This window comes from Lutibacter aestuarii, assembly GCF_042676885.1.
Lineage (GTDB): Bacteria > Bacteroidota > Bacteroidia > Flavobacteriales > Flavobacteriaceae > Lutibacter > Lutibacter aestuarii.
Genome location: NZ_JBHTIC010000002.1, coordinates 461,374 through 545,741, shown reverse-complemented (window position 1 = coordinate 545,741; position 84,368 = coordinate 461,374). Strand labels below are relative to the sequence as shown.

Annotated in this window: 78 protein-coding genes and 1 tRNA gene (1 of these 79 running past the window's edge); 48 read left to right on the top strand and 31 right to left on the bottom strand. The window is 29.7% G+C overall.

What is annotated here, in order from left to right:
* Positions 1–358: 358 nt before the first annotated feature.
* The 4 genes from thrS to rplT all read left to right on the top strand — a co-directional run bounded on the left by thrS (position 359) and on the right by rplT (position 3,604).
* Positions 359–2,299: a threonine--tRNA ligase gene (gene thrS, locus ACFQZW_RS02395; protein WP_298263388.1), complete on the top strand. Its 1,941-nt coding sequence runs from the start codon at positions 359–361 to the stop codon at positions 2,297–2,299.
* 67 nt (positions 2,300–2,366) lie between these two features.
* Entirely contained in the window at positions 2,367–2,882 is a 516-nt protein-coding gene (gene infC / locus ACFQZW_RS02390) for a translation initiation factor IF-3 (RefSeq protein WP_298263779.1), read from the top strand.
* An 84-nt stretch (positions 2,883–2,966) separates the two neighbouring features.
* The gene (gene rpmI, locus ACFQZW_RS02385; protein WP_298263390.1) at positions 2,967–3,164 is read left to right on the top strand and encodes a 50S ribosomal protein L35; all 198 of its coding nucleotides are present in this window, start codon (positions 2,967–2,969) and stop codon (positions 3,162–3,164) included.
* Positions 3,165–3,259: 95 nt separating this feature from the next.
* Positions 3,260–3,604: a 50S ribosomal protein L20 gene (rplT, locus tag ACFQZW_RS02380; protein ID WP_298263391.1), complete on the top strand. Its 345-nt coding sequence runs from the start codon at positions 3,260–3,262 to the stop codon at positions 3,602–3,604.
* Between the two features lie 61 nt (positions 3,605–3,665).
* Here rplT and ACFQZW_RS02375 read toward each other — a convergent pair whose 3' ends face one another.
* Positions 3,666–5,297 carry an ABC-F family ATP-binding cassette domain-containing protein gene (locus tag ACFQZW_RS02375; protein WP_298288144.1) on the bottom strand — a complete coding sequence of 544 codons (1,632 nt, stop codon included), beginning with the start codon at positions 5,295–5,297 and terminating at the stop codon, positions 3,666–3,668.
* Positions 5,298–5,432: 135 nt separating this feature from the next.
* Positions 5,433–6,509 (bottom strand): peptide chain release factor 1, encoded by a 1,077-nt coding sequence (gene prfA / locus ACFQZW_RS02370; protein WP_298263399.1) that lies wholly within the window; start codon positions 6,507–6,509, stop codon positions 5,433–5,435.
* Between the two features lie 386 nt (positions 6,510–6,895).
* Here prfA and ACFQZW_RS02365 point away from each other — a divergent pair, with 386 nt between their 5' ends.
* On the top strand, positions 6,896–7,549 hold the full coding sequence (locus ACFQZW_RS02365) for an ATP-binding cassette domain-containing protein (protein WP_386781409.1): 654 nt from the start codon (positions 6,896–6,898) through the stop codon (positions 7,547–7,549).
* On the opposite strand, the gene ACFQZW_RS02360 is transcribed toward ACFQZW_RS02365, so the two are convergent.
* The 3 genes from ACFQZW_RS02360 to ACFQZW_RS02350 form a co-directional block, all read right to left on the bottom strand.
* Positions 7,546–8,724: an AIR synthase related protein gene (locus ACFQZW_RS02360; RefSeq protein WP_386781408.1), complete on the bottom strand. Its 1,179-nt coding sequence runs from the start codon at positions 8,722–8,724 to the stop codon at positions 7,546–7,548. The genes ACFQZW_RS02365 and ACFQZW_RS02360 overlap by 4 nt on opposite strands.
* 143 nt (positions 8,725–8,867) lie before the next feature.
* Complete coding sequence (locus tag ACFQZW_RS02355; RefSeq protein WP_298263403.1) at positions 8,868–11,054, bottom strand: glutamine synthetase III family protein; 2,187 nt, start codon at positions 11,052–11,054, stop codon at positions 8,868–8,870.
* A gap of 183 nt (positions 11,055–11,237) precedes the next feature.
* Positions 11,238–12,176 carry a calcium/sodium antiporter gene (locus ACFQZW_RS02350; RefSeq protein WP_386781407.1) on the bottom strand — a complete coding sequence of 313 codons (939 nt, stop codon included), beginning with the start codon at positions 12,174–12,176 and terminating at the stop codon, positions 11,238–11,240.
* 143 nt (positions 12,177–12,319) lie between these two features.
* Between ACFQZW_RS02350 and ACFQZW_RS02345 the strand changes: the two genes are divergently transcribed.
* From ACFQZW_RS02345 to ACFQZW_RS02325, 5 genes are all read left to right on the top strand, one after another.
* Positions 12,320–12,679 carry a BlaI/MecI/CopY family transcriptional regulator gene (locus ACFQZW_RS02345; RefSeq protein ID WP_298263407.1) on the top strand — a complete coding sequence of 120 codons (360 nt, stop codon included), beginning with the start codon at positions 12,320–12,322 and terminating at the stop codon, positions 12,677–12,679.
* 5 nt (positions 12,680–12,684) lie between these two features.
* Complete coding sequence (locus ACFQZW_RS02340; RefSeq protein WP_386781406.1) at positions 12,685–14,391, top strand: M56 family metallopeptidase; 1,707 nt, start codon at positions 12,685–12,687, stop codon at positions 14,389–14,391.
* A 6-nt stretch (positions 14,392–14,397) separates the two neighbouring features.
* The gene (locus tag ACFQZW_RS02335) at positions 14,398–15,417 is read left to right on the top strand and encodes a carboxypeptidase-like regulatory domain-containing protein (RefSeq protein ID WP_298263410.1); all 1,020 of its coding nucleotides are present in this window, start codon (positions 14,398–14,400) and stop codon (positions 15,415–15,417) included.
* A gap of 517 nt (positions 15,418–15,934) precedes the next feature.
* Positions 15,935–16,084, top strand: a complete 150-nt coding sequence (locus tag ACFQZW_RS02330; RefSeq protein WP_298263411.1) for an SsrA-binding protein — start codon at positions 15,935–15,937, stop codon at positions 16,082–16,084.
* A 35-nt stretch (positions 16,085–16,119) separates the two neighbouring features.
* Positions 16,120–16,193, top strand: a tRNA-Arg gene (locus ACFQZW_RS02325).
* A gap of 310 nt (positions 16,194–16,503) precedes the next feature.
* On the opposite strand, the gene ACFQZW_RS02320 is transcribed toward ACFQZW_RS02325, so the two are convergent.
* From ACFQZW_RS02320 to ACFQZW_RS02310, 3 genes are all read right to left on the bottom strand, one after another.
* The gene (locus ACFQZW_RS02320; protein ID WP_298263412.1) at positions 16,504–17,166 is read right to left on the bottom strand and encodes a tetratricopeptide repeat protein; all 663 of its coding nucleotides are present in this window, start codon (positions 17,164–17,166) and stop codon (positions 16,504–16,506) included.
* A 153-nt stretch (positions 17,167–17,319) separates the two neighbouring features.
* Positions 17,320–17,778, bottom strand: a complete 459-nt coding sequence (locus ACFQZW_RS02315; protein ID WP_298263413.1) for a GNAT family N-acetyltransferase — start codon at positions 17,776–17,778, stop codon at positions 17,320–17,322.
* 126 nt (positions 17,779–17,904) lie between these two features.
* On the bottom strand, positions 17,905–19,392 hold the full coding sequence (locus tag ACFQZW_RS02310; RefSeq protein ID WP_386781405.1) for a S41 family peptidase: 1,488 nt from the start codon (positions 19,390–19,392) through the stop codon (positions 17,905–17,907).
* Positions 19,393–20,280: 888 nt separating this feature from the next.
* Here ACFQZW_RS02310 and ACFQZW_RS02305 point away from each other — a divergent pair.
* From ACFQZW_RS02305 to ACFQZW_RS02185, 25 genes are all read left to right on the top strand, one after another.
* Positions 20,281–20,520, top strand: coding sequence for a ribbon-helix-helix domain-containing protein (locus ACFQZW_RS02305; protein ID WP_386781404.1), 240 nt, complete (start codon positions 20,281–20,283; stop codon positions 20,518–20,520).
* 33 nt (positions 20,521–20,553) lie between these two features.
* Complete coding sequence (locus ACFQZW_RS02300; RefSeq protein WP_386781411.1) at positions 20,554–20,805, top strand: type II toxin-antitoxin system RelE/ParE family toxin; 252 nt, start codon at positions 20,554–20,556, stop codon at positions 20,803–20,805.
* 148 nt (positions 20,806–20,953) lie between these two features.
* Positions 20,954–21,535 (top strand): Crp/Fnr family transcriptional regulator, encoded by a 582-nt coding sequence (locus ACFQZW_RS02295; RefSeq protein ID WP_298263418.1) that lies wholly within the window; start codon positions 20,954–20,956, stop codon positions 21,533–21,535.
* A 57-nt stretch (positions 21,536–21,592) separates the two neighbouring features.
* Positions 21,593–21,922: a hypothetical protein gene (locus ACFQZW_RS02290; protein ID WP_298263419.1), complete on the top strand. Its 330-nt coding sequence runs from the start codon at positions 21,593–21,595 to the stop codon at positions 21,920–21,922.
* A 4-nt stretch (positions 21,923–21,926) separates the two neighbouring features.
* Positions 21,927–22,505 carry an NAD(P)H-dependent oxidoreductase gene (locus ACFQZW_RS02285; protein WP_386781403.1) on the top strand — a complete coding sequence of 193 codons (579 nt, stop codon included), beginning with the start codon at positions 21,927–21,929 and terminating at the stop codon, positions 22,503–22,505.
* Positions 22,506–22,548: 43 nt separating this feature from the next.
* On the top strand, positions 22,549–23,718 hold the full coding sequence (locus ACFQZW_RS02280) for an FAD-dependent monooxygenase (RefSeq protein ID WP_298263422.1): 1,170 nt from the start codon (positions 22,549–22,551) through the stop codon (positions 23,716–23,718).
* Positions 23,715–23,981 carry a hypothetical protein gene (locus tag ACFQZW_RS02275; RefSeq protein WP_298263423.1) on the top strand — a complete coding sequence of 89 codons (267 nt, stop codon included), beginning with the start codon at positions 23,715–23,717 and terminating at the stop codon, positions 23,979–23,981. Before ACFQZW_RS02280 ends, ACFQZW_RS02275 begins: the two co-directional genes overlap by 4 nt.
* A 13-nt stretch (positions 23,982–23,994) precedes the next feature.
* Positions 23,995–24,564 (top strand): hypothetical protein, encoded by a 570-nt coding sequence (locus ACFQZW_RS02270; protein ID WP_298263425.1) that lies wholly within the window; start codon positions 23,995–23,997, stop codon positions 24,562–24,564.
* A 2-nt stretch (positions 24,565–24,566) separates the two neighbouring features.
* On the top strand, positions 24,567–25,313 hold the full coding sequence (locus ACFQZW_RS02265; RefSeq protein WP_386781402.1) for a phosphatase PAP2 family protein: 747 nt from the start codon (positions 24,567–24,569) through the stop codon (positions 25,311–25,313).
* Between the two features lie 89 nt (positions 25,314–25,402).
* A complete protein-coding gene (locus tag ACFQZW_RS02260) occupies positions 25,403–26,200 on the top strand; it encodes an alpha/beta hydrolase family protein (protein ID WP_372801156.1) in 798 nt (265 codons plus the stop codon).
* Positions 26,201–26,794: 594 nt separating this feature from the next.
* Complete coding sequence (locus ACFQZW_RS02255; RefSeq protein ID WP_386781401.1) at positions 26,795–27,784, top strand: AraC family transcriptional regulator; 990 nt, start codon at positions 26,795–26,797, stop codon at positions 27,782–27,784.
* A gap of 215 nt (positions 27,785–27,999) precedes the next feature.
* Entirely contained in the window at positions 28,000–28,401 is a 402-nt protein-coding gene (locus ACFQZW_RS02250; RefSeq protein ID WP_298263430.1) for a DUF5367 family protein, read from the top strand.
* Positions 28,402–28,413: 12 nt separating this feature from the next.
* A complete protein-coding gene (locus ACFQZW_RS02245) occupies positions 28,414–29,235 on the top strand; it encodes an NmrA family NAD(P)-binding protein (protein ID WP_372801154.1) in 822 nt (273 codons plus the stop codon).
* A 17-nt stretch (positions 29,236–29,252) separates the two neighbouring features.
* The gene (locus ACFQZW_RS02240; protein WP_386781400.1) at positions 29,253–30,944 is read left to right on the top strand and encodes a serine hydrolase domain-containing protein; all 1,692 of its coding nucleotides are present in this window, start codon (positions 29,253–29,255) and stop codon (positions 30,942–30,944) included.
* A gap of 4 nt (positions 30,945–30,948) precedes the next feature.
* Positions 30,949–31,878, top strand: coding sequence for a TolB family protein (locus ACFQZW_RS02235; RefSeq protein ID WP_386781399.1), 930 nt, complete (start codon positions 30,949–30,951; stop codon positions 31,876–31,878).
* A 551-nt stretch (positions 31,879–32,429) separates the two neighbouring features.
* Entirely contained in the window at positions 32,430–33,140 is a 711-nt protein-coding gene (locus tag ACFQZW_RS02230) for an SIMPL domain-containing protein (protein ID WP_298263436.1), read from the top strand.
* A gap of 17 nt (positions 33,141–33,157) precedes the next feature.
* The gene (locus ACFQZW_RS02225; protein ID WP_386781398.1) at positions 33,158–33,718 is read left to right on the top strand and encodes a DUF1572 family protein; all 561 of its coding nucleotides are present in this window, start codon (positions 33,158–33,160) and stop codon (positions 33,716–33,718) included.
* Between the two features lie 10 nt (positions 33,719–33,728).
* Positions 33,729–34,301 carry a type ISP restriction/modification enzyme gene (locus tag ACFQZW_RS02220; RefSeq protein WP_386781397.1) on the top strand — a complete coding sequence of 191 codons (573 nt, stop codon included), beginning with the start codon at positions 33,729–33,731 and terminating at the stop codon, positions 34,299–34,301.
* A 56-nt stretch (positions 34,302–34,357) separates the two neighbouring features.
* On the top strand, positions 34,358–34,729 hold the full coding sequence (locus ACFQZW_RS02215) for a VOC family protein (RefSeq protein WP_386781396.1): 372 nt from the start codon (positions 34,358–34,360) through the stop codon (positions 34,727–34,729).
* Between the two features lie 19 nt (positions 34,730–34,748).
* A complete protein-coding gene (locus ACFQZW_RS02210; RefSeq protein ID WP_386781395.1) occupies positions 34,749–35,384 on the top strand; it encodes a class I SAM-dependent methyltransferase in 636 nt (211 codons plus the stop codon).
* Positions 35,385–35,425: 41 nt separating this feature from the next.
* On the top strand, positions 35,426–36,304 hold the full coding sequence (locus ACFQZW_RS02205) for a cation diffusion facilitator family transporter (RefSeq protein WP_386781394.1): 879 nt from the start codon (positions 35,426–35,428) through the stop codon (positions 36,302–36,304).
* Between the two features lie 61 nt (positions 36,305–36,365).
* A complete protein-coding gene (locus ACFQZW_RS02200) occupies positions 36,366–36,878 on the top strand; it encodes a DUF3124 domain-containing protein (protein WP_298263443.1) in 513 nt (170 codons plus the stop codon).
* Between the two features lie 289 nt (positions 36,879–37,167).
* Complete coding sequence (locus ACFQZW_RS02195) at positions 37,168–37,653, top strand: acetyl-CoA carboxylase biotin carboxyl carrier protein subunit (protein WP_298263444.1); 486 nt, start codon at positions 37,168–37,170, stop codon at positions 37,651–37,653.
* A 40-nt stretch (positions 37,654–37,693) separates the two neighbouring features.
* Positions 37,694–39,139: an acetyl-CoA carboxylase biotin carboxylase subunit gene (locus tag ACFQZW_RS02190; RefSeq protein ID WP_386781393.1), complete on the top strand. Its 1,446-nt coding sequence runs from the start codon at positions 37,694–37,696 to the stop codon at positions 39,137–39,139.
* A 10-nt stretch (positions 39,140–39,149) separates the two neighbouring features.
* Positions 39,150–40,703, top strand: coding sequence for an acyl-CoA carboxylase subunit beta (locus ACFQZW_RS02185; RefSeq protein WP_298263446.1), 1,554 nt, complete (start codon positions 39,150–39,152; stop codon positions 40,701–40,703).
* Between the two features lie 147 nt (positions 40,704–40,850).
* Here ACFQZW_RS02185 and ACFQZW_RS02180 read toward each other — a convergent pair whose 3' ends face one another.
* The 3 genes from ACFQZW_RS02180 to tpiA all read right to left on the bottom strand — a co-directional run bounded on the left by ACFQZW_RS02180 (position 40,851) and on the right by tpiA (position 42,822).
* Positions 40,851–41,126, bottom strand: coding sequence for an ATP-dependent Clp protease adaptor ClpS (locus ACFQZW_RS02180; protein WP_298263447.1), 276 nt, complete (start codon positions 41,124–41,126; stop codon positions 40,851–40,853).
* Between the two features lie 17 nt (positions 41,127–41,143).
* On the bottom strand, positions 41,144–41,974 hold the full coding sequence (prmA, locus tag ACFQZW_RS02175) for a 50S ribosomal protein L11 methyltransferase (protein WP_386781392.1): 831 nt from the start codon (positions 41,972–41,974) through the stop codon (positions 41,144–41,146).
* An 89-nt stretch (positions 41,975–42,063) separates the two neighbouring features.
* A complete protein-coding gene (tpiA, locus tag ACFQZW_RS02170; RefSeq protein ID WP_386781391.1) occupies positions 42,064–42,822 on the bottom strand; it encodes a triose-phosphate isomerase in 759 nt (252 codons plus the stop codon).
* Between the two features lie 195 nt (positions 42,823–43,017).
* Here tpiA and pyrF point away from each other — a divergent pair, with 195 nt between their 5' ends.
* Positions 43,018–43,845: an orotidine-5'-phosphate decarboxylase gene (gene pyrF / locus ACFQZW_RS02165; RefSeq protein WP_298263450.1), complete on the top strand. Its 828-nt coding sequence runs from the start codon at positions 43,018–43,020 to the stop codon at positions 43,843–43,845.
* 226 nt (positions 43,846–44,071) lie between these two features.
* On the opposite strand, the gene ACFQZW_RS02160 is transcribed toward pyrF, so the two are convergent.
* Together ACFQZW_RS02160 and ACFQZW_RS02155 are read right to left on the bottom strand one after the other, a co-directional pair.
* Positions 44,072–45,487, bottom strand: coding sequence for a RagB/SusD family nutrient uptake outer membrane protein (locus ACFQZW_RS02160; protein WP_298288200.1), 1,416 nt, complete (start codon positions 45,485–45,487; stop codon positions 44,072–44,074).
* Positions 45,488–45,498: 11 nt separating this feature from the next.
* A complete protein-coding gene (locus tag ACFQZW_RS02155) occupies positions 45,499–48,486 on the bottom strand; it encodes a SusC/RagA family TonB-linked outer membrane protein (RefSeq protein ID WP_298288203.1) in 2,988 nt (995 codons plus the stop codon).
* Positions 48,487–48,941: 455 nt separating this feature from the next.
* Here ACFQZW_RS02155 and ACFQZW_RS02150 point away from each other — a divergent pair, with 455 nt between their 5' ends.
* The 4 genes from ACFQZW_RS02150 (at position 48,942) to ACFQZW_RS02135 (ending at position 52,230) form a co-directional block, all read left to right on the top strand.
* On the top strand, positions 48,942–49,718 hold the full coding sequence (locus ACFQZW_RS02150) for a LytR/AlgR family response regulator transcription factor (protein WP_386781390.1): 777 nt from the start codon (positions 48,942–48,944) through the stop codon (positions 49,716–49,718).
* Positions 49,719–49,721: 3 nt separating this feature from the next.
* Positions 49,722–50,798, top strand: coding sequence for a sensor histidine kinase (locus ACFQZW_RS02145; RefSeq protein ID WP_386781389.1), 1,077 nt, complete (start codon positions 49,722–49,724; stop codon positions 50,796–50,798).
* A 131-nt stretch (positions 50,799–50,929) separates the two neighbouring features.
* The gene (locus tag ACFQZW_RS02140; protein WP_298288212.1) at positions 50,930–51,364 is read left to right on the top strand and encodes an ankyrin repeat domain-containing protein; all 435 of its coding nucleotides are present in this window, start codon (positions 50,930–50,932) and stop codon (positions 51,362–51,364) included.
* A gap of 59 nt (positions 51,365–51,423) precedes the next feature.
* On the top strand, positions 51,424–52,230 hold the full coding sequence (locus ACFQZW_RS02135) for an ABC transporter substrate-binding protein (protein WP_298288215.1): 807 nt from the start codon (positions 51,424–51,426) through the stop codon (positions 52,228–52,230).
* Here ACFQZW_RS02135 and ACFQZW_RS02130 read toward each other — a convergent pair.
* The 4 genes from ACFQZW_RS02130 to ACFQZW_RS02115 all read right to left on the bottom strand — a co-directional run bounded on the left by ACFQZW_RS02130 (position 52,227) and on the right by ACFQZW_RS02115 (position 55,721).
* On the bottom strand, positions 52,227–52,928 hold the full coding sequence (locus ACFQZW_RS02130; protein ID WP_298288217.1) for a DUF4197 domain-containing protein: 702 nt from the start codon (positions 52,926–52,928) through the stop codon (positions 52,227–52,229). The genes ACFQZW_RS02135 and ACFQZW_RS02130 overlap by 4 nt on opposite strands.
* 10 nt (positions 52,929–52,938) lie before the next feature.
* The gene (locus ACFQZW_RS02125; RefSeq protein WP_298263465.1) at positions 52,939–53,109 is read right to left on the bottom strand and encodes a DUF5522 domain-containing protein; all 171 of its coding nucleotides are present in this window, start codon (positions 53,107–53,109) and stop codon (positions 52,939–52,941) included.
* 63 nt (positions 53,110–53,172) lie between these two features.
* Positions 53,173–53,700, bottom strand: a complete 528-nt coding sequence (locus ACFQZW_RS02120; protein WP_298263466.1) for a DUF4136 domain-containing protein — start codon at positions 53,698–53,700, stop codon at positions 53,173–53,175.
* 20 nt (positions 53,701–53,720) lie between these two features.
* On the bottom strand, positions 53,721–55,721 hold the full coding sequence (locus tag ACFQZW_RS02115; protein WP_298288221.1) for a urocanate hydratase: 2,001 nt from the start codon (positions 55,719–55,721) through the stop codon (positions 53,721–53,723).
* A gap of 459 nt (positions 55,722–56,180) precedes the next feature.
* On the opposite strand from ACFQZW_RS02115, the gene ACFQZW_RS02110 reads away from it, so the two are divergent.
* Complete coding sequence (locus ACFQZW_RS02110) at positions 56,181–59,612, top strand: methylmalonyl-CoA mutase family protein (RefSeq protein ID WP_386781388.1); 3,432 nt, start codon at positions 56,181–56,183, stop codon at positions 59,610–59,612.
* A 60-nt stretch (positions 59,613–59,672) separates the two neighbouring features.
* Here ACFQZW_RS02110 and ACFQZW_RS02105 read toward each other — a convergent pair whose 3' ends face one another.
* Positions 59,673–60,068, bottom strand: coding sequence for a hypothetical protein (locus ACFQZW_RS02105; RefSeq protein ID WP_298263471.1), 396 nt, complete (start codon positions 60,066–60,068; stop codon positions 59,673–59,675).
* 130 nt (positions 60,069–60,198) lie between these two features.
* Here ACFQZW_RS02105 and ACFQZW_RS02100 point away from each other — a divergent pair, with 130 nt between their 5' ends.
* The gene (locus ACFQZW_RS02100) at positions 60,199–60,648 is read left to right on the top strand and encodes an Lrp/AsnC family transcriptional regulator (protein ID WP_372800201.1); all 450 of its coding nucleotides are present in this window, start codon (positions 60,199–60,201) and stop codon (positions 60,646–60,648) included.
* Here the strand turns inward: ACFQZW_RS02100 and recQ are convergent.
* Both recQ and asnB read right to left on the bottom strand, forming a co-directional pair.
* Positions 60,645–62,765, bottom strand: a complete 2,121-nt coding sequence (recQ, locus tag ACFQZW_RS02095; protein WP_372800203.1) for a DNA helicase RecQ — start codon at positions 62,763–62,765, stop codon at positions 60,645–60,647. The genes ACFQZW_RS02100 and recQ overlap by 4 nt on opposite strands.
* A gap of 139 nt (positions 62,766–62,904) precedes the next feature.
* Positions 62,905–64,575, bottom strand: a complete 1,671-nt coding sequence (gene asnB, locus ACFQZW_RS02090) for an asparagine synthase B (protein WP_386781387.1) — start codon at positions 64,573–64,575, stop codon at positions 62,905–62,907.
* Between the two features lie 382 nt (positions 64,576–64,957).
* On the opposite strand from asnB, the gene sigZ reads away from it, so the two are divergent.
* From sigZ to ACFQZW_RS02070, 4 genes are all read left to right on the top strand, one after another.
* A complete protein-coding gene (gene sigZ, locus ACFQZW_RS02085; protein ID WP_386781386.1) occupies positions 64,958–65,503 on the top strand; it encodes an RNA polymerase sigma factor SigZ in 546 nt (181 codons plus the stop codon).
* A 51-nt stretch (positions 65,504–65,554) separates the two neighbouring features.
* The gene (locus ACFQZW_RS02080) at positions 65,555–65,938 is read left to right on the top strand and encodes a DUF423 domain-containing protein (protein ID WP_298288227.1); all 384 of its coding nucleotides are present in this window, start codon (positions 65,555–65,557) and stop codon (positions 65,936–65,938) included.
* 91 nt (positions 65,939–66,029) lie between these two features.
* On the top strand, positions 66,030–67,967 hold the full coding sequence (locus ACFQZW_RS02075; protein WP_386781385.1) for a CocE/NonD family hydrolase: 1,938 nt from the start codon (positions 66,030–66,032) through the stop codon (positions 67,965–67,967).
* A gap of 229 nt (positions 67,968–68,196) precedes the next feature.
* Positions 68,197–69,330, top strand: coding sequence for a PQQ-dependent sugar dehydrogenase (locus ACFQZW_RS02070; RefSeq protein ID WP_386781384.1), 1,134 nt, complete (start codon positions 68,197–68,199; stop codon positions 69,328–69,330).
* Between the two features lie 153 nt (positions 69,331–69,483).
* Here the strand turns inward: ACFQZW_RS02070 and ACFQZW_RS02065 are convergent, their stop codons facing one another.
* The 9 genes from ACFQZW_RS02065 to ACFQZW_RS02025 form a co-directional block, all read right to left on the bottom strand.
* Positions 69,484–70,734 carry an alginate export family protein gene (locus ACFQZW_RS02065; RefSeq protein ID WP_372800210.1) on the bottom strand — a complete coding sequence of 417 codons (1,251 nt, stop codon included), beginning with the start codon at positions 70,732–70,734 and terminating at the stop codon, positions 69,484–69,486.
* A 140-nt stretch (positions 70,735–70,874) separates the two neighbouring features.
* Positions 70,875–71,120, bottom strand: coding sequence for a cytochrome C oxidase subunit IV family protein (locus ACFQZW_RS02060; protein WP_386781383.1), 246 nt, complete (start codon positions 71,118–71,120; stop codon positions 70,875–70,877).
* Position 71,121: 1 nt separating this feature from the next.
* Positions 71,122–71,703, bottom strand: a complete 582-nt coding sequence (locus ACFQZW_RS02055; protein WP_298263484.1) for a cytochrome c oxidase subunit 3 — start codon at positions 71,701–71,703, stop codon at positions 71,122–71,124.
* A 2-nt stretch (positions 71,704–71,705) separates the two neighbouring features.
* The gene (locus ACFQZW_RS02050) at positions 71,706–73,472 is read right to left on the bottom strand and encodes a nitric oxide reductase activation protein NorD (RefSeq protein WP_372800214.1); all 1,767 of its coding nucleotides are present in this window, start codon (positions 73,470–73,472) and stop codon (positions 71,706–71,708) included.
* Positions 73,473–73,481: 9 nt separating this feature from the next.
* Positions 73,482–74,261, bottom strand: coding sequence for a CbbQ/NirQ/NorQ/GpvN family protein (locus ACFQZW_RS02045; protein ID WP_372800215.1), 780 nt, complete (start codon positions 74,259–74,261; stop codon positions 73,482–73,484).
* A gap of 233 nt (positions 74,262–74,494) precedes the next feature.
* Positions 74,495–75,832 carry a cbb3-type cytochrome c oxidase subunit I gene (locus tag ACFQZW_RS02040; RefSeq protein WP_298263489.1) on the bottom strand — a complete coding sequence of 446 codons (1,338 nt, stop codon included), beginning with the start codon at positions 75,830–75,832 and terminating at the stop codon, positions 74,495–74,497.
* 10 nt (positions 75,833–75,842) lie between these two features.
* Complete coding sequence (locus tag ACFQZW_RS02035; protein ID WP_298263491.1) at positions 75,843–76,304, bottom strand: c-type cytochrome; 462 nt, start codon at positions 76,302–76,304, stop codon at positions 75,843–75,845.
* 111 nt (positions 76,305–76,415) lie between these two features.
* Positions 76,416–76,880, bottom strand: coding sequence for an RrF2 family transcriptional regulator (locus ACFQZW_RS02030; protein ID WP_298263493.1), 465 nt, complete (start codon positions 76,878–76,880; stop codon positions 76,416–76,418).
* Positions 76,881–76,932: 52 nt separating this feature from the next.
* Positions 76,933–78,309, bottom strand: a complete 1,377-nt coding sequence (locus ACFQZW_RS02025; RefSeq protein ID WP_372800217.1) for a tryptophanase — start codon at positions 78,307–78,309, stop codon at positions 76,933–76,935.
* 391 nt (positions 78,310–78,700) lie between these two features.
* Between ACFQZW_RS02025 and ccsA the strand changes: the two genes are divergently transcribed.
* On the top strand, positions 78,701–81,820 hold the full coding sequence (gene ccsA, locus ACFQZW_RS02020) for a cytochrome c biogenesis protein (protein ID WP_298263497.1): 3,120 nt from the start codon (positions 78,701–78,703) through the stop codon (positions 81,818–81,820).
* A gap of 50 nt (positions 81,821–81,870) precedes the next feature.
* A complete protein-coding gene (locus ACFQZW_RS02015; RefSeq protein ID WP_298263498.1) occupies positions 81,871–82,386 on the top strand; it encodes a DUF2892 domain-containing protein in 516 nt (171 codons plus the stop codon).
* A 73-nt stretch (positions 82,387–82,459) separates the two neighbouring features.
* Here ACFQZW_RS02015 and ACFQZW_RS02010 read toward each other — a convergent pair whose 3' ends face one another.
* Positions 82,460–84,172, bottom strand: a complete 1,713-nt coding sequence (locus ACFQZW_RS02010; protein ID WP_372800222.1) for a muramidase family protein — start codon at positions 84,170–84,172, stop codon at positions 82,460–82,462.
* Positions 84,173–84,197: 25 nt separating this feature from the next.
* Positions 84,198–84,368 carry the final stretch of a glutamine-hydrolyzing GMP synthase gene (guaA, locus tag ACFQZW_RS02005; protein ID WP_298263500.1) on the bottom strand. 1,362 nt of this gene lie beyond the right edge of the window, so the window shows 171 of its 1,533 coding nt (coding positions 1,363–1,533); its start codon lies beyond the right edge, outside the window; its stop codon occupies positions 84,198–84,200.

Sequence of the window (84,368 nt, the reverse complement as noted above, 5' to 3'; positions counted from 1 at the left end):
AGCGGCTGCAAATGTAAAACCTTTTTTTAAATCACCAAATAAAAATTTAGCTTTTTTTAATCTTACTTTTTCAACAAACTCTTCCAGAACCTCACCAACCCACTCCCTTGTTAGCGGCTGCAAATATACCACTCTTTTTTATTCCTATACAAACTTTTTTTAACCTTTTTTTGAGAAAAATTTAACTTCAAGTTTACTTCTCTGAAAGTATGGCTTTTAACTTCTAAAAAATTGAAACTTAATTTTCAATACTTTTACATATCTTTTCGATAATATCTATAACATGTAATATGGTATAAGAAAAACGTATTGCGCATCTGATAGTTTTCTAATATCTTTGCACTTCTAATAAAAAAATATGATTCAAATAACATTACCAGACGGTTCTAAAAGAGAATTTAAAAGAGGAAGCACTCCAATGGATGTTGCAAAATCTATAAGCGAAGGATTTGCTCGAAATGTAATTTCGGCACAATTTAATGATACTACTATTGAGACTTCAACACCGCTTAATGAGGATGGCAGTTTAATTCTTTATACATTTAATGATACTGAAGGTAAAAAAGCTTTTTGGCACTCTTCGGCTCATGTACTTGCGCAAGCTATTCAACATTTGTATCCAAATGTAAAGTTAACCATAGGACCAGCTATTGAAAATGGCTTTTATTATGATATTGATTTTGGTAATAATATAGTTTCAGAAAAAGATTTTCCAACTATTGAAAAGAAATTCTTAGAATTGGCTAGAGGAAAACATGAATTTAAGATGCGTGAAGTTAGTAAAGCTGATGCACTTTTAAAATATAAAAAAGAAGAAAATCAATATAAGGTAGAGCTAATAGAAAATTTAAATGATGGTGAGATTACTTTTTGTGATCATTCAGACTTTACTGATTTATGTCGTGGAGGACACATTCCCAATACAGGTATTATTAAAGCCGTTAAAGTAATGAGTGCTGCTGGTGCTTATTGGAGAGGAGATGAAAAAAACAATCAATTAACCAGAATTTATGGTGTTTCTTTTCCTAAACAAAAAATGCTTACAGAGTATTTAGAGTTGTTAGAAGAAGCCAAACAGCGCGATCATAGAAAATTAGGAAAAGAATTAGAACTGTTTGCCTTTTCTTCAAAAGTAGGACAAGGATTACCTCTTTGGTTGCCTAAAGGTGCTGCTCTAAGAGATCGATTAGAAAGTTTTTTAAAGAAAGCTCAGAAAAAAGCTGGGTACGAAATGGTAATGACTCCTCATATTGGTCAAAAAGAATTATACGTTACTTCTGGACATTATGAAAAATATGGAGAAGACAGTTTTCAACCTATACACACTCCAAAAGAAGGTGAAGAGTTTTTATTAAAACCTATGAACTGCCCACACCACTGTGAAATTTTTAACCATAAACCTTATTCATATAAAGAATTACCTAAAAGATTTGCCGAATTTGGTACCGTTTATAGATATGAACAAAGTGGAGAGTTACATGGATTGACTCGTGTAAGAGGGTTTACTCAAGACGATGCGCATATTTTTTGCACACCTGACCAATTAGATCAGGAGTTTAAAAATGTAATTGACCTCTCATTGTATGTATTAAACTCTTTAAGTTTTGATAATTTTACAGCGCAAGTATCTTTAAGAGATAAAGAAAATAAAGATAAATATATAGGAAGCGATGAAAATTGGGAAAAGGCTGAAAATGCCATTATAAATGCTGCCAAAGAAAAAGGATTGGATTATGTAATTGAATATGGAGAAGCTGCTTTTTATGGCCCTAAGTTAGATTTTATGGTAAAAGATGCTTTAGGTAGAAGTTGGCAGCTTGGAACTATCCAAGTAGACTACAACTTACCTGAACGATTTGATTTAACTTATAAAGGAGCCGACAACCAATTACACAGACCTGTAATGATTCACCGTGCTCCATTTGGTTCAATGGAAAGATTCATTGCTGTTCTATTAGAACACACAGGTGGAAAATTCCCATTATGGCTAACTCCAGAGCAAGTTATTATATTGCCAATCAGTGAAAAATATCAAAAATATGCTGAAAAAGTTTTAGATTTGTTAGAAAATTCCGAAATTCGCGCCCTTATAGATGACAGAAGTGAAAAAACAGGTAGAAAGATTAGAGATGCTGAGTTAAATAAAATTCCATTTATGTTGATTGTTGGTGAACAAGAAGAAAAAGATGGAATTGTTTCTGTAAGAAAACAAGGAGAAGGAGACATAGGAACATTTTCAATAAATGATTTCGTATCTTTTTTAAATAAAGAAATAAATAGTACATTACAACAATTTTAAGTTTAATTTAAAATCTAAAGTCATAGCAATAAAAAGAAAATCAGGGGGAAGAAAACCTTGGAGAGTAATTAAAGAAGATCAACATAGAATTAATGAAAAAATAACTCATGTTGACGAAGTACGTTTAGTAGGTGATAACGTAGAAATTGGTGTATATCCATTAGCTAAAGCAAAATCACTTGCTAAAGAACAAGAACTAGATTTGGTTGAAATTTCACCAAAAGCGGTACCTCCGGTTTGTAAAATAATAGACTATAAAAAATTTCTATACGAACAAAAAAAGAGAGAAAAAGCCCAAAAAGCTAAAGCATCTAAAGTTGTAGTAAAAGAAATTAGATTTGGTCCAAATACTGATGAGCACGATTTTGAATTTAAAAAGAAACATGCTTTAAAGTTTTTACAAGATGGTGCTAAGTTAAAAGCATTTGTGTTTTTTAAAGGAAGATCTATTATTTATAAAGATCAAGGACATATTTTACTTTTAAGATTAGCTACAGAACTTGAAGAATACGGAAAAGTTGAGCAAATGCCTAAATTAGAAGGTAAACGTATGATTATGTACATTGCTCCAAAAAAGAAATAATACTTCGATTGTTTAAAATAATCAAATTAAAGATTACTTTTGCACTCGAAAAAATATTAAGCAAGATAAAAAAGTAGAAGAAAGATGCCTAAAATGAAAACAAAATCTAGTGCTAAGAAGCGTTTTAAGCTTACTGGTTCTGGAAAAATTAAAAGAAAACACGCTTTCAAAAGTCACATTTTGACTAAGAAAAGTAAAAAACGTAAATTAAAGTTAACTCACGCTGGTTTAGTTCATAAATCAGATGAAGCTAACATTTTACAACAGTTAACTTTAAAATAATAAAGTTACAGGGAATTTAATTATTAACCTTGGAGTAGTGCCAATACAAGTTCAAATATTAGATTTGACGCCTACTACAAAAAAACAAACGAATTATGCCAAGATCAGTAAATTCAGTTGCTTCAAGAGCTAGAAGAAAAAAGATATTGAAGCAAGCAAAAGGTTACTTTGGACGTAGAAAAAACGTTTACACAGTAGCAAAAAATGCGGTTGAAAAAGGAATGCTATATTCTTACAGAGACCGTAAAAACAAAAAAAGAACTTTCCGTGCTTTATGGATTCAACGTATTAACGCTGGAGCTCGTCAGTATGGAATGTCTTACTCACAGTTTATGGGTAAAGTAAAAGCTAATAATATTGAATTGAACCGTAAGGTACTTGCAGATTTAGCGATGAACAATCCAGAAGCTTTTAAGGCAATTGTTGATACCGTAAAATAGATTTTTTAATTTCTTGCTTATATATAAAAAACCCAATCTTTCGATTGGGTTTTTTAGTTGTTTATTTCTCAATTTCCCTTAAACTCTCCATTTTTTTATGTTCCATAAAACTAGTGATAGTTTCAAAATGTTCTTTAACACGTTTATTCCCAAACTCGAAAACCTTTTCAGCTAAACCATCTAAAAAATCTCTATCATGAGATACTAAAATTAATGTACCATCAAAATCTTTCAATGCTTTTTTAATAATATCTTTGGTTCTCATATCTAAATGATTTGTAGGTTCATCTAAAATTAGAACATTTACAGGTTCCAACAATAATTTAATCATTGCCAAACGTGTTTTCTCACCTCCCGAAAGTACTTTAACTTTTTTACTGGTATTGTCTCCACTAAACATAAAGGCGCCTAATAAATCTTTTATTTTTGTTCTAATATCTCCTACTGCTATTTGATCAATGGTTTCAAAAACCGTTAATTCTTCATCTAATAATGATGCTTGATTTTGTGCGAAATAACCAATTTTTGCATTATGTCCTACCTCTAAACTTCCTTCAAAATCTATTTCTCCCATAATTGCTTTAATCATGGTTGATTTTCCTTCTCCATTTTTTCCTACAAATGCAACTTTTTGCCCTCGTTCAATTACCAAATTAGCATTTTTAAAAACTATATGTTGGTCATAGTTTTTAGATAATTCATTTACAACAACAGGATATTGACCACTTCTTGGAGCTGGTGGAAATTTTAATCGTAAAGCCGATGAATCTACCTCATCAACTTCAACCAGTTGTAATTTCTCTAGCATTCTAACTCTGGATTGTACTTGATTAGTTTTTGAATAAGTCCCTTTAAAACGTTCAATAAATTCCATATTTTCAGCAATCATTTTTTGCTGTTCATCATAGGCTTTTTGCTGATGTTCTCTTCTATCTTTTCGCAATTCTAAATAATGGGTATAATTGGCTTTATAATCATAAATTCGCCCCATTGTTACCTCAATAGTTCTATTGGTAATATTATCTACAAAAGCTCTATCGTGTGAAATTACAATGACTGCTTTGGCTGAATTGATTAAGAAATCTTCCAACCATTGCACACTTTCAATGTCGATATGATTGGTGGGTTCATCTAATAAAATTAAATCTGGTTTTTGTAATAAAATTTTAGCCAATTCAATTCTCATTCTCCATCCTCCTGAAAATTCGGAAGTAGCACGAGTAAAGTCTTTACGCTCAAACCCTAATCCCTTTAATACTTTTTCAACTTCGGCTTCATAGTTAATTTCTTCAATAGCATAAAATTTTTCACTTAATTCAGAAACGCGCTCAATCAAAGTCATGTATTCATCACTTTCATAATCTGTTCTAACGGTTAAAGTTTCATTAATTTTATCTATTTCACTCTTCATTTCAAATATTTCAGCAAATGCTTTGGAAGTTTCTTCAAAAACTGTAGCCTCATCTTTTGTCAATAAATGTTGTGGTAAATATGCTATTTTTGTTTCTTTTGGCGCTGAAATATTTCCAGTACTTGGCTTATTTACACCTGCAATTATTTTTAATAGGGTAGATTTTCCAGCCCCATTTTTCCCCATCAAAGCAATTTTATCATTTTCATTTATTGAAAATGATACGTTACTAAATAATGTGGTTCCTCCAAACTGTACTGAAATATCGTTAACTGTAATCATTTTACTAAATTATTTTTGAAAGGCGCAAATATACATGGTTTGATTAACTTATTAATGATGAAATTTTTTGATTTTGACACAAAAAAAGCAAGAATAAAAATATTCTTGCTTTAAATGTTTTGAGAAACAAAAAAATTAAAGTACTTCTCCTAACTCTTTTAACTTTTCTGTATTTTCAGCAAGTTTCAATTCTTCAATAATTTTGTGAATATCACCGTTAATTACATTTTGTAAATCGTATAAGGTTAGCCCAATTCTATGTTCAGTTACACGACCTTGCGGATAGTTGTATGTTCTAATTTTTGCTGAACGATCTCCACTAGCCACCAAAGAATTTCTTTTAGCAGAATCTTCAGCTAATTTTTTCTCCAATTCTTGTTCATATAAACGAGAACGAAGTACTTTCATCGCTTTGTCTTTATTTTTATGTTGCGATTTTTGATCTTGACATTGCGCTACCAATCCAGTAGGAATATGAGTTAAACGAACTGCAGAATAAGTCGTATTTACAGATTGCCCCCCTGGACCTGAAGCACAGAAATAATCTACCCGAATATCACTAGGTTTTAGCTCCACATCAAACTCTTCAGCTTCTGGCAATACCATTACTGTAGCAGCTGAAGTATGAACACGTCCTTGAGTTTCGGTTTGTGGCACACGTTGCACACGATGAACACCAGATTCAAACTTCATATCACCGTAAACATCAGTTCCTGAAACACTAAAAATAATTTCTTTAAATCCTCCAGAAGTTCCTTCACTAATATCTTCAACTTCTGTTCTCCAACCTTTATCTGAACAGTATTTTGTATACATTCTATACAAATCACCTGCAAAAATACTTGCCTCATCACCTCCAGTACCAGCTCTAATTTCAACAATGACATTTTTAGCATCTTCAGGGTCTTTTGGAATAAGCATAAATTTTATTTTTTCCTCTAACTGAGGAATTTTTTCGTTAGCCTCTTCCAATTCCATTTTAGCCATCTCTGTCATCTCTTCGTCTGATCCATCGGCTATAATTTCTTTTGCTTCTTCAATATTACTTAACAACCGTTCGTATTCGTTAATAACATCTATTACCGTACTTAAATCTTTGTATTCTTTATTGATGGCGATATAACGTTTTTGATCCGAAATAATATCTGGCTGGATAATTAAATCGGAAACTTCATCAAATCGTTGTTTTACTATTCTTAACTTATCTAACATGTATTTTTTTAATTGGAATGCAAATTTACAATAATTTCTTGAGAATTATCAATTCAATATTTGTACCTTTATCAAATTAGTATTAAACTATCTATGAAAAAGATTCGGTTATTTTTGAAATATTATCAATCAATAGCTATAATCCCAAGTATTGCAACACTGTTTTTTAGTTTTCAAATAAAAAGTTTGGGAATTAGCTTTTTAATTGCTGCGGTATTTTCAAAATTGTTTATTTTAATCATGATTTGGTTTCTTGAATGGATGAACAATCGGAAAAAAGAAAACTTATATTTTTATTTTAATAGTGGAATAACTCAAATTCAATTATACACTAGTACTTTTTTAATAGATACTATTATTTTATTTATATTTACATTTATAGTTTTATGGATTTTTTAGAAATTGATAGTGTAGAAATATCATTTAAGAATAAACCAATTTTAAATGGAATTTACTTAAAAGCTGAACAAGGAACTGTTACTGGAATTTTAGGGAATAATGGTTGTGGTAAAAGCACATTGCTTCGAATTATTTTTGGAGAATTACAACCTTCTTTTAAATCTTTAAGAATAAATGGAAAACGATTTTCTAAACCTTTTTTAACCTCTAATGAAGTAAAATACTTGCCTCAGTTTCATTTTATCCCTAAATCAATGACAGTCCAGAATGCATTTTATCATTCTAATATTGATATAAATAACTTTTACACACTTTTCCCTGAACTTATTAACTTAAAAAATCAGAAATTCAAATTACTTTCAGGTGGAGAAAAAAGAATCATTGAAACCTTTTTAATATTAAAATCAAATGCAAAATTTATTTTGCTCGATGAGCCTTTTTCACATATAGCTCCAGTGTATATTAATCGTATTATAAATTTAATACATAAAGAAAAACAACATAAAGCGATTATTGTTACCGATCATATGCATAAATATATTATTGATATAACTGATACATTATATTTATTAAAAGATGGTTGGTCTAAAGAAATCAAAAACTTAAGTGATTTAGAATTATATAGGTATCTGAATTTTTAATACTCAAAAACTCCATATTCACTTTTAATGGTCAACTTTTTAGTTTCAGAAGCTTCTACCCTACCTATAATTTGAGCATTTACATTAAAACTTTTAGAAATAGCTATTAAATCATCTGCTATTTCAGGCGAAACATACAATTCCATACGGTGTCCACAGTTAAATACTTGATACATTTCTTTCCAATCCGTTTTACTTTGCTCTTGAATTAATTTAAAAAGCGGCGGTATCGGAAACATGTTGTTTTTAATAATATGTAAATTGTCAACAAAATGAAGAATTTTTGTTTGTGCTCCACCACTACAATGCACCATTCCATGAATATCTTTTGAAGTATATTTTTCCAATATTTTTTTTATGATTGGTGCATAAGTTCTTGTTGGGGAAAGAACTAATTTTCCTGCATCAATTGGAGCGTTTTCTACAGAATCAGTTAATTTCATTTCTCCTGAATACACTAAATCTTCAGGAACTGCTGTATCAAAACTTTCTGGGTATTTTTTTGCTAAATACTTATTAAAAACATCGTGACGAGCTGAAGTTAATCCGTTAGACCCCATTCCTCCATTATATCCATTTTCATAAGTTGCTTGACCAAAAGATTCTAAACCAACAATTACATCACCCGGTTTAATATTTGCATTATCGATAACATCCGTTCTTTTCATACGGGCAGTTACGGTAGAATCTACAATTATAGTTCTCACCAAATCTCCAACATCAGCTGTTTCACCTCCAGTTGAATGAATTTCAACTCCAAATTCTTTTAAATCACTCAACAACTCTTCAGAGCCATTAATAATTGCAGAAATTACCTCTCCTGGAATTACATTTTTATTTCTCCCAATTGTAGAAGAAAGCATAATATTATTGGTAGCACCAACACATAATAAATCATCAATATTCATAATCAATGCATCTTGAGCGATGCCTTTCCATACAGAAATGTCTCCAGTTTCTTTCCAATACATATAAGCTAATGACGATTTTGTTCCTGCTCCATCTGCGTGCATTATTAAACAATAATTTTCATCTCCTGTTAAATAGTCTGGTACAATTTTACAAAATGCTTTTGGAAACAATCCTTTATCAACATTTTTTATAGCATTATGTACATCTTCTTTTGATGCTGACACTCCTCTTTGACTGTACCTTTTACTTATTTCTGAACTCATTAGTGTGTTGTTATATTGTTTTGCAAAAGTAATTTTTAATTTTCAATTAATGAAACATAAAAAAACTGAATCAACCATTTGCATTTTAATAAAAAATAAAAAATCCTGCTATTATGCAGGATTTTTGTTTTTGATTTTAAAAGTTATCTTGTAAATAGTAACTCTCTATATTTAGTTAATGGCCATAATTCATCATCAATCATCAACTCCAGTTTATCACAGTGATATCTGATTTCTTCAAAAAACGGTTTTACTTTAAAGCAATAAGCATCTGCCTTTTTTACTGCATCTTCAATATTATTTGCTTTTTTACGAGCATCAATCATAGCGTCAACTTTAGCATGTATTACTTCAATATGCTCAGATATTTTCTTTATTAATTTGATTTGTTCTCCAGCTTGTTTTTCAAAATCTTTTCCAAAAATATCCTTCAATCCCACTACATTTTCAATAAGCATATTTTGATAACGAACAGCCGTTGGAATTACATGGTTACCTGCAATATCTCCTAAAACACGAGATTCTATTTGAATACGCTTCGTATATTCTTCAATCTCAATTTCATAACGAGCTTCAACCTCTACCGGACTCATTACATTCATTTCATCAAATAAAGCAATGGTTTTTTTAGAAATTCTAGCTTTTAAAGCTTCTGGTGTGGTTTTATTATTGCTAAGCCCACGTTTTTTTGCTTCTTTTTCCCAAGCTTCACCATAACCATTACCTTCAAACAATACATTTCTTGATGCTTTAATATACTCTCTAAGTACATTAAAAATAGCTTCATCCTTCTTTAAATCTTTAGTTTCAATTAGCACATCAACTTCACCTTTAAATTCTTTTAATTGTTTGGCTACAATCGTATTTAAAACGGTCATTGGATTTGCACAGTTTGCGGTTGATCCAACTGCTCTAAATTCAAACTTATTACCAGTAAATGCAAATGGAGAAGTTCTATTTCTATCGGTATTATCTAACAATACGTCTGGAATTTTACCAACAACATTTAATTTAAGATCAGTTTTTTCTTTCGGAGAAAGTTTTCCATTAGTTACGCCTTCTAATTCAGCTAAAACTTTTGTTAATTGTTCTCCTATAAAAACTGAAATAATTGCTGGTGGAGCCTCATTTGCTCCTAATCTATGATCATTACTAGACGAAGCAATAGCTGCTCTTAACAACTCTTCATTATCGTACACTGCCTTTATTGTGTTGATAAAGAATGTTAAAAATTGAAGATTGCTCATTGGAGTTTTACCTGGTGCTAATAAATTTATTCCAGTATTTGTTGATAATGACCAGTTATTATGCTTTCCTGAACCATTTACTCCTGCAAATGGTTTTTCATGTAGTAATACTTTTAAATTATGACGTGACGCCACTTTCCCCATAACATCCATCAATAAAGAGTTATGGTCTACTGCTAAATTAGACTCTTCATAAATTGGCGCTAATTCAAACTGATTAGGAGCTACCTCATTATGACGAGTTTTTACCGGAATACCCAAAAGCATACATTCAGTTTCTAAATCTCTCATATAATTTAAAGCTCTACTTGGAATAGACCCAAAATAATGATCGTCTAACTGCTGCCCTTTTGCAGGAGAGTGTCCTAAAAGAGTTCTTCCTGTTAAAGTAATATCTGGCCTGCTATTAGCTAACGCTTTATCAATTAAAAAGTATTCTTGCTCCCATCCTAAAGATGAAGTCACTTTTTTTACATTTTTATCAAAATATTTACAAACTGCTGTTGCAGCGTCATCTACTGCGTGCAAGGCTCTTAATAAAGGTGTTTTATAATCTAATGCCTCACCTGTGTATGATACAAATACCGTTGGAATACATAAAGTTGTTCCATAAATATATGCTGGTGATGTTGGATCCCAAGCAGTATAACCACGTGCTTCAAAGGTATTTCTAATTCCTCCATTTGGGAAACTTGAAGCATCTGGTTCTTGTTGAACTAGCTGACTTCCTCCAAATTTTTCAATTGCCATACCATCTCCAATAGTTTCAAAAAAAGCATCATGCTTTTCTGCAGTTGCTCCTGTTAATGGCTGAAACCAATGTGTGTAGTGTGTAACTCCTTTAGACAATGCCCATTCTTTCATAGAAGAAGCCACTTGGTCTGCTATTTTACGGTCAATCTTTGTCCCATGTTTTACTGCATTTATCACACCTTTAAATGCTTCCTTAGTCAAATATTGACGCATGGTGTTTTCATTAAATACATTCAATCCAAAAAGTTCTGATCTTCTAGTATCTTCAACAACTTTAATTGGTTTTCTATTTGAAGCTTCCTTTAAAGCTTGAAATCTAATTTTAGACATTTTAATTAATTTAGAATTAATACACTATTTTTAACAGTGCAAATCTAACTTAAAAATGATTTAAAAAAAAATTACCCCCTAAAAAAATAGGGGTAATGTTTAAATATTTTGGATTTTGTTAATAACCACCTCTATTTTTAGATGATTATTACTTTTAAACTACAATTTTTTAAATTTTCAAAATTAATAAAACATCTTAAAAACAAATATAGCATATAAGGCTCCTAAAATTAAACCTTCTTTCCAACCCAATTTCATTTTGGTCGGTACAAAATTAAGTGGTAAAACCAACAATGAAATAGCTAACATCCAAAAAATATCATTCGATAATAATCCACTATCTGTAATTTTTATAGGAGTAATAATTGATGTCAACCCAAGTACAGCTAGAATATTAAATACATTTGATCCTATTAAATTTCCTAAAGAAATTGCTTTTTCTTTTTTTAAGACTGCAATTACTGATGCTGCTAATTCTGGAATACTTGTTCCAATAGAGACCACAGTAACCCCAATTATTCGCTCACTAACATTAAAGTTTTCAGCCAAACCAACAGCACCATTTATTAACAATTCTGAACCAGCCCATAATCCTACTCCTCCAATTACCAAAAAAAGTACATCTTTATATAATGGTAATTCTACATCATCCTCGGGCAATTCGTCAACAACTGCAGGCTTTTGAAATTTTAATAAATAAATTAAAAATATTATCAAAAAAGAAAATAGTATAATTCCTTCATAGCGCTGTAACTCACCATCAAAAACAATAAACCCATATAATAATAAAGAAGCTATCATCATTACCGGCCAATCTGTTTTATAAAAACTCTTTTCTACACTTATTGTAGAAAGTATAATGGTAATTGCTAACACCAAACCTAAATTTGCAATATTTGAGCCTATAACATTTCCAAAGGCAATATCTGCATGTCCTTCTAAAGCTGATTTTACGCTCACAATTAATTCAGGTGCAGATGTTGCAAAAGATACAACAGTCATTCCAATCACAATTTTTGGAATTTGCAAACGCAATGAAAAACCTACTGCAGATTTTAACAACCAGTTTCCTCCTAAAATTAAAAACACCAACCCAATAACAATCAAAAGTAAATTCATCAAATAATATTTTTTGCAAATATATAAGATTTTAAAAGGCTACAACAATATTAAACTAATTTGAAAAACTTAAGGTTTTGTTAAATAACTATTTTTATAGTTGCACAACTAATTTAATAGTTTATATTTGATGAAAAATATTAGTCATGGATAAACTAACTAACAAAGAAGAGGAAATAATACACGTTTTATGGAAGCTAAAAAAGGCATTTGTAAAAGAAGTTGTTGCTGAGTTACCTAAACCTAAACCACACTACAATACCGTATCAACTGTTATAAGAAAAATGGAAGACAAAGGTTTTATTAAGCATGAGACTTTTGGAAATACTCATAGGTACTACCCTGCCATTTCAAAAGAAGACTATAGAAAAAGATTCTTTTCAACAGCAATTCAAAATTATTTTGAAGATTCTTATAAAAATGTAGTTTCTTTTTTTGCTAAAGAAGAAAAAATTAGTGCTGATGAACTTAGGGAAATTATAAAAATTATTGAAAGTAAAAAATAAATATTATGGATTATTTACTTAAAGCCAGCGGATTGGTAATTTTATTATTTTTATTTTACCAACTTTTTTTAAAAAATGAAACCTTTTTTAAATCCATAAGATCCTATTTTTTAATTGGTTTACTAATTGTAATATCACTGCCATTAATTGAAGTACCTATTTACGTTGAGTATGTTGCTAATCAGTTTAACAATATAGAATTTGTTGAAACTTCTAATCAAATTGTAAAAGATCCACAAATAAATTGGATCTTCATAATTAGCAGTATATACTTAATAGGTGTACTCTTTTTTTTACTTAAGTTTTTATTTCAATTAATTTCTTTAGGCTATTTAATAGCAAAACATCCTGCTGTAAAAGAAGATAAATATTATTTTATTGAAACTTCTAAAAACATTTCACCATTTTCATTTTTCAATATTATTATTTTTAATAATGAAAAATTTACTTCTGAAGAATTAGAGCAAATAATAAACCATGAAAAAGCCCATGCCATACAATGGCACTCGCTTGATACACTGCTTGCTCATATTTTAGTAATTGTATTATGGTTCAACCCTTTTGTTTGGCTTTTTAAAAAAGCTGTAGAACAAAATTTAGAATATTTAGCAGATAAATATGCATTAGAATTAGCTGAAAATCATAAACTCTATCAATTTACCTTACTAAAAACAAGTCAGATATCCTATTGTGCTGACATTACAAATAATTTTTACAATTCATTAATTAAAAAACGAATCATTATGCTACACAAAAACCCATCCACTAATAGAAACCAATGGAAATACGCTTTATTAATTCCGTTGTTAACAGCGTTTGTATTTATATTCAATACCAAAACAATTGCTCAAGAAAAAAAACTAGTACAACTTGAAGAAGTTAACAAACTTAAAGTTGAATTAGTTATAGATAAAAATTCAAAAGAAGAGACTTTAAAAAAAGAACAAACATTTTTCGAAAAAGAGTTCAATGTTAATTTAACTTTTAAAGGAATTAAAAGAAATTCGGAAGGAGAAATTACAGCAATTAAAATTACAGCCAAATCTAAAGGAAGTCAAGCCAATTATTCCATTTCTGGAGACACTCCTATTAATCCTATTAAAATTTCTTACGATTCAGAAAACGATGATTTGCAGATTGGCAACGGAAAAATGATTCACCAAAAAGGTTATGCATATAAAATTCAAGAAAATGGTAACACCCAGATAACAAAACATAAAAATAACAAAGGAAATTATGTCGTAGTAACCTCTGACGGAGAAAATGTTAAACTACATTCTAAAGATGACAATGTAGTAGTTGAAACAGAAAAAATTGTGATTAGAAAAAAAGGGGATAAAACTTGGGTTGACAAAAATGAAAATAAAGAAATTAAGGTAGAAGTCATCAAATCTAAAGATGGTAATGAAGTTGTAAAAATCATTGAAGAGGTTAATGAAGACAATGCCAGTGAACAAATTTATATTATCGAAACTGACGATGAAAAAGGGAAAAACTATAAAGTTACTAAAAAAGAAAACTTTGTATTCATAGGTGACAATGAAAAAGAGCCTTTAATTTATATTGATGGGAAAGAAGCATCAAAAAAAGAAATGGATAAACTTGCCCCTAATAAAATTAAAAAAATTGAAGTATTAAAAGGAGAATCAGCCACAGAAAAATACGGTAAAAAAGCAAAAGATGGTGTTATTTTAATAACTACTAAGAATTAATTATTTATGAAAAAATGCTTCATACTGTTTACTTTATTTTTTATTAGTTTCATAAATTACGCTCAAACAATTTCTGGAACTATTTATAACAAAACTACAAATGAAGTCTTACCTGGAGCATCTATATATTTAAATGGAACCACTATTGGAGATGTTAGTGATTTTAATGGTTATTTTGAATTAAATTTAGCTAAAATTACTAACACTCCATTAATTATAAGCTATACAGGTTTTAAAACTATTTTAATTGCATCAAAAGACCTTTCTAAAAAACTTAAAATATATTTAGAAGAAGAAACTCAACAACTTAATGAAGTAATTATATCACCCGATAAATGGAGCAGAAAAAAAAAGTTGCAAATATTTAAAAATGAATTTTTGGGTACATCTGAAAATGCAAAATATTGTACCATTGAAAATGAAAAAGATATACAACTTATGTACAATGATGCAACCAAAACTCTTTCGGCATATTGTAACCAACCAATTATTATAAAAAATAAATTTTTAGGCTACCAAATAAACTATAATTTAACAGAATTTGAAGTCAAATTTCACACAAGCTTAAATGGCTTTAGACTTATTAAAAGTGTTTATAACGAGGGGTATAGCTTTTTTAAAAATTTACGAAAAAAAGTAACATCTAAAACAATCAAAAATAGAAAAAAAGCATATAATGGATCTTCTATCCACTTTATGAAATCTTTAGCAAATAAACGTTTAACTGAAAATAAGTTTGAAATCTATTATAAAAGTTGGCCAACGCTACCTTATAAATATTTTACACTACATACTCAAAATGGATTAACCAAAGTAAATGTTAACGTTGAAAGTTTAGACATACTTTACAACAAAACTGACCAATCTAAAATACAATTTCAATTAAAAAATGGGAGTGGTGTTTTTTATATTGATAAAAATGGTAACCATATGCCACCTAAGGCAATCTCTTGGGCTGGTAATTTATCCTTAAAAAGAATCTCTGATATGCTTCCCCTCGATTATGATTTAACAAAAAAGCAATAACCATAACAATTTAAAATTCTAAAGAGTTAAAATTATTAATAGTTACAAACTTAAAAATAATCAAATTGATCTTTTTTACTAGCTTTTATAATCAAAATTCCATTACTTTAAAAAAATACAGATAAAACCCCCTTTACTTACTTACTATTTAAAACTTAAAACACATTTTAAATTACTATTTAAAACTTATTTGTAGAATAAAAGTAACAACAACAAATCATTTTTATTATTTAATTTCAAATTGAAAGTCAAATTGATAAATTCTTATTAAAATATTTGTAACATAGGATAAAATTATCATATCTTAAAATTAGAATTAATTCAACAACTAATTTATTAACCTTTAAAACTTAAAATATGATAACAATTTTTATGGTAATTATTCAATTAATACTTAATTTAATTAGCTATCTAATTTAATAGTTCCTTTTTTAAAATTCTATTTATAACAATCGATTGTTTTTACAGAAAAGATTCCAAGTTTTGTGGAATTTTTTTTATTCTGTACTTTTACTTAATGAAAAAAGAACTTTTTAAATTTTTAGCTAAAGTTAATAAAGCAACACTTCCAAGCTTTACGAAAAAAAGATTAGATATGGCCAAAGCTAAAAAATGGCAACTTGCTATTATTGGATGGCGATATTTTGTTACAAAAAATAGTTTGTAAATAATTAAAAAATATTATATTTGCACCCTCAAAACGGCCTCGTGGCGCAACTGAATAGCGCATCTGATTACGGCTCAGAAGGTTACAGGTTTGAATCCTGTCGAGGTCACTTTTAAAGCTCTTAAAGAGTTCTAAATCCCTGCAATTTCTAAATTTGTAGGGATTTGTCGTTTTTATACAATCATTTAATTTGATGCTAAATGATCACGAATCAATTCATACCAATTTAGCATTCCTTTATCGATACAATTCCATAGATTTTTTTATCGCTTTTTCTAGGATATTTGATTTAGCCATGGCTTCGTTGAAATTTCTTCTTTTCCATTTTTAAAATTACGTAGCAAATTGTTAGTTGAATGGTTGTTGTTTTGCTATTTAGTTAAATGTAAGCATAAATTTTATGAGGTGTTGTAATGCATTTAATTAAAATATATTGGGAAAGCGTATCCTCCCCAGTATTCAGTATTTAGTCCTTTATATTTTGATGGAATAAAAGTTACTATCTCATTAAATATTCTTTCTATTTCAAATTTTAGTTCATCTGGTTTGTCTTTTATAGCTTTAATTTCAAATTTTCCATTTTTATTAATGTTGAATATTAATAAGATTTTTTGGTTTTTATAATTTTTTATAACCTTTGATTTTTTACTTTCTTTTAAAAATAGCGATGTTAATTTTGGATTTAATTTTGAGTCTATATTTATAGGTAGTTCTTTGTCTTTAAAAATGAATTTAGGTTCAGAGTCAACATCCTCCTTAAACATAAATTCACTATATTCAATTTGTCCACAATATTTTAGGACTAATTCTCGTGCTCCATAATCTTTAAGTTTATATCCTTTTTGCCAAAGTTTACAAGCTTTGCTTTTATTATTTAATCTTAATTCTGTTGCTGCTAAATTGAATAAAACATCTTTATTCAGAGAGTCAATTTTAAGTGCTTTTTCAAATAGTTCATTAGCTTTTATAATATTATTATTTTGAAATTCCTCTGAACCTAATTCAATAAGTTTGTTTATTTCACTCTCCTGTGAAAAAATAAGGTTTGATGTAATTAAAATAAGTATTAAAATCTTTTTCATAAATGTGTTACAACTTGTTACATTCTTATACCATAACATTTACCCCTATTTTTATTAAAGAATAAGTGTTTTTTATGGTGCAATTTTTGTTTGTTAAATATACTCATTTTAAGGTTTAGAATTATTCTATTTTAGTGAATCCAACAATTTTGGTTATACATTATTACTTGCTGTACTTTTATTTTTCCAGTTTTCAAATGTCATTTCAAATTTTATTTCTCCTTTTCCGTGAGTTCCAACTTTTTTCCAACCCGATTTTCTATAAAAAATTTCTGCTCTTGTGTTAGGTGCAGTTCCTAACCAAACATTTTTAGAAGTTTTATTAAAGTACCAATTTAACATCAAGTCATGCAATTGTCTTCCAATTCCTTGTTTATCATGGTTAGGGTGTACAAATAGTGCCCAAATATTATTTTCTTTTAAGTCCACTATTGAAAATCCAACAATTTGATTGTCAATTTCACACACCCAACCTTTTCCTCTTTTTGTAATAAATTCCAAACAATCAGCATCAGTTACTAATTCAGGATTTGACAGTGTATTTTCGGTTACAGAATTTCTTACTACTTGAATCTGTTTTATATCGGCTTTATTTGCTTCTCTAAAAGTCATTTTTATTTAAATTTTAATCTTCAACTATGCTTTGTATTATATTGATATAGGTTTAATCTTATGTTTGTTAATTTTCAATTTGTTTGATTTTAGTGCTTTATCTCGCATTACACTTATACAATGTAGCTACAGTTTTTTTATTTTTTCAATGGCAAAATTCAGCTGAGTATCTTTATTGTTTATAAAGTCTTCATAAGACTGACCAATTTTAAAATCGGGTATAACACCATCACCAAATTTTTCATCTGGCAATTCTTTAACATCTTGTTTAAGGTCAACAACTGAAAATGTTAATAGAAATTTTGAGTTTGGAAGTTCGTAAGTCATTGGCATATGTCCTGTATGACCGTAATATCCACCCATTGTTTCTTCCCCAATGATTATTGGATCTTCATCACTTTTCATCCAACTCGAGAAATGTGAACCTGCTGAAGCTACAAACGGGTCAATCAACAAAACGATCTCTCCTTGAAAAGCATTTGTGTTAGGCTTCCACACTTCATTAAACTTAGGAGTTTGATAGTATTTATTGTTATTGAATACAGCATGTGTTTCTTTAAAGAAATTTGTTAAATCTTCAACGTCATCATAGATGTAATATTCTTGAAAAGGGATCTCTTGAAATAATGTGTATGCTGAAATATTTTCCTGAAACGTTCTTTGTGTTAAATATGAATAAAGAAGCAATATGTTTATACCATTTCCCCCACCGTTTCCGCGAATGTCAACAATTAGGTTTTTTACTTCTTGGTTTTTAATTGTTACGAATACAGAATCTAAAAAAGCAGCATATTTTTTATGTCCTTCCGTTTCTAATTCGCCCATTGCAAAGGATTTAACAGTTAAAAATCCTGTTTTTACACTATCTATAAATTTATAGGAGTATTCTTTATTGTTCTGAACTTCTAATTTTTTAGAGTGCCTGTTATTAAAATTTTCATAAAAGTCGGAATAGGTAGTGCTTTTAACTTTTATCTTTTCGATTTCGTTGGAGTTATATTGTTTGTATTCAATAGTGTATTCTTCTTGTTTTCCTAATGCAAAGTAAATGTATGACGGTAAATAATCTGTTTCAACCCACTTGTATTTCCCCGATTTATTATAACCGTCTGTACTTCTGTATTTTGAAACTTGTCCTAAAAAACTTTTTGCCTTTATGTTGTTAACAGAGATTATTTCGCTTCCAAGAGGAATGTTTTCGTATGCGAGATTTGTAAATAACTTTCCGTCAATATATTTTAAAGGAATTGGAAAAAATATTTTCTCTTTGCTTAAACTATCAAATAGCGAATTTGAGAAATCGAGATGGTTGTGACAACTGCCTGTATAGTCAATTACATTCCATAATAGATTATAAAATTCTCTGTATGATAAACTGTCTGTTATTTTTGCCTTATTTTCTTTAAAAACACTGTCAATTTGGTGCTTTGAGCGATACTTGTAAAGCCCGGCATTTGCTTTTTGATAAATGGCTTCAAATGTGTTAAAGTCTTTAAGTATTTCTTGTTTTGATAAGGATTTATTCTCTTTTAAGTTTTGATTTTTATTTCCGTTTTTACAAGAAATCAATAAAATTAAACTTGATAGAATGGTAAGCTTTATAATAATTTTCATTGCTTTGTTTGTTAAAATTGTAGTTAACTTTTTATATACTTATAGCATATACGTTTATTCTTTTAACTTAAAATAAATGTACTTTTTATGTTTATGCTTTGATGTTGCAATTTTTGGGTTGTTAAATTTAGCTATTTTACAATTAAGAGCCAATTTATTTTATAAGACTAAGCACTTTTGGTTATATCTTGGTGGTTAATTATTTATTCAAAATCCAAACAATCATATTTTTAAACTTCAAAAGAGTAATAAATAACATTTGAATTAAAAGATTCCTATAAATTAGCTTTTCACCATGACAATGTTTAGTGTCAAACTCAAAATAAGTACGGGTTTACCATTCCGTTAATATTTATTAAATTTAGATGTTTAAATCACTCCATTAACCAAATATATAAATTGTAATTAATAGTTTTCAATCTTGAATAAATGTTACATAAATTTAAATATCAGGTATAAAAAAACAGAAATACTCCCTGTTTGCTTTTTTCACCATTTAACATAGAGTGATAACCATTTATATCATTTTTAAAAACTTTGTGTTTCTTGCATAAATAACAACTTACATCTATGGTTGTTTTGGAAACATCTATTCCTACACTTTCTTGATAATTTTTCATACTTATTTATTAAAATTATGTCGCATAAACTATTTCTTTTAATGGGTTCTGATAACCTAGTATTCCAATTGGTTCTAAGAAAAGAGAACTAGTACGTCTAATTAGCCTATTATCTTAAAGACTGTTTTAGTTCTCCTCTTTTCTTCTCTAATTTAATGAATGCTAAATAAAGAAGACCATTGGCAACAATAATGAATGACTTTAAAACTGAAAACTAAAATTTAGATTAGATGCATTTTTGATGTATATTTACATCAAAATAAAAATTATGGCAAGACAAAGTATTTCATTTACTGAACCAAATGATGATTGGTTAAAAGCTCAAATTGAAAGTAAAGAATATTCAAGTAAAAGTGAATTAGTTAATGATTTGATTAGACAAGCAAGGCAACAACAAGCTCAAATAGATTGGATTAGCTCTAAACTGGAAAGAGCTGAAAAAAGTGGATTCACTTCTGATTCTAAAAAGCAAATTTTAGTTCAATCAAAATCTTTATTGAATGGCTAATTATAGGCTGAGTAATACAGCAAAAAAGATTTAATAAGAATTCATCATTACAGAATAAGAACATTTGGAGAAACACAAGCAGATGACTATTTTAATTTCTTTTTTGAATATTTTGATAGGATTTCAAAAAGTCCGTATTCATTTGAATCAGTTGATTATATTAGAATAGGATATAGAAAATGTGTTTGTGGTTCAGATTCAATTTATTTTAAGATAAATGAGAATGATAAAGTTGTTGAGATTATAGCAATAATTAGACGTCAAGATTTGAAAAATCTGTTATAAAAATTATAGTTGCCAACACCACACAAAAAAAACTTCATTCACTAAATTAAAATATTTCTAAACCTTAAAATGAGTATATTTAACAAGCAAAAAATTACAAAAACCAAATCACAACTTTGGTTCTACTAAACCATAGCCAATTAAGAAAATGAACATAGAACTTCTTTTTAAAAAATTAGAACAATCATATTCTTCTCTTACCAAAGAATGTCAAAATGAATTCATTAAAAATTGTGAGATTAAAACTTTTAGAAAAGGAGAAGTTGTCGTACGAGAAGGTCAGTATTCTAAAAAGGCTTATTTAATTATAAATGGTTGTGCAAGAGCATACTATTTAAAAGATGGGAAAGACATATCAGACTGGTTCACTTTTGAAAATCAATTTATGGCTTCCATAGTAAGTTTTTTTAGCAAAGCACCTAGTCCTCATTATGTAGAGTTTGTAGAAGATTCAATGGCTCTTGAGTTTTCACAAGATACAGTTGAGAATCTCTCAAATAAGTATCATGATTTTGAACGGTTTATTAGTAAAGTTGTTACTGAAACTATGTTAGGTCTTTGTGAAAGATTGCATACCATCCAATTTTCTAAAGCAGAAGAAAGATATCAAAGCTTAATAAGTCTTTACCCTGACATTACACAAAGAATAGCTCTAACACATATTGCTTCATATTTAGGCATTACACTTGAAACGCTAAGCAGAATTCGCAACTCTAAAGTTCGAATTTGATTTATATCAAATGAAGATACTTCCATTAATCTGATCTTTGTATTAAAAGTTAAACAAATGGAAGAAAAAAAAACTATCAATAAATCAATTTGGGGAAAATGGTGGACATCTTTTAGAAAATGGTTCTACCCTGCTTGGCTTGTTTACGAAACAACCATTCGTTTCTACGAATATTCTTTATCTACCTATCAATATTTTTTGCTACAAGAACAATATTTTGGTTCAGAAATATCCCAATTAATAGCAATACTGGCTAGTAGTCTAACATTTGCTATATGCTTCTTTTTTTTGACAGTCCCAGCTTCCTTTGCGTTGTTTAAATATTTTAACACAAAAAAATTAGCACCTAATTTATTAATAGAACAAAAAGTAAAAACCTATTTCTAAACATATGAAAAAGATATTGGTTATTAATGGACATCCTGATAAAGAAAGTTACAATTATGCACTATCTAATTCTTACATTAAAGGTGCTTTAACCACTAAAGCAACAGTTAAAACAATAAATATCCAAGAGCTAAACTTTAATCTAAATTTAGAGTTCGGATATAGAAAAAGAACTGAATTAGAACCCGACCTTAAGGAAGCTCAGGAAAAATTAAAATGGGCAAACCATATTGTTTGGGTTTATCCCATTTGGTGGGGCTCGGTACCAGCTATTATGAAAGGTTTTTTAGACAGGGTATTACTTCCTGGATTTGCGTTTCAAAAACGACAAAATTCGCTTTGGTGGGATAAGCTATTTATTTCTAAAACATCAAGAATAATTTGCACACTAGACCAGCCAAGTTGGTACTATAAGTGGTTTTATGGAAATCCCAGTCACAACGCTATGAAAAAGTTAACATTAAAATTCATTGGAGTTAAGTCTGTTAAAATAACAACTATAGGTCCTATTAGACTCTCAAAAGATAAATTCCGGACAAAATGGCTAAAAAAGGTTGAAAAACTAGGAGAAAAGAACGCATAAAATAAAAACTAGGAGGTTTTGGTTATTAAAATAACATCATAAAATGAAAAACATATCAATTATTGGAGGAGGAATTGGTGGGTTAACCACAGCACTGTGCTTTGAAAAATTAGGCATAGAATATACTCTTTATGAAAAAGTAAATAAATTAAAAACAGTTGGGGCAGGAATATGGCTTTCACCAAACGCACTACAAGTTCTAGAATGGATTAACCCCAGCCTATTGCATAGCATACAACGTTCGGGAAATTCATTTAATAAAATTTTATTAACAAACCACAAACTACAGCCTATCCGAGACTCAAGTCAAGACTTTGTAAAAGATATGTTCGGCTACACCACATTAGCCATACATCGAGGGGTGTTACAGAAAATACTCTATTCCTTTATTAATAATAAAGCAAATATACAATTGAACAAGGGATTTGAATCGTATTTCCAAAACAGTGACCACTCATATACAATTAATTTTCACGATCAATCTACTCAGATAACCAATGTGATAATAGGTGCAGATGGAATTAACTCCAAGGTGAGACAACAAATATTTCCTAAAAGTAAACTTCGATATTCCGGACAAACCTGTTGGCGTGGAGTAGCTGACTTTGAGCTTGATAATAATCTGGTCTCTGCCGGATTTACACTTTGGGGCAAAAAACTTCAGTTTGGCGTTTCCAAACTGGAAAATGGAAAAACCTACTGGTTTGCCGTAATGCTAAGTGAACCCAATCTACAAGAGAATAGAGAAACTGTTAAAACTAAACTAATTGAATTGTTTTCTCAGCACCATCCTATTGTAACCACGTTAATACAAAACACTTCCGCCAACAAAATAATACGAGGCGATTTATCAGACCTAGAATGGATGAACAAATGGCATACCAACACCATTTGCTTAATTGGAGATGCTGCACATGCCATGACACCAGATTTAGGACAAGGTGGTGCACAGGCAATGGAAGATGCATTTTACCTATCCAATCTCATCCATCAATCAAACGCCTTTGATGTTGCATTCAACAATTTTTACAACCTTAGAAAAACGAAAGTAAAAAAGCTTGTGGAGCAATCACGATTAACCTCCAAAATGGCCATTACCAATAAACCATTGGAGTTACTTAGAAATATCATTTTGAAATATTCACCAGAAAAGGTTTTACAGAAACAAATGATAGAAACCTATACTATTGATAAAACTATATGTGGAGTATGAAAATAAGCAACGGAAGAGTTTTAATTTTTTTGGGTGTGGTACATTCTTTATTAGGTACATCACCCTATGTATTTGGCAAACAGTTTACAGGGTTTGCCCATAAATTCTATTTTAGAATAAGTGAAGGGCTCTATGAGCTTCCAATACTAAACAGTCAAATGAATTATGAAAACTTTTTCGCATTTTGGTTTTGTTATTTTGGACTATTACTTATTCCTTTAGGTTTTTTGGTTGAAGAAATAAAACAAAATTCACTCACCTAACCTCATAATAAAGATGACAACAAAAGACAGAAAAACAGATATTATTTTAGGAAGCCTTTTTTTAATCCTCACAGTGGGTTTCATTGTGTTGGCAATGACTAATAAGCTATTTTTTGATTGGGTTTTTGAACGCCACCATAATCAATGGAGTTGGTATTTAAGACCATTGTTTTTAGTTCCGTTCTGCTATTTTGCTTTTAGAAAAAAGTTTTCTGGTATGATGATTTCAATCTTCGCCCTGTTTACCAGTATGTTTTGGTTTCCAAAACCCGAAATTGTAAGTAAAAGCGTAGTAGAATTTTTAGAATTTGAGAAAGAATACCTTTACGGGCAATGGAATACGGAAAAAATATTGCTAACCTTAACCATTCCAATTTCATTTATAACACTAGGGCTAGCCTTTTGGAAGCGCAGCTTAGTGCTTGGAGTAGCTGTAATCGGTTTAATGGCTACAGGGAAAATGGTATGGAGTATTGAAAATGCAGGTGAATCTGGAAAATCAATTTTAATTCCCGCAATTGCTGGACTATTCATTTGTTGTGGCATTATATACTACGGATTTAAAAGATTAACAAAAAAATAACTATGAATTATTTTAAACCTTTTTTACTACTCGCCATTTTAGTATTACCCTATTTGGCTCAAGGACAACAAGCACTAGATACATTGGTTACACAATCTAATAAAAACAAGCTAAAAATAAAAGAAATTATACTTCCTGCTTCAATAATTTTGGTCGGGTCAGCCCTATCGGGCAGCCGACTTGAAAAAAAGCTTAAAAACAGCCTCCACGATGGTACCGTAAGAGAAATTGATTTTACGCTCCCCATAGATGATATAATTCAATATGTACCCATCGTAGAGTTGTACACCGCAGATTTACTCAAAATAAAATCTAAAAATCATTGGTTTGATCAAACCAAATACTTAGCTATTGCTAATATAATTACTGCAAGCCTTACACATACTGGAAAAAGATTATTCAATAAACAACGCCCTGATGGGTCTAATCATGCTTTCCCTTCAGGGCACACCTCCTTCTCTTTTACAAATGCTAGTGTTTTGTATGAGGAATTTAAAGACACAGCTACAATATTTGCATATAGTGGTTATGCCCTTACATCTTTGGTTGGCAGTCTTCGTGTTGTAAACAACAAACATTGGATATCAGATGTATTGGTAGGAGCTGGTTTGGGAATTTTAGTTACAAAATTAGTTTATCACTTCGAACCTTTAAAAAACTGGAATCCCTTTAAAAAGTATGATAATATTATACTTATTCCCAACATTAATACACAACAAATTGGAATGTACTTTAAAGTTAAATTTTAACCATAATTCTCATGAAAACAAAAATTAAAATCATAGGCATAATTCTTATCCTTGTCCTAAGTTTAGGATTACTTTACCTTTTTACATATGTGCCGAAACTATCCGGCAGACATGGAGTGGTAGAAGCAAAATTGTATTTAGGTAAAGCTAACAAACAGCCCTTGTTTGTGGGTTTTGGAGGTGGAGATGGAGGTAACGATTGGTCAAGAAGCTATTTAAAGAGTAAACGCGATAGTTTAAATCAAAAAGGCTATGCCGTTTTGGCCATTGGCTATTTTAAGACAAATGGAACTCCAAAATATTTGGACAGAATTTCACTTGACGCAATAAGAGATACTATTTTATCAATTGCAAAACATTCAAAAATTGATGAGACAAAAATAATTTTGTTCGGTGGCTCCCGTGGAGGCGAGTTGGTTTTAAATTTAGCTAGTAGATATAACGAATTTAAAGGTGTAATAGCAGCATCTACTTCTCATGTTAGTTTTCCGGCCTTAACATTATATGCAAACACATCTTCTTGGACATATAAAAGCAAAGAAATTCCATATGTGCCTGCTCCATTGAAAACAATTTCACCAGCAATTAAAGGCGATTTATATACTGCTTATAGTATGATGCTAGAAGATAAACAAGCAGTAAAAAGAGCGGAAATAGCAGTCGAAAATATTAATGGGCCTATTTTGATTATATCAGGAAAGGATGATGACCAATGGCCAGCTACAGAAATGTCACAAAAAATAATAGAAAGATTAAATGCTAATAATTTCAAACACTATAAAAAACACGTTATATTAAATGGAGGACATATTGAACCATTAAAACAATTTAATTTAGTGTACAAATTTTTAGATAAACATATGAAAGTAGACAACGTAAGTCATTAATCATTGTACTTTCCTTAAATAGGTTGATTAAAATTCAATAATTTAAATAGCACTTCAATAAAATAAATGATATTATTAAAAGTTAAATTATTATCGATGCTAATTGAGGTGTAAACTATGGAGATTATGTAAAATTCATCAATTTATTTGAATTTGTATTCAGTAAATTGAGAAATGAATTATCAGAGCAAAAGTTCAAAAAACAATTTGAGAATTTAACAGAAAGTGAAAAAAAATAATAGAAAAAGAATATTCATTTGAGATTAAAGAGAATACTCCTGAATAAAAAATACATTACCCAACACCTTATATAATTTATGCTTACATTTGAACTAATATAAACGACTAACATTCAACAAGCGATTAGCTACGTCCGAAAAATCTCCGATTTTCCAGTTACACAATCATATAAAATCCGTTCTCTAAAAAAATCTCAACTGTACTTTCTTGAAATAGATTGACTAAAAATTAGACAACTTAAACTATTTCCTTTAAAGGGTTCAACCTGGTATTCCAATTAGTTCTATAAACAAATAAGACCGTTAGTAATAATTTAAAAAAATTAAAATAAAATATTTTAGTATTTTTAAATGCATGAAATACTTTTCTATAAATCTATATATAAAAATGCTAAATTGTGCTATAGAGGAAGGCATGTCGATAGAAGATTTTATGGATTTATCAAAACCAATTAACGCTGTAGATCATTTGCAAGTAGTTTCAGCAGAAGAATTCTTATCCTTACATGAATTACTTGCTGATAAGCTTGGACGCGGTTTTGCGGTAAGAGTAGGCCAAAAAATGATAATCGAAGATTATGGCGTTTTAGGACTTTCTTGGCGAACTTGTTCTAGATTAGGTGAAATTTTCGAACGTAGCGAACGCTACTTTAAACTATTGTCTAATACATTTTTATGGCAAATCCAAAAAGTAGGAAATGTTTCTCATATTATCCTCAATAGGGAAGCTCATAGAAGAGGCATGGAATTATCAACTGAGGCTAGTTTATCTGCAACAGTGGTGGTTTTACAAGCCATGTCTGAAAAAGAGATTTCCCCTATTCAGGTAAGCTTCAAACATAAAAAACCAAAAGATCTTACTAGTCATAAAAAAGCTTTTAATTGTTCTATCTTATTTGAGCAATCACAGTACTCCATAAGCTATAAAACAGAAGATCTAAGGCTACGAACAGCTAAAGCAGATGCTAGTATCCATAGCTATTTACTTCAACAAGTTGATGAGAAAACTAAAGGTATAAAAATTCCTGGTAATAAGTTTGTTCATGATGTAGAAACACTAATAAAAGATGCCCTTCCAACTGGTATTCCAAGTATACATTACATTAGTGACCTTACAGCAATGAGTAATCGAACACTTACTCGAAGACTTTCTGAAGCTGGAGTTAGCTATCGTGATTTAGTTAAAAAAACTCAAGAAAAAATAGCAAAAGAAATGCTACACAAAAATACTGAGAGTATAGGCGAAATTGCATTCTTAACAGGTTTTTCTGAGCAAAGTGCTTTTAATCGTGCCTTTAAAAAATGGACTGAACTTACCCCTTCAGAATTCAGAAAAAAAATCTAAAATTACTTTTGGCGTAAAATGTCAAAAGTTTGTCTTTAAGAGTCAAAAAATTCTTTTGATCACTTCGCACCTTTGTGTTATCAATTTAACCACTCAAGTAAAGATAACCAAATCACTTACTTTATTTTTTTAGGTATGATAATCATTAAATAGAAATGTTACCAAAACCTTAATTCAAACAGAATCAAATTACAAAACTTATAAAACAAAAAATCATGAAATATTTAAGAGCTATTAGTATTGGCATTATTATCTGGATTCTAGGAGTAAGTGTATTTACACTCTCATCAAATATCTTCATTTTAGAAAATGCAGAACAACAAGCAAATATGCTGCTTTTTATCTCAGTAATACCATTAGTATGGTTTGGAGCAAAACAATATTACAAAAAAGAAACAAACACTCATGGATATTGGGTAGGACAAACTTTCTTTTTAACCGCAACAGTTTTAGATGCTTTAATTACTGTTCCTGTTTTTATTATTCCAAATGGGGGTTCCTATCATCAATTTTTCACAGATGTAGGCTTTTGGTTTATAGGCTTAGAATTTCTAGCCATAACAGTACTGTATTGGTATATCAAAGCAGGAATTAATAAACAAAATCAAACTATATAAAACGTAAATATTATGAAACAAAACATTTTAGTTATAGGAGGAAATGGAAAAACTGGTAGCCGAGTTGCAGAAAATTTAAAACAATCTGGGCACAACGTACGCGTTGTGGGTAGAAAAACAAATCCAAATTTTAATTGGGAAGATATAGACACCTATAGCTCAGCTTTGAAAAATATGGATAGAGCCTACATCGTATATTATCCAGATTTGGCTATGCCAGGTTCAAGAGATGCCATAACAATACTCACAGAAAAAGCTTTAGAGGCAGGATTAGAAAAAGTGGTATTACTCTCTGGTAAAGGAGAAACAGAAGCAGAAGCTTGTGAGGATATCGTCGCCAATTCCGGCCTCAATTACACTTTGGTAAGAGCATCCTGGTTTAATCAAAATTTTAGTGAAGGTGCCTTTTTAGAATTCGTCCTAAATGGTGTTGTTGCACTACCCAGATCAGAGGTTAAAATTCCGTTTGTTGATACTGATGATATCGCTGACGTCGTTTCCAAAGTGATAGTCGATGATGCATATAATGGACAAACCATAACGGTTACAGGACCACAAAAAAGAACCTTTAAGGAGGTAGTAAGCATTATGTCTGAAGCCATTGATAAACACATTCAATTTGTGCCTATTTCTATTGATGAGTTTAAAGAAGGTATGCGAAAAGCTGGCTTGCCGGACTCTTATATTTGGCTCTTTGGTTATTTATTTAAAGAAGTATTAGGCAATCCAGACAACCAAGAAGTTTCCAATGATGTTGCCGAAGTATTGGGTAGGCCTGCAAAAGACTTTGAAACCTTTGCTAAGGAAACTGCGGCAACTGGAATTTGGAGTTAGATTTAAAAATAATTGAAATGAGAAAAACTTTTAAAATAATAACAACTGCCCTACTTGTTTTATGTAGCGCAATTGTATCTGCTCAAAACAATAATGAGCAAATCAACATCCATCACATAACAACTAAAATCGATAGTCTTTTAAGTAATTATAATGAGAATGAACCAGGCGCTGCCATTGGGCTTGTAAAAAACAATCAATTGATATATGAAAAGTACTTTGGATTGGCCAATCTTGATTATGAGATACCGATTCACAAAGAGACTTCTTTTCATGTGGCTTCAGTTTCTAAACAGTTTACCGCATTTGCCATTCTCTTACTGGAAGATGAAGGAAAACTTTCTTTAGAAGATGATATTAGAATCTACCTTCCTGAGATGCATAAATTTGAACCTAAAATAACCATTAGTCATTTACTAAATCACACAAGTGGATTAAAAGATAAGTATAACCTATTACGCCTCTCAGGTTGGACATTAGATGATGTGATTACCAATGAACAAGTATTGAATATTATTTTTAATCAAAAGACCTTAAATTTCAAACCCAACGAAAAACATATGTATAGCAATGCAAACTATGCATTGTTAGCAGAAATTGTAGCTAGAGTATCGAAGATGTCTTTTGTAGAGTTTACTCATAAGCGCATTTTTGAACCCCTACAGATGTATGATTCTAAATTTGTAGATAAAGAAGGACAGGTTATTAAAAATAAAAGTCTTTCCTATTTCAAAGTTGATTCAATTTACGTAGAAGATCTATTTAATAACTTCAGTGTTGGTGCTACCAATCTCAATACAACAATTACAGATTTGAGTAAATGGGCCATTAATTATGACACAAAAAAAGTGGGTAACGAAGTTATCTTTAATAAAATTCAAACCTTACAGTATTTGAATAATGGAGAAACCTATGGCTATGCAAATGGTTTGTTTATTAATACGTATAAAGGGTTTAAACGTATAGAACATAGTGGTCAAGACGCAAGTTATCAGGCCTATTTGGCAACTTTTCCAGAATTAAATTTTAGTCTAGTTTTTGCAAACACAAATGGTGAAATCAATGGTGCTAGAATGGTGTATGACATCATGGATATTTGTTTAGAACAATATACTACCCATAAAACGGACAAAAAGCCAACAGTTAAAAAGTTGCCACATCAAAAACCAATATCAAAAACACCTGCGGAGTTAATGCGTTATGAGGGTCATTATTGGGATGAAGGCGACCAATATTCTAGAAAAATAAAAGTAGAAAATGACACCTTACGTTTCATTACAAAAAATGGCAATACCGCTTTAGTACCCGTTGGCGAACATACTTTTGAAATGAATATTGATAGCTATGTTGGTATCTCTTTTACAAATAACCAGATGATAATTACACTGGATGATGGCTCTCAGATTTATTCGGAAAAATATCATCCTACACATTACAATGCAACTACACTTCAAGAATTCATAGGAAGGTATTACAGTTCTGAATTAAATGTGTATTACTCGTTTTATGTTAAAGAAGATCTGTTAGTGGCAAAACACACAAGACTGGGTGATTTTAAATTAAAAGCTATTAAAAAGGACTATTTCCTCGGTAATAAAGGTTCGTTTCTGAAAGTGGTTTTCGTAAGAAACTCGGTTAATGATGTTATAGGGTTTGAGGTATCTAGCAGTAGAGCGAAAAATGTTTTGTTCTTAAAAATTAAACAATAAAAAAATGAAAAGAGTTAACATTACATTACAATTATTAGTCTTCCTTTTCTTTTCTTGTACCAAAGAAACTCAATCAAATTTAATTCTGCTAGATTCTAACATTCCAACAGATGCTCCATTAGTTTTTGGGGAAGGGATTATTTCGACTAATAACTATGAGTTTGCCATTACGTTTACGCCAGAAATGGATGAAATATATTTTACACGAAGAAAAAATGGGGAGGACAATAAAATTTATACCATGAAGTTAATTGATGGTAAGTGGTCCAACCCAGAAGCAGCATTTTTTACAGCTACTGAAGGGTGGGATTTCGAGCCTCATATTAACCCTAATGGAGATAAGTTATATTTTGGTAGTACAAGACCACTAAACGATTCAATTAAATCATCTGGATTATACCAATGGTATAGTAAGAGAGAAGCAAATGGCTGGAGTACACCAATACCGTTAGAGAAACCATTTTTAGATAAATCAATAATAATGTACTTAACGTCTACAGAAAATGGTAATTTATACTTCACTACAGGAGAAAAAGGAGACAAACCAGAAGATTGGGTTATTTATAACTCGGTTAAGGAAAACGGTCAATATAAAAGCATTAAAAGAATGGGAAAAGAAATTAATACTTCTGGAAAATGGATAGCTCATTCATACATTGCTCAAAATGAAAGCTATATGATTTATGATTTCAAGAGCGATTTAGGATTTGGTGGAAGTGATTTATACATCAGCTTTAATAAAAATGGTATTTGGTCAAAGCCTTATAACTTAGGACCAAAAATAAACACTAATCAAACTGAAATGGCTGCAAGTGTCTCACCAGATGGCAACTATTTATTTTTCCATAGAGGAGGCGAAAATAAAGGTGATATTTATTGGGTAGCCTTTAAACCCATAAAAGAAAATATATTGAAGAATATTAATAATAAATAACAATATTATGAAATAAAGCATCTATTCAGTTTAAGTAACTTGCTTACTAGCCTTGATGTAAGCTATAATCAAGAATTAATTGATTTGAAAGTGGACAGAAATCCAAATTTAACATGCTTCAAAATCCGAAATGGTTAGAAAATTCCAAAAGTTTCACTATCTTATTCTCAAGAATTGAGTGACACTTGTAATTAAACATATTGCCAATAACAGCCGTAGTTCATTACTGTAAATTCCTAATCGGAATTCATTTTCGATTTGTTCTCTTTAAGCTATGGTGAAAAAATCCTATCGAGTTCACTAATACTTATAAGAATTAGCAATAAAACCGCTTAAATTTAAAATTTAAGTGGTTTTTAAGTTTAAATAACATTTTTCTGTTTTTAAAATTTATCTATAATTTTAAATATCTTTTCGGCATAGTAATTGCTAACATTTACAAAGTTATTATTTTTAAAAATCATAAATAATATTAACTTTAAACTAACTTTATTTAAATATCCAAATTGTAATTTTAACTTATTATAATCAATAACTCTAAAAAAAATATTATGAAAAACTTAGACTGGATAAAAACTTTATTACTTGGAGCATCAATAGTAATTGCAGGACTCTTTATTGGAAACATGCACAAGACTGGAAAAAAATACGATCGCTATGTACAAGTAAAAGGTTTATCTGAACGTGAAGTTTCAGCTGATCTAGCTGTTTGGCCAATGCACATTATGTTGACAGGAAATGACTTGAAATTATTAAAAACTGAGATTGAAAAACAAAATGAAGAAGTGTATAATTTCTTTATAAAACAAGGTTTTGATGAAAGTGAACTTTCCAAAGGAATTGCAAATATAAATGATGCAAAGGCTAATATCTACAATTCTAGCTATCAAAAAAACGAATATAGATATTTAGCTAAATCGGAGTTTACAGTTAGAACAAAAGATATAAAAAAACTTCAAAAAGCATTAATAGAATCACTTGAACTTATTTCAAAAGATATTTTATTAGGATCAAAAAATAGCTGGAGACCTATTGAATATATTTTTACAGGGTTAAATGAATTAAAACCTTCTATGATTGAAGAGGCTACTAAAAATGCTCGAGAAGTTGCAGAAAAATTTGCACGTGATTCTAATTCTGAAGTGGGTGAAATCAGAGTCGCTAGACAAGGATTATTTTCTATCAATGATAGAGACCAAAACACTCCAGAAATAAAAATTGTAAGAGTTGTTTCAACTATAGATTTTCAACTTAAAGAATAAACTAAAACTTCAAAAAAATGGGATTAATTTGCCTCAAAAGTTGTATTCAGCAATTTGAATATTACAAAGCTGTTGGAGAAAAAACTTTTGAGCAACTTGAAGAATCTGATTTGTTTTGGCAGTATAATACAGAAAGTAATTCCATCGCAATTATTGTCAACCACCTGTCTGGAAATATGAAATCTCGTTGGACAGATTTTCTACATTCTGATGGTGAAAAAGAATGGAGAAATAGAGACCGAGAATTTGAAGCTGTTATAAAAACTAAAAAAGAGCTTTTAATAAAATGGGAAGAAGGCTGGAATTGTTTATTTAATGCTTTAAATAAAATAACTCCAAATAACTTCAATACCGAAATTTATATACGAAATCAATCACATACTATTATTGATGCAGTAAACAGACAATTAGCACATTATGCTTATCATATTGGACAAATTGTTTACATTGGTAAAATGATTAAATCTGACCATTGGAAAAGTTTAACTATTCCAAAAGGAAAATCATTAGAATTTAATACTCAAAAATTCTCAAAAGGAAAACATAAAGGACATTTTTCTGATGATTTAAAAAATTGATCTTGTTAAAATGAAAACTGAAACACACTTTAACCAATATTTAATTACCAATAAATTTCAGTTTAATTTTAAAGGCATTACAAATCAATTTTACACAAATAACCCTTTAAATAATAAAGAGAACACAAAAAATAAGTTTTATAATTCTTCAAAATTTGACAATCAAATAATTGATAAGATTTCTAAAAAAACAAGTCTTATTTTTTTAAAAGAAAATGAAACTCAAACCAACCTTTGCTTTATTAATAGTACAGAACTTACTAACGATTTTAAAACCACATTTACTTTAAAAGATTTGTTTCATTATATATATGCGGTATTGCATTCTTCAATATATAAAGAAAAACATAAAGATTTTTTTAAGTTAATATATCCACCAATGCCTTATCCAAAAAACATTAATACTTTTTTGGAATTAGTTGACCTTGGAAATAAATTAGTTAAACTCCATACATCAATACCTAAAAATTCTACACACTCTATGATACAAGATAACCAAACGGAGAAAAGACAGGTTTTAAAAACTCAACTAAAATCTAAAACACTTGAATTGATTAAAAAAATTAACGAAATCGAGATTTAGTTCAAAAACTTATTTTTAGTAACTTTAACTGAACTATTAATAAATCTTTAAACATTATGAATTTAGGAGCATTTTCAATAAGTCTTGCTGTTAAAAACCTCAAGGCTTCAAAAGAATTTTATGAACACCTTGGGTTTAGTGTTTTTGCTGGAGCAATTGAAAATAATTATCTGATTATGAAAAATGAGAAATCACTAATTGGCTTGTTTCAAGGAATGTTTGAAAACAACATTTTAACATTCAATCCAGGCTGGGATGAAAATGCCAATGTCTTAACAAAATATGATGATATTCGATTAATTCAACAACACCTTAAAAGTGAAAACATTCAATTAGAACGTGAAGTGGACGAAAAAACTTTAGGTCCTGGAAGCATTGTAGTCAAAGATCCTGATGGTAATACTATTTTAATTGATCAACATATTTAGTATCAAAAAGTTTTTTTTTATGGATACATACAATGAAACATTTATTACTTGGAATACTATTGCTAAATTTTATCAAGATAAGTTTATGGATTTAGATATCTACAACGATACTTATCAAATTTTAGTTGAATCTATACCTAAAAAAAAAGCTAAAGTACTTGAAATAGGTTGTGGACCAGGTAATATTAGTAAATACCTGTTAACACAAAACCCACAATTAAAATTAAAAGGTATTGATGTTTCTGAAAATATGATCCAATTAGCCAAAAAAAATAATCCGATAGCTGAATTTGAAATAATGGATGGCAGAAAAATCCATCTGCTAAAAGATTCTTTTGACACCATAGTTTGCGGCTTTTGTATTCCATATTTTTCAAATAAAGATTGTATTAAATTAATTAACGATTGTAATAATTTACTAAACAATTCAGGAATACTATACCTTAGTTTTGTAGAAGGAGACCCTAGTAATTCTGGTTTTATTTCTGGCAGTAGTGGTGCCCGAACATATTTTTATTATCATCAATTAAAATCATTAAAAAAAGTATTGAAAAATTACTCTTTCAAAATCATTGATATTTTCCATAAAAATTATAAAAAACCGAATAACATAAATGAAATACATACCATAATAATTTTAAAAAAAGTAAATTAATTCTTTAATTATTTCAGATATTTGCAGCACTATTTTTAAAAATGGACAATCAAAAGATCGCTTTAAAAACAACTTACTTAAGCATTTTAAGTAACCTTTTATTAGCTCTAATAAAAGCTGCTGCTGGTATCTTAGGAAATTCATATGCTTTAATTGCCGATGCAATAGAATCCACAACCGATATATTTTCATCATTTTTAGTGTTCTTAGGTATTAAATATGCCAACAAACCCCCTGATGAAAATCATCCATATGGCCATGGTAGAATTGAACCGCTAATCACTTTTTTAGTGGTGGGCTTTTTAATAATTTCAGCTACTGTAATTGCTTATGAAAGTATTCATCAAATACTTTCACCACAAAAAGCACCTAAACCTTGGACCTTAATTGTTTTAGGAATTATAATAATTTGGAAAGAAATTTCATACAGAATTGTACTTCACAAAAGTATTCAAACCAATAGTACTTCATTAAAAGCTGATGCTTGGCATCACCGTAGCGATGCAATAACTTCTATTACTGCTTTTATAGGCATTTCTATAGCATTAATTTTTGGGGAAGGTTTTGAAGCTGCTGATGATTGGGCTGCACTTTTTGCTTCTGCATTTATAATTTACAACGCGTACTTAATATTTAGACCTGCCTTGGGTGAAATTATGGATGAACACGTGCATGATGATTTAATTGAAGAAATTAGAAATATTGCTATTACCGTTGAAGGCGTTTTAGGAACAGAAAAATGCTTTGTTAGAAAAACTGGAATGAAATATCATGTAGATTTACACGCTATTGTTAGTGGAGAAATTTCTGTTAAAGAAGGGCACTTAATTTCACATAATTTAAAAGACAGGTTACAAGAAAAAATACCTAATTTAAATGATGTATTAATTCATATTGAACCATTTAGAAAAGTTTTATAATAAATTCTAATATAAAAAATCGGAACTTTATTGTATTTTTATCACGCTTAAAATTCTAATTATGAGAAAAGCAGCAGTTGTATTATTCGTTATTGTTTCAATGATTTCTTCTTGTGAAAATAAAAAAGAAATCAGTTCAATTTCACCTGTAAATTGGAATAAAAGAACCATTTATAATTCACTAAGTGATACTTTAAAATTTGGTAAAACCTACTTAGCAGTGTATTCTCAAATATACAACAGTACCGAACATAGAACACATGATTTAACAGCAACTATAAGTATTAGAAATACCAATTTAAAAGATACCATATACATTCAAAAAGCTGACTATTATAATACCAAAGGAAATTTAATAAGAACTTACTTTAACAAAACAATTTATATTTCACCTTTAGAAACTGTTGAAATTGTAATAGATGAAAGCGACAAAGAAGGCGGAACAGGTGCTAATTTTGTTTTTCATTGGATGATAAACCCAACTTTAAATGAACCTTTATTTGAAGCTGTTATGATATCTACCACAGGTCAACAAGGCTTATCTTTTACAACTCAAGGAAAAAAAATAAACTAAAATTATTGATTTTTAATTTTATGTAAATACCTCAAAATATTTAATCTTCTTTTAAACAAAATTCAAACTTTTAGATTCATTTACTTGTTTTCTTTAAAAATACTTCAAGAAACTATTATTTAAAAAAAACTGCTTTTAACCCTTTTTTCTTAACATATTCTTAAAAAAAACTCTATAAAATAGCAAAAAAAGCATATTATGTAAAAAATATATTCATTATTTGTGTTTTCATAATAAATTATTTAATAACTTTATATGATTCAATACATTTCAACTAATTTTAACCGTTATGGAAAAAAAATTTAAAGTGAAAGTTGATGAATCTTACCTCTACGAATTTAAAGATTCGGACGCAAAAAGTTTAGACCTTTTAAAATTATCTAAATCCAAATTTCATTTAATAAATAATAATAAATCTTTTGATATAGAATTAGAGCAATCTCATTTTTATCAAAAACAATATGTTATTAAAGTAAATAAACATAGTTACAAAATTAAAATCTCTGATCAACTAGACTCCTTAATCAATAAAATGGGATTTTCGGTTGGAGCCGCAAAAAAAGAAAATAATATTAAAGCTCCAATGCCAGGAATGATTTTAAGTATAAATGTTAAAGAAGGTCAAAAAGTTAAAGAAGGTGAAACTTTAATGATTTTAGAAGCTATGAAAATGGAAAACACCATTGGTGCTCCAAAAGATGGAACTATAAAAGCCATCAACACCAAAAGTGGTAACACCGTTGAAAAAGGTGAATTAATGATAGAAATGGCTTAATTCTACAGTAACTTTAGTAAAGAACTTAAAAAATGTTCAAATGAAAAAAATACTTATTGCAAATAGAGGAGAAATAGCCATTAGAGTAATGAAAACAGCAAAAAAGATGGGAATTAAAACAGTTGCTGTATATTCTGAAGTTGATAGAAATGCTCCTCATGTAAGATTTGCAGATGAATCTGTTTGCATTGGAGAAGCACCATCTAATAAATCATATCTTTTAGGAGGGAAAATTATTGAAGAAGCAAAAAAACTAAATGTAGATGGTATACATCCTGGCTACGGTTTTTTAAGTGAAAATGCCAGTTTTGCTGAAGAAGTTGAAAAAAGTGGACTTATATTTATTGGTCCTAAATCTAAGTCTATTCAAATGATGGGAGATAAATTAGCAGCTAAAGAGGCTGTAAAAAATTACAATATCCCTATGGTCCCTGGAATAGATAAAGCAGTAACCGATCCTATTGAAGCATCAAAAATTGCTCGTCAAATTGGTTTTCCTATTTTAATTAAAGCTGCTGCTGGAGGTGGTGGTAAAGGCATGCGTATTGTTGAAAAAGAAGCCGCTATTGAAGAACAAATGGCTAGAGCCATTAGCGAGGCTACTTCAGCTTTTGGAAATGGAGCCGTTTTTATTGAAAAATACATTACCTCTCCACGCCATATTGAAATTCAAGTTTTAGCCGATAGTCATGGAACTATTCTTCATTTTTTTGAAAGAGAGTGTAGTATCCAGCGTCGTCATCAAAAAGTGATTGAAGAAGCTCCTTCATCAATTTTATCTCCTGAATTAAGAGAAGAAATGGGCAAAGCAGCTATATTGGTTGCAAAATCTTGCGATTATTTAGGAGCAGGAACTGTTGAATTTTTAATAGACAAAGAACTAAAATTCTATTTTTTAGAAATGAATACTCGCCTACAAGTTGAACACCCTGTAACCGAACTAATTTCTGGAGTAGATTTAGTAGAACAACAAATAAGAATTGCTTGTGGTGAAGCCTTGCAAATCAAACAAAAAGACCTTAAAATTAATGGCCATGCCTTAGAGTTAAGGGTTTATGCTGAAGATCCATTAAATAATTTTTTACCTAGCGTTGGAAACTTAAGCACCTATAAAATTCCTGTTGGAAAAGGGATAAGAGTTGATGATGGCTTTGAGGAAGGAATGGATATTCCAATTTATTATGACCCTATGCTTTCCAAACTAATTACCTATGGAAAAACACGTATAGAAGCTATCCAAATAATGATTGAAGCTATAAATGATTATAAAATATCGGGAGCTATGACAACTTTACCTTTTGGAAAATTTGTTTGCGAACATGAAGCCTTTAGATCTGGGAATTTCGATACTCATTTTGTAAAAAATTATTATTCTGCAGAAAAACTAAAACATGAAATTGAAGAAGAAGCCAAATTAGCAGCTTTAATTGGACTAAACATTTATTTAGAAGAACAAAAGCAATTAAAAATACCAAATACAAACTAAGCAAAAAACTATGGAAACTCAAAAAGAAACTAAAATTGAAAAATTAGATAAAAGAGTTGCTTTAGCGCACTTAGGAGGTGGTGAAGAAAGAATAAAAAAACAACATTCTAAGAAAAAATTAACTGCAAGAGAGCGCATTAACTACCTACTAGATGAAGGTTCTTTTGAAGAAATGGGTGTATTAGTTACACATAGAACAACCGATTTTGGAATGGAAAATCAAATTTATTTTGGTGATGGTGTTGTAACTGGTTATGGAACCATTGACGGAAGGTTGGTATATGTTTTTGCTCAAGATTTTACAGTTTTTGGAGGCGCTTTATCTGAAACACATGCTGAAAAAATTTGTAAAATTATGGATCAAGCGGTTAAAGTTGGCGCACCTTGTATAGGTTTAAATGATTCTGGTGGAGCAAGAATTCAAGAAGGAGTTCGTTCATTAGGTGGATATGCAGATATTTTTTATAGAAATGTACAATCTTCTGGAGTAATTCCACAAATTTCAGCCATTATGGGACCGTGTGCAGGAGGAGCTGTTTATTCACCAGCTATGACAGATTTTACACTAATGGTACAAGACACTAGCTATATGTTTGTAACTGGCCCAAACGTAGTTAAAACCGTAACAAATGAAGAAGTAACTTCAGAAGAGTTAGGAGGTGCTAGCACGCATGCCACAAAATCTGGCGTTACACACATTACTTCAGCAAATGACATTCAGTGCTTAGAAGATATTAAAACCTTAATAAGTTATATCCCTCAAAACAATAAATCATCCACAAAAAAATTACCCTATGAATTGGGAGATGAATTACGTTTAAATTTAGAAAATTTAGTACCTGAAAACACCAATAAACCTTATGATATGCATGATGTTATTAAGGGCATTATTGATGATGATTCTTTTTTTGAAATTCAAAAAGATTTTGCTGAAAATATTATTGTAGGTTTTGCAAGAATTGCAGGAAGAAGTATTGGAATTGTAGCTAACCAGCCTATGTTTTTAGCTGGTTGTTTAGATGTAAACAGCTCTATAAAAGGCGCTAGATTTACACGTTTTTGTGATTGTTTTAATATTCCATTATTGGTTTTAGTTGATGTTCCTGGTTTTTTACCTGGAACGGATCAAGAATGGAATGGCATCATTAAAAATGGAGCTAAATTATTATATGCATTAAGTGAAGCTACTGTTCCAAGAGTTACATTAATCACTAGAAAAGCTTATGGAGGAGCATATGATGTAATGAACTCTAAACACATTGGAGCAGATATGAATTTTGCTTGGCCAACTGCTGAAATTGCTGTTATGGGTGCCAAAGGTGCTGCTGAAATAATTTTTAAGAATGAAATAAAAGCTGCATCAAACCCAGAAGCTAAGTGGAAAGAAAAAGAAGCTGAATATGCTTATAAATTTGCAGATCCATATAGAGCGGCAAGAAGAGGATTTATTGATGAAGTCATTTATCCTAAAAACACGCGCCGAAAACTAATAAAAGCTTTCCAAATGCTTGAAGGAAAAGAAGTTGTTAGGCCAAAAAGAAAACATGGAAACATACCTTTATAAAAAAATAAAATTTTGTAAGGTTAATTAAAAAGATACGTCAAAAGTTTAAAGAGTTACACATTTTTTTAAAAATTCATTTTGATATTTAATGTTCTTTTGGTTAGTAACTCTTTGGAAAAAGTCTATAGTTTAAACTATAGACTTTTTTTATATGATTTCTGCAGATAACCCTTTTGTTAAAAGCCTTGTACAACGAGGTTTTAAATCGTTATATTCTCCGGTTTTAACTGTGCATTTACCCTTATAATGAACTAGTAATGCACATTGTTCTGCTTGTTCTAATGTATGATCACAAATTTCAATCAACGAATCTATTACGTGATCAAAAGTATTTACATCATCATTAAACAATACTATTTCGTTTTGATTTATTTCTTTTTCACAAACATCAATATCTTCTTGTATTTTTCTTTTTGTACTCATAGTGCTAAAATAAAAAATTATTTTAAATATTTCAAAGCCACCCAGTTATTACGCTCAATTACAGTGTCTAGCTTTAACTGATACTTGGAAACTTCAGCATCAATAATTGGAATATCTTCTTTATAAAAACCACTAAATAAAATGATTCCATCTTTATTTAAACAATTCATATAGGCTTGCATGTCATTTAACAAAATATTTCTATTAATATTTGCTATAATTACATCGTATTTTTTGTTGATCAACAACGTTGCATCTCCTTCAAAAACGGTAATATGTTTACAATTGTTTCTCTGAACATTTTCTAAAGAATTTTCATAACACCAAGTGTCAATATCAATGGCATCAATTGGTTTTGCTCCCTTCATTTCAGCAAAAATTGCTAATATTCCAGTTCCACAACCCATATCCAGTACTTTTTTATTTGCTAAATCTAAACTTAACAAATGTTGAATCATCATATGTGTTGTTTCATGGTGACCCGTACCAAAGCTCATTTTGGGTTCAATAACAATATCAAATTCTAAGTTTGGATTCTCGTGAAATGGTGCTCTAACACTCACTTTTCCATCAACTTGTATTGGGTTAAAATTCTTTTCCCATTCACTATTCCAATTTGTTTGCTCAATTACCTCTTCTTTAATAGTAAAATTAAATTCTTCTGAGTTTAAAATTTGAATCGTGTTTAAAATCTGTTCATTCCAATCGTTTTCTTGAATATAAGCCGTTACACCATCTTCATTCTCAACAAAACTTTCAAAACCTGCAAAACCTAATTGAGCTATTAAAATTTCTGTAGCTGGCTCTTTAGGCGCAACTGTAAACGTGTAACCGATATATTTAATCATTATTTTCTTATTTTAAAAATGCAAAAATACGGTTTCCTTTCCTAATGAAAGAAAACCGTATTAATATTTATACTAAATTTAAGTTTTACTTAAAATGAATTTACCAATGCTAAAAAATCATCTGCATTTAAAGCTGCACCTCCAATAAGTCCTCCATCCACATCTGGATTCGAAAAAATTTCTTTGGCATTTGCAGGTTTCACGCTTCCGCCATATAAAATTGAAACATTTTCTGCAATCTCATTATTGTATTTATCAGTAATAATTTTTCTAATAAAAGCGTGCATTTCTTGTGCTTGTTCAGGTGAAGCTGTTTCTCCAGTTCCAATAGCCCAAACTGGTTCGTAAGCTAAAATTATATGTTTCCAAGCCGAAGCATCTAAATGAAATAATGCATTTTTAATTTGACTTTCAACAACCTCAAAGTGTTTTCCTGATTTTCTATCTTCTAAAACCTCTCCAAAGCAAAAAATAACTTCCATTTTATTTTCTAAAGCAGCATTTACTTTTTCAGCTAAAATAGCATCTGTTTCACCAAAATATTCTCTACGTTCAGAATGTCCTAAAATTACAGTTGTTACATCTACAGATTTTAACATCTCTGCAGAAACTTCTCCAGTATAGGCTCCACTTTTAGCTTGATGCATGTTTTGTGCAGCAACCTCTACTTTAGTTCCTTTTGTCTTACTTGCCACTTTTTGTAAGTTAACAAATGTAGGTGCTACAATAACTCTTGTATTTTTTAAAGTTGTTTTTTTAACTTTTTTTATAATCTTTTTAACCAACGATTTAGAAGCATCTAAATCATTGTTCATTTTCCAGTTACCTGCTACTATTTGTTTTCTCATTTTATTATTTTTTACTTTTTATCGTTCTAATTAATCATACAAATTTACAATTTATAGCTTATAAATATATTTAAAAATAGGGATGTTTACGCAATCGTTTTCGATTGATAATCAAACCAAAACACTAATTAAAACTCATTTTTGAACATCAAAAAGTTAAAATTAGTACTTTTGCATAATTCTTTATTAAAACCTATGAACAAACTAGAACTTATTTCACAAATACAGCAAAAAAAATCTTTTTTATGTATTGGTTTAGATGTGGATTTGGCAAAAATTCCAACGCACCTTCTTTCTGAAAGCGATCCTATTTTTGAATTTAATAAACAAATTATTGACGCTACTCATCATTTAGCGGTAGCTTATAAACCCAACACTGCATTTTATGAAGCTTATGGTATTAAAGGCTGGGTAGCGTTAGAAAAAACCATTAATTATATTAATGAAAAATATCCCGAAATTTTTACCATTGCCGATGCTAAACGTGGTGACATTGGAAATACCTCAACGATGTATGCTAAAGCTTTTTTTGAAGATTTAAATTTTGATTCAGTTACAGTAGCTCCGTATATGGGTAGCGATTCTGTAGAACCTTTTTTAGCTTTTAACAATAAGCACACCATACTTTTGGCATTAACGTCAAATAAAGGTGGTTTAGATTTTCAAGGACTTAAAACAGATAATAGCGAATTATATAAAGAAGTTTTAAAAACTGCATTAACTTGGAAAAATTCTGAAAACTTAATGTTTGTTGTTGGAGCAACCAAAGCTGAGTACTTTAAAGATATTAGACAGATAGTACCTAATCATTTTTTATTAGTTCCAGGTGTAGGTGCTCAAGGTGGAAATTTACAAGATGTTTGTAAATATGGCTTAAATAATAATTGTGGGTTATTGATCAATTCTTCGAGAGGAATTATTTATGCTGGAAATGACAAAGGTTTTGCATTAAAAGCTAAAGATGAAGCTTTTAAACTTCAACAAGAAATGGAGCAAATTCTACACAAAAAAAGCCAAGGTTAATGACTCCTTGGCTTATATAATTCAAACAATTACGTTGTTGTTTTTCAGTTTTGTAAATTAATTCAAACAATTATACATCTGAAAACAAAGTTTTGTAATTTGTAAACTAAAATACTTGGAAAAAAGAGCGACTCTTATAAAATTGATATGAATTACTTAAATTTTGAAGTAAACTATCTAGTTTCAAAAAAAAGAGGTTGTTTAAACAACCTCTTTTTTAAATAAATTAGTATCCTGGATTTTGAACCAAAGCATCACTTTTCCTAATTTCTTTTTGAGGAATAGGGAAAATAGTTCTGGTATCACTATTAGTAATATTTGTAGGTGTTCCAACAAGGTGTCTACCTCCTTCTCTAATTATCGTTAAATTATTTCTCATTAAATCGAAAAAACGATGTCCTTCCAATGCTAACTCTTTTCTTCTTTCAGTTAACACATCATTTAGTGTTGGTGAAGAAGGAACCGAAACCGTTGGATTAGCTCTTTTCATTACTTCTCCTAAATAATAGTTAGCATCAAAAGAATTATTAGATTTAACAGCAGCTTCAGCTGCAATTAAATATACTTCTGACAATCTAACAACTGGTATATTATTTAATATAACTGAACTACCTGGTTTACCAGGCCACTTCTTGTAATAGCCTTTTGAATTTCCTGAATCATCTTCAGCAAACATTGTATTTCTAACATCATTTGGTTCTGAAGATATTAAATTTTCAAAAACTTCAGTAGTAATTATTGCTCCATAACCTGAGGTTGAAAACTGAGGACCTGCTACATATCCAATAGTTTCACGAGAACCTGGATTATCAGCATTTGTATTTACAATTTCAAAAATTCTTTCAGAATTGAAGTCTTGAGAAAATGATGACGCATAATTTTCATATGATACTAATGAATACGGACTATTATCAATAACATCTTTAGCTAATGCTAATGCATCTGAATTGTTTTCCATATATAAATAAACTCTTGAAAGTAAAGCTTTAACAGTCCAAGAATTAAATTGTCCATTATTAATCTCATCTGTTAAAAGATTTACAGCAGCCTCATAATCTTGTACAATTTGAGTATACATTTGAGATACAGTAGCTCTTTCTGGATCATCTTCTGGAGTTTGAGTTCTTGTAATTAATGGTGCCGCCAATACAGAATTATCCACACTATAAGGTTTTCCATAAATACGAACTAAATCAAAATTTATTAAAGCTCTCATTGCTAAAGCTTCTCCCTTATATTGTTGTTTCAACACTTCTTCTTCTGCAGAATTCGTTTGAACTGCATCAATATTTTCAATAATTGAATTAGCTATATTTAACACATAATACGCTTGATCCCAAAAACCAGCTCCTCCATTATCGGATTCGGCTGTTTCATTAAATCTATATAAATTTTGGCTTCTTTTACCAGTTTGCCTAGTTTGGAAATCATCTCCTTTAACTGCAGGCATAGCTATCATAAAATAACTATAATACTCATCTCCTTGAATTCCGCTATACATTCCTAAAACAGTTTGACCTACGGCGGTTATATCTTTAAATGCTTCAGAAGGTGGCAATGATTGTGATGGAGATACATCTAAAAAATCATCTCCACAAGAAATAATTAGCACACCTAATATTATTAAAATTATTCTTTTCATTATTCTATTTTTTAAAATTGTAATTGTACATTAAATGTGTACGTTTTTGTATATGGTATAGAAGTTCCTGTTGCACCTCCTACTTGTGATTCTGGGTCATATGATTTATCCTTTGCCCAAGTAACTAGGTTAGTTCCATTTAATGAAAGTCTAACATTTGAAAAAACACCTGTTTGTTCTAATATTTTTTTTGGAAGATTATACCCTATGGTAATATCCTTTAATCTTAAATAAGTAGCATCATGTAACCTTCTGCTTGATTGAAAATTAGAACTTGAAGAATTGTTAAACACCCTCATTGGATTTGCTGCCACATCGCCAGGTTGCTGCCATCTATCAGTTTGCCCTTTTGGAATTCCTTGAAATGGGAAACTTCCATCATTATTTAAATAATATGCATAAGAATCATATGTTTGTCCACCTATATTATAATTAAATAAGAATGATAAATCAAAATCTTTATACTTAAGATTATTTCTAATACCTCCATAGAAATCAGGATCCCATTTACCTACAATTGTACTTTCTGCTTCACCACTTACTGATGTGGTTTCTCTTCCTGAAATGATATCTCCATCTGAATTTGTTGTATTTTTATACCACTCCCATTGACCAGTTTCTGAATTAACACCTTTAGCTTCTCTTAAATAAAAAGTATATCTAGATTCTCCTTCTCTCAAAATATGAGGAAATAGTTGAATATCATCTCCATCATATAGCTTTTCTATAACGTTTTTATTTGTAGCTCCTGTTATGGTAGTTGTCCATTTAAAATTATCTTTATCAATATTATTAGTTGTAATAGATAGTTCAAAACCTTTATTACTCATTTCTCCAACATTTTGTAAAATTGTAGAAAAACCTGTAGTGGTTAAAATTGGAACATCTTGTAGCAAATCTTCAGTAAACCTATTATAATATTCTAAAGAACCTGAAACTTTCTTATTTAACAACTCAAACTCTAAACCTATATCAAAGTTTTTATTGGTTTCCCAAGTTAAATTAGGATTTGCCAATTGAGATGGAAAAGCAGCAGTTTGATCATTATAACTTGCTGAAAAGGCATATAAAGGTAATGCCCCCGTAAAACTATTTGGATAGGTTGCTGAAGTACCATATGAACCTCTTAATTTTAGGTAATCTATAAAGGTGTTTTCTTTAAATAAATCTTCTGTTATTACCCATCCTCCTGAAACTGACCAAAATGTACCATATCTATTATCTTCACTCATCCTTGAACTACCATCATAACGTAAAGAACCGCTCAAAAAATACTTGTTATTATAGTTATACTGGGCTCTAGATATATAAGAAATAAGTTTATCTTCCTGAAAATTAGTGTCAGTATCAAGCTCTTCAGCAGCCGTTGTAAAGTCCTTTAATACTGCATTTGGAAAATTTTGTACATCGGCAGAAAAATCATCATATTCAGTTTTACTAACCTCAAAACCAGCCATAACATTCAAGTTATGAACATCATTAAAGGTTTTTACAAAATTTAAAGTATTTGAAGTAGTTAACGTAGAAATTGTATTGTGTGCTCTATATGCATACCCATTAAAACTTGAGCCATCGTTTGATGTTGGTCCCCAATACAAATTATCTGTATTAAAATAATAGGCCCAACTGTTTGTTGTTTTAAAGGTCAACCAATCTGTAAATTTAACCTGTAAATATGGAGTTGCAGAAAATCTAATTTGTTTAGAACTTTGCTCTGTTAAACCTCTTTCTTTTTCAGGGTTTGGATATTGATTTTGTATACTAGGTAACAATTCTCCTAAACTATTTCTTGTAGGATCAGTTGGATTATAGGAAATTAAATATGCTGTATAGGGATTTGCATAATATAAGCCTTGATCTGGAACAGAATTTTGTTTAGTAAAGCCTAAAGTAGTATTTAATCCAAAAGAAATGTTGTTATTTGCCTTATGATCTATATTACTATTAATTGTATAACGAATAAAATCTGATTCATAAACAATAGCTTCCTCATCATGAGCACTTAAACTTGCAAAAAATCTCGTTTTTTCATCACCTCCCCTTGCACTAAATTGGTGAGATTTAATACTTCCTTTTCTAAATAAAACATCTTTCCAATTAGTATAGCCTCCTTCTGGAACTGGAAAAAGTTGTTCTAAATAAAAATCAGCTTGCTCATTTGATGTTGCAACATCATTCCCTTGTACATAATGAAACAAATTATAAATAGATTCTCTAGTTAAATCTCTATAAGTGTCTCCATCTACCATTTCTCTATCGGAGTTTCTAAAAGCAACATCAGATTCGCCATAACTTGACTTAAACTCGAAAACTGTTTTACCTTGTTTTCCTTTTTTAGTTGTAATTACAATTACACCATTTGCTGCTCTAGCACCATAAAGAGATGCTGATGCAGCATCCTTTAAAACAGTCATACTTTCAATATCATTTGGATTCAATGTAGAAAGTACATTTGATGTAGAGGTTGTAAAATTGGATTGATCTCCAGCCACAACTGGAACTCCATCAATAATATACAATGGATTACTTGTTGCGTTAATTGATCCAACTCCTCTTAATCGAACTGATGGAAAAGAACCAGGTTGTCCACTAGTTGAACCAACTTGTATTCCTGATACATTACCTTGTAGTGAATTTTGAACTGATACAACTGGGCTTTCATTTAAAATATCATCAGCTTTTACACTAGAAATTGACCCTGTTGATTCACGAAGTGTAGTAGTTCCATAAGCTACCACCACTACTTCATCTAATAAATTATTTTCAGCCTTTAGAGTCACATCTATACTTGCTGAATCTCCTACAGTAATTTCTCTAGTAGTCATACCTAAATAACTAAAGATAAGAACATCCCCTATTTTAGCAGAAATAGAATATTTCCCATCAAAATCTGTTAAAACACCTTTAGTTGTGTTTTTAATCAATACATTTACCCCAGGTAAAGGGCTGCTATCTTCAGATACTACAGTACCTGAAATAACTCTCTCTTGAGAATACATAATAAACGTACCCAACAAAAAAACAAGAGAGATTAAAAGTTTGTAACTTCGATTCATGAATTTCATTTTAAATTAATATTGAGCTAAATATATTGAGGTATAAAAAAGTTTATAGCAGCTGTGAAGTGAGTGCTTACAATTTTGAATTGAACTACAAGTATTTGTTAAATGAAATTCTCTAATTGTATTTTAAGTGTTTTACTTAAGTTTATCAACATTTTTTTATATATAATTTAATACACTCTAGGTATTATTGCATTAATCAACAATTTTCTATAATTAATAATTAATTTAAAAAGATTTGAAAACACCTATATTTGATTTTAAATCAATTATAAATGATTTGAACTATTTATTTTTAGGTTTAAATTAACATTTGCCAAATCAATTACTATTTAGAAAACATTTAATTTGTAATTAGAAATCAAGAAATTTATCCGAATTTAAAAATTAAAATGGTTATTAAAACATTAATTATTGACGATGAAGCTTTAGCTAGATTACGTTTAAAAAATTTATTAAAAGAAGTCAACGAAATTGAAATTTTAGGAGAATGTTCAAATGGAAAAGATGCCATAAATAAAATTGATGAACTCCAACCTAATTTAATTTTTTTAGATATTCAAATGACAGATATGACAGGTTTTGATGTTCTTGAAAAAATTTCTTTGAATCCAAAACCTATCGTAATATTTGTCACAGCTTATAATGAACATGCGCTTAAGGCTTTTGATTACTTTGCATTCGATTACTTACTAAAACCTTATAAAGACGATCGTTTTTTTAAATCTGTAAATAATATTTTAAAATATATTGATAATAAAGATTATAAGCCTTTTGAAGATAAGCTTGAAAACTTAGTTAAATATATTAAAACTAGTGAAACCAAAACCATCAAAAACTATTCTGAAAAACTACCTATCAAATTAGGAAATAAAGTTTTTTTCATAAAGTCAAATGAAATTAAATATATTATAGCTTCTGGGTATTATGCAGAAATTTTTAACAATGAAAAAAAATATTTACTTAGAGAGTCTCTTAGTAATTTAATAGATACATTGAACCCTCAACAGTTTATTAGAATTCATCGTTCAACTATCATTAATTTAAATGAAGTTGCTGAATTAATCCATTCTAACTATGGTGAAATTGATGTTAAAATGACTGATTCAAAATTGTTTAGAATAAGTAAAAGTTATAAAAAAGATTTTTTAACAAAAATGGGGCTTTAAAAAATGAGAAAATATATAGACACGAAACTACTTAAAATTTTAATCCTTTTTTATACGGCTACCTCTTTAATTTCTTTATTTAAAATTTATTATTTAAAAACTAACAGTTTTGGATATGAATTTTCTACTTGGAAAGAAATTTTATTAGAGAGTATTTTATTAGATTGGGTGATTGTACTATTATTTATGTCGATAATTGCTATGACCACCAAGCTAATGATTTTAAAAAAATATAAGTGGAAATATATTGTTGTAATTCACTCATTTTTTTCATTATTTATAGGTTTTGTTATCTATTTTTCATCATCTTTAATATTTTTTGTTACTGGTCAAATTGAGTTATCAGAAATTAATGTTGATAACTATTTAGCTGGTATCGTATCTGTTATCGACTTAAATTTTCTTATTTATTTTTCAATGATAAGTATTGTTTATTCCTACTATTATTTTCAACAAACTGAAAGAAGTAAATTAGAAAAAGCACAACTTAGCAACCAACTAACAAATGCCAAATTAAATATTTTAAAATACAAGCTACACCCCCATTTCTTATTTAATACGCTTAATAGTATTTCTTCATTAATAGAAACCAACACTAAACTAGCTCAAGATACTGTTGCTGATTTTGGAGATTTATTAAGAGATTTACTTGACTTGAAAGATACTAGCCTAATTCCATTAGAAGAAGAATTAAAAATAAGCAAGCGATATTTAGATATTATGGCTTTAAGATTTTCAGACAATTTAAAAATAACTGTACAAATTAATACTAAAATACAAAACACCTTAGTACCAAGTTTAATTTTATTACCTATAATTGAAAACTCAATAAAACATGGATATTCTTATAACACAGAATCACTAACAATTAATATATCCATTAAAAAAAGAAAAAGCAATATTGTATTGAGTATTGAAAATGATGGAGCTCCCTTAAAAAATGTTGTATATGGTAACGGAATAAAAAATACCATTGATCGACTAAAAATTATTTATGGTGATAAGTACAAATTTTCGATGAAAAATAATAAAAACTTAAAAGGTATTACAACTTCAATAATTTTTCCTAATAATAATTAATTGATTTAAGAATAATTAACAACTTTTATCGTTTGTCTGTTAAAGTCAAGTTAATAAAGTGTTAATGCTGTAACATGTACATAAAAGTATCGTCTTTTAGGTATATATTTAATGAGCTACTATATAAAACTATGAAAAAACTATTAATATTTACGATTTTTTTTATTTCTATTTCAATAATTCAAGCAGGTAATATTTCTAATATTAATAATTCAATTTCATTACCTATTACAAAATCAGAAAAGAACAATAAAAGCCCAAAAAAAACTTATCATCACTACAACCCATATAAAATGGCTAGTTTTTGTAGATTAATTCAAATTGGGAATTATAAAGCTGTAAAAAAATTAATTGAACAAGGAGCTGATGTCAACGAAAAATCTTTAAAATTAACTCCATTAATGTACGCTGCTAGACATAATAGGGTTGAAATTTTAAAACTTTTAATAACAAATGGAGCTAACTTAAAAACCAGAAACTGTAATGGTGATACTGCTTTAAAATGGGCAAAAATGTCCGGTGCTAAAGAAGCATATATGATACTTCAAAAAGCTTTAAAAAAATAAGAAACAAATTTATTCTCGTACATATTTTAAGTACTTTTGTATCTTTATTTATATATAATATGAAGTACTTTAAGGATCAACTAGGAAGAGAAATCACCTTAAAATCAACTCCAAAAAAAATTATATCATTAGTTCCTTCACAAACAGAATTACTTTGCGATTTGGCATTAGAGAATGAATTAGTTGGTATCACAAAATTTTGTGTACACCCCTATCATTTAAAATCTACAAAAAAAATAGTTGGAGGTACAAAAAAGGTTGATTTTGAAAAAATAAGAGCACTTAAACCTGACTTTATTTTGTGTAACAAAGAAGAAAATAGCTATGAATTTCTTCCTGAGTTAGAAAAAATTGCTCCTACCTATTTTTCAGATATTATAACACTACAACACTCAATAGATTTAATTTTAAGGCTCGGCACCATATTTAACAGAAGAACTGAAGCCGATAATTTAGCACACAAAATTGATTTTAAACTAAAAGATTTTAAACAGTTTATAAAAAATAAACCTATTAGAAAAGTTGCTTATTTTATATGGGGGAAACCTTATATGGTTGCTGCTAATGAAACCTATATTAATGAAATGTTGGCTTTAAATAAATTTGAAAACATTTATTCAAATATGAGCCGGTATCCAAAAGTTGAGATAAACAGAATTAGACATGAAGGTGATCCCGATGTAATTATCTTATCTTCAGAGCCTTTCCCTTTTAAAGATGAACATGCATTAGAAATTGGCACTTATACCAATCGTTCAATTACCGTTTTTGGTGATGGAGAAATGTTTAGTTGGCCAGGTTCAAGAACCTTATTAGCTTTAGATTATTTTAAAGAATTGCATAAAAAATTAGAAAGTCATTTTTAATCTTGTAATGCAAAAACTCTTTTCAAGAGTTCTGTTGAGCGCTTGTTAACATTTGCTCTAATTTCCTTTTCTTCAACTTCAACCATAGTAAACACTCCTTTTAAAGCTTCTTGTGTTACATAATCTGTTAAGTTCGGGTTTACATTAGCTGTTAATGGTAAGTTATTGTATTTTGTAATTAAATTTTCCCAAATTTTATCTGCTCCAACTTTTTGAAAAGAATTGGCTATTATAGGATTAAATTTTTGATATAATGCTTCTGATGTTTTATTCTGCAAATACATTGTTGCAGCATTCTTTTCGCCTAATAAAATATTTTTAGCATCTATAAAGGTCATTCCTTTAATGGCATCAACAAAAATAGGAATAGCTTCACCAACAGCATCTTCAGCTGCTCTATTTAAAACTTTCAAGCCTTCATCTGCTAATTTAGATAAGCCTATTTTACGTAAAGTATTGTCTACTTTTTGTAATTCTTCAGGCAATAAAATTCTTGTTAATTCATTTTTAAAAAAACCATCCTTAACTGCTAGTTTACTTACCTGATTGGTAATTCCGTTATGCAAAGCTTGCTTTAAACCATTTCCAATTTGATCGTTAGTTATTCCTGTATTTGGAAGTTGATTTACCACTTGTTGTAATTCTGCACAAGCTGTAAATTGAATTAATAGTACTGTTAAAAATAATTTCTTAATCATAGTCTTTTATTTATTTTAAAAATGAATCTGTTTTTTTATCATAAGCGTACGGACAATGTTTACAACCATTTTTACAGCAATACCCTCTCTTTAAGTGATATTTTTCTGTAAAAACTCTAAATCCTTGCTTGTTAATATAATAATCTCCTTCTTCTAAAGGTATTAATTTTTTATATTCCATGGTACAAATGTAAACAAAAAACGTTCTAATTAAATTAGAACGTTTTTTGTAATTGAATATTTTTTATTCCACGCTAGGAGGATACTTTGCCATTATTTCTGCTACAAATTCTTTTATTTTTTCTTCCTTTTTAATCACATCACCTGAGGTATTTAAAGCGCCACTTCCAATACCTTGCCAAGCCAATTCTTTTTTCTTAGCATCAATCAAATCTATAAACAAAGTCCCTTCGGTATATTTTGAAATATGCATTCCATAGTTAGGTCCATAATACCAAGGATGCCACCCAAAATACATATTATCATTATAGATATCTACTTTTTGACGCGATTTTGTAAATATATTTACCAACACATCTGGTTTTTCAGATTTTGTAAAACCTTTGGCTAACATTTCATTTTCAACAGCTTTTAAAATTCTACGTTTATCTAAATCTGAAATATCAACTTTATCTATTCCTTTTTTATAGAAAGCAAATGTTTTATACTTTGAAAAATCGGTAGAAGTATCATAATCTGAAGTAACTCTAATAGAATTACAAGATGCAACTAAAAAAAGTAGCATTAACGGAAGTAATTTTATGGCTTTCATTTTTTAAAAAAATTTAAATATTAAAATAAATCTTTTAATAAGGTATCATCTACTAAATTTGGTAAAGTAACTTTTAATTTTGGTTCAACCTCCATTGCTCTTTTAATTGCAAATGTAGCGCCATTATTTCTAGCCCAATTTCTTCTAGCAATACCATTATTAACATCCCAAAAAAGCATGCTTTTTAAACGCTTTTCTGCTTCTATACTACCATCAAGAACCATACCAAATCCACCATTTATAACTTCTCCCCAGCCAACTCCTCCTCCATTATGGATAGAAACCCAAGTAGCTCCTCTAAAACTGTCTCCTATAACATTTTGTATCGCCATATCTGCTGTAAACTTAGATCCATCATAAATATTTGAAGTTTCTCTGTAAGGCGAATCGGTACCTGAAACGTCATGGTGATCTCTTCCAAGTACAATTGGTTCAACTATTTCGTTATTTTTAATCGCGTTATTAAAAGCTTCTGCTATTTTCATTCTTCCTTCTGCATCGGCATATAAAATACGAGCTTGTGAACCAACCACTAATTTATTTTCTTGAGCTCCTTTAATCCATTGAATATTATCTGCCATTTGCTGTTGAATTTCAAGAGGTGAGTTTTTCATTATTTCCTCTAAAACTTCACAAGCAATTGCATCTGTTTTTTCTAAATCTATTGGGTTTGCACTAGTACACACCCACCTAAACGGTCCAAAACCATAATCGAAGCACATAGGTCCCATAATATCTTGCACATAAGATGGGTATTTAAAGTCAATTCCATTTTCAGCCATAATATCAGCTCCTGCTCTACTTGCTTCTAATAAAAAAGCATTTCCATAATCAAAAAAGTAGGTTCCTTTTTCTGTATGTTTATTAATAGCTTCAGCTTGTCTTCTTAAACTTTCTTGAACCTTTTCTTTAAATTCTTCAGGTTCATTTGCCATCATTTTATTAGCTTCTTCAAATGAAATACCTACTGGATAATACCCTCCGGCCCAAGGGTTATGGAGAGATGTTTGATCCGAACCTAAATCAACATAGATATTTTCATCTGCAAACTTTTCCCAAACATCAACTATATTGCCTAGATAAGCAATCGAAACTACTTCTTTGGCTTCTTTAGCTTTTTTCACTCTTTCAACCAACTTATCCAAATGAGTTATTTTTTCATCAATCCAACCTTGTGATAATCGTATTTCTGTAATTTTTGGATTTACTTCAGCGCAAACAGTAATGCATCCTGCTATATTTCCAGCTTTAGGCTGTGCACCACTCATACCTCCTAAACCTGATGTTAAAAACAGTTTGCCAGATAAGTCTTCATTGTGTTTTGCAATTTTTCTACCTGCATTTAAAACTGTAATGGTTGTTCCATGTACAATTCCTTGTGGGCCAATGTACATATAACTTCCTGCTGTCATTTGTCCATATTGAGTAACACCTAACGCATTAAATTTTTCCCAATCATCTTGTTTGCTGTAATTTGGAATCATCATCCCATTGGTTACTACGACTCTTGGTGCATTTTTATGCGATGGAAATAACCCCATAGGATGACCTGAATACATCACTAAAGTTTGATCATCTGTCATTTCAGATAAATACTGCATACACAAAAGATATTGAGCCCAATTTTGAAAAACCGCACCATTACCTCCATAGGTAATTAATTCATGAGGGTGCTGAGCTACAGCATAATCTAAATTATTTTGAATCATATGCATAATAGCTTTCGCTTGTTCACATCTTCCAGGGTACTCACTTATTGGACGTGCGTACATTTTATAATCTGGACGAAAACGGTACATATAAATTCTACCATATTCTTTTAATTCACTGGCAAATTCTTTCGATAAAACTTTATGATGTCTTTCATCAAAATAACGCAAAGCATTTTTAATAGCTAACTCTTTTTCTGCCTTTGTAAGAATTTCTTTTCGTTTAGGTGCGTGATTTATTTCTTTTTCATATGGTTTTACTGAAGGTAATTCAGTAGGAATTCCTTGTTGTATTATCTCTTTAAATGTCATAATATTTAGTATTAGGTGATTGTATATTTTTTAGTAAAAAACTAAAACTATGGATAACGAATATCCACTCTAAAATGAGTTAAGGCAATACATTTTTTATATGTGAAGTGAAAAATATCCAAGATATTTATACAAATATTAATTGAATTACAAATATACTATAAATTTGTTTTGATTTTTATTTACTCTATTTTGTTAAAATTAGAATTCTCATTAAAATTTTAAAAATTAACTATATATTAATTAAAATGATTAATATTATTCAAAATATAAAACCTTTACTTTTTTTAAAAAATCTCCAATGTATTCAATTAGTATTTAAACTTTAAATATTTTTATTTAGTTTATTCATAAGTTTTCACAATATACTTTTACTTTCATAATAAAAGCTATAAATTACACTTAAAACACATTTAGTAATTTTAACTAAATTGCAAACCAATTTTTTTTAAAACATTTATGAAAAAAATAACACCTTATACACCAAAAAATAAAGTTAGAATTGTAACTGCAGCCTCTTTATTTGATGGTCATGATGCAGCTATAAACATTATGCGTAGAATTATACAAGCTACTGGAGTTGAAGTTATTCATTTAGGACATGACAGAAGTGTTGAAGAAGTTGTTAATTGCGCCATTCAAGAAGATGCTAATGCCATTGCAATGACATCGTACCAAGGTGGACATGCAGAGTATTTTAAATACATGTTTGATTTACTTCAAGAAAAAGGTGCTCCTCAAATTAAAATATTTGGTGGCGGTGGTGGTGTTATTCTTCCTGAAGAGATTGAGGAACTCATGAATTACGGAATTACACGTATTTACGCTCCAGATGATGGTCGTGAAATGGGATTGCAAGGAATGATTAATGATATGATTGAGAAATGTGATTTTCCAACGGGTAAACATATCGACTTTTCAGCTTCAGAACTCGTTCATAAAGATGATATGAAGTTGGCAAAAGCAATTTCTGCTGTTGAAAATTTTTCTGAAAAACACATCGATTTTATCAATACAATAAGAACAAAAGCTAACGAAACTAACATTCCTGTTTTAGGAATAACAGGAACTGGAGGTTCTGGAAAATCTTCTACAGTAGATGAATTAGTAAGAAGGTTTTTATTAGATTTTCCAGAAAAAACAATTGCAATTGTTTCTGTGGATCCTTCAAAAAGAAAAACAGGCGGAGCTTTATTAGGGGATAGAATTAGAATGAATTCTATTAAAAACGAACGTGTTTATATGCGTTCATTAGCCACAAGACAATCTAATTTAGCACTCTCTAAACATGTAAGTGATGCGGTAGCTATTTTAAAGGTTGCTGAATTTGATTTAGTTATCTTGGAAACGTCTGGTATTGGACAAAGTGATACCGAAATTTTAGATCATTCTGATGTTTCATTGTATGTGATGACGCCTGAATATGGAGCTGCTACTCAATTAGAAAAAATTGACATGATTGATTTTGCAGATGTTATTGCTCTTAATAAATTTGACAAACGAGGCGCATTGGATGCCTTACGCGATGTTAAAAAACAATATCAACGCAACCATAACTTATGGAGTGAGCATATTGAAGACATGCCTGTTTATGGAACTATTGCTTCTCAATTTAATGATCCAGGAACCAATGAATTATACAAGGTTTTAATTGACAAATTAAACCAGAAAACTAACGTTACTTTTAAAACTTCATTTAAAATAAACGGAGATAAAAGCAACAAACAATTTATTATTCCTCCAAACAGAACACGCTATTTATCAGAAATTACTGAAAACAACAGAGCTTATAGCCAAACTAGTTTAAAACAAAAAGAAATTGCTCAAAAACTTTATGGTATTTATAAAACCGTAGAAACCATTTCTAATAAAACCATAGAATTATCAAAAGTTGGACTGAATGAAGAAGTTTTAAACCATATTGAAAACAAAAACACTAAAGAACTTATATCTCTTCTTTTCAAGGAGTTTTCAAAAGTTAAAATGGATTTAAACCCTTATAACTGGAACATCATTTTAAATTGGGAGTCAAAAAAACAATCCTACAAAAATGAAGTGTATTCGTATAAAGTAAGAGATAAAGAAATAAATATAAAAACGCATAGCGAATCGCTTTCTCATCTCCAAATTCCAAAAATATCCTTACCTAAATACGAAGCCTGGGGTGATATTTTATATTGGAGCTTAGAAGAAAATGTACCTGGAGAGTTCCCTTATACAGCAGGGCTATTCCCATTTAAAAGAACTGGAGAAGACCCTACTAGAATGTTTGCAGGTGAAGGTGGTCCTGAAAGAACCAACAGACGCTTTCATTACGTAAGTTTAGGAATGCCCGCTAAAAGATTATCTACCGCTTTTGATTCGGTTACTTTATATGGAAATGATCCACATATTAGACCTGATATCTACGGAAAAATTGGAAATGCTGGAGTTTCTATTTGTTGTTTAGATGATGCAAAAAAACTATATTCTGGTTTTGAACTAACCAATCCGCTAACTTCAGTTTCTATGACCATTAATGGTCCTGCTCCTATGATGTTAGGATTTTTTATGAATGCAGCCATTGATCAAGAATGTGAGAAATACATTCTTAAAAATGGCTTAGAAAAAGAGGTAGCAACAAAAATTACCGAAATTTATAAAGAAAAAGGTGTTGAAAGACCTACTTACCAAGGCGATTTACCAGAAGGAAATAACGGTTTAGGCTTACTTCTTTTAGGTGTAACTGGCGACGAAGTTTTACCTAAAGAAATTTATGACAAAATTAAAACCGAAACCATTGCTAAAGTTCGAGGAACTGTTCAAGCTGATATTCTAAAAGAAGACCAAGCTCAAAATACTTGTATTTTTTCAACAGAATTTGCACTTCGTTTAATGGGTGATGTTCAAGAATATTTTATAAAAAATAACGTTCGTAATTTTTATTCTGTTTCAATTTCAGGATACCATATTGCAGAGGCAGGAGCCAATCCAATTTCTCAATTAGCATTTACATTAGCCAATGGGTTTACCTATGTTGAATATTACTTATCTAGAGGTATGGATATCAATAAGTTTGGACCAAACTTATCATTCTTTTTCTCAAATGGTATCGATCCAGAATATGCTGTAATTGGTAGAGTAGCTCGTAAAATATGGGCAAAAGCTATGAAACTTAAATATGATGCTAATTCAAGAGCACAAATGTTAAAATATCATATTCAAACCTCTGGAAGAAGCTTACATGCACAAGAAATTGATTTCAATGATATTAGAACCACTCTTCAAGCTTTATATGCCATCTATGACAATTGCAATAGTTTACACACCAACGCGTATGATGAAGCTATAACTACCCCTACCGAAGAAAGTGTACGCAGAGCTATGGCCATTCAATTAATAATTAATAAAGAATTAGGATTAACCAAAAATGAAAACCCTATTCAAGGTGCCTTTATTATTGAAGAATTAACCGATTTAGTTGAAGAAGCCGTTTATCAAGAGTTTGATAGAATTACCGAACGCGGTGGAGTGCTAGGTGCTATGGAAACTATGTACCAACGAAGCAAAATTCAAGAAGAAAGTTTGTACTACGAAACCCTAAAACACAATGGTGACTTTCCAATTATTGGAGTCAATACTTTTTTAAGCAGCAAAGGCTCTCCAACTGTATTACCTCAAGAAGTCATTAGAGCTACAGAAAAAGAAAAACAGTATCAAATTAAAGTTGTTGAAAATTTAAACAAAGGGAATCAAACAAAAGTTAAAGAGCAAATTGCCACATTAAAACACAAAGCAATTACCAATCAAAACATATTTGATCAGTTGATGGAAGCTTGTAAAGTATGTTCTATTGGAGAAATTACAGAAGCTTTGTTTGAAGTTGGTGGTCAATACAGAAGGAATATGTAATTCTATGAAATCTTAAATGAAAAAAGTCATTTCAATAAAAACTGAAATGACTTTTTTTTATTAAACTTTTAATATTGATTTCACATAACGTCTATGAATTTTTCGAAGCATTATTAATTCTTTTCTTAACATTCTTACAAAATCTACCCCTTGAATTTTAGTACTTTCAAGGTTTAAACAATCTTGGTAAAGCCTATCAATAAAATAATGAAGCGATTGCGCATATTTTAATTTGGTAGTTGGATTTACTTGTGTTTCAGTTTCTACAACTTTAGGCACTAATCTAAAAGCATTCATCACTAAATTATCAGCATAGTTATCTGTTTTACTTCCAGACCTATACATTGAAATTATATCTTTGTCATTGGTAATATAAGCAGCTATTCGCCTAGATAAATTAAAAATATCTAACGATTTTCTATAAATAACTAACTGATTCAACCCTTGTTCACTCATTTTTATCTTAGACTTCTTTCAAGTTTTATAACAAATTTACCAAGAAATAATTTTTATTATATTTATTATTTAAAGATATAAAACTAATTAAGTTTAATTTTTAATATATTTACTAATAAAATCTTTAATTATGAAAGTTGATGATTTAAGTTGGAAAATACTAAGCTGTTTACAACAAAACGCTCGACAGTCCAATACCGAAATTGCGCGTAAAGTTGGCATCACATCTCCAGCAGTTGCTGAGCGCATACGTAAAATGGAAGATCTTGGAATTATTGAAGGATATTATGCCAAAGTTTCCTATTTTGAAACGGGTCATCAATTAAAAGCAATCATCACTCTACGTGCTTTTATGGGAAGATTAAAACCTTTTATTGAAAAAGTTAAAGACTTTAAAGAAGTCGTTAATTGTTATAGAATCACTGGGAATGAAAATATTGTTATGGAAGTAGTTTTAAAAAATCAAAAACATTTGGAACAATTTATCGATCGATTAATAACCTATGGTGAATGCAGAACTCATATCGTTTTATCTAATGTAGTAGAAAACAATCCATTAACTAAAAAAGCACATCTTTAAACACTGCCTTCACTATCAATTATTGTTAATGCTAATCGGATTTTAAAATAGGCTATTTTTTCCTCAAAATACTCAAAATAAGGTTTTAAAGCTTGTGGGCTTTCTAATTTTTCTTTTGCTTTTCTAACTTTAACAACTTCTTCTTTGGTTATAAAATCATAAATATTAATAGCTTTTCCATCTGAATATAATTTTGCTAAATGAGAAAAAATAGTGGTTGCCTTTAGGTTTCTTTTTACAGAAATTTCATCGATTGATAACCCTTCTTTATACAATTCATAAGTTACTTTATAAGTGTCTTTCTTTTTATGAGTTTTTATTTTTTCGTTAGAAAAAGCCACAATTTCTGCTATAAAATCTTCTCCATAAACTTCTAACTTTCGCTGCCCCACTCCACTAATTTCTAAAAAATCTGCTTCGCACATTGGACGAGCTCGTTCCATCTCTTTCAGCGTAGCATCGCTAAATACCAAATAAGCTGGAATATTTTCTGATAAGGCAATTTCTTGACGTAATTTACGTAGCCGTTCAAATAACGAATCTTTTTTAGCTTTAGCCACTTTTGGTGCTGTTTGAACATTTTTTTGTTCTTGAACTTCAATTGGCTTCGTTAACTCTACAACCTCCTTCTCAAACAATACTTTTTTAGAAAAATCGGTTAATTGTAGTGCATTATTTTTATGAAAAGCTATTTCACAATATCCCTGATTAATTAACTGAATAATGTATTGTTGCCAATCTCTCCATGAAATATCACTTCCAACTCCATGAGATTTTAGTTGATTGTATCCCTTCTCTAAAATAGTGGCATTATGTGCCCCTCTTAAAACATCTATAACCGTTCCAACTGCTTCAATCTCTTTTAGTCTAGATATTACTGAAAGTGCTTTTTGGGCAATAATCGTTCCATTAAAAAATTGAGGAGGGTTTTTACATACATCGCAATTTTCACAATTTTCAGAAAGTAATTCTCCAAAATAACTCAATAAAATTTTTCTTCTACAAGTGGTAGCTTCAGAGAATTGTTTCATGCGCTCTAATTTTGCTAATTGAACCTCTTCATTACTTGCACCATTCATAAATTTACGTAACTGAATTACGTCGGCGTAACTATGAAACAGTAATGCATTTGCTGGTAAACCATCTCTACCACAACGTCCAATTTCTTGATAATAACCTTCAATATTTTTGGGCATATTGTAATGAATTACCCAACGAACATTAGATTTATCAATACCCATTCCAAATGCAATGGTAGCACAAACCACTTGAATTTTATCGTAGATAAAATTTTCTTGAGCTTTGGTTCGTTCTTCAAAATTTAACCCTGCATGATACGCTACCGCAGAAATTCCATTTTGCTGTAACTTTGTTGCTAATTGCTCCGTTGATTTTCTACTTAAACAATAAATAATACCCGCTTCATGAGGCTTTTTACGAATAAATTTAATTATTTGCAACACTCTATCATTAGCTGGACGTACTTCTAACTCAATATTTTTTCTATCAAATGAAGAAAGAAACTGTGTTGCATTTGAAATATTTAATTGCTCTAAAATATCTGTTCTAGTAGCTTTATCTGCCGTTGCTGTAAGTGCTATTATTGGTGTATTTGGTAATACTTTTTTTAAAAACCCCAGTTGTTGATAAGAAGGTCTAAAATCATGTCCCCAAGAAGAAATACAGTGAGCTTCATCAATGGCTATACAACTTATATAATTTTCAGTTAGTATATTTTGAAGCAAGGATAAACTTTCTGGAGCTACATATAACAACTTGATTTGTTTATTGATTACTTTTTCAAAAATTTTGGTTTGTTCAAGACTTTCTTGACTGCTATTAAAAAAATTAGCTGAAATTCCATTTGCGTTTAAGCCATCTACTTGGTCTTTCATTAAAGCTATTAAAGGAGAAATTACCAAGGTTAAGCCCTCAAAAAGTAGCGCTGGTAGTTGAAAACAAATAGATTTTCCTCCACCTGTTGGCATAATTACTAGGTTATCATTTTTAGAAAGAACAGACTCAACTATGGATTGTTGTTGATCTCTAAAACTGTCGTAACCAAAATATTTTTTTAACGTAGGAAATAATTTATCTTGTAGTTCTATATGCAACATTCAACTTTTTCTTTTTTGCAAAGATAAATTTATACGCATACAAATTACAAAGTATTAGCATGCAAATTAATAAGTATGCGCATATAAACTCCAAAACATGCGCATGTAAAACAACTTATATGCGCATGTTTTAGGGTTATTATTTTATGTAAGCATCATCATGAACTTGTGCTACAGCTCTACCAGAAGGGTCGTTCATATTTTTAAAACTCTCATCCCATTCCAAGGCTATTTTAGTACTGCAAGCAACTGAAGCTTCTTGAGGAACACTTAATGCTGCTGTATCACTAGGAAAATGTTCTGCAAAAATTGAACGATAGTAAAACTCTTCCTTGTTTGTAGGTGTTTGAATTGGAAACTTATATTTTGCATTTGCCAATTGTTCATCAGTTACTTCTGTAGCAACAACTTCTTTTAAAGTATCAATCCAGCTATACCCTACTCCATCAGAAAATTGTTCTTTTTGCCTCCAAGCAACGCTTTCAGGTAAATAACTTTCAAAAGCTTTTCTAATTACCCATTTTTCCATACGTTCTCCATTAATCATTTTATCTTGTGGGTTTATACGCATTGCAACATCCATAAACTCTTTATCCAAAAATGGTACACGTCCCTCAATACCCCATGAAGCTAAGCTTTTGTTTGCTCTTAAACAATCGTACATATGTAACTTACTTAATTTTCTAACAGTTTCTTCGTGAAATTCTTCAGCATTTGGGGCTTTATGAAAGTACAAATAACCACCAAATAATTCATCTGCTCCTTCTCCAGAAAGTACCATTTTAATTCCCATAGATTTAATAACTCTTGCCATTAAGTACATAGGTGTTGAAGCTCTAATTGTGGTGATATCATAAGTTTCAAGGTTGTAAATTACATCTCTAATAGCATCTAAACCTTCTTGTATGGTAAATTTAATTTCATGATGCACCGTTCCTATATGATCTGCTACTTTTTGTGCTGCAGCCAAATCTGGAGACCCCTCCAGTCCAACAGAAAATGAATGTAACTGTGGCCACCAAGCGGCTTGTGTATCGTCAGATTCTATTCTTTTTGCAGCATATTTTTTAGCAATCGCTGAAGTTACTGAAGAATCTAGTCCTCCTGATAATAGCACTCCATAAGGCACATCAGACATTAATTGGCGGTGCACTGCTGCTTCTAAAGCATCGTGTAACTCATCAATACTAGTTTGGTTTTCTTTAACTGCTTTATACTCCATCCAATCTCGACTGTACCATTTTGTTAATTCTCCATCTTTACTAGACAAGTAATGTCCTGGAGGAAATAATTCAATTTTAGTACAAACACCTTCCAAAGCCTTTAATTCTGAAGCAACATAAAATGTTCCGTTTTGATCCCATCCTATATACAAAGGAATAATTCCCATGTGGTCTCTAGCTACAAAGTACTCATCATTTTCAACATCATACAAAGCAAAACCAAAAATACCATTCATTTCATCAATAAAACTTGCTCCTTTTTGTTGATATAAGGCTAAAATAACTTCACAATCTGATTCTGTTTGAAAATTATAAGTTCCTTCAAACTGCTTACGCAATTCTCTATGATTATATATTTCGCCATTAGCTGCTAATACTAATTTTTTATTTTCACTAAATAAAGGTTGTTTTCCAGAAGCTGGGTCAACAATTGCCAAGCGCTCATGCGCTAAAATGGCCTTTTCATCAGCATAAATCCCGCTCCAATCTGGTCCTCTATGACGAATTTTTTTAGACATTTCTAACAACTGCGGTCTTAATATTTCCGACTTCTCTTTTAAATCAAATGCACAAACTATTCCACACATGCTTTTACTATTTATTATTAATTACAATGCAAAAGTGACTTATATGTTTATTTTAACAAACATAATTTAACAAATTAGTTACAAATAATAATAATAAATATTGTTTTTTGAATTTTATGTAAGTAATTATTACATTATCAACATCTTTTTATTTAATTTTGAAATTTAACATTGTTTTTTGCGTCTTTTTATAAGGAATACTGTCTAATATATAGAACTTAAAAATTTATAATTATGAAAAATTCTGAATGCACTTGTACTTGTGAATCTTGCAAAAATGGAGAATGTGCTAATTGCACTTGTGAATCTTGTAACTGTACAAATTGTACTTGTTAATAACTAAAACCCTATCTTTAATATAAAAATAGGGTTTAAACTTTTTATGGAAACAACTGTTATTTGGAAAGAATTTTCTGCCTCTCTTAAATCTTTTATACGAAGTCGTATAAAAGATTGTGATGCTGTAGATGATATATTACAAGAAGTTTTTATTAAAATACATTTAAACATCCATAGCCTTAAAAAACAACAAAGTATAAAGTCTTGGATTTTCACAATTGCCAACAACGTTATCATAGATTATTTCAAAAAAAGCAATAAAAGCTCCAACTTAGAAATTGAAATACCTGTGATAGCTGAAGCTGAAATACACGAAGAACACTCTGCTAAAGACTGTATTTTACCTTTAATTAAAAATTTGCCCCCTACTTATAAAAAAGCAATTTTTTTAAGTGAAATTAAAGGCTTCAAACAAGCTGAAGTTGCTCAACAATTGAACATTTCATTATCAGGAGCAAAATCTAAAATTCAACGTGGTAGAAAACTCTTACAACAAGGTTTTATAGATTGCTGTAATTATAAATTAAATGAATTTGGATATTTAATTGGTGAACATAAGAGTAAAAAAGAGTGTAAGATTTGCTCTTAAACATTTTATATTTTATAGTTACTTTAGCAAAAAAATTAATTCATTATTCAAATGATTCAATTTACCTTACTTACTGCCACTCTATTTGGTGGTTTAGCTGTTGCTTTTGGTGCTTTTGGTGCACACGCACTTACTAAAATTTTAACAAAAGATCAACTTAAAAGTTTTGAAACTGGTGTAAAATACCAAATGTACCATGCCATTGTTTTACTTAGTATTGGCTTTAATTTTAATTTAGATACAACTTCAGAAAAATACATGGTGTATTGTTTTGTTGTCGGAATCATTTTATTTTCATTTAGTATTTATGGCTTGGTAGTATCAACTGCCAAAAACCATAAACTACGTTTTTTAGGTCCCATAACTCCTATCGGTGGCCTACTTTTAATTAGCGGTTGGGTGCTATTATTTTTAAATATATTAAAACTTAAATAAGTGCTTTATTTTGATATTGGTTTTAACAAAAATGTTAACAAATTAAATTTACATTTTTTGTAGTTTTACCAACTAACTAATCAATTTTTAAATGAAAAACTATGCTTTTAAAGCAATACTACTAGTATTAGTAAGTATTGCGCTATTTTCTTGTGAAAAAAATAATCTACAAAACACTCCAAATGATCAAGAAAAAACCAATTATGTACAAGAAAATTACGATAAAATAGAAACCTCTATTACCATGCGTGATGGCATAAAATTGTTTACTTCCATTTATACCCCAAAAGACAAAAGCAAAAAATATCCTATTTTATTACAACGTACGCCTTATAGTGTTAGGCCTTATGGTGCTGATAAATTTAAAACTAAGATTGCCCCTAACGAACATTTAATGAAAGAAGGAAACATTGTGGTATATCAAGATGTTAGAGGTAGATGGATGAGCGAAGGAACTTATGATAATATGCGTGCTTACATTCCAAATAAAAAAGATAGCACCGATGTTGATGAAAGTTCCGATACTTATGATACTATTGATTGGCTAGTAAAAAATGTTGAAAACAATAATGGCAACGTAGGAACTTGGGGAATCTCATATCCTGGATTTTATAGTACCTATTCAACTATTGATGCGCACCCTGCTTTAAAAGCTGCATCTCCTCAAGCTTGTATTGGTGATTTCTTTTTTGATGATTTTCATCATAACGGTGCCTATCTACTAAGTTATTTTAGAGCAACTCCTCTTTTTGGAACTCCAAAAGATACTCCCACAGATAAAGCTTGGTATAAAATTCCTGATCTTAAAACCAAAGACCAGTACCAGTTTTTTTTAGATGCAGGCCCTTTAAGTAACTTAGACCACTATTTTGAATATGAAAAATTGGACAACCCAGCTTTAAAAAACAGTGACAATGCAAGTGACTTTTTTTGGAAAGAATTAAAAGAACATCCTAATTACGATGAAGTTTGGCAAAGCAAAGGTATTATTCAACATTTAAAAAATATAAAATCTCACGTTGCTACTATGATTGTGGCTGGTGAGTTTGATGCTGAAGATTTATATGGACCATTAGAAACTTATAAAACCATTGAACACTATAATAAAGATAATTACAATACCATTGTTTTTGGTCCTTGGAGTCATGGACAATGGGCTAGCACAAAACCTAAAAACAGTGTTGGAAATTATTATTTTGGAGACTCCATATCTATTAAATATCAAAAAGAAATTGAAACTAAATTTTTTAATCACTTCTTAAAAGGTACCGGTGATAAAAATACTGGTTTACCAGAAGCATATGTGTATGATACAGGAAAAAAAGAATGGAATACCTACAATGTTTGGCCTCCAAAAAATTCTAAAAAACAAACCTTTTATTTAGCTGAAGATCAAAAATTAGCTATTGAAAAAGGAAATGAAAAAGGCATTCAGTTTATAAGTAACATTAAAAAACCTGTTCCTTATACAGAAGATATTAAAACAGTATTTACTCCTCGAAAATATATGACCGATGACCAGCGTTTTGCCGCTAGAAGAAGCGACGTATTAGTTTTTGAAACCGAAGTTTTAGAAAAAGATATGACAATGTGTGGTGACATTTTAGCAAAATTACAAGTGGCAACTACTGGAACCGATGCCGATTGGATAGTAAAAGTTATTGATGTGCACCCAGCTGATAGTGAAGAAAATAATAAGGACATGCAAAATCACCTAAAAATGAGTAATTATCATTTAATGGTTAGAAGCGAAGTTATGCGAGGAAAATTTAGAAATAGTTTTACATATCCAGAACCTTTTATACCCAACAAAAAAACTGTTGTTGAAATTAAATTACAAGATGTGCATCATACGTTTAAAAAAGGACATAAATTACAAATACAAGTGCAAAGTACATGGTTTCCGTTAATAGATTTGAATCCCCAAACCTATGTTGACAATATTTTTAAAGCAAAAGCCGAAGATTTTAAAACACAAATACATACTGTTTTTACATCTTCAGCAATTGAATTTACGGTGTTAAAATAAAAAATAATTATATTTGTTAATATCATAATTAATGCTGCTATTCCAGAGTGATCACTGAGCGGATTCGAAGTGCAAGCAGGAATTCAATCGTTATAAAAATAGATTCCTACAAAAGTTTATTTTGACCAAAGATGGAAGGTGAAAATAACAGCATTAACTTAATTCGATTAAACTATAATTGGCTTCGACCCCGCTCAGCCGCCGATATTATTATTGAAATTTTTAACTTATGAAATATTCAAATATATTTTTCAGTTTAATAACAGTTCTAATTATTTCTTGTAAAGAAAAACCTTCAGAAAAATTAGCACTTCAAACCTTAAACAATAACAAATTTAAATTTGAAGTTGAAACTATTGTTAGTGATATGGATATTCCTTGGAGTATGGCATTTTTACCCAATAATTCTATTTTAATTACAGAATTAAAGGGGGAGTTAATTCATTTTAAAAACGGAGTAAAAACCAATATTAAAAATGTACCAGAAGTATATTTTAGAGGCCAAGGTGGTTTATTAGATATAGAATTAGATCCAAATTATGCCGAAAATGGTTGGTTATATTTATCCTACGCTGCAAATATTGAAAATGATGGAAATGGAGGAAACACAACTATAATGAGAGCTAAATTAAAAAACGATGCTTTGGTTGAAACTCAAGTTATCTATAAAGCAACTCCAAATACACAAAGCGGAACCCATTTTGGCTCTCGTATTGAATTTGATAAAAAAGGCTATTTATATTTTTCAATTGGAGATAGATACAACAGAGATGTTTTACCACAAGATATAACTAAAGATGCTGGTAAAATTTACAGAATAAATAGCGATGGAACAATACCAACAGATAATCCGTTTTACAACACTAAAAATGCTATAAAAGCAATTTATTCTTATGGTCATAGAAATCCGCAAGGAATGGCAATGCATCCCGAAACTGGAGAAATTTGGGCACACGAACACGGTCCTAAAGGTGGTGATGAAATAAATATTATAAAAGCTGGTAAAAATTATGGATGGCCTAAAGCATCTTTTGGAGTTAATTATAGCGGTACAAAATTTACAGATAAGACCTCTATTAAAGGAATGGAAGATCCAATACACCACTGGACACCTTCTATTGCTCCAAGCGGAATGACATTTGTTACTAGTAATAAATACCCAGAATGGAAAGGAAATGTATTGGTAGGTTCGTTAAAATTTCAATATGTTACACGATGTGTTATAGAAAACAACAAAGTAGTTAAAGAAGAAAAACTATTAGAAAATATTGGTCGCGTACGTTGTGTACGTCAAGCTCCAGATGGCTATATTTATGTTGCTGTTCAAAATTTAGGGATTGTTAGATTAACGCCTTCATCTTAAAAATTGTTCTTGTGAATAATTCCAAAGTAAACAATTGAGTTTTTGCTTTCAAAGGAATGACACGTGTAAATTAGACTAGAAAAACCAGTACTTTGGATATAAAATCGAAGTACTGGTTTTAAACTAAAACTACTAACTAAAGTTTTAAATATTTTATTTTGAAGAAAATAACTTTGGTTTGAAAGTAAACATAATCCAAGCCCAAGAATTATTTTCATCTTTATCTCCTCCTTTAAGAACTTCCATCGCTTCTTTAGCAAACATTTTAGAATATCCAACATTAAACATTATATTGTTTGCTATTTTATATCCTAAATTTAAATCTATTTCAGTACCTAAATTATTATCAACTTTTGTTCCTCCATTGTAAACATCAGCAGCTGAAGAAAAGAAATGAGGTACTAATGTTGCTGAAAATTTATCTTTTTTGTAAGCAACAACCCCATTAATATCAACTAAACCAACAGACCCTATGTGGTTACCAACATAAAAATAATCCATCCAACCATTAAACTTATGATTGGTTCCAAACAACGGATTGAAAGATTTTACATCAGAACTTGCATCATTCATATCTTTTCCTGATAAATATTCAGCACCAATACCTAAAGTAAACTCTGTTGAAGCTTTGTATTTTAAATTTCCTGCAAAGTAGTTAGCACTAACATCATTACCATTTAACTGTCCCGTTTGAAAGTAGATTGAAAAATCTGAGCTAAATTTTCCTTCATTATATTTAATATGAGAACCTAATGTTTGAGAATAATCTACCTTTTGATTATTAGCTTCCATAAACTCTACTCCGTTATTTAACACTAAAAAGCTTAAACCTACTTTAGTTATTTTGGTATTAAACCAAGCGTATTGAAAAGTTTTATAACCCGCAACATTGCTATATAAATTATCTACTCCTGATTGGCTATCAGAATTTAAAGCAAAACCTACATCTAATTTACTGTTTTCAGAAACTTTAAATTTCGCCAACATCGCATCATGACTTCTTCCTTGTTGCGCCCAACCTACATTTCCAAATATTCTACTGTCATCATACACAATTTCTTGACGACCAAATTTTAAAGAAATATTTTCAGATAATAATGCTTCAGCCCAAGCTTCGTGTAACATTGTTGCGTTATCATCAGTACCTAGGGTACTAATATCTCCCCAAACTCTTACATTTTGAAGAGAAATCCCCAATTTAATTTTATCTTGTTCAAAATTGAAATTTAAACGAGTACGTTGCGATACAAAATTTGAACCGTCAGCATCTGTTTGTAATAGTTTCCCAAAACCATGTTTGTTCTCATAACGAGGACGTAATTCAGCTGATAAATCGAACTGTTGAGCTGTTAATGTTGTTACAGTTAATGTAGCTAAAATTGTTATAAATAAAATTTTTCTCATTGTTATGTATTTTAATTGTATGCTTATTTTTAATATTTAAAGACCTCTTTATCTTTTACAATGCGAAAATACAAGCATAAAAAAATTTAATTACTGACTTTTATCAACTTTCAAAAACTTTTTTTACAATTGAAACTGACTTAAATAAACAGCATAGTAATTACCATAAAAATTAAAACATAAACAATTAATGACACTTTCCACAAGGCATGTGCTTTACGTAATTCCATAAAATAATATGAAACTCCAATAAATTTTAAACTTGACAATCCTAAAATAAGTAGTGTAGAAATAGAAATACTTAAAACCGAATTTGAGATTAATGCTGTACTCATAGTTAAAAGTATAAGTATTATCCAAACCCATAAAAATACGTTTTTTTTCATCTTAAAATATTAAATAAATTATTGGGAATAACAGCAGCCAAATTAAATCGCACATATGCCAAAATGCAGCACTTGCCTCAAAATCTTCTAAATTTATTTTATCTTTCTTTTTCTGTAAACTTACAAGTGCTATAGCCAAAATTACCAACCCAACTATGACATGAATTACATGAAATAAAGTTAACATCCAATAAAAAGAGAAAAATGTGTTATAACTAAGTGTAAGTCCAGCATCAATTTTTGTATAATATTCTACACTTTTTAACAGTAAAAATAAGAAACCACCAAGCATAGTTAATTTTAAATAGGTTGATGCTTGATTGATTTTAAATGCTTTTAATTTTTTTACAGAATTCGCCATAAAAAAACCACTAGTTAATAAAAATACTGTATTTATTGCTCCAAAGGTGGTATTTAATAATAATCTAGAAGTATGAAATACTTGAGGTTCTTCTTTACTGTACATAACCATAGCGATTAGTGCCATACCAAAAGTGATTAATTCTAAAAAAATTACGATCCATATTAAAATTCCTCCAGGAGGGTAATACAAATTTTTATAATTGACTTTTAAAGATTCCATATTTAACTTTGATGTTTAATTTTTTCATACAATTGCACCATTGCTTTAAGTAATTCTACAGGTGTTGTTAATATTTGATAATGGTTTTGTCCAAACATTTGAGGTAAGTAATACTTTGCTTGCGCTTCGATGGCTAAGGCATATGAATTTATTTGTTTTTCGTTTAATTCTCTTAAGGCTTGTTTTACATCATTTACTCCATACTTACCTTCGTATTTATCATAATCATTAGGTTTTCCGTCTGAAATTAAAATTACCCATTTATTTTTTGTGTCTCGTTTATCTAACAGAGCTCCTGAATGACGTAAAGCAGCCCCAATTCTTGTATAACCGCTGGGTTCAACAGAACCTACTTTAAATTTTGCTTTACTCCATTCTTCATCAAAATCTTTAATAGTAATATAGGATGAATGATTTCTAGTTTTAGAATAAAAACAATCAATTGAAAAATCGATATGAAACTCATTCAAAATCTCTCCAAATAAAATTGAAACTTGCTTTTCAACATCAATTACTCTGTTTCCTGCCGCATAACTATCACTTGATAGGCTTACATCTAACAATAATAAAATAGATAAATCTTTTTCTTTTTTCCGTTTGGACAAATATATTTTTTCTGAAGGTGTATGACCTGAGTTAACATCAACAAACAAATCGATAATAGCGTCAATATCAAATTCTTCACCTTGTGTTTGCCTGCGTTGTTGTTGAAATTTATTATTTACCGTAGTTAACATTTTTCTTAACCCAATTAATGTTGACTGGTTTTGATTTAATGTTTTTTTATAATATTCAACATTATTTTTCAATAAAGTTTTTGGATATACTTTACAAAAGTCTTTTTTATAACAACGTTTAGAATAATCCCATTCATCATATTTAATATGATATCCTTTATTATCAATTTCAGCACTTTCAGAAACTGTGGTGTTTTCAATAAAATCTGCTTGATATACTGAATGTGCTGTATCATCTACACGTACTGTATATTTCATATTTATCTCATCCAATGCATTTGAGTGATCATCTAATTCATCATCTCCATCAAAATCTCTAAAATTACCAGCAAATTCTTCTGCGGTTTCCACTTTTTCAAATTGATGTTGTAAAACGGCATCTTCTTGCTGTTTTAAATCTACTTGAACTGAGATGATTTCTTCAACAGCATTAGACTTTAAAATGGTTTTCGGTTTTTCATCATCCGCTTTTTTAACCTTATCTGTAAAATTTTTTAATTGATCTTGAGAAGTTTCTTCAGGATTATTTTTCATCCATTTTCCATATAAAAAAGAAAAATCCACATCGGTATTGTTTGCCTTTTCAATATAATACGTGTAAAATTTTTGATGATATTTTTTGGTAATTGGAAACTGTTCAAATAAAATTTCTAGTACTTTAGATGAAGTTTTTTGAGCTTTTTGTTGAGATTCCATCAATTCATGTTCCACCTCATCATTCCAATTTAAATTTAAGGTTTTTTGGACTGACAAATACAATATTCTAAACAAGTAATAAGAAATATTATCATCTACTGTAGTAAATTCTGAAAATTTTGAAGGTAAAAAGAAGTTGTTATTTTTGTAGCCACCTTCTCTTTCCGCAGGGTACAATTCAATAGCTTGTCCAGTTATTGCTCTAGCAAAAATAGTTAAACGTGGTTTTAAATCGTTTAATAAAACTGCATGTGCAACAGCTTCCTCTTTCTTTAGTTTTCTCTTTTTAAAGTAATGAGCAAGTTTTGTAAATATATATTCATCTGGTTCAAACACAACTTAAAATCAAATCATTAGGTTACATAAATCTTTTAAAGCTTCAATAACTTCTAAATCGTCAGTTAAAGGTTCAACAATAGCAACTTCAACGGATAGCCTTTTTGGCAACCCATTATGAATTAATTTGGCAGCATCTACCAATAAACGCGTTGAAACTGTTTCAGTTAAACCTAGTTCTGTTAAATTTCTAATTTTTGTAGCAATATTGACCAATTTTTTAGCAGTATTGGCATCTATTCCAGTCTCATTTACCAATATTTCAGCTTCTAATGTAGCTTTTGGGTATGCAAATGAAACAGCTATAAAACGTTGTCTAGTTGAAGGTTTTAATTCTTTAAATCCTTTTTGATAGCCAGGATTAAAAGAAGCAACCAGCATAAAATCTTCATGAGCCTTAATAGTTTCACCAAGCTTATCGATAAACAATTCACGTCGGTGATCAGTTAAAGAGTGTATGGCAACAATTACATCGGGTCTTGCTTCAGCTATTTCATCTAAATAAATGATTGCGCCTTCTTTTACAGCAGTAGTTAATGGACCATCTAACCAAACCGTTTCTGCTCCTTTTATAATATATCTTCCTATTAAATCAGTTGAAGAGGTTTCTTCATGGCAACTAATAGTAATTAGTTTTTTATTTAATTTATGAGCAATAAACTCAATAAATCTAGATTTTCCAGTACCTGTTGGTCCTTTTAATAAAAAAGGAATTTTACTTGCATAGGTTTGTTCAAAAACTTCAACTTCTTTTCCTATGGCTTTATAATATGGTGATTGATTTTTCATACGAATGATTGATACTATTAAATAGAAAACCAGAGTTTCAGATTTTATTTGTTATATAGTATGGAAACTAATCATCTTCAACTCTGGAAATCAATCTAAAAAAACTACAATTAAAATTTCAGTATCTTATTTATTATTAAATATTTTGTTGACAAATCAGATTTAAAACGTTTCAACTTTTATTATTTAATAAAATGGGGTTGATTAATTTAGATACTTTTTACTTAATACTTTTATTGTTTAATTTCTAATGCTTCATCAGTTGGAGTCCCATGTTTGTAGAAGTCAATAATATACATTACAACACCTGTTGCAAAGAAAGATGCACAAATAACTAATACTACAAAATGAATACTAATTTCTTTTTGAACTTGCATAAATTCCATACCAAACTTTCGTTCTAAATAAACTTGTGCAACACCTGCAACACCAAAAGCAACCGTCATCCCAATCATACCTATGTTTGAAAACCAATAGGCCATTCTACCTATAGAACTATCATATAATTTTCTACCTGTCATATTTGGTAAACTATAACTTATAATTGCTAAAACAATCATTGCATATGCTCCCCAAAATGCCAAGTGGCCATGCATTGCTGTAACTAAAGTACCATGTGTATATAAATTTGTTTGTGGTAGCGTATGAGCAAACCCTAATAATCCTGCGCCAATAAATGAAACAATAGCAGCACCTAAAGTCCAATATAAAGCTAATTTATTCGGATGTTTTTTCTCTCCTTTTCTATACATATTTACCGCAAATAATGCCATTGCTAAAAATGCCAATGGTTCTAGTGCTGAGAAAATTCCTCCTACAATCAACCAAATTTTATTTACACCTATATAGTAATAGTGGTGACCAGTTCCTAAAACTCCAGATAAGAACGTTAAACCTACAATTACATATAGCCACTTTTCAATAACTTCTCTATCAACACCTGTTAATTTAATTAATAAGAAAGATAAAATACCTCCCATAATTAATTCCCAAACACCTTCAACCCATAAATGAACTACCCACCAACGGAAAAATGAATCTGTTACTTGACTATCAAAAGGAAGCATTCCAGGTAAATACAATAATGCAGCAAACAATAATCCCATAGAAAGTACTAAGGCTGTTGTTGTTTGCTTTTTACCTTTAAATAACGTCACTAAAATTAGGCCTAAAAATAGTAACACATTCACTACCACTAAGTAATCTAACGGACGTGGAATTTCTAAAAATTTTCTTCCTTCCCAATAGTTAAAATGATACCCAACTATGGCAACTACTCCTACAACTGCTAAGCTTATTAATTGTACATAAGCTAGTTTAACACTTACTAATTCGCGTTGTGCCTCTTCAGGAATGATATAATAGGCTGCTCCCATAAAACCAGACAATAACCAAACTACTAATAAATTGGTATGTACTGCTCTTGCGGTATTAAAAGGAATAAATTCGTGTAAATTATCAAACCCAATGCGTGCAAATCCCATAATAAAACCATAGGTAATTTGTAAAACTAGTAATAGCATTGAAAGTGCAAAAAACCAATATGCTACCTTTTGTGATTTATATTTCATAATATGTTGTTTAGTTGTTAATTTTGTCTTTTGCTAAAGGAGAAACTATTCTATCAAAACCATTTAAGTCTATCTCTCCAATCCACTTAAAAAATGCGACTACATCACTTGCTTCATCTTCTGTCATTCCATAAGCTACCATTTTTCTACCATTTGGTTGCCAAGGTCCTTTAGACATTAAAATTCCTTTTATTACTTCTTCTCCATTTCCATCATATTTTTGATTTAATCGATCAACAACTTTTGTCAATTCTGGAGCATAATAAGCACCTTCTCCTAAAATAGTATGACACCCCATACAATTATTAGATTCCCAGATTTCTTTACCTCTTACTACTTCTGCAGTTATATTCTCATGATTTGTTTGATCAGCTCCTTCAGATAAAGAGTATATAGTAAGTCCTATAAAAATTAAGAACGTTACCAAAGTACCTCCTAGGAAAAAAGCTCTTGCTTGTTTTTTAGATAACATGTTTTTCGAGTTTTGTTAGTTTTATTAATATTAAAAGACCTTTTTATCTTTTATTTTGACAAATGTATTTGATTACATTTATATAATATATGATTTTTGTCATAAAAATTATTATTTTTTAATAGGTTTTGGTTCTATATCTTTTAATGTAAGTACTCTACCTTTTTCAGCAATTTCTTCTGCAAATTCCATAATAGTTTTATCTCTGAACTTTCCTAGAATACTATTTTTAAAAGGTTCTACAATAAAATGAACAGGGCAAGGATTTACAGCGTCACATTTATGCAAGCCTAAAAAGCAGTCATTTAATTTAGTTAGTCCATCAATATTTTCAATAATATCTATAACAGATTTTTTTTTGTTTTTTTCAGACAAATAAAACCCTCCGTTAGGACCTTTTGTAGAGGAAATGATTTTACCACGTACTAGTTGTTGAAATAATTTTGCTAAAAAAGGACTAGGAACCTCAATACTTTCTGAAATTTCTTTGACACTTATTTTTCTATTTTCATTCGAATGTTCAGCTAAGAACAACGTAGATAATATAGCATATTTACTAGCACGTGATAACATCATAACTCATTAATTCATATTTTGAGCAAAAATATAAAAAAAAGAGTAGTTGGTATTATATTTTTTCAAATTTAACAGTAAAGTGCCTCATAATAGGCGCTTCATCAATAATTCTGTATCCTGATTTTGCCCCTTCTCTTGAATCATAAATATTTTTAAGTGTTGCAGCAATATAATCCATATGATTATTTGTATAGGTTCTTCTAGGAATTGCTAAACGCACTAATTCTAGATCGGGATACCTATTTTTTCTTGTAAAAGGATCTCTATCAGCTAGCACCGTACCAATTTCAACTCCTCTAATTCCTCCAACTACATATAATTCAATTGCTAAGGCTTGTGCTCTATATTCTTCCCTTGGAATAGTTGGAACAAACTTATTGGCATCTAAAAAAATAGCATGTCCTCCAAATGGTTGTTGTACTGGAACTCCATATTCTACTAATTTTTTTCCTAAATAAGCTATTTGTTCTACCCTACTCTCTAAGTAATTAAACTCTGTTGACTCATCTAAACCAATGGCTAAAGCTCCCATATCTCTACCATTCATACCTCCATAAGTTATAAAACCTTCGTACATAATGTTAAAAACAGTAGCTTTTTTAAATACTTCTTTGTTATTAAGCGCTATAAATCCTCCCATATTAACCAAGCCGTCTTTTTTAGCACTAATGGTCATACCATCTCCATAAGAAAAAACTTCTTTTACAATTTCTTTAATTGATTTATCTTCATATCCAGCTTCTCTTTTTTTGATAAAATAGGCGTTTTCTGCAAAACGAGCAGCATCAAAATATAATGGTATTTCGTATTGTTTACATAATGCTGATACTTCTTTAGTATTTTGAACTGAAACAGGTTGACCTCCTGCACTATTACAAGTAATTGTTAATATTACAAATGGTATTTTTTCTTTTGGGTTTGACTTAAATACCTTTTCTAATTTATTTAAATCAATATTGCCTTTAAAAGGATGTATAATTGACGTATCAAACGCTTCATCAATCGTACAATCTACAGCAGTTGCTTTTCTAAATTCAATATGACCTTTTGTTGTATCAAAATGAGAGTTTCCAGGAACTATATCTCCTTCTTTTACCATAGCAGAAAACAAAACATTTTCCGCAGCTCTACCTTGGTGAGTAGGTAAAAAATATTTAAATCCAGTAATTTTTTTAACTGTTTTCTTTAATTTAGTAAAAGATTTAGACCCTGCGTAACTCTCATCTCCAATCATCATTTCTGCCCATTGTTTATCGCTCATAGCTCCAGTTCCAGAGTCAGTTAATACGTCTATAAAAACTTTATCTGAATCCAGATTAAATAAGTTATAATGCGCCTTTTTAATCCATTTTAATCGTTGTTCTTTTGTAGAGCGTTTTAACTGCTCTACCATTTTAATTTTATACGGTTCTGCATATGGTAATTCCATAATAATAAATTTAAATTGAAAAATTAGATGTAATTGTGACAAACCAATAGTTTGCCCATTTTAAAATAAGTTAAGGAGCTATTTAATATAGCATTCTGGGCGTTTAATATTTAGATAAATATTAAGATATATTTTATAAATGTTTAAAACTTTCATTCAATAATATACTTGCATACAAATTTACATTTTTTTCATTTTTATAAGTTAAATTTTTAAAAAAAGTGAACAAATTTTAATGACAATAGTCATTAATTGTGATAAAAGTTACACTTATCTTTGGTGCAATGTTAAAATAGGAAGATAATTGTTTTAAATTCAAAATTATAAATGGCTAATATGACAATTATCATTATTTTTGCACAACATTATTTTTAATAATAAAACATCTGTAATGAACAAACTACTTTCACTTATTTATTCAACACGTTTAATGGCTATTTTGTTTCTTGTTTTTGCTGCTGCAATGGGAGTGGCAACATTTATTGAAAACGATTATGGCACTGAAACGGCCAAAGCTTTAGTATATAATGCTTGGTGGTTTGAAGGTATAATGATATTTTTTGCTATTAACTTTTTTGGTAACATTTTTAAATACAAACTATTAAGAAAAGAAAAATTAGTAGTACTCGCTTTTCATTTAGCTTTCTTTTTAATAATTATTGGAGCTGGTATTACTCGCTATATTAGTTTTGAAGGAATAATGCCTATAAAAGAAGGGCAAGTAAGTAATACTTTCCTTTCCGAAAAAAATTATATAAGCATTGTTGTTAATGATGGTAAAGAACAAAAAACACCTGTACACCATCCTATTTTATTATCTGCCATAGGCTCAAACAATTATACTTATAATACAGATTTTAAAGGTACGGATGTTTCTGTTAAATTAACTAACTACATTCCTAACGCACAAGAAGTTTTTGAAGAAAGTGAAACGGGCGATGAATATATGCTATTTGTTGAGTCTGGTGGTGGTGGAAGACACAATCATTACGTAAAAAAAGGAACTTCTGAACTTATTCATGGCGTTATGGTTGGTTATGACACTCCTAATAAAAATACCATTGATTTTAAAACCATTGATGGAAAAATTAAAATTCAATCTGCTGTAGAAGGTCAGTTTTTTAGAATGGCTGATAATTTTGAAGGAACTATTGTAAAAGATTCATTACAAGATTTTTCAATTTTAGCTGTTCATTCAATCGCAGGGTTACAATTTGTTGTTCCCAATGCAGGTATTAAAGGAGAGTATAAAACAATCTCAGGTGATAAAGATCAAAATACCTTAGCCCAATTAACTTTTGACGTTACTGCTGGTGGTGAAACAAAACAGGTAAAAATGGTAGGAGGTAAATTTGCAATTCAACCTCCAACCCAATTCTCTATTGGGAATTTAAACTTTAGAATGAGCTATGGAGCAATGCAAATGAAATTACCATTTAGTATTAAATTAAACGATTTTCAGCTTGATAAATACCCAGGTTCGGAAAGCGCAATGTCTTATGCTAGTGAGGTTACAGTAATAGCTCCTTCTGAAACATTTGATTTTAGAATTTTTATGAATAATATTTTAAATTATAAAGGGTATAAATTCTTTCAATCAAGTTACAATATTACCCCAGAATATGAAGAAACTCACTTATCTGTAAATCATGATTTTTGGGGCTCAACAATTACTTACATAGGTTATTTTTTATTATATGCTGGATTGATTTTAATTTTATTTATGAAAAATACGCGTTTTGACTTCCTAAGAAAAAATTTACAAAAAATTAGAACAAAAAAAGCTACTTTAACTACCATTGCTATTTTACTAATTTCAACCATATCTTTTGCTCAACAACACAATCATTCATTAACCGAAAAACAAATTGATTCAGCTTTAGCGGTTAACAAAATTGATGTAAACCATGCTGAAAACTTTAGCAAAGTAATTATACAGGATGCTGGAGGTAGAATGAAACCAGTACATACCTATGCTTCTGAATTGTTGAGAAAAGTTAGTAAACATGATACTTATAAAGATATGAATGCGACTCAAGTATTTTTATCTATTCAACAAAATCCAAGATTATGGTTCCAAATTCCAATTATTTATATTGAAAAAGGAAACACAAAATTACGTGATATTATAGGAATCCCTCACGATCAAAGAGATGCAACACTTGCTAACTTTTTTGATTCAAAAGGAATGTATAAAATTTCTCAAATTCAACAAGAAGCGCAAAAAAGTAATATTAAAAGTAAGTTTGAAAAAGATGTAATAAATGTAGACAGAAGAGTTAACTTACTCTATTCAGCTATTACTGGAGATATTTTAAGAATTTTCCCTATTCCAAACGATTCTAATAATACTTGGGTATCTCATAATAACATACAATCTGCTCATTTTAAAGGTCAAGACTCAGTATTTGTTCGCCAAATACTCCCTATTTACCTTCAAACTTTGTCAGATTCTAACGTATCTAAAGATTATTCAAAATCTGATGAAATTTTACAAGGCATTACTAATTTTCAAAAAAAATATGGAAGTGAAGTATATCCAAAAGAACATAAAATTGACTTAGAAATTGCTTACAACAAATACGATATATTTAAAACTATATATAGCTATTATATGTACATTGGAACATTAATGTTCTTTTTTGTAATCTTCCAAATTTTTAGAAATAATAAAACCATCAACTTTTTAATTAAAGCAAGTATTGTTATAATTATTGGGCTTTTTCTATTACATACAGGAGGTTTAATCGCTCGCTGGATAGTAAGTGGAAATGCCCCTTGGAGTAACGCCTACGAATCTATGATTTATGTTGGATGGGCAACTATGCTGTTTGGATTAATTTTTGGAAAAAAATCATCAATGACTATTGCTGCAACGGCCTTTTTAACAGCATTTATTTTAATGGTTGCGCATTGGAATTGGATGGATCCAGAAATTGCAAATCTTCAACCTGTACTAAATTCTTATTGGTTAATGATTCACGTATCAATAATAGTTGCAAGTTATGGCCCATTTGCTTTAGGAATGATATTAGGCTTAATTGCACTTTTATTAATGATATTGACAACCAAAAAGAATAAACAAAAAATTGGTTTAATGATTAAAGAAATGACCATTATTAATGAAATGGCTTTAACTGTTGGTTTGGTGATGTTAACTATTGGAAACTTTTTAGGCGGACAATGGGCAAATGAAAGTTGGGGACGTTATTGGGGCTGGGATCCAAAGGAAACTTGGGCTTTAATAAGTATTATGATTTACGCTTTTGTTTTACACTTACGATTAGTTCCAGGCTTAAGAAGTAGATTTGTTTTTAATTTATTTTCAGTAGCTGCGTTTGCTTCTATTTTAATGACCTATTTTGGAGTGAACTTCTACTTATCAGGTTTACATTCTTATGCAAGTGGAGATAAAGCTATTACACCTACATTTGTTTATTACTCCGTAGCTATTGTAGCTGTTATCTCTGTTTTAGCTTATATACAACATAAAAAACATTATAAAAAATAACTAAAATCGTTGCAAAAATGTAACTTTGCAATCCATTAAAAAAATTATCAATGTTTAATAAGTATATAAAATTAGTAATTGCAGCAGGAATCTTAGTGTGGTCCGTATTTCAATTTGTTGATGAAAATATAATGAATGGCATTTCATTAATTTTATTAGCAGGTATTTTTGTACTGTTCTACTTTAAAAATGAATTTATATTACTTGCATTTTTACAATTAAGAAAACAAAATTTTGCGGGTGCAAGTAAATGGTTATCCTATATTAAAAATCCAAGTTCTGCTTTAATAAAAAAACAGGAAGGATATTATAATTTTTTACAAGGAATTATGGTTTCTCAAACCAACCTAACTCAAGCTGAGAAATTTTTTAAAAAAGCATTAAGTTTAGGGTTAAATATGAAACATGATATTGCAATGGCAAAACTACAATTGGCTGGAATTGCTATGTCTAAAAGACGTAAAAGAGAAGCTACCACCTTAGTAAATGAAGCTAAAAAATTAGATTCTCAAGGAGTTTTAACAGAGCAAATTAAAATGTTAAAACAACAATTGAAAAAAATATAATTCATTATTTATAATAAAAAAGGCAACCAAATGGTTGCCTTTTTTATTATAAATAACAGAACAGTACGCGCTATTACTTTATTATTATTGGTAATAACTCTTTAGTATATTGTATTAAATAAACCGCATGATTCTCAAAACTGCCAAAAAGTTTTTTATCATAATTAAATACAGATGACACCCTTTGTGATTTACCTGCTTTCAAACCTTCTTCAAGAGAACCTTCAGAAGCCAAACGAATAAGAATATCATAGGTTACATCAAAACCTCTTGTAGCATATTTAGATGGATATGCAAAATATTTTGATTTATAAGATTTATAGAAATTCTTTGCAGTAGCATCCATATCTAAATATTCCATTGATGGAAATAAAAAGTTCAATCTTCCTAATAAATTATTATCAATAGAATCAAAATTATCTCCTTTATTAAAAGCTATAAATTTAATATTAAATGTCTCAATATAAGTTTTTAAACTATTAATTGCTGAAGAAGTTATCACCGTATCATCACTAATTAAAACTACCCAGTTAATTGATTTTTCATTTAATTTTTCACCAACTTTTTCACTATCAATATATCCTTTTTCTGGTTTAATGACCGTAATATTTTGAATAGAGTCAAAAGTTTTAAACTTATTTACCGTTCTCCATAATTTAGTTTGAGTTTCAGCTTTTCCATCATTAATTATAATAATGTCCTCTCCTTTATATTGGTCTTTTAAATAGTCCATTAATTTTTCATCTAACAATTCTGTATTTGGTGCAGATTTAATCAAGTTACCTGCCGATAAGCTTATTTGATTTTTAGAAAAAACAGGAGCCACTACTGGAGCGTTTACATGCTTTGCCAACCAATGTGCCTTCTCAAAAAATAATGGTCCTAAAATAACATCTACGTTGCTAAAATCATTTTTATTAACAAGATACTGTAATTTATAATTAGAATTTTCAGTATCATAATAATTTACCTGAATTGTTAAACCTTTATGTTTTAAAGAATCTATTGCCATTTGAACTCCTAAATGAACATCTGAAACTATTGTTAATAATGAATTGTTTTTTTTGAAATTTTGAATTCTTGTTGAATCTGTATATTTATTTATTTGATACGGAAGCATAACAGCTACATTCAACTTTTTTGAAATATCAATGTTTTCAACAAAATAACCAGCATCATTTTCTCCTTTTATATTTTCTACCGAAAGTGGTTTTATTTTTAAAACCATACCTAACTTTAATCCGTCTTTCAGTTCAGGATTTAATTGTTTTAATTGCGCTTCTGTAACTTCATATAACCTTGTTAATTTAAAAAATGTATCATCCTTTACAACTGTATGAATTACATAATTTGATAGGTCTAATGGTTCAGACTTTTTTGATTCAGGAATTCTTAATCTCATCCCAATTTTTAACCCTCCTATTAAACCAAAATTAGCAGCTTTTAATTCTTCAATTGTAATTCCAAATTTTTTAGAAATTCCAAATACTGTTTCTTTAGGTTTTACGGTATAAAATTTTTCTACTTCCTTAGAACTTTCAGCTTCAGTTATTATTGTTTTTCCATAATTAAGATTCGGTACTACAATCACTGTCCCAGGTTTTGGTCTTCTACTTTCATCAGGATTTAAACGAAGTAAATCTCTTGTTGATAAATCATATCGCTTAGCAATACTCTTAATGGTTTCACCTTTTTTAACAGTATAAGAAACATACTTTTTTTGTTGTGCAATTGTTACAATTGAAAACAACAAAAAAAGAAATGTTATAAGCTTGAGTTTTTTCATTTATAAATTATATTTAAGGGTTATCCTATTCCCATTCAATAGTTGCTGGTGGCTTTGAACTAATATCATACACTACTCTATTAACGCCTTTTACTCCATTTATTATTTGGTTGGATGTTTTTTGTAAAAATTCATACGGTAAATTTACCCAATCCGCAGTCATTCCATCTGTAGATTCTACAGCTCTTAAGGCCAC

Coding starts and splice junctions, on each gene's coding strand:
- thrS (WP_298263388.1), top strand. CDS start 359: ATGATTCAAATAACATTACCAGACGGTTCTAAAAGAGAATTTAAAAGA.
- rpmI (WP_298263390.1), top strand. CDS start 2,967: ATGCCTAAAATGAAAACAAAATCTAGTGCTAAGAAGCGTTTTAAGCTT.
- rplT (WP_298263391.1), top strand. CDS start 3,260: ATGCCAAGATCAGTAAATTCAGTTGCTTCAAGAGCTAGAAGAAAAAAG.
- ACFQZW_RS02375 (WP_298288144.1), bottom strand. CDS start 5,297: ATGATTACAGTTAACGATATTTCAGTACAGTTTGGAGGAACCACATTA.
- prfA (WP_298263399.1), bottom strand. CDS start 6,509: ATGTTAGATAAGTTAAGAATAGTAAAACAACGATTTGATGAAGTTTCC.
- ACFQZW_RS02365 (WP_386781409.1), top strand. CDS start 6,896: ATGGATTTTTTAGAAATTGATAGTGTAGAAATATCATTTAAGAATAAA.
- ACFQZW_RS02360 (WP_386781408.1), bottom strand. CDS start 8,724: ATGAGTTCAGAAATAAGTAAAAGGTACAGTCAAAGAGGAGTGTCAGCA.
- ACFQZW_RS02355 (WP_298263403.1), bottom strand. CDS start 11,054: ATGTCTAAAATTAGATTTCAAGCTTTAAAGGAAGCTTCAAATAGAAAA.
- ACFQZW_RS02345 (WP_298263407.1), top strand. CDS start 12,320: ATGGATAAACTAACTAACAAAGAAGAGGAAATAATACACGTTTTATGG.
- ACFQZW_RS02340 (WP_386781406.1), top strand. CDS start 12,685: ATGGATTATTTACTTAAAGCCAGCGGATTGGTAATTTTATTATTTTTA.
- ACFQZW_RS02335 (WP_298263410.1), top strand. CDS start 14,398: ATGAAAAAATGCTTCATACTGTTTACTTTATTTTTTATTAGTTTCATA.
- ACFQZW_RS02330 (WP_298263411.1), top strand. CDS start 15,935: ATGAAAAAAGAACTTTTTAAATTTTTAGCTAAAGTTAATAAAGCAACA.
- ACFQZW_RS02320 (WP_298263412.1), bottom strand. CDS start 17,166: ATGAAAAAGATTTTAATACTTATTTTAATTACATCAAACCTTATTTTT.
- ACFQZW_RS02315 (WP_298263413.1), bottom strand. CDS start 17,778: ATGACTTTTAGAGAAGCAAATAAAGCCGATATAAAACAGATTCAAGTA.
- ACFQZW_RS02310 (WP_386781405.1), bottom strand. CDS start 19,392: ATGAAAATTATTATAAAGCTTACCATTCTATCAAGTTTAATTTTATTG.
- ACFQZW_RS02305 (WP_386781404.1), top strand. CDS start 20,281: ATGGCAAGACAAAGTATTTCATTTACTGAACCAAATGATGATTGGTTA.
- ACFQZW_RS02295 (WP_298263418.1), top strand. CDS start 20,954: ATGAACATAGAACTTCTTTTTAAAAAATTAGAACAATCATATTCTTCT.
- ACFQZW_RS02290 (WP_298263419.1), top strand. CDS start 21,593: ATGGAAGAAAAAAAAACTATCAATAAATCAATTTGGGGAAAATGGTGG.
- ACFQZW_RS02285 (WP_386781403.1), top strand. CDS start 21,927: ATGAAAAAGATATTGGTTATTAATGGACATCCTGATAAAGAAAGTTAC.
- ACFQZW_RS02280 (WP_298263422.1), top strand. CDS start 22,549: ATGAAAAACATATCAATTATTGGAGGAGGAATTGGTGGGTTAACCACA.
- ACFQZW_RS02275 (WP_298263423.1), top strand. CDS start 23,715: ATGAAAATAAGCAACGGAAGAGTTTTAATTTTTTTGGGTGTGGTACAT.
- ACFQZW_RS02270 (WP_298263425.1), top strand. CDS start 23,995: ATGACAACAAAAGACAGAAAAACAGATATTATTTTAGGAAGCCTTTTT.
- ACFQZW_RS02265 (WP_386781402.1), top strand. CDS start 24,567: ATGAATTATTTTAAACCTTTTTTACTACTCGCCATTTTAGTATTACCC.
- ACFQZW_RS02255 (WP_386781401.1), top strand. CDS start 26,795: ATGAAATACTTTTCTATAAATCTATATATAAAAATGCTAAATTGTGCT.
- ACFQZW_RS02250 (WP_298263430.1), top strand. CDS start 28,000: ATGAAATATTTAAGAGCTATTAGTATTGGCATTATTATCTGGATTCTA.
- ACFQZW_RS02245 (WP_372801154.1), top strand. CDS start 28,414: ATGAAACAAAACATTTTAGTTATAGGAGGAAATGGAAAAACTGGTAGC.
- ACFQZW_RS02240 (WP_386781400.1), top strand. CDS start 29,253: ATGAGAAAAACTTTTAAAATAATAACAACTGCCCTACTTGTTTTATGT.
- ACFQZW_RS02235 (WP_386781399.1), top strand. CDS start 30,949: ATGAAAAGAGTTAACATTACATTACAATTATTAGTCTTCCTTTTCTTT.
- ACFQZW_RS02230 (WP_298263436.1), top strand. CDS start 32,430: ATGAAAAACTTAGACTGGATAAAAACTTTATTACTTGGAGCATCAATA.
- ACFQZW_RS02225 (WP_386781398.1), top strand. CDS start 33,158: ATGGGATTAATTTGCCTCAAAAGTTGTATTCAGCAATTTGAATATTAC.
- ACFQZW_RS02220 (WP_386781397.1), top strand. CDS start 33,729: ATGAAAACTGAAACACACTTTAACCAATATTTAATTACCAATAAATTT.
- ACFQZW_RS02215 (WP_386781396.1), top strand. CDS start 34,358: ATGAATTTAGGAGCATTTTCAATAAGTCTTGCTGTTAAAAACCTCAAG.
- ACFQZW_RS02210 (WP_386781395.1), top strand. CDS start 34,749: ATGGATACATACAATGAAACATTTATTACTTGGAATACTATTGCTAAA.
- ACFQZW_RS02205 (WP_386781394.1), top strand. CDS start 35,426: ATGGACAATCAAAAGATCGCTTTAAAAACAACTTACTTAAGCATTTTA.
- ACFQZW_RS02200 (WP_298263443.1), top strand. CDS start 36,366: ATGAGAAAAGCAGCAGTTGTATTATTCGTTATTGTTTCAATGATTTCT.
- ACFQZW_RS02195 (WP_298263444.1), top strand. CDS start 37,168: ATGGAAAAAAAATTTAAAGTGAAAGTTGATGAATCTTACCTCTACGAA.
- ACFQZW_RS02190 (WP_386781393.1), top strand. CDS start 37,694: ATGAAAAAAATACTTATTGCAAATAGAGGAGAAATAGCCATTAGAGTA.
- ACFQZW_RS02185 (WP_298263446.1), top strand. CDS start 39,150: ATGGAAACTCAAAAAGAAACTAAAATTGAAAAATTAGATAAAAGAGTT.
- ACFQZW_RS02180 (WP_298263447.1), bottom strand. CDS start 41,126: ATGAGTACAAAAAGAAAAATACAAGAAGATATTGATGTTTGTGAAAAA.
- prmA (WP_386781392.1), bottom strand. CDS start 41,974: ATGATTAAATATATCGGTTACACGTTTACAGTTGCGCCTAAAGAGCCA.
- tpiA (WP_386781391.1), bottom strand. CDS start 42,822: ATGAGAAAACAAATAGTAGCAGGTAACTGGAAAATGAACAATGATTTA.
- pyrF (WP_298263450.1), top strand. CDS start 43,018: ATGAACAAACTAGAACTTATTTCACAAATACAGCAAAAAAAATCTTTT.
- ACFQZW_RS02160 (WP_298288200.1), bottom strand. CDS start 45,487: ATGAAAAGAATAATTTTAATAATATTAGGTGTGCTAATTATTTCTTGT.
- ACFQZW_RS02155 (WP_298288203.1), bottom strand. CDS start 48,486: ATGTATTCTCAAGAGAGAGTTATTTCAGGTACTGTAGTATCTGAAGAT.
- ACFQZW_RS02150 (WP_386781390.1), top strand. CDS start 48,942: ATGGTTATTAAAACATTAATTATTGACGATGAAGCTTTAGCTAGATTA.
- ACFQZW_RS02145 (WP_386781389.1), top strand. CDS start 49,722: ATGAGAAAATATATAGACACGAAACTACTTAAAATTTTAATCCTTTTT.
- ACFQZW_RS02140 (WP_298288212.1), top strand. CDS start 50,930: ATGAAAAAACTATTAATATTTACGATTTTTTTTATTTCTATTTCAATA.
- ACFQZW_RS02135 (WP_298288215.1), top strand. CDS start 51,424: ATGAAGTACTTTAAGGATCAACTAGGAAGAGAAATCACCTTAAAATCA.
- ACFQZW_RS02130 (WP_298288217.1), bottom strand. CDS start 52,928: ATGATTAAGAAATTATTTTTAACAGTACTATTAATTCAATTTACAGCT.
- ACFQZW_RS02125 (WP_298263465.1), bottom strand. CDS start 53,109: ATGGAATATAAAAAATTAATACCTTTAGAAGAAGGAGATTATTATATT.
- ACFQZW_RS02120 (WP_298263466.1), bottom strand. CDS start 53,700: ATGAAAGCCATAAAATTACTTCCGTTAATGCTACTTTTTTTAGTTGCA.
- ACFQZW_RS02115 (WP_298288221.1), bottom strand. CDS start 55,721: ATGACATTTAAAGAGATAATACAACAAGGAATTCCTACTGAATTACCT.
- ACFQZW_RS02110 (WP_386781388.1), top strand. CDS start 56,181: ATGAAAAAAATAACACCTTATACACCAAAAAATAAAGTTAGAATTGTA.
- ACFQZW_RS02105 (WP_298263471.1), bottom strand. CDS start 60,068: ATGAGTGAACAAGGGTTGAATCAGTTAGTTATTTATAGAAAATCGTTA.
- ACFQZW_RS02100 (WP_372800201.1), top strand. CDS start 60,199: ATGAAAGTTGATGATTTAAGTTGGAAAATACTAAGCTGTTTACAACAA.
- recQ (WP_372800203.1), bottom strand. CDS start 62,765: ATGTTGCATATAGAACTACAAGATAAATTATTTCCTACGTTAAAAAAA.
- asnB (WP_386781387.1), bottom strand. CDS start 64,575: ATGTGTGGAATAGTTTGTGCATTTGATTTAAAAGAGAAGTCGGAAATA.
- sigZ (WP_386781386.1), top strand. CDS start 64,958: ATGGAAACAACTGTTATTTGGAAAGAATTTTCTGCCTCTCTTAAATCT.
- ACFQZW_RS02080 (WP_298288227.1), top strand. CDS start 65,555: ATGATTCAATTTACCTTACTTACTGCCACTCTATTTGGTGGTTTAGCT.
- ACFQZW_RS02075 (WP_386781385.1), top strand. CDS start 66,030: ATGAAAAACTATGCTTTTAAAGCAATACTACTAGTATTAGTAAGTATT.
- ACFQZW_RS02070 (WP_386781384.1), top strand. CDS start 68,197: ATGAAATATTCAAATATATTTTTCAGTTTAATAACAGTTCTAATTATT.
- ACFQZW_RS02065 (WP_372800210.1), bottom strand. CDS start 70,734: ATGAGAAAAATTTTATTTATAACAATTTTAGCTACATTAACTGTAACA.
- ACFQZW_RS02060 (WP_386781383.1), bottom strand. CDS start 71,120: ATGAAAAAAAACGTATTTTTATGGGTTTGGATAATACTTATACTTTTA.
- ACFQZW_RS02055 (WP_298263484.1), bottom strand. CDS start 71,703: ATGGAATCTTTAAAAGTCAATTATAAAAATTTGTATTACCCTCCTGGA.
- ACFQZW_RS02045 (WP_372800215.1), bottom strand. CDS start 74,261: ATGAAAAATCAATCACCATATTATAAAGCCATAGGAAAAGAAGTTGAA.
- ACFQZW_RS02040 (WP_298263489.1), bottom strand. CDS start 75,832: ATGAAATATAAATCACAAAAGGTAGCATATTGGTTTTTTGCACTTTCA.
- ACFQZW_RS02035 (WP_298263491.1), bottom strand. CDS start 76,304: ATGTTATCTAAAAAACAAGCAAGAGCTTTTTTCCTAGGAGGTACTTTG.
- ACFQZW_RS02030 (WP_298263493.1), bottom strand. CDS start 76,880: ATGATGTTATCACGTGCTAGTAAATATGCTATATTATCTACGTTGTTC.
- ACFQZW_RS02025 (WP_372800217.1), bottom strand. CDS start 78,309: ATGGAATTACCATATGCAGAACCGTATAAAATTAAAATGGTAGAGCAG.
- ccsA (WP_298263497.1), top strand. CDS start 78,701: ATGAACAAACTACTTTCACTTATTTATTCAACACGTTTAATGGCTATT.
- ACFQZW_RS02015 (WP_298263498.1), top strand. CDS start 81,871: ATGTTTAATAAGTATATAAAATTAGTAATTGCAGCAGGAATCTTAGTG.
- ACFQZW_RS02010 (WP_372800222.1), bottom strand. CDS start 84,172: ATGAAAAAACTCAAGCTTATAACATTTCTTTTTTTGTTGTTTTCAATT.